Annotated in this window: 108 protein-coding genes and 5 pseudogenes (1 of these 113 running past the window's edge); 69 read left to right on the top strand and 44 right to left on the bottom strand. The window is 71.0% G+C overall.

The window, feature by feature from the left end; translation table 11 throughout:
• The 9 genes in view from ICW72_RS09390 to xylA are tightly spaced (at most 11 nt apart) and all read left to right on the top strand, a layout consistent with a single transcriptional unit that may run on beyond the window.
• On the top strand, positions 1-447 hold the 3' portion of the coding sequence (locus ICW72_RS09390; RefSeq protein WP_191085943.1) for an ABC transporter ATP-binding protein. Its footprint begins 258 nt before the window's first position; the window shows 447 of its 705 coding nt (coding positions 259-705); the start codon falls outside the window, past its left edge; the stop codon is at positions 445-447.
• Positions 448-457: 10 nt separating this feature from the next.
• On the top strand, positions 458-1,657 hold the full coding sequence (locus ICW72_RS09385) for a Tm-1-like ATP-binding domain-containing protein (protein ID WP_191085942.1): 1,200 nt from the start codon (positions 458-460) through the stop codon (positions 1,655-1,657).
• Entirely contained in the window at positions 1,657-2,487 is an 831-nt protein-coding gene (locus ICW72_RS09380; protein ID WP_191085941.1) for a phosphoenolpyruvate hydrolase family protein, read from the top strand. The genes ICW72_RS09385 and ICW72_RS09380 overlap by 1 nt, the downstream gene beginning before the upstream one ends.
• A gap of 11 nt (positions 2,488-2,498) precedes the next feature.
• Positions 2,499-3,413 carry an SRPBCC family protein gene (locus tag ICW72_RS09375; RefSeq protein WP_191085940.1) on the top strand — a complete coding sequence of 305 codons (915 nt, stop codon included), beginning with the start codon at positions 2,499-2,501 and terminating at the stop codon, positions 3,411-3,413.
• Position 3,414: 1 nt separating this feature from the next.
• Complete coding sequence (locus tag ICW72_RS09370; protein WP_191085939.1) at positions 3,415-4,389, top strand: quinone oxidoreductase family protein; 975 nt, start codon at positions 3,415-3,417, stop codon at positions 4,387-4,389.
• Complete coding sequence (locus ICW72_RS09365) at positions 4,386-5,450, top strand: sugar phosphate isomerase/epimerase family protein (RefSeq protein ID WP_456300186.1); 1,065 nt, start codon at positions 4,386-4,388, stop codon at positions 5,448-5,450. The genes ICW72_RS09370 and ICW72_RS09365 overlap by 4 nt, the downstream gene beginning before the upstream one ends.
• Positions 5,447-6,583, top strand: a complete 1,137-nt coding sequence (locus tag ICW72_RS09360; protein WP_332308994.1) for a Gfo/Idh/MocA family oxidoreductase — start codon at positions 5,447-5,449, stop codon at positions 6,581-6,583. The genes ICW72_RS09365 and ICW72_RS09360 overlap by 4 nt, the downstream gene beginning before the upstream one ends.
• Positions 6,580-8,004 carry a xylulokinase gene (xylB, locus tag ICW72_RS09355; RefSeq protein ID WP_191085938.1) on the top strand — a complete coding sequence of 475 codons (1,425 nt, stop codon included), beginning with the start codon at positions 6,580-6,582 and terminating at the stop codon, positions 8,002-8,004. The genes ICW72_RS09360 and xylB overlap by 4 nt, the downstream gene beginning before the upstream one ends.
• Complete coding sequence (xylA, locus tag ICW72_RS09350) at positions 8,001-9,287, top strand: xylose isomerase (RefSeq protein ID WP_191085937.1); 1,287 nt, start codon at positions 8,001-8,003, stop codon at positions 9,285-9,287. Before xylB ends, xylA begins: the two co-directional genes overlap by 4 nt.
• A gap of 151 nt (positions 9,288-9,438) precedes the next feature.
• Here xylA and ICW72_RS09345 read toward each other — a convergent pair whose 3' ends face one another.
• The 4 genes from ICW72_RS09345 to ICW72_RS09330 form a co-directional block, all read right to left on the bottom strand.
• Complete coding sequence (locus ICW72_RS09345; RefSeq protein ID WP_191085936.1) at positions 9,439-9,936, bottom strand: hypothetical protein; 498 nt, start codon at positions 9,934-9,936, stop codon at positions 9,439-9,441.
• Positions 9,937-10,590, bottom strand: coding sequence for a BLUF domain-containing protein (locus tag ICW72_RS09340; RefSeq protein ID WP_191085935.1), 654 nt, complete (start codon positions 10,588-10,590; stop codon positions 9,937-9,939).
• Positions 10,591-10,793: 203 nt separating this feature from the next.
• Entirely contained in the window at positions 10,794-13,130 is a 2,337-nt protein-coding gene (locus ICW72_RS09335) for a YbcC family protein (RefSeq protein WP_191085934.1), read from the bottom strand.
• Positions 13,131-13,141: 11 nt separating this feature from the next.
• Positions 13,142-14,680 (bottom strand): proton-conducting transporter transmembrane domain-containing protein, encoded by a 1,539-nt coding sequence (locus tag ICW72_RS09330; protein ID WP_191085933.1) that lies wholly within the window; start codon positions 14,678-14,680, stop codon positions 13,142-13,144.
• A gap of 76 nt (positions 14,681-14,756) precedes the next feature.
• Here ICW72_RS09330 and ICW72_RS09325 point away from each other — a divergent pair, with 76 nt between their 5' ends.
• Complete coding sequence (locus ICW72_RS09325) at positions 14,757-15,617, top strand: LysR family transcriptional regulator (RefSeq protein ID WP_191085932.1); 861 nt, start codon at positions 14,757-14,759, stop codon at positions 15,615-15,617.
• 67 nt (positions 15,618-15,684) lie between these two features.
• Entirely contained in the window at positions 15,685-16,377 is a 693-nt protein-coding gene (locus ICW72_RS09320; RefSeq protein ID WP_191085931.1) for a cyclase family protein, read from the top strand.
• Here the strand turns inward: ICW72_RS09320 and ICW72_RS09315 are convergent.
• Together ICW72_RS09315 and ICW72_RS09310 are read right to left on the bottom strand one after the other, a co-directional pair.
• Complete coding sequence (locus tag ICW72_RS09315) at positions 16,374-17,381, bottom strand: alpha/beta fold hydrolase (protein ID WP_191085930.1); 1,008 nt, start codon at positions 17,379-17,381, stop codon at positions 16,374-16,376. The genes ICW72_RS09320 and ICW72_RS09315 overlap by 4 nt on opposite strands.
• Positions 17,378-18,286 carry a fatty acid desaturase gene (locus ICW72_RS09310; protein ID WP_191085929.1) on the bottom strand — a complete coding sequence of 303 codons (909 nt, stop codon included), beginning with the start codon at positions 18,284-18,286 and terminating at the stop codon, positions 17,378-17,380. The genes ICW72_RS09315 and ICW72_RS09310 overlap by 4 nt, the downstream gene beginning before the upstream one ends.
• Before the next feature lie 142 nt (positions 18,287-18,428).
• On the opposite strand from ICW72_RS09310, the gene panB reads away from it, so the two are divergent.
• The gene (gene panB / locus ICW72_RS09305; RefSeq protein ID WP_191085928.1) at positions 18,429-19,238 is read left to right on the top strand and encodes a 3-methyl-2-oxobutanoate hydroxymethyltransferase; all 810 of its coding nucleotides are present in this window, start codon (positions 18,429-18,431) and stop codon (positions 19,236-19,238) included.
• Positions 19,239-19,246: 8 nt separating this feature from the next.
• Here the strand turns inward: panB and ICW72_RS09300 are convergent, their stop codons facing one another.
• On the bottom strand, positions 19,247-19,603 hold the full coding sequence (locus tag ICW72_RS09300) for a hypothetical protein (RefSeq protein WP_191085927.1): 357 nt from the start codon (positions 19,601-19,603) through the stop codon (positions 19,247-19,249).
• Positions 19,585-20,265 carry a hypothetical protein gene (locus ICW72_RS09295; RefSeq protein WP_191085926.1) on the bottom strand — a complete coding sequence of 227 codons (681 nt, stop codon included), beginning with the start codon at positions 20,263-20,265 and terminating at the stop codon, positions 19,585-19,587. The genes ICW72_RS09300 and ICW72_RS09295 overlap by 19 nt, the downstream gene beginning before the upstream one ends.
• Before the next feature lie 161 nt (positions 20,266-20,426).
• On the opposite strand from ICW72_RS09295, the gene rpmE reads away from it, so the two are divergent.
• Together rpmE and ICW72_RS09285 are read left to right on the top strand one after the other, a co-directional pair.
• Positions 20,427-20,657, top strand: a complete 231-nt coding sequence (rpmE, locus tag ICW72_RS09290) for a 50S ribosomal protein L31 (RefSeq protein ID WP_191085925.1) — start codon at positions 20,427-20,429, stop codon at positions 20,655-20,657.
• 163 nt (positions 20,658-20,820) lie between these two features.
• Positions 20,821-21,282, top strand: coding sequence for an Hsp20 family protein (locus ICW72_RS09285; protein WP_191085924.1), 462 nt, complete (start codon positions 20,821-20,823; stop codon positions 21,280-21,282).
• Between the two features lie 41 nt (positions 21,283-21,323).
• Here the strand turns inward: ICW72_RS09285 and ICW72_RS09280 are convergent, their stop codons facing one another.
• The gene (locus ICW72_RS09280) at positions 21,324-21,515 is read right to left on the bottom strand and encodes a DUF1192 domain-containing protein (RefSeq protein ID WP_191085923.1); all 192 of its coding nucleotides are present in this window, start codon (positions 21,513-21,515) and stop codon (positions 21,324-21,326) included.
• Positions 21,516-21,683: 168 nt separating this feature from the next.
• On the opposite strand from ICW72_RS09280, the gene ICW72_RS09275 reads away from it, so the two are divergent.
• Entirely contained in the window at positions 21,684-22,262 is a 579-nt protein-coding gene (locus ICW72_RS09275) for a DUF1013 domain-containing protein (RefSeq protein WP_184386169.1), read from the top strand.
• Positions 22,263-22,274: 12 nt separating this feature from the next.
• Here the strand turns inward: ICW72_RS09275 and ICW72_RS09270 are convergent, their stop codons facing one another.
• On the bottom strand, positions 22,275-22,445 hold the full coding sequence (locus ICW72_RS09270) for a YdcH family protein (RefSeq protein WP_184386168.1): 171 nt from the start codon (positions 22,443-22,445) through the stop codon (positions 22,275-22,277).
• A gap of 216 nt (positions 22,446-22,661) precedes the next feature.
• Here ICW72_RS09270 and ICW72_RS09265 point away from each other — a divergent pair, with 216 nt between their 5' ends.
• From ICW72_RS09265 to ICW72_RS09250, 5 genes and pseudogenes are all read left to right on the top strand, one after another.
• Positions 22,662-22,862 carry a YdcH family protein gene (locus ICW72_RS09265; RefSeq protein ID WP_184386167.1) on the top strand — a complete coding sequence of 67 codons (201 nt, stop codon included), beginning with the start codon at positions 22,662-22,664 and terminating at the stop codon, positions 22,860-22,862.
• 32 nt (positions 22,863-22,894) lie between these two features.
• The gene (gene purE / locus ICW72_RS09260; RefSeq protein ID WP_191086202.1) at positions 22,895-23,350 is read left to right on the top strand and encodes a 5-(carboxyamino)imidazole ribonucleotide mutase; all 456 of its coding nucleotides are present in this window, start codon (positions 22,895-22,897) and stop codon (positions 23,348-23,350) included.
• Positions 23,238-24,148, top strand: a pseudogene (locus ICW72_RS21215) (5-(carboxyamino)imidazole ribonucleotide synthase); the annotation flags it as partial. The gene purE and the pseudogene ICW72_RS21215, both read left to right, overlap by 113 nt.
• 33 nt (positions 24,149-24,181) lie before the next feature.
• Positions 24,182-24,463 (top strand): hypothetical protein, encoded by a 282-nt coding sequence (locus tag ICW72_RS21210; protein WP_456300189.1) that lies wholly within the window; start codon positions 24,182-24,184, stop codon positions 24,461-24,463.
• A gap of 191 nt (positions 24,464-24,654) precedes the next feature.
• Complete coding sequence (locus ICW72_RS09250) at positions 24,655-25,746, top strand: OmpA family protein (protein ID WP_191085922.1); 1,092 nt, start codon at positions 24,655-24,657, stop codon at positions 25,744-25,746.
• A 155-nt stretch (positions 25,747-25,901) separates the two neighbouring features.
• Here ICW72_RS09250 and ICW72_RS09245 read toward each other — a convergent pair whose 3' ends face one another.
• The 3 genes from ICW72_RS09245 to def form a co-directional block, all read right to left on the bottom strand.
• Positions 25,902-26,396: a hypothetical protein gene (locus ICW72_RS09245; protein ID WP_191085921.1), complete on the bottom strand. Its 495-nt coding sequence runs from the start codon at positions 26,394-26,396 to the stop codon at positions 25,902-25,904.
• A 109-nt stretch (positions 26,397-26,505) separates the two neighbouring features.
• Positions 26,506-27,069 carry a COQ9 family protein gene (locus ICW72_RS09240; protein WP_191085920.1) on the bottom strand — a complete coding sequence of 188 codons (564 nt, stop codon included), beginning with the start codon at positions 27,067-27,069 and terminating at the stop codon, positions 26,506-26,508.
• On the bottom strand, positions 27,066-27,578 hold the full coding sequence (gene def / locus ICW72_RS09235; RefSeq protein WP_191085919.1) for a peptide deformylase: 513 nt from the start codon (positions 27,576-27,578) through the stop codon (positions 27,066-27,068). Before def ends, ICW72_RS09240 begins: the two co-directional genes overlap by 4 nt.
• A gap of 149 nt (positions 27,579-27,727) precedes the next feature.
• Here def and rpsU point away from each other — a divergent pair, with 149 nt between their 5' ends.
• A complete protein-coding gene (gene rpsU, locus ICW72_RS09230; RefSeq protein ID WP_019459559.1) occupies positions 27,728-27,931 on the top strand; it encodes a 30S ribosomal protein S21 in 204 nt (67 codons plus the stop codon).
• 291 nt (positions 27,932-28,222) lie between these two features.
• Here the strand turns inward: rpsU and ICW72_RS09225 are convergent, their stop codons facing one another.
• The 5 genes and pseudogenes from ICW72_RS09225 to ICW72_RS09205 all read right to left on the bottom strand — a co-directional run bounded on the left by ICW72_RS09225 (position 28,223) and on the right by ICW72_RS09205 (position 33,269).
• Entirely contained in the window at positions 28,223-29,623 is a 1,401-nt protein-coding gene (locus ICW72_RS09225; RefSeq protein ID WP_191085918.1) for an NAD(P)(+) transhydrogenase (Re/Si-specific) subunit beta, read from the bottom strand.
• Positions 29,624-29,630: 7 nt separating this feature from the next.
• The gene (locus tag ICW72_RS09220; RefSeq protein WP_184386160.1) at positions 29,631-30,029 is read right to left on the bottom strand and encodes an NAD(P) transhydrogenase subunit alpha; all 399 of its coding nucleotides are present in this window, start codon (positions 30,027-30,029) and stop codon (positions 29,631-29,633) included.
• Positions 30,030-30,040: 11 nt separating this feature from the next.
• Positions 30,041-31,161: pseudogene (locus ICW72_RS09215) on the bottom strand (NAD(P) transhydrogenase subunit alpha).
• Positions 31,162-31,245: 84 nt separating this feature from the next.
• Positions 31,246-32,241 carry a dipeptidase gene (locus ICW72_RS09210; protein WP_191085917.1) on the bottom strand — a complete coding sequence of 332 codons (996 nt, stop codon included), beginning with the start codon at positions 32,239-32,241 and terminating at the stop codon, positions 31,246-31,248.
• Positions 32,238-33,269, bottom strand: coding sequence for a histone deacetylase family protein (locus ICW72_RS09205; RefSeq protein WP_191085916.1), 1,032 nt, complete (start codon positions 33,267-33,269; stop codon positions 32,238-32,240). The genes ICW72_RS09210 and ICW72_RS09205 overlap by 4 nt, the downstream gene beginning before the upstream one ends.
• A gap of 62 nt (positions 33,270-33,331) precedes the next feature.
• On the opposite strand from ICW72_RS09205, the gene ICW72_RS09200 reads away from it, so the two are divergent.
• The 3 genes from ICW72_RS09200 (at position 33,332) to ICW72_RS09190 (ending at position 37,408) form a co-directional block, all read left to right on the top strand.
• Positions 33,332-34,621 (top strand): ArgE/DapE family deacylase, encoded by a 1,290-nt coding sequence (locus tag ICW72_RS09200; RefSeq protein ID WP_191085915.1) that lies wholly within the window; start codon positions 33,332-33,334, stop codon positions 34,619-34,621.
• Positions 34,622-34,685: 64 nt separating this feature from the next.
• The gene (locus ICW72_RS09195; protein ID WP_191085914.1) at positions 34,686-35,918 is read left to right on the top strand and encodes a Zn-dependent hydrolase; all 1,233 of its coding nucleotides are present in this window, start codon (positions 34,686-34,688) and stop codon (positions 35,916-35,918) included.
• Positions 35,915-37,408: a M81 family metallopeptidase gene (locus ICW72_RS09190; protein WP_191085913.1), complete on the top strand. Its 1,494-nt coding sequence runs from the start codon at positions 35,915-35,917 to the stop codon at positions 37,406-37,408. Before ICW72_RS09195 ends, ICW72_RS09190 begins: the two co-directional genes overlap by 4 nt.
• On the opposite strand, the gene ICW72_RS09185 is transcribed toward ICW72_RS09190, so the two are convergent.
• From ICW72_RS09185 to ICW72_RS21030, 3 genes are all read right to left on the bottom strand, one after another.
• Positions 37,405-37,704, bottom strand: a complete 300-nt coding sequence (locus tag ICW72_RS09185) for a hypothetical protein (RefSeq protein WP_191085912.1) — start codon at positions 37,702-37,704, stop codon at positions 37,405-37,407. The two genes, ICW72_RS09190 and ICW72_RS09185, sit on opposite strands and share 4 nt — an antisense overlap.
• Positions 37,705-37,807: 103 nt before the next feature.
• On the bottom strand, positions 37,808-38,149 hold the full coding sequence (locus tag ICW72_RS09180; RefSeq protein WP_191085911.1) for a DUF3429 domain-containing protein: 342 nt from the start codon (positions 38,147-38,149) through the stop codon (positions 37,808-37,810).
• Positions 38,122-38,247 carry a hypothetical protein gene (locus tag ICW72_RS21030; protein ID WP_269749846.1) on the bottom strand — a complete coding sequence of 42 codons (126 nt, stop codon included), beginning with the start codon at positions 38,245-38,247 and terminating at the stop codon, positions 38,122-38,124. The genes ICW72_RS09180 and ICW72_RS21030 overlap by 28 nt, the downstream gene beginning before the upstream one ends.
• A gap of 77 nt (positions 38,248-38,324) precedes the next feature.
• Between ICW72_RS21030 and ICW72_RS09175 the strand changes: the two genes are divergently transcribed.
• The gene (locus ICW72_RS09175) at positions 38,325-39,722 is read left to right on the top strand and encodes a hemolysin family protein (protein ID WP_191085910.1); all 1,398 of its coding nucleotides are present in this window, start codon (positions 38,325-38,327) and stop codon (positions 39,720-39,722) included.
• Here the strand turns inward: ICW72_RS09175 and gpt are convergent.
• Both gpt and ICW72_RS09165 read right to left on the bottom strand, forming a co-directional pair.
• On the bottom strand, positions 39,685-40,164 hold the full coding sequence (gene gpt, locus ICW72_RS09170; RefSeq protein WP_191085909.1) for a xanthine phosphoribosyltransferase: 480 nt from the start codon (positions 40,162-40,164) through the stop codon (positions 39,685-39,687). The two genes, ICW72_RS09175 and gpt, sit on opposite strands and share 38 nt — an antisense overlap.
• Before the next feature lies 1 nt (position 40,165).
• Positions 40,166-40,507 (bottom strand): tRNA-binding protein, encoded by a 342-nt coding sequence (locus ICW72_RS09165; RefSeq protein ID WP_191085908.1) that lies wholly within the window; start codon positions 40,505-40,507, stop codon positions 40,166-40,168.
• A 124-nt stretch (positions 40,508-40,631) separates the two neighbouring features.
• On the opposite strand from ICW72_RS09165, the gene ICW72_RS09160 reads away from it, so the two are divergent.
• Together ICW72_RS09160 and ICW72_RS09155 are read left to right on the top strand one after the other, a co-directional pair.
• On the top strand, positions 40,632-42,233 hold the full coding sequence (locus tag ICW72_RS09160; protein ID WP_191085907.1) for a gamma-glutamyltransferase family protein: 1,602 nt from the start codon (positions 40,632-40,634) through the stop codon (positions 42,231-42,233).
• A gap of 13 nt (positions 42,234-42,246) precedes the next feature.
• Complete coding sequence (locus ICW72_RS09155) at positions 42,247-43,743, top strand: amidase (protein ID WP_191085906.1); 1,497 nt, start codon at positions 42,247-42,249, stop codon at positions 43,741-43,743.
• Positions 43,744-43,749: 6 nt separating this feature from the next.
• Here the strand turns inward: ICW72_RS09155 and ICW72_RS09150 are convergent, their stop codons facing one another.
• Together ICW72_RS09150 and ICW72_RS09145 are read right to left on the bottom strand one after the other, a co-directional pair.
• The gene (locus ICW72_RS09150; protein WP_191085905.1) at positions 43,750-44,022 is read right to left on the bottom strand and encodes a hypothetical protein; all 273 of its coding nucleotides are present in this window, start codon (positions 44,020-44,022) and stop codon (positions 43,750-43,752) included.
• A 156-nt stretch (positions 44,023-44,178) separates the two neighbouring features.
• Positions 44,179-44,415, bottom strand: a complete 237-nt coding sequence (locus tag ICW72_RS09145; protein WP_456300185.1) for an Lrp/AsnC ligand binding domain-containing protein — start codon at positions 44,413-44,415, stop codon at positions 44,179-44,181.
• Between the two features lie 213 nt (positions 44,416-44,628).
• Between ICW72_RS09145 and ICW72_RS09140 the strand changes: the two genes are divergently transcribed.
• The 3 genes from ICW72_RS09140 to ICW72_RS09130 are packed head-to-tail and all read left to right on the top strand — an operon-like array spanning position 44,629 to position 50,655.
• On the top strand, positions 44,629-45,747 hold the full coding sequence (locus ICW72_RS09140) for an efflux RND transporter periplasmic adaptor subunit (RefSeq protein ID WP_191085904.1): 1,119 nt from the start codon (positions 44,629-44,631) through the stop codon (positions 45,745-45,747).
• Between the two features lie 25 nt (positions 45,748-45,772).
• Positions 45,773-48,931, top strand: a complete 3,159-nt coding sequence (locus ICW72_RS09135; protein ID WP_191085903.1) for an efflux RND transporter permease subunit — start codon at positions 45,773-45,775, stop codon at positions 48,929-48,931.
• Positions 48,932-48,987: 56 nt separating this feature from the next.
• Positions 48,988-50,655, top strand: coding sequence for a thiamine pyrophosphate-dependent enzyme (locus ICW72_RS09130; RefSeq protein ID WP_191085902.1), 1,668 nt, complete (start codon positions 48,988-48,990; stop codon positions 50,653-50,655).
• A gap of 34 nt (positions 50,656-50,689) precedes the next feature.
• Here the strand turns inward: ICW72_RS09130 and ICW72_RS09125 are convergent, their stop codons facing one another.
• Positions 50,690-51,397: a pirin family protein gene (locus tag ICW72_RS09125; RefSeq protein WP_191085901.1), complete on the bottom strand. Its 708-nt coding sequence runs from the start codon at positions 51,395-51,397 to the stop codon at positions 50,690-50,692.
• A 114-nt stretch (positions 51,398-51,511) separates the two neighbouring features.
• On the bottom strand, positions 51,512-52,720 hold the full coding sequence (locus ICW72_RS09120) for an ABC transporter substrate-binding protein (RefSeq protein ID WP_191085900.1): 1,209 nt from the start codon (positions 52,718-52,720) through the stop codon (positions 51,512-51,514).
• 131 nt (positions 52,721-52,851) lie between these two features.
• Here ICW72_RS09120 and ICW72_RS09115 point away from each other — a divergent pair, with 131 nt between their 5' ends.
• The 7 genes from ICW72_RS09115 (at position 52,852) to ICW72_RS09085 (ending at position 58,996) form a co-directional block, all read left to right on the top strand.
• Positions 52,852-53,865, top strand: coding sequence for an NAD(P)H-quinone oxidoreductase (locus tag ICW72_RS09115; protein WP_223880936.1), 1,014 nt, complete (start codon positions 52,852-52,854; stop codon positions 53,863-53,865).
• A 3-nt stretch (positions 53,866-53,868) separates the two neighbouring features.
• On the top strand, positions 53,869-54,732 hold the full coding sequence (locus ICW72_RS09110; RefSeq protein ID WP_191085899.1) for a DMT family transporter: 864 nt from the start codon (positions 53,869-53,871) through the stop codon (positions 54,730-54,732).
• 1 nt (position 54,733) lies between these two features.
• Positions 54,734-55,498, top strand: a complete 765-nt coding sequence (locus ICW72_RS09105; RefSeq protein ID WP_191085898.1) for an alpha/beta fold hydrolase — start codon at positions 54,734-54,736, stop codon at positions 55,496-55,498.
• Positions 55,495-55,890 carry an MAPEG family protein gene (locus ICW72_RS09100; protein WP_191085897.1) on the top strand — a complete coding sequence of 132 codons (396 nt, stop codon included), beginning with the start codon at positions 55,495-55,497 and terminating at the stop codon, positions 55,888-55,890. The genes ICW72_RS09105 and ICW72_RS09100 overlap by 4 nt, the downstream gene beginning before the upstream one ends.
• A 177-nt stretch (positions 55,891-56,067) precedes the next feature.
• Positions 56,068-56,502, top strand: coding sequence for a DUF4399 domain-containing protein (locus tag ICW72_RS09095; protein ID WP_191085896.1), 435 nt, complete (start codon positions 56,068-56,070; stop codon positions 56,500-56,502).
• A gap of 69 nt (positions 56,503-56,571) precedes the next feature.
• On the top strand, positions 56,572-57,687 hold the full coding sequence (gene aroC, locus ICW72_RS09090) for a chorismate synthase (RefSeq protein WP_191085895.1): 1,116 nt from the start codon (positions 56,572-56,574) through the stop codon (positions 57,685-57,687).
• 88 nt (positions 57,688-57,775) lie between these two features.
• Positions 57,776-58,996, top strand: coding sequence for a hypothetical protein (locus tag ICW72_RS09085; RefSeq protein ID WP_191085894.1), 1,221 nt, complete (start codon positions 57,776-57,778; stop codon positions 58,994-58,996).
• On the opposite strand, the gene ICW72_RS09080 is transcribed toward ICW72_RS09085, so the two are convergent.
• A complete protein-coding gene (locus ICW72_RS09080; protein ID WP_191085893.1) occupies positions 58,993-59,685 on the bottom strand; it encodes a cytochrome b/b6 domain-containing protein in 693 nt (230 codons plus the stop codon). The two genes, ICW72_RS09085 and ICW72_RS09080, sit on opposite strands and share 4 nt — an antisense overlap.
• Positions 59,686-59,775: 90 nt before the next feature.
• Between ICW72_RS09080 and ICW72_RS09075 the strand changes: the two genes are divergently transcribed.
• Positions 59,776-60,540: a hypothetical protein gene (locus ICW72_RS09075; RefSeq protein ID WP_191085892.1), complete on the top strand. Its 765-nt coding sequence runs from the start codon at positions 59,776-59,778 to the stop codon at positions 60,538-60,540.
• Between the two features lie 10 nt (positions 60,541-60,550).
• Here the strand turns inward: ICW72_RS09075 and ICW72_RS09070 are convergent, their stop codons facing one another.
• Positions 60,551-60,943 carry a hypothetical protein gene (locus tag ICW72_RS09070; protein WP_191085891.1) on the bottom strand — a complete coding sequence of 131 codons (393 nt, stop codon included), beginning with the start codon at positions 60,941-60,943 and terminating at the stop codon, positions 60,551-60,553.
• Positions 60,944-60,989: 46 nt separating this feature from the next.
• On the opposite strand from ICW72_RS09070, the gene ICW72_RS09065 reads away from it, so the two are divergent.
• The 3 genes and pseudogenes from ICW72_RS09065 to ICW72_RS09055 all read left to right on the top strand — a co-directional run bounded on the left by ICW72_RS09065 (position 60,990) and on the right by ICW72_RS09055 (position 62,906).
• Positions 60,990-61,664, top strand: a complete 675-nt coding sequence (locus ICW72_RS09065) for a phosphatidylserine decarboxylase (RefSeq protein ID WP_191085890.1) — start codon at positions 60,990-60,992, stop codon at positions 61,662-61,664.
• Positions 61,664-62,517, top strand: a pseudogene (locus ICW72_RS09060) (CDP-alcohol phosphatidyltransferase family protein). The gene ICW72_RS09065 and the pseudogene ICW72_RS09060 overlap by 1 nt, the downstream one beginning before the upstream one ends.
• Positions 62,514-62,906, top strand: coding sequence for a protein-tyrosine phosphatase family protein (locus ICW72_RS09055; protein WP_191085889.1), 393 nt, complete (start codon positions 62,514-62,516; stop codon positions 62,904-62,906). Before ICW72_RS09060 ends, ICW72_RS09055 begins: the two are co-directional and overlap by 4 nt.
• A gap of 4 nt (positions 62,907-62,910) precedes the next feature.
• Here the strand turns inward: ICW72_RS09055 and fabI are convergent, their stop codons facing one another.
• Positions 62,911-63,750, bottom strand: coding sequence for an enoyl-ACP reductase FabI (gene fabI, locus ICW72_RS09050; protein WP_191085888.1), 840 nt, complete (start codon positions 63,748-63,750; stop codon positions 62,911-62,913).
• Between the two features lie 106 nt (positions 63,751-63,856).
• On the opposite strand from fabI, the gene pdxH reads away from it, so the two are divergent.
• The 9 genes from pdxH (at position 63,857) to ICW72_RS09005 (ending at position 77,886) form a co-directional block, all read left to right on the top strand.
• Entirely contained in the window at positions 63,857-64,432 is a 576-nt protein-coding gene (pdxH, locus tag ICW72_RS09045) for a pyridoxamine 5'-phosphate oxidase (RefSeq protein ID WP_191085887.1), read from the top strand.
• Positions 64,432-65,883, top strand: a complete 1,452-nt coding sequence (locus ICW72_RS09040) for a bifunctional aminoglycoside phosphotransferase/ATP-binding protein (RefSeq protein WP_191085886.1) — start codon at positions 64,432-64,434, stop codon at positions 65,881-65,883. The genes pdxH and ICW72_RS09040 overlap by 1 nt, the downstream gene beginning before the upstream one ends.
• Positions 65,884-65,919: 36 nt before the next feature.
• Positions 65,920-66,798, top strand: a complete 879-nt coding sequence (locus ICW72_RS09035; protein WP_191085885.1) for a universal stress protein — start codon at positions 65,920-65,922, stop codon at positions 66,796-66,798.
• A 511-nt stretch (positions 66,799-67,309) separates the two neighbouring features.
• Positions 67,310-69,907, top strand: a complete 2,598-nt coding sequence (locus tag ICW72_RS09030) for a glycosyltransferase (RefSeq protein WP_191085884.1) — start codon at positions 67,310-67,312, stop codon at positions 69,905-69,907.
• Positions 69,897-71,303, top strand: coding sequence for an ABC transporter ATP-binding protein (locus tag ICW72_RS09025; protein WP_191085883.1), 1,407 nt, complete (start codon positions 69,897-69,899; stop codon positions 71,301-71,303). Before ICW72_RS09030 ends, ICW72_RS09025 begins: the two co-directional genes overlap by 11 nt.
• Positions 71,300-74,065, top strand: coding sequence for a class I SAM-dependent methyltransferase (locus ICW72_RS09020; protein ID WP_191085882.1), 2,766 nt, complete (start codon positions 71,300-71,302; stop codon positions 74,063-74,065). Before ICW72_RS09025 ends, ICW72_RS09020 begins: the two co-directional genes overlap by 4 nt.
• A gap of 2 nt (positions 74,066-74,067) precedes the next feature.
• Positions 74,068-75,000 (top strand): glycosyltransferase family protein, encoded by a 933-nt coding sequence (locus ICW72_RS09015; RefSeq protein ID WP_191085881.1) that lies wholly within the window; start codon positions 74,068-74,070, stop codon positions 74,998-75,000.
• 119 nt (positions 75,001-75,119) lie between these two features.
• A complete protein-coding gene (locus ICW72_RS09010) occupies positions 75,120-76,202 on the top strand; it encodes a methyltransferase domain-containing protein (protein ID WP_223880935.1) in 1,083 nt (360 codons plus the stop codon).
• A 157-nt stretch (positions 76,203-76,359) separates the two neighbouring features.
• The gene (locus tag ICW72_RS09005; protein WP_191085880.1) at positions 76,360-77,886 is read left to right on the top strand and encodes a cadherin repeat domain-containing protein; all 1,527 of its coding nucleotides are present in this window, start codon (positions 76,360-76,362) and stop codon (positions 77,884-77,886) included.
• A gap of 12 nt (positions 77,887-77,898) precedes the next feature.
• Here the strand turns inward: ICW72_RS09005 and ICW72_RS09000 are convergent, their stop codons facing one another.
• Genes ICW72_RS09000 through ICW72_RS08990 form a run of 3 tightly spaced genes read right to left on the bottom strand, consistent with a single transcriptional unit; the run spans position 77,899 to position 81,392 of the window.
• Positions 77,899-78,921, bottom strand: a complete 1,023-nt coding sequence (locus ICW72_RS09000; protein ID WP_191085879.1) for a rhamnan synthesis F family protein — start codon at positions 78,919-78,921, stop codon at positions 77,899-77,901.
• Positions 78,918-80,723, bottom strand: a complete 1,806-nt coding sequence (locus ICW72_RS08995; protein ID WP_191085878.1) for an ABC-F family ATP-binding cassette domain-containing protein — start codon at positions 80,721-80,723, stop codon at positions 78,918-78,920. Before ICW72_RS08995 ends, ICW72_RS09000 begins: the two co-directional genes overlap by 4 nt.
• 51 nt (positions 80,724-80,774) lie before the next feature.
• On the bottom strand, positions 80,775-81,392 hold the full coding sequence (locus tag ICW72_RS08990) for a class I SAM-dependent methyltransferase (protein WP_191085877.1): 618 nt from the start codon (positions 81,390-81,392) through the stop codon (positions 80,775-80,777).
• Between the two features lie 90 nt (positions 81,393-81,482).
• Between ICW72_RS08990 and ICW72_RS08985 the strand changes: the two genes are divergently transcribed.
• Genes ICW72_RS08985 through modC form a run of 4 tightly spaced genes read left to right on the top strand, consistent with a single transcriptional unit; the run spans position 81,483 to position 84,791 of the window.
• Positions 81,483-82,220 (top strand): SDR family NAD(P)-dependent oxidoreductase, encoded by a 738-nt coding sequence (locus ICW72_RS08985; protein WP_191085876.1) that lies wholly within the window; start codon positions 81,483-81,485, stop codon positions 82,218-82,220.
• 17 nt (positions 82,221-82,237) lie between these two features.
• Positions 82,238-83,011, top strand: coding sequence for a molybdate ABC transporter substrate-binding protein (gene modA / locus ICW72_RS08980; protein ID WP_191085875.1), 774 nt, complete (start codon positions 82,238-82,240; stop codon positions 83,009-83,011).
• Positions 83,008-83,709, top strand: coding sequence for a molybdate ABC transporter permease subunit (modB, locus tag ICW72_RS08975; protein ID WP_456300184.1), 702 nt, complete (start codon positions 83,008-83,010; stop codon positions 83,707-83,709). Before modA ends, modB begins: the two co-directional genes overlap by 4 nt.
• Entirely contained in the window at positions 83,709-84,791 is a 1,083-nt protein-coding gene (gene modC / locus ICW72_RS08970) for a molybdenum ABC transporter ATP-binding protein (protein ID WP_191085874.1), read from the top strand. The genes modB and modC overlap by 1 nt, the downstream gene beginning before the upstream one ends.
• A gap of 21 nt (positions 84,792-84,812) precedes the next feature.
• Here the strand turns inward: modC and ICW72_RS08965 are convergent, their stop codons facing one another.
• Genes ICW72_RS08965 through ICW72_RS08950 form a run of 4 tightly spaced genes read right to left on the bottom strand, consistent with a single transcriptional unit; the run spans position 84,813 to position 87,402 of the window.
• Positions 84,813-85,244, bottom strand: a complete 432-nt coding sequence (locus tag ICW72_RS08965; RefSeq protein WP_191085873.1) for a GNAT family N-acetyltransferase — start codon at positions 85,242-85,244, stop codon at positions 84,813-84,815.
• Positions 85,241-85,855: a tRNA (adenosine(37)-N6)-threonylcarbamoyltransferase complex dimerization subunit type 1 TsaB gene (tsaB, locus tag ICW72_RS08960; protein WP_191085872.1), complete on the bottom strand. Its 615-nt coding sequence runs from the start codon at positions 85,853-85,855 to the stop codon at positions 85,241-85,243. The genes ICW72_RS08965 and tsaB overlap by 4 nt, the downstream gene beginning before the upstream one ends.
• Before the next feature lie 58 nt (positions 85,856-85,913).
• Positions 85,914-86,744, bottom strand: coding sequence for a cell division protein FtsX (locus ICW72_RS08955; RefSeq protein WP_223880934.1), 831 nt, complete (start codon positions 86,742-86,744; stop codon positions 85,914-85,916).
• Positions 86,737-87,402 carry a cell division ATP-binding protein FtsE gene (locus ICW72_RS08950; protein WP_191085871.1) on the bottom strand — a complete coding sequence of 222 codons (666 nt, stop codon included), beginning with the start codon at positions 87,400-87,402 and terminating at the stop codon, positions 86,737-86,739. Before ICW72_RS08950 ends, ICW72_RS08955 begins: the two co-directional genes overlap by 8 nt.
• Positions 87,403-87,496: 94 nt before the next feature.
• Here ICW72_RS08950 and ICW72_RS08945 point away from each other — a divergent pair, with 94 nt between their 5' ends.
• Positions 87,497-88,042 (top strand): zinc-ribbon domain-containing protein, encoded by a 546-nt coding sequence (locus ICW72_RS08945; protein ID WP_191085870.1) that lies wholly within the window; start codon positions 87,497-87,499, stop codon positions 88,040-88,042.
• A gap of 147 nt (positions 88,043-88,189) precedes the next feature.
• On the opposite strand, the gene ICW72_RS08940 is transcribed toward ICW72_RS08945, so the two are convergent.
• A complete protein-coding gene (locus tag ICW72_RS08940; protein WP_191085869.1) occupies positions 88,190-88,597 on the bottom strand; it encodes a DoxX family protein in 408 nt (135 codons plus the stop codon).
• Between the two features lie 127 nt (positions 88,598-88,724).
• Between ICW72_RS08940 and ICW72_RS08935 the strand changes: the two genes are divergently transcribed.
• On the top strand, positions 88,725-89,633 hold the full coding sequence (locus tag ICW72_RS08935; protein WP_191085868.1) for a LysR family transcriptional regulator: 909 nt from the start codon (positions 88,725-88,727) through the stop codon (positions 89,631-89,633).
• 54 nt (positions 89,634-89,687) lie between these two features.
• Here the strand turns inward: ICW72_RS08935 and ICW72_RS08930 are convergent, their stop codons facing one another.
• The gene (locus ICW72_RS08930; protein WP_191085867.1) at positions 89,688-90,374 is read right to left on the bottom strand and encodes a DUF2272 domain-containing protein; all 687 of its coding nucleotides are present in this window, start codon (positions 90,372-90,374) and stop codon (positions 89,688-89,690) included.
• Positions 90,375-90,495: 121 nt separating this feature from the next.
• Complete coding sequence (locus ICW72_RS08925) at positions 90,496-90,978, bottom strand: DUF2244 domain-containing protein (RefSeq protein ID WP_191085866.1); 483 nt, start codon at positions 90,976-90,978, stop codon at positions 90,496-90,498.
• A gap of 100 nt (positions 90,979-91,078) precedes the next feature.
• Between ICW72_RS08925 and nth the strand changes: the two genes are divergently transcribed.
• Complete coding sequence (nth, locus tag ICW72_RS08920; RefSeq protein ID WP_191085865.1) at positions 91,079-91,726, top strand: endonuclease III; 648 nt, start codon at positions 91,079-91,081, stop codon at positions 91,724-91,726.
• A gap of 14 nt (positions 91,727-91,740) precedes the next feature.
• Here the strand turns inward: nth and ICW72_RS08915 are convergent, their stop codons facing one another.
• Both ICW72_RS08915 and ICW72_RS20645 read right to left on the bottom strand, forming a co-directional pair.
• Positions 91,741-93,030 (bottom strand): DNA polymerase IV, encoded by a 1,290-nt coding sequence (locus tag ICW72_RS08915; RefSeq protein WP_223880933.1) that lies wholly within the window; start codon positions 93,028-93,030, stop codon positions 91,741-91,743.
• Positions 93,021-93,895: pseudogene (locus tag ICW72_RS20645) on the bottom strand (ROK family protein). Before ICW72_RS20645 ends, ICW72_RS08915 begins: the two are co-directional and overlap by 10 nt.
• Positions 93,896-93,956: 61 nt before the next feature.
• Here ICW72_RS20645 and ICW72_RS08910 point away from each other — a divergent pair.
• The 7 genes and pseudogenes from ICW72_RS08910 to ICW72_RS08880 all read left to right on the top strand — a co-directional run bounded on the left by ICW72_RS08910 (position 93,957) and on the right by ICW72_RS08880 (position 99,476).
• Positions 93,957-94,199, top strand: a complete 243-nt coding sequence (locus ICW72_RS08910) for a sulfurtransferase TusA family protein (RefSeq protein ID WP_184386484.1) — start codon at positions 93,957-93,959, stop codon at positions 94,197-94,199.
• Positions 94,196-95,124, top strand: a pseudogene (locus tag ICW72_RS08905) (histone deacetylase family protein). The gene ICW72_RS08910 and the pseudogene ICW72_RS08905 overlap by 4 nt, the downstream one beginning before the upstream one ends.
• Positions 95,125-95,208: 84 nt before the next feature.
• On the top strand, positions 95,209-95,472 hold the full coding sequence (locus ICW72_RS08900) for an exodeoxyribonuclease VII small subunit (protein ID WP_191086197.1): 264 nt from the start codon (positions 95,209-95,211) through the stop codon (positions 95,470-95,472).
• Between the two features lie 14 nt (positions 95,473-95,486).
• Positions 95,487-96,407, top strand: a complete 921-nt coding sequence (locus tag ICW72_RS08895; protein WP_223880931.1) for a polyprenyl synthetase family protein — start codon at positions 95,487-95,489, stop codon at positions 96,405-96,407.
• Positions 96,407-98,332, top strand: a complete 1,926-nt coding sequence (dxs, locus tag ICW72_RS08890; protein ID WP_191085863.1) for a 1-deoxy-D-xylulose-5-phosphate synthase — start codon at positions 96,407-96,409, stop codon at positions 98,330-98,332. The genes ICW72_RS08895 and dxs overlap by 1 nt, the downstream gene beginning before the upstream one ends.
• Before the next feature lie 4 nt (positions 98,333-98,336).
• Positions 98,337-99,074, top strand: coding sequence for a TlyA family RNA methyltransferase (locus tag ICW72_RS08885; protein ID WP_191085862.1), 738 nt, complete (start codon positions 98,337-98,339; stop codon positions 99,072-99,074).
• Between the two features lie 54 nt (positions 99,075-99,128).
• Positions 99,129-99,476 (top strand): FKBP-type peptidyl-prolyl cis-trans isomerase, encoded by a 348-nt coding sequence (locus tag ICW72_RS08880; protein ID WP_191085861.1) that lies wholly within the window; start codon positions 99,129-99,131, stop codon positions 99,474-99,476.
• Here ICW72_RS08880 and uvrB read toward each other — a convergent pair.
• Positions 99,473-101,692, bottom strand: a complete 2,220-nt coding sequence (gene uvrB, locus ICW72_RS08875; protein WP_408639225.1) for an excinuclease ABC subunit UvrB — start codon at positions 101,690-101,692, stop codon at positions 99,473-99,475. The genes ICW72_RS08880 and uvrB overlap by 4 nt on opposite strands.
• Before the next feature lie 146 nt (positions 101,693-101,838).
• Between uvrB and ICW72_RS08870 the strand changes: the two genes are divergently transcribed.
• From ICW72_RS08870 to ICW72_RS08860, 3 genes are read left to right on the top strand one after another with little or no spacing between them, the layout of a single operon-like run.
• Positions 101,839-103,359 carry a glucan biosynthesis protein gene (locus ICW72_RS08870; protein WP_191085859.1) on the top strand — a complete coding sequence of 507 codons (1,521 nt, stop codon included), beginning with the start codon at positions 101,839-101,841 and terminating at the stop codon, positions 103,357-103,359.
• Positions 103,347-105,200 carry a glucans biosynthesis glucosyltransferase MdoH gene (gene mdoH / locus ICW72_RS08865; RefSeq protein WP_191085858.1) on the top strand — a complete coding sequence of 618 codons (1,854 nt, stop codon included), beginning with the start codon at positions 103,347-103,349 and terminating at the stop codon, positions 105,198-105,200. The genes ICW72_RS08870 and mdoH overlap by 13 nt, the downstream gene beginning before the upstream one ends.
• A 31-nt stretch (positions 105,201-105,231) precedes the next feature.
• Positions 105,232-105,669 carry a PRC-barrel domain-containing protein gene (locus ICW72_RS08860; RefSeq protein WP_191085857.1) on the top strand — a complete coding sequence of 146 codons (438 nt, stop codon included), beginning with the start codon at positions 105,232-105,234 and terminating at the stop codon, positions 105,667-105,669.
• Positions 105,670-105,718: 49 nt separating this feature from the next.
• On the opposite strand, the gene ICW72_RS08855 is transcribed toward ICW72_RS08860, so the two are convergent.
• A complete protein-coding gene (locus ICW72_RS08855) occupies positions 105,719-106,243 on the bottom strand; it encodes a helix-turn-helix domain-containing protein (protein ID WP_191085856.1) in 525 nt (174 codons plus the stop codon).
• Between the two features lie 749 nt (positions 106,244-106,992).
• Between ICW72_RS08855 and wecB the strand changes: the two genes are divergently transcribed.
• Positions 106,993-108,174 (top strand): non-hydrolyzing UDP-N-acetylglucosamine 2-epimerase, encoded by a 1,182-nt coding sequence (gene wecB, locus ICW72_RS08850; protein ID WP_332308990.1) that lies wholly within the window; start codon positions 106,993-106,995, stop codon positions 108,172-108,174.
• On the top strand, positions 108,171-109,412 hold the full coding sequence (wecC, locus tag ICW72_RS08845) for a UDP-N-acetyl-D-mannosamine dehydrogenase (RefSeq protein ID WP_191085854.1): 1,242 nt from the start codon (positions 108,171-108,173) through the stop codon (positions 109,410-109,412). Before wecB ends, wecC begins: the two co-directional genes overlap by 4 nt.
• The last annotated feature ends 8 nt before the right edge of the window (positions 109,413-109,420 follow it).

The following is a 109,420-nucleotide window of genomic DNA, read 5'->3' as shown; positions in this document are numbered from 1 at the left end:
TTTCCCTCGCTTTCGGTGCATGAGCATCTGAAGCTGGTGGCCCAGCGCGGTGGCCGCTGGACCATCCCGCGCGTCTACGAGACTTTCCCGCGCCTGGCGGAGCGCCGCAACAATGGCGGCACCGAGCTTTCGGGCGGCGAGCAGCAGATGCTCGCCATCTCGCGCGCGCTGCTGATGAACCCCAAGGTCATCGTGATGGACGAGCCGAGCGAAGGCCTGGCCCCCGTCATCGTGGACCACCTGATCGGCGTGCTGCGCGACCTGCCGAAGGACGGCATGCGCCTCTTGCTGGTCGAACAGAATCTGCGCGTCGCGACCGAGGTCGCGGCGCATGTGGCCATCATGGTCACGGGGCGCATCGCCGCCACCATGCCGGCGCGCGCCCTGGCCGAGGACACCGAGACGCAGCGCCGCTACCTCGGCGTCGCGGTGGGCGGGCATCATTGAGGGGGATGGAATGACGGCGAAGGTCTACGTCATCGGCACGATGGACACGAAGGGCGAGGAGCTGCGCTTCGCGGCCGATTGCCTCAGGCGCGCGGGTGCGGTGCCGGTCCTGGTGGATGTCGGCACGCGCGGTGCGGGGCAGGGCGCCGATGTGACCGCGGCCGAGATCGCGGCGCACCACCCGGACGGCGCCGGCGCGGTGCTGGGCCGCGACGACCGTGGCGCCGCCGTGGGCGCCATGGCGGAGGCGCTGACGCGCTGGCTCTCGGCGCGCGACGACATCGGCGCGGTGCTGGGCATGGGCGGGTCGGGGAACACCGCCCTCGTCACCCAGGCCATGCGCGCCCTGCCCATCGGCACGCCCAAGCTGATGGTGAGCACGGTGGCCTCGGGCAATGTGGCGCCCTATGTGGGGCCGTCGGACCTCGCCATGATGTATTCGGTGGTGGATGTGGCGGGGATCAACGCCATTTCGCGCCGCGTCATCGCCAATGCGGCGCATGCGGCGGCGGGGATGGCGCTGAACGCGCCGCCGGCCGCCGATGCCGCCGAGAAGCCCGGGCTTGGGCTTTCCATGTTCGGCGTCACCACCGCCTGCGTGACCATGCTGCGCGAGGCGCTGGAAGCCACCCATGAATGCTACGTCTTCCACGCCACCGGCGCGGGCGGGCAAAGCATGGAGAAGCTGGCGGATTCCGGCCTGGTCGCCGCCCTGCTCGACATCACGACGACCGAGGTGCCGGACTTCCTGGTGGGCGGCGTGTTCCCCTGCACGGAGGACAGGCTGGGTGCGGTCATCCGCACGCGCCTCCCCTATGTCGGCAGCGTGGGCGCGGTGGACATGGTGAATTTCGGCGCGAAGGAGACGGTGCCCGCGCGCTTCCAGTCCCGCAACCTCTACGTCCACAACCCGCAGGTGACGCTGATGCGCACCACGCCGGAGGAGAACCGCGCCATCGCGGAGTTCCTCCTGGCGCGGCTGAACCGCATGGAGGGCCCCGTGCGCTTCCTGCTGCCGCTGGGCGGGGTTTCGGCCATTGATGTGCCGGGCATGCCCTTCCACGACCCGGCGGCCGATGCCGCGCTGTTCGACACCATCCGTGCGGGCTTCGTGCCCGCCCCCAACCGGCGCCTCATCGAGGTGCCGGCCGCCATCAATGACCGTGCCTTCGCCGACGCCGCGCTGGCCGTCTTCCGGGAGATCGCCTGATGAAACGCCTCACGCGCGGTGAGTTGCTGCGCAAGTTCCACGACATGGTGGCGCGGCGCGAGCCCATCATCGGCGGCGGCGCCGGCACCGGGCTTTCCGCCAAGTGCGAGGAGGCGGGCGGGATAGACCTTATCGTCATCTACAATTCCGGGCGCTACCGCATGGCGGGGCGCGGTTCGCTGGCCGGGCTGCTCGCCTATGGCAATGCCAATGAGATCGTGAAGGAAATGGCGCGCGAGGTGCTGCCGGTGGTGAAGCACACGCCCGTCATCGCGGGCGTGAACGGCACGGACCCCTTCGCGCTGATGGACCACCTGCTGGACGAGCTGAAGGCGCTGGGCTTCGCCGGCATCCAGAACTTCCCGACGGTGGGGCTCATTGACGGCGTGTTCCGCGCCAACCTCGAAGAGACCGGCATGGGCTTCGGGCATGAGATCGACATGATCCGCATGGCCAACGCCAAGGACATGCTGACCACGCCCTATGTCTTCAACGCCGACGAAGCGGCGGAGATGGCGCGCGCCGGCGCCGACATCCTGGTGCCGCATCTTGGCCTCACCACCGGCGGGGCCATCGGCGCGCAGACGGCACTGAAGCTGGAGGACTGCCCGGCGCTGATCGCCGAATGGGCCGAGGCGGCGCGGCGCGTGCGGCCGGACATCATCGTGCTCTGCCATGGCGGGCCCATCTCCTCGCCCGAGGACGCCGCCTGGGTGCTGCGGAACACGCCGGGCATCAACGGCTTCTACGGCGCCTCCTCCATGGAGCGCCTGCCGACCGAGACCGCGCTGACGGCGCAGACCCGCGCCTTCAAGCAGATCAGCTTCTGAGGGGAACACGCATGGCCCGCGCCTACGCCTCCACCATCCTCGACGCGAACATCGCCACCGTCTGGTCCGTGATCCGCGACTTCAACGGCCTGCCCACCTGGCACCCCGCCATCGCGCGGTCGGAGATCGAGGACGGGCTCGATTCCGACGTGGTCGGCTGCATCCGCCGCTTCTTCCTGCAGGACGGGACGATGGTGCGTGAGCGGCTGCTGCATCTCTGCGACCGCACCACCAGCTTCTCCTACAATTTCGAGACGCCGGCCTTCCCCGTGACGAACTACCGCGCCCGCGTGCGGCTGCTGCCGGTGACGGACACGAACCGCACCTTCGCCGAATGGGAAGCGACCTTCGACGAGGCGCCGGAGGATGCGGGGAAGTATGTGGACATCGTCTCCAACGGCGTCTTCAAGGGCGGGTGGGACGCGCTGAAGCAGGCCCTTGCGGGCCGCGCGCCGGTGGAGGCGCCGCTCTGGGCCGGCTTCCCGCCCAACAAGGTCTGGTGCAGCACCGTCATTCCCGCGCCGGCCGGCGCCATCTGGGGCATCATCCGCGACTTCGCCTCCATGGGCGAATGGCACCCCGACATCACGAAGATGCACATGCTGGGCGGGGTGCGGCCCGACAAGGTGTCCGGCACGCGCGACTTCATGTTCGGCCCCGGCCATCTGAACGAGGTGCTGCTGCACCTGGACGATGAGGAGATGAGCTACTCCTACTACATCACGAAATCCGAGCTTCCCTGGGTGCGCTATGTCAGCGGCCCCCGCCTGTGGCGCGTGACGGACACGGACCATTGCTTCGCCACCTGGTGGGGCGACTGGGCGGCCAGCCCGCAGGACGACCTCTCGCTGATCCCGAACACCGAGCGGGACGTCTACCTGAAGGCCTATGCGACGGTGGCCGCCCGCCTGGCCGGAGGGCGCTGAGATGCCGCAGGCCATCCTGATCGAGACGACCGGCGGCCCCGAGGTGCTGCGCCCCGCCGAGCATGACCCCGGCGCGCCCGGCGAGGGCCAGGTGCGGCTGCGCCAGACCGCGATCGGCGTGAACTACATCGACATCTATCACCGCACCGGGCTGTACCCGCTGCCCGGCCTGCCCGCGATCATCGGCATGGAGGGCGCGGGGGTGGTGGAGGCGGTGGGTGCCGGCGTGGACGGGCTGCGGCCCGGCGACCGCGTCGCCTATGCCTGCCCGCCCACCGGCGCCTATGCCGAGGCGCGGCTCGCTCCGGCCGCGCAGATGGTGAAGCTGCCGGACGCGATCGGTGACGACATCGCGGCCTCCATCATGCTGAAGGGCATGACGGCGCAATACCTCCTGCACGAGACGGCGCCGGTGCGCGCGGGCGACCATGTGCTGGTGCACGCGGCGGCCGGCGGCGTCGGGCTGCTGCTGTGCCAATGGGCGCGGCATCTGGGCTGCACCGTCATCGGCACCGTCTCCACCGAGGAGAAGGCGGCGCTGGCGCTGGCGAATGGCTGCGACCACCCCATCATCACCCGCGGCGGAGGCTTCGCCGCCAGGGTGAAGGAGATCACGGGCGGCGCGGGCTGCCGCGTCATCTATGACGGCATCGGCCGCGACAGCTTCGCGGATTCGATGGAGAGCCTGGCGCTGTGCGGCCGCCTCGTCTCCTTCGGGCAGAGCAGCGGGCCGATCGAGCCCATCGCGCCCTCGCTGCTCTCGGCGAAATCGGCGACCCTCTCGCGCCCCGTGCTGTTCCATTACACGGCGAAGCGGCCCGATCTGCTGCGCATGGCGGGCGCGCTGTTCGACGTCGTGGCCTCGGGGGCCGTGAAGGTGGCGCCACCGGCGCGCTACGCGCTGGCCGATGCCGCGAAGGCGCATTCCGATCTCGAAGGGAGGCGGACCACGGGTTCGCTGGTGCTGGTGCCATGACCATGAAGACCATCAAGGGCCCTGCCATCTTCCTCGCGCAATTCGCGGGGGATGAGGCGCCATTCAACACGCTGGAGGGCATCGCCGCCTGGGCGGCCTCGCTCGGCTTCAAGGGGGTGCAGATCCCCTCCTGGGATGCGCGGCTGTTTGACCTCGCGAAGGCCGCCGAGAGCCGTGCCTATTGCGAGGACGTGCAGGCCACGCTGGCGAAGCACGGGCTGGCGCTGACGGAACTGTCCACGCATCTGCAAGGGCAGCTCGTGGCCGTGCATCCGGCCTATGACGCCGCCTTCGACGGCTTCGCCGCACCCGAGGTGCGCGGCAACCCGGCGGCGCGGCAGGAATGGGCGATGGGGCAGATGCGCCTCGCGGCGCGCGCCTCGCGCAACCTGGGCCTCAACGCGCACGCCACCTTCTCGGGTGCGCTGGCCTGGCCCTTCGTCTATCCCTGGCCGCAGCGCCCGGCGGGGCTGGTGGAGACGGCCTTCGGGGAGCTCGCGCGGCGCTGGCGCCCGCTGCTCGATGCCTTCGACGAGGCGGGCGTGGATGTCTGCTACGAAATCCATCCCGGCGAGGATCTGCACGATGGCGCGAGCTTCGAGATGTTCCTCGACGCGGTCGGCAACCACCCCCGCGCGAACATCCTCTACGACCCCAGCCATTTCGTGCTGCAGGCGCTGGACCATGTGGCCTTCCTCGACATCTACCGCGAGCGTATCCGCATGTTCCACGTGAAGGATGCCGAGTTCCGCCCGACCGGCCGCGTCGGCGTCTATGGCGGCTTCCAGCCCTGGGTGGACCGCGCGGGCCGCTTCCGCTCGCTGGGCGATGGCCAGGTGGATTTCAAGGCGGTGTTCTCGAAGCTCGCCGCCTTCGGCTTCGAGGGCTGGGCGGTGCTGGAATGGGAATGCTGCCTGAAGCACCCCGAGGATGGTGCGCGCGAGGGGGCGCGCTTCATCGCGGACCACATCATCCGCGTCACGGAGAAGGCCTTCGACGACTTCGCCTCCTCCGGCGCGGATGAGGCGGCGAACCGCCGCATGCTGGGCCTCGCGCCGTGACCCGGCGCCTCAGACTCGCCATGGTGGGGGGTGGGCGCGGGGCCTTCATCGGTGGCGTGCACCGCATGGCCGCGCGGCTGGATGGCTGCTTCGATCTGGTGGCGGGGGCGCTGGCCTCCGACCCGCAGCGCGCCATGGACAGCGCGGCAGATCTCGGCATCCGCGGCTATCCGGATTTCGCGGCGATGCTGGCGGGCGAGCGCGGGCGGGAGGATGGCGCGGAGGTGGTCGCCATCGTCACGCCCAACCACATGCACCACGCCCCCGCGAAGGCCGCGCTGGAAGCGGGCTTCGACGTGATCTGCGACAAGCCCCTCGCGCTGACGGTGGAGCAGGGCGAGGATCTGGTCGCGACCGTGGCGCGCAGCGGGCGCATCTTCGTCCTCACCCACAACTACAGTGGCCACCCGATGGTCCGGCAGGCGCAGGCGATGGTGCGCGCGGGCGAGCTCGGCGCCATCCGCGTCGTGCAGGTGGAATACCCGCAGGACTGGCTCTCCACCCGGCTGGAGGAGACGGGGCAGAAGCAATCCGAATGGCGCACCGACCCGGCGCGGGCGGGGCTGGGTGGTTCGCTGGGCGATCTCGGCACCCATGCACATCATCTCGCGGAGTTCGTCACGGGCCTCCAGGTCGAGAGCGTGCTGGCCGATGTGCAGAGCTTCGTGGAAGGCCGCCGCGTGGACGACAACGCCCATCTGCTGCTGCGCTTCGCGGGCGGGGCGCGCGGGATGCTGTGGTCCTCGCAGGTCGCGCCGGGCAATGAGAACGCGCTGCGCCTGCGCATCTATGGCGAGAGGGGCGGGCTGGCCTGGAGCCAGGAACACCCGAACCAGCTGCTCCACACCCCGCTGGGCGAGGCGCCGCGCGTGCTGGCCCGCGCGGTCGGCGCGTTGCACCCCGCCGCGGCCCACGCCACGCGCATTCCGGCCGGACATCCGGAGGGGTATCTGGAGGCCTTCGCGCAGATCTACCGTGACGCGGCCGAGCAGATCACGGCGCGCCGCGAGGGCCGCGCGCCCGACCCGCTCAGCACCGCCACCCCCAATGTCGAGGACGGGCTGCGCGGCATGCGCTTCGTGGCCGCCGCCATCGCCTCGGCGCGGGCCGGCGGCGCCTGGACGGTGGTGTGACCTTCCTCGGCGTGGATCTCGGCACCTCCGCCGTGAAGGCGGTGCTGCTGGATGAGGGCGGGCAGGTGCTGGCCCAGGCGTCCGCGCCGCTGACGGTGCAGCGCCCGCATCCACGATGGTCCGAGCAGACGCCGGAGGATTGGTGGCGCGCCGCCACCCAGGCGGTTCGGGCGCTGCCCGAGGCGCTGCGCGCGCGCGTCGCCGCGGTGGGGCTGTCCGGGCAGATGCATGGGGCGGTGGTGCTGGACGAGGCGGACCGTGTGCTGCGCCCGGCCATCCTGTGGAATGACGGGCGCGCGGCCGGCGAATGCGCGGCGCTGGACGCGGCCGCGCGGCGCATCGCGGGCAACCGCGCCATGCCGGGCTTCACCGCGCCCAAGCTCGCCTGGCTGCGCGCGCGGGAGCCCGACATCTTCGCCGCCACGCGCCGCGTGCTGCTGCCCAAGGATTGGCTGCGCCTGCGCCTGACGGGCGAGGCGGTGTCCGAGATGTCGGACGCGGCGGGCACCCTTTGGCTCGACGTCGCGCGGCGCGACTGGTCGGAGGAGATGCTGGCGCTGACCGGCCTCACCCGCGCCCACATGCCGCGCCTGGTGGAGGGCAGCGCCGTCTCGGGCCGGGTGGTCAACACCGAATGGGGCATCCCGGCCGGCGTGCCGGTGGCGGGCGGGGCGGGGGACAATGCGGCGGGCGCGGTGGGGCTGGGCTGCGTGGCACCTGGCCAAGCCTTCGTCTCGCTGGGCACCTCCGGCGTGGTCTTCGTGGCCGATGCGGCGCCGCGCCCGGACCCGGCGCGCACCGTGCACAGCTTCTGCCACGCCCTGCCCGGGCTGTGGCACCGGATGGCCGTCATCCTCTCGGCGGGGGGCGCGCTGGCCTGGGCGGCCACGGTGCTGGGCGCGGACGAAGCCACATTGGCGCGCGAGGCGGAAGCCGCCGAACCCGGCCGCGTGCTGTTCCTGCCCTACCTCGCCGGCGAACGAACGCCGCATGACGATGCCGCCGCCTGCGGCCTCTGGTTCGGGCTGGAGGCCGGCACCACGCGCGGCCAGATGGCGCGCGCCGTAATGCAGGGCGTGGCCTTCGCCCTGGCCGATGGCCTGGCCGCGCTGGAGGCGGAGGGCGGGCCCATCCCGCGCCTCTCGCTCATCGGCGGTGGTGCGCGCTCGGGGCTCTGGGCGCGGCTGCTGGCCTCGGCGCTGGACCGGCCGTTGACGCTGGTGGCCGATGCCGGGGTGGGGCCGGCGCTGGGTGCGGCGCGGCTCGCCGCGCTGGCCACCGGCGCCGACGCGGTCGCCACCTGCACCCCGCCGGACGCCCTCGGCGAGGCGCTGCCCGAACCGGCGCTGGCCGAGGCGCGCGCGCATTGGTCGCAGCTCTACCCCCTCCTGAAGCCCCTGATGCGGGAGACCGCCCGATGAGCCACATCTTCGAATCCCTCCCGCCCGTGCCCTTCCTGGGCCCCGACAGCCGGGAGGAGCTGGGCTATCGCCATTGGCGCCCGGAGGCACCCGTGCTGGGCCGCAGCATGGCCGAATGGCTGCGACCTTCCGTGGCCTATTGGCATTCCTTCGTGGCCTCGGGCGCCGACCCCTTCGGCGCGGGCACGCTGCCCCGCCCCTGGGAAGGCCTGCCCGACGCCATGGAAGGCGCGCGCCAGAAGGCCGAGGCCGGCTTCGCCTTCATGGAGCGCCTGGGCCTGCCCTTCTTCTGCTTCCACGACCGCGACGTGGCGCCGGAGGGGGCGAATCTCCGCGAGGGCGCGCGCAACCTCGATGCCATGGCGGATGTGCTGGCCGGGCACATGCAGCGCACGGGCATCAAGCTGCTCTGGGGCACGGCGAACCTGTTTTCCCACCCGCGCTACATGGCGGGGGCGGCCACCAACCCGGACCCCGAGGTCTTCGCCTGCGCCTGCGTGCAGGTGCGCCACGCCATGGAGGTGACGCAACGCCTGGGCGGCGAGAACTACGTGCTGTGGGGCGGGCGCGAGGGGTATGACACGCTGCTCAACACCGATCTGGCGCGGGAGGATGAACAGCTCGGCCGCTTCCTGAAGCTGGTGGTGGAGCACAAGCACAAGATCGGCTTCAAGGGCACGCTGTTGATCGAGCCCAAGCCCCACGAACCCACCAAGCACCAATACGACCGCGACGTGGCGACGGTGTATGGCTTCCTCCTGCGGCACGGGCTGCTGGGCGAGGTGAAGCTCAACATCGAGGCGAACCACGCCACCCTCGCCGGCCATTCCTTCGAGCATGAGGTGGGCATGGCCGCCGCGCTGGGTGTGCTGGGCTCCGTGGACATCAACCGCGGCGACCCGCAGAATGGCTGGGACACGGACCAGTTCCCGACCAATACGCAGGAGCTTGTGCCGGTGATGCTGGAAATCCTGCGCGCGGGCGGCCTGGGCAGCGGCGGGTTCAATTTCGACGCCAAGCTGCGCCGGCAATCCATCGCGCCCGAGGATCTGCTGCACGCCCATGTGGGCGGCATGGAGGCCTGCGCCGCCGCGCTGCTCTGGGCCGCGCGCATCATCGAGGATGGACGGCTGGAAGCCGCGCGGCGCGAACGCTATGCGGGCGCGCCCTGGCCCGGCAGCCTGGCCGAGATCGCGGATCGCGCGCTGGCCGAAGGGCTGGAGCCCCGGCCGCGCTCGGGCGGGCAGGAGCGGCTGGAAAACCTGGTGGCCCGGCTGGGCTAGAGCGGGATGCGTTGAGGTGGAATCACCGAGAACGCTGAATCCCGTTCTCAACAAAGGTGAGAGCAGGCTGCGTGAACGCGGCATGCTCTGGCGGCGGCATTGCGGAGCGGCTGATTCACGCCTTTGGCGATTCACCAAAGGCGATCAGACGCTACCCGGCAGCAAGCCGCCACAGCGCCGTGTCCGTCCCCTCGCAGCCACCCGCCACCGTATCGGCGCCGACGAGGCCCGCGAGCCAGGGCTGCCCCGCGAAAAGCCGCCCCGACAGCCGAATCCGAAGCGCGCGGTTGCAGGAGGCGGCGCGGAAACCGGCGAGGCGGCGGCGCAGCGCCTCCACCTCGTCCAGCCGATGGAAGGCGGGGCTGAGCGAAAGCTCCAGCACGTCATGCGGCGCGCCGGCCAGCCGGGCGCAGAGCGCGGCGTCGGAGGCGAAGATGTCGAACTCATGCGGCCAGCCGGAGAGCCACAGCCATTCGGTGGACAGCACGGCGCCCAGCGCATGCACCTCCCCCGGCAGGGGCGCCACCAGCACATGGGGCGCATCGGCGCGCAGCCGCGGCACGCGCTCACCCTGGCCGAGTTGGCGCACCCATGTCTGCATCCGGCTGAGCAGCATGGTGACCTCGGCCTCCGACATGGCATCGCGCATCTACAAATCGCCCAGGCGGCGCGCCGCGGGTTCGATGAGGGTGACGAAGTGCCGGCGCGCATCCTTGCCGCGCATGGCGGGCGCGATGCAGTCCAGGGCCGTCCCGGTTTCGGCCAGCGCCGTCAGCAGCGTGTCCAGCACGGCGCGCTCGGCCGGCGGCGCGGTGCCGCGCCGGCCCTCGCCGACCTGTCGGGTGGCGCCGAGGCTGCCCAGCAGGTCGGGCTCCTGGCCCGAATCGGTCCAGAGCCCGGCCACCAGCCGGCCCGGCAGGTGCAGCGCGGGGCAGTCGGCGTGCGGGGTGCCCTCGGCGGCCAGGCGCATGTCCCAGCCGGCGAAGCGGCGCGCGGCGACCGGCGCATTGGCCAGGATCTCGACCCGGTCATGGCGCGGGTCCACCGAAATGGCGTTCATCACCGTGCCGAGGCTGGCGGCGGGGCCTTCCAGCCATTGCAGGTAGTGGGTGCCATCCGCCACCAGGAGGCCCGTCACCCCCGCGGCCTGGTTGCGGCGGCGGGCCAGGCGCAGCATCTCCGCGAGCGGCCGGCCCATCAGCGGGAGCGCGGCGCGGCTGCGATAGACGAGGCGGGCGAGGGGCACCTCGCGCGGGCGAAGAGGCCGGGAAGGCGGCGATGCGAGACCCTGTTCCGCGATCATGCGCGCCTCCTCCGGTTAGGCTGGCGGAATAGCTGGCCTGCCGATCGCCGGAGGGAGCCATCGGGCCGAAACCCCGCCGGATCACCGCGTCATGCGGCGCCTGGCGTCTCGCTCCCCCTGGCAAGCTCAAGGTCGCTGAGCGGCACCCCTGGTGTCAACGCGAACCGCAGCATCATCCGCGTGAGGAACGAAACGGCGCCGGATCAGCTCCAGCTTCCATCGGCGCCGAAGCGCCAGGCGCGGCCCGCCTCGTCCAGGGCGAGGAGGTGCAGCCAGCCATTCGTGAACAGCGCGCGCACGCCCGGGTGGCGGTGCAGGATGGCGCTGATCTCCTCGCGCGGGGCGGCGATGCAGACAGTCAGGCGCAGCGGTTCATGCGCCAGCGATTCGCCGTCATGCACCGATTGCCAGGGCAGGCCCACGCGCAGGGTGCCGCCATTGCCCTCGACCACACCCACGCCGCCGGTGACGTTGTGCAGCAGCTTGTTGCCGCCGCCGAAGGCCTCGGGTGCGACGACCGAACCGTGGTATTGCAGGCTGATCCAGCTCGCGACCACGACGGGCGCGGTGAGGATGAGTTCCAGCACGCCGAAGCCCGCATCCCGCCGCCAGTCATAGTCGTGCAGGAAGACGCGGCCGCCGAGGTCGCGGCCGGCCGTCAGCGCGCGCGGGGCGGCGATGAAGGCCTGGCAGCCGGCCAGCCCCCATTCGGGGCGCGTCTCGGCCCAGTCGGTGGCGCGCGCCGGGATGGCCTCGCCGCCCCCCGCGCGCGGCAGGCGCAGGGCGCGTTCGGCGCGCGCCAGGGCTCCGGCGCGGGCGAGCCAGGATTGCGCCTGCGCCAGCGCGGGGTGCGGCGGATGGTCGTCGGTGAAGAGCGTCACGCGGTCACCCGTGGTGTCGTGCAACCCGGCGAGAAACAGTGTGTCCGCCGGCACCGCGATGCCGCGCGCGGCGAGGCCCGTGCGCACCGCCTTGTCGTTCAGCAGCAGGGCCAGCAGCCGCGCGCTGACATCGCCGCGATGCCCGCCACAGGCGCCGCAATGCAGCGCGCTGGCATGCGGGTTGTTCGTCACCTCCGCGCCATGGCCCAGCAGCAGCACCAGCGGCGCGAAGCCTTCCGTCATGGACATGGCGCGCAGCACCGCCTCGGCCGTGGCGATGCGCGCCTCGGGCGTCAGGGATTCGGGCAGGCGGGGCGGGGGTTCGGCCTTGGCGGTGCGCTTCAGGCCCAGCGCATCGCGCAGCAGCCCGCCCGCGTGCAGCAGCCCCGCCGCTTCCACGAAGGCGAAGGAGGAGACGGCCGCCTGGCTGAACCGCCCCCAGGCGCGCTTGGCCCGCGCGCCAATGCGCGCCGGCACCTCGCCTTCCACCGCCGTGCAGCTGCGCAGGCTGGGGCGCAGCAGCACCGGCAGGCGGTTCTCCACCACGTCCGAGGCGAAGGCGCGGTGCGCCACGGGCAGGCCGAAGAAGCCCGCGAAGCCCTGGGTGCGGATGCCGGGGTCGAGGGATTCCAGCGCGCGCCGCATCACCTCCGAGCGCACGTCAATGCAGAAGGCGGCTTGCAGCACGGGGCGCGTCTCGGCCGGCGCGGCGTGGGGCCCCGCCAGCTTCGCGGCCAGGGCGCGCTGCCCGGCGCGGTCGGCGGCGTCCTGGAGGATGGCGTCCAGCGCCTCCTCCGGGCCGGCGGCGACGGGGGCGGCGTGGGCGTCCAGCACCTCGGCCCAGCGCGGGGCCAGGGCCTCGGCGTGGGCGGTGAACAGCGCCTCCTCCCAGACCAACCGGGCGGCGAGCAGTTCCGCGAGGGTGGGGTCGGTGCGGCCTTCCAGCTCCGCCTCGAAACCGCGCTGCCGGGCGAGCTGTGCCCAGCCGCCCAGCGTCATCAGCAGCCGGTGCAGCAGGGTTTCGCGCGCGGCCGCGGGCACGCCCAGGGCGGCCAGGGCGCGCCCGGTGGCGGCGCCGGCGCCGGCGGGCGTGGCGGCGACATGGGCGCAGAAGCCGGGCAGGCCCAGGATCTCGGGCGTCAGGTCGCGCAGGGCCGTGGCCCGCCAGGAGGCGTAGAGCGCGCCCCGGTGCTGCACGGGCCACAGCGCCTGGCCGGCGTCGAACCAGCTGGCGGCGAAACCGCCCAGCCGGTCGGCGATGATGCCGGGCCAGTCGGTGCCGGTGATCTCCGCCACCAGCTCCGCGACCGTGGGCAGGGCGCGCGGGGCGGGGCGCGGGCGGGCGAGGGCGGCGTGCAGGGCCTCCAGGCTCTCGGGCCGGTGGGCGGGGGGCGCCGCCTCCAGCGCGGCGGCGAGGTCGGCCTCGGTGATGGCGCCGGAGGCGATGCGCGCGGCGAACCATTCGCGCGGCATGGTGGTGGCGATGCCGCCCACCCGGGCGAGGCGCGCGGCGGCGGTGGCGAAATCCTCGCCCGATTGGCCGAGGAAGGGGTTCACCGCCACGGTGGCCGCCAACGGCCAGGCGGGCGGGATGGCGGCCAGCGCCCGGTCGAGGGCGGCGTCATGGCCTTGCGCGGCGTCGTGCAGGTCGAAGGGCATGGGGGCGTTCCTCAGGCGGGGTTCCGCCGCGACCAGCCGCGCAGCAGCCGGTCGGTCAGCGCGTTGATGTAGAGGCCGTTGGCCAGGTGCACCCGCAGCCCGGCGGCGGCGGGGTGCTGCGCCCAAAGCGGGAAGGTGGCCTGGGCGAAGGCGGTGAGGCCGAAGCCCAGCACCGAGAGCGCCATCAGCACCCATTCCAGCGCGCCGGGCGGCGGGGGCGCGGGCAGCAGGCCCGTGGTGGCGGCCTCGGCCAGGCGTTGCAGGGTGAAGTAGCCGATGGCCGCGGCGGCGGCGGCGATGGAGGTGCGCAGCGTCAGCGGCACGGGGGCCGCGTCGGCGAAGCCCTGCGCCAGCAGGTAGGCCACGCCCAGCACCAGGATGGCCCCCAGCGCGATGGCCTGGGGCGACTTCTCCGCGAAGCCGAAGCCCGCGCCGATCAGCACATAGAGGGCGAGTGCGGCGAGGAAGGCCCGCCCCACCGCCCGCAGGCTGGGCACGGCCACGGGGCCGGGGCGGCGGATGGCGGCCACCTTCTCGACCGCCATGCCCGCGCCCAGGAAGGCATGCGCCTTGTAGAGCGAGTGCGCCACGATGTGCAGCAGCGCCAGCGGGAACAGGGCCAACCCGCATTGCAGCAGCATGAAGCCCATCTGCGCGATGGTGGACCAGGCGAGCGCCGTCTTCACCGCGGGCTGGGTCAGCATGACCAGCCCCGCGAAGACCGCCGTGAAGCCGCCCAGCAAGGCCAGCGCCGCCAGCACGCCGGGGGCGGCCAGCATGACGTCGGCGAAGCGGATCAGCAGGAAGCCGCCCGCGTTGACCAGGCCCGCATGGAGCAGGGCGGAGACGGGGGTGGGCGTCTCCATCACCTCGGTCAGCCAGCCATGGGCGGGGAATTGCGCGCATTGCAGCAGGGCGGCCAGCGCCAGCAAAGCGGCGGCGGCGGTGGTGAGGCCCGGCGCCTCGCCCGCCCGCGCGGCGGCGTTGATGGCGCCGATGTCGAGCGTGCCATGGCCGAGCGCCAGCAGCAGGGCGGCGCCGACCAGCGCGGCCTCGCCGAGCCGGGCGAAGGGGGCGCGCTTGCGGGCGGCGCGCTGGGCGCCGGGGCGTTCATGGTAGAACAGCAGCAGGCGGCCGAGGCCATGGCTCGCCCCCAGCCAGGCCAGCACCAGCACCGGCAAATTGCCCGCCTGCACCAGCAGCAGGGCGGCGGCCAGCGTGGCGCACATCCAGCCGGTGAACTCGCCCTGGCGGGTTTCGCCATCGAGGTAGGTGGCCGAGAAGCGCAGCACGACCCAGCCCAGGAAGCCCACCAGCAGCAGCATGGTGGCGGAGACAGCGTCCAACCTTGCCAGTGCCAACGGCGCCGCTCCGGGCCCCTGGGCCAGCAGCAAAGCGAGGCTGGCCGCCGCCACGCCCAGCGCCACGAGGCTGGCCAGGTGGGCGGTGCGCAGGGTCTCGGCCGGGCGCAGGCCAGGTCCACGGAAGGCCAGGAAGGCGGCGGCGAGCAGCGCCAGGGGCGCGAGGAGCGGAAGGAGATGGCTTGGCATGGGTCGCCGCGTAGCAACCGCAAAGATTTTAGAAAATGACATTGTTTCGACCAAAACGTTCGTTCAGAACGAATGAATGGCCGAGCTGAACTACCACCACCTCCGCTACTTCCGCGCCGTGGCGCGCGAGGGGCACCTGACCCGCGCCGCCGCCGCGCTGAACCTGGCACCCTCCGCACTGTCCGCGCAGATCCGCGCGCTGGAGGACAGGCTGGGGCAGGCCCTGTTCGAGCGCAGCGGCCGCCGGCTGGTGCTGACCGAGGCTGGGCGCATCGCCCTGGCCCATGCGGAGGTGATCTTCGCCGCCGGCGAGGAAATGCTCGCCACGCTGCGCCAGTCCGGGCAGAGCCCGCGCCTGCTGCGCGTGGGCGCGCTGGCCACGCTGTCGCGGAACTTCCAGCTGGCCTTCCTGCGGCCCGTGCTGGGGCGGGCGGGGGTGGAGGTGGTGCTGCGCTCGGGCGGCATGGCGGAATTGCTGCGGGACCTCACGGCGCTCGACCTCGACGTGGTGCTGACCAGCGAGCCGCCTTCCGGCCCCTATGTGGCGCACCGCCTGGCGGAGGAACCCGTCAGCCTGGTGGGCCGCCCCGCGCTGTTTGCCGGGCGGGTGGGGCTGGCGGCGCGGCTGGCCGGCGCGCCGCTGATCCTGCCCGCGCCCGAGAGCGGGCTGCGCGCGGGCTTCGAGGCGCTGCGCGAAAGGCTGGGCGTGACGCCGCAGATCGCGGCCGAGGTGGATGACATGGCCATGATGCGGCTGCTCGCGCGCGAGGGCGTGGGGCTCGCCGTGCTGCCGCCCATCGTGGTGCGTGACGAACTCGCCTCGGGCGAGCTGGAGGAAGGCGAGCGCCTGCCCGGCCTGGTGCAGCCCTTCCATGCGGTGACGCTGCCGCGCCGCTTTCCCAACCCGCTGCTGCGCGAGGTGCTGCGGGCGGGCTAGGCGCCCGTGTTGCGCGGCACCGGATGCGGGGCCAGCATCGGCGCCTATTCACTCCGGAGCCCGCGCGATGAAACTGATCGACCTCAGCCGCACCATCACCCACAAGATGCAGCGCCTGGTGAACCACCCGACGATCGAGGTCTATCCCTTCAGCACCCATGACGAGAAGCGCGTGGTGGACGGGTATGAATTCTCCTCGGCCACCATGGTGCTGCATATGGGCGACCATGGCGGGACGCATGTGGACGCGCCGGTGCATTTCGACGCGCGGCCGGGGGCGAAGACGATTGACGAGATGCCGCTGGAGACCTTCTTCACCGAAGCGGTGTGCCTCGACCTGACGCATGTGCCCGACCGGACGGACATCACCATCGCGCACCTCGAAGCCGCGGAGCGCGCGGCGGGCGTGGAGATCCGCAAGGGCGACACGGTGCTGCTCTACACCGGCTTCTACGCGCGCGCGGCGGGCACCGAGGGCTACATCACCGACTTCCCCGGACTGACGAAGGAAAGCGCCACCTGGCTGGGGGAAAAGGGCATCACCGCCTTCACGGTGGAGAGCGTCAGCCCCGGCCGGCCGGGGCGCAACAATTTCGAGGTCCATCATGTCTGCCGCGACATGGGCTTCACGCATTACGAGGGCGTGGTGAACCTCGACAAGGTGGTGGGCAAGGGGCGGTTCCGCTTCATCGCCCTGCCGCTGAAGATCGCGGGCGGCACCGGCAGCCCGGTGCGCGCCTGCGCCATTCTCGAGGGTTAGCTTCTTTCCAACCAATCCCGCACCTGCGCGCGGATAAAGGCGGTGTCCTCCGGAATGGGCTGGGGGTTGCCGGCGCGGTGGCCCCAGATGCTGGGAATGGGCCGCAGTTCGGCGTGGCGCAGATGGGGCAGTTCGGCCTCGTTGTCGGCCACGCGGAAATAGAGGTCCGTCGCACCCGGCATGAGCAGCACGCGCGCCTGGATGGCGCGCAGCGCGGCCGGCAGGTCGCCGCCATCGGCGATGTCGCCGGCCTCCCAGGTGCGGAGATGCGCCAGCAGGTCGGCGGCGGGGCGGCGGCTGAAGCGCTCCACCCAGTCGCGGCGGAGGAAGGTTTCCAGATCCGGCGCGCCCAGCGCGGTCAGGTGCAGGTTCGCGCGGTAAAAATCCTGGCTGAGCGCCCAGCTCGCATAGATGCGGCCGAAGGCGTTCATGGCGCGCGCGGGATGGGACGAGAAGCGGCCATCGCCCAGGTATTCGGGTGCCGCCTCCAGCACCGCGATCAGGCTTTGCAGGAAGATGCGGTTGTGGACGGAAGTCCGCGCGGAGCCGCAATTCACGATGATGCGCGACACCGCCTCCGGATAGGCCGCGGCCCAGTGATAGGCCTGCTGCGCGCCCATGGACCAGCCATAGACGGCGTGCAGATGCGTGACGCCGAAGACCTCCTCCATCAGCCGCTTCTGCGCGGCCACATTGTCCCAGGAGGTGACAAGCTCCGGCCAATCCGCGCTGTTGCTGGGCGAGGTGGACAGCCCGTTGCCGAACATGTTCGGGATCACGATGAACCAGCGCGTCGGGTCCAGCACGCCCTCCGGCCCGATCAGCCATTCCAGGTCCGGGTGCTGCGCGGAATAGGAGGTGGGGTAGAGCACCACATTGTCCCGCGCGGGCGAGAGCGTGCCATGGCTGCGCCAGACCAGCTTCGCATCCCGCAGCACGCCGCCGCGATGGAGGGGGAAATCACCCAGGTGGAATTCGCCCTGGGCGGTGGGCCAGTCGGTCATGCGTGGGTTCCGTCGCGGAGCTTGCGGATGTGGTCGCGGTGCCAGGCGGCATAGCCCTGGTCCACATGGGCCAGGCGGTCCTTCAGCACGTGATGCGCCTCGGCCAGCCGGTGGAAGGGGATGAAGGGGTAGAGGTGGTGCTCGGCGTGGTAGGGCATGTTCCACATCAGCAGCCGCACCACGGGGTTGGTCAACATGGTGCGGGTGTTGGTCAGGCCGTTCGAATCCTCCGAGCAGCCCGTGTGCTCGGTCAGCAGATAGAGGCGCAGCACGACCTGCCCCAGGATCTGCGGGCCGATCCAGAACCAGAACAGCGCGGCCCAGCCGAACACCAGCCCCGCCATCAATGCCAGCGCCACCGTCAGCGCCGAGGAGGCGCGCACCGAGGCGATGACGCGCGGCGCCGTCGCTTCATGCAGGAAGGGATAGGCGCGCATGTCGCCGCGCCAGGCTGCCAGCCAGACCTCGAACTGCGCGCGCCAATAGGCGAGGCCCAGCATCCGCGTCACGTACTCTCCGAAGCTGGCGGGCGGGGGCAGCATGAGTTCCGGATCATGCTCCGCGTCCTGGGTGTGCTTGTGATGGGCCAGGTGGAATTGCTGATAGTAGTGCCAGTTCCGCAAAGCCGGCAGCCCGCTGATCCAGCCCACCACCGCATTGGCGCGGCGGGACTTGAAGGCCGTGTAGTGCGAGGTTTCGTGGAAGGGCGCGAAGAGTGCCGCCTGGATGATGCCCGCCAGCAGCATGGCCGGTACCACCAGCACCCCCGGAGAGACCGCGATCAAGGCAGCGCTGCCCAGGATCAAGGCAAGGTGCACCACGGCCCGCGCCGCCCCGCGTGCATCGGAGCGTGTGGCCAGGTGCATCATGTCGCGAGGGCGGGGCGCGTCGAGCGTGGTGCTCATGGGGCAAGCCTTTCAATGCGGGGGGTGCCATGCAAGCGGCGCGCCGCGCCACACCGGGTGTTGGCTCCCATGCGCCGGGGGTGATGTCTCGCTTGGCTCAGGCCCCCTACAAGGAAGCGGCAACGCCAAAGGGAGGAACACAATGAAGCGCATCACCACGCCACAAATCCGCGCGCGCAAGGGGGGCGAGCCCCTGGTCTGCCTCACCGCCTATACGGCGCAGACGGCGAAGCTGCTCGACCCGCATGTGGACCTGCTGCTGGTGGGGGATTCGCTGGGCATGGTCGTTTATGGCTTCGACAGCACCCTGCCCGTGACGCTGGAGATGATGATCGCCCATGGCGCCGCCGTGGTGCGTGGCGCGCGGCGGGCCTGCGTCGTGGTGGACATGCCCTTCGGCACCTACCAGGAAAGCCCCGAACAGGCCTTCCGCAACGCCGCGCGCATCCTGGCCGAAACGGGCGCCGATGCGGTGAAGCTGGAAGGCGGGGAGGAGATGGCGGCCACGGTGCGCTTCCTCACCACGCGCGGCGTGCCGGTCTGCGGCCATGTCGGCCTCATGCCCCAGGCGGTGAACACCGCGGGCGGCTTCAAGGCCACCGGCCGTTCGGAGGAGGAGGCCGCCGGCGTGGCGCGCGACGCCGCGGCCATCGCGGAGGCCGGCGCCTTCGCCGTGGTGCTGGAAGGCACGGTGGAGCCGGTGGCGGCTGCCATCACCGCTTCGCTGCCCGTGCCCACCATCGGCATCGGCGCCTCCGCCGCCTGCGACGGGCAGATCCTGGTGACGGATGACGTGCTGGGCCTGTTCCGCGACTTCACGCCGCGCTTCGTGAAACGCTATGCGGAGCTGTCCACCCAGGTGACGGCGGCGGCGGAGGCCTATGCCCAGGATGTGCGCGCGCGCCGCTTTCCGGGGCCGGAGCATTGCTTCCCGCCGCCGAAGAAGGGGTAGCCTGGGCGTCAGGCGGGCGGGCCGCCCAGCGCGGCCAGCTCCTTCTCCAGGGCCGCGATCTCGGCGCGCAGTTCGTTCAGGTAGTTGTCGCGCTGCGCGATCTCGGCCTCGGTCTTGAGCTTCCAGCCATAGGCGGTGGTGATGTCCTGGCGCTTCTTCCGGATCAATTCGCGCAGGTCCAGGCGCCGTTGCAGGTGCTCGGGCGGCTCGGCCGCGACAGGGGGCGCGGCGAGGGGCGGCAGGGCGGGCGGGGCCACGGGCGGTGGCGCGGGCGGCGGGTCGGTGGCCCAGAGCGCGCCTCCCGCGGCCGTCGCCTCGAAGAGGGTGATGAGGGAGGACCAGCGCATCATCCGGCTGGGCGGCACGGGGCGCGGGGGCCGCTGGCCTGGCCGCCGCGCAGGGTCCAGCCGGGCTGGCCGGCGCGGCGCTCCTCGGCCGCGCGGGCGAAGCGGATGGCGATGCGGGGGCCGTAGGTGGCGCGCAGCCAGGCCTCGACATCCCGCAGGCCGTGGTTGGGGGGCAGGGTGCGGCGATGGGCCCGCCAGCCGCGCATCACCTCGCGCGCGTCGAGCAGGGTTTCCAGCGCCTCATAGGCGCGGTCGCTGAAGGGCTCGGCCAGCCAGAGCCCGGCCCAGCGCAGCGCGTAGCGCAGGCGGAACAGGGCCTCGGCCAGCAGGGCGGGCAGCCCGCCCCAGCGCCACAAGGCCCAGCCGAGCCCGGCGGCCAGGGCAAGCGCGCCTTCCAGCGCCTCCATGGTCTCGAAACCCAGCCCCGCCGCGCCATAGAGGGTGGCCATGGCGGCCACGGCATCGAGCAGCAGCAGCACAAGGGCGCGCAGCTTGCCCCGCGCGCTGACCCGCGCGCGGCGGCGCGGCCGGCCGGGCGGGGGGGTGGGGGTGCCGAGCAGGGCCTTGGACTGCGCCAGCAACGCCGCGATGTCGTCGCGGCTTTCGGCGAGGCCGCTGCGCTCCAGCGCCGCCACCAGCCGTTCCAGCTCATCCCTGTTCGCCACGGCGCCAGCCGGCATGGCCACCTCCTGCCCCGGCAGCTATGCCCTGGCAGGGGTGAGGCTTTGGTTAAGGCTGCCACGCGCATGCCGTGACTTGCATGCGGCGGGGGGATGTCCTATGGCCCCCCATCCACGGCCGGGCCGCCATCGCGGCCTGCCGCATTCCCGAGAGCCGCGCCATGAAGTCCGACACCCATCCCGCCTATCATGAGCTGAACGTCATCATGACCGACGGCACGACCTTCACGACCCGGACCTGCGCGGGCAAGCCGGGCGACACGCTGCGCCTCGACATCGACCCCAAGAGCCACCCGGCCTGGACCGGCGTGCAGCGCATCATGGACACCGGCGGCCAGGTGGCGAAGTTCAACAAGAAGTTCGCCGGCATCGGCATGGGCAAGAAGAAGTAAGACCCGCCGCGCGCCCCCCCTTGAAACGGGGAGCACGGAAAAATACCTCCTGCGTTGCCGGGGTGCCTGATGGGCCCCGGCGTGGACCGGAAGCGGCGCCGCCCTGGTGGGGCGCCACGGATGGCCGCCAAACACGGACCTTGCTTTCGCAGGAGGTTCAGCGATGAACGCTGTTGATTTTTCCCCCCTTCTCCGCACCGCGATCGGCTTCGACCGCTTCGCCCGCATGCTGGACGGCGCGCGCCTCCAGCCCGAGGCCCAGGCCTACCCGCCCTACAACATCGAGATGACCGGCGATGACAGCTATGTGCTGACCATGGCCGTGGCCGGCTTCGGCCCCGAGGACATCGAGGTGGTGCTGCGCGAGGACACGCTGCACATCAGCGGCAAGGCGGCCGAGCAGCCGGGTGAGCGCCGCTACATCCATCGCGGCATCGCCGGCCGCGCCTTCGAGCGCCGCTTCGTCCTGGCCGACCACCTCGTGGTCCAGGGCGCGCGGCTGGAGAACGGCCTGCTGCATGTGGCGCTGAAGCGCGAGGTGCCGGAGGCGCTGAAGCCCCGCCGCATCGCCATCGAGGCGGCGGCCCCGGCGGCGCGGCCGGTGCTGGAACAGCAGGCCGCCTGAGGCCTGAGGTGACCGGGCCGGGGGGCGACCCCCGGCCTTTTTCATGTCCCGCGTCGAAAGAAGGCCTCCGCCGCCTGCCGCTGGGAGGCGCGGGCCGCGATGGCCTGTTCGGCGCGCGTGATCTCGGCCTGCAACTGCGTGATGTAGTGGCGCAGATCCGCTTCCGACCATTCGGCCAGCGCCGCCGGGACGAAGTGTTTTTGTGGTTTCGAGGGCGCATCTTCATCGAGCATGGCGACGGGCTTTCGTTTCAGGGCTTGGCCCCATGCGGGCCTGCCACTATAGGGCTTCTCACAGTCGGCCGCGTGCCCCCCCGTGTGCTTGCTTCGGGTGCGTGCCCCGCGGCGCGCGCAGCAATTCTGATGGTGTCCTTTTCCGGGCGCCGACCTGACGGATGACCCATGGCCCAACCCCTCATGCCCAAGGCCACCGCCGTGTGGCTGATCGAGAAGACCTCCCTCTCCTTCGAGCAGATCGCGGATTTCGTGCAGATGCACCCGCTGGAGGTGCAGGCCATCGCGGATGGCGAGGTGGCGCAGGGCATCATCGGCTATGACCCCGTGGCGAATGGGCAGGTCTCCCGCGAGGATATCGCGCGCTGCGAGGCCGATACCTCCGCGCGGCTTTCCTTGGCGCCGAACGCCGTGCCGCAGTCGAAGGCGCGGGGCAAGGGCGGGCGCTATACCCCGGTGGCCAAGCGCAATGATCGCCCGGACGGCATCGCCTGGCTGCTGCGGAACCATCCGGAGTTGTCCATCGCGCAGGTGGCCAAGCTGCTGGGCACCACCAAGGAAACCATCGAGAAGGTGCGGGACAAGACGCACTGGAACAGCCCGAACATCAAGGCACGCGACCCCGTGATCCTGGGGCTGTGCACGCAGAGCGCGCTGAACGTGGCGGTGACGGCCGCGCAGGAGCGGCTGAAGGCCGAAGGCAAGGCGGTCCCCGCGCCGCTGCCGGTGGCCAGCGACGCGGAGTAGAGCCCAGCGCCGCTAGTTCATGCGGCGCAGACGCTCCATTTCTTCCTTGAGTTGCAGCTTTTCCCGCTTCAGACGGGCCAGTGCCCCGTCATCCGGGCGCGGGCGGGCACCTTCCTGCGCGATACGTTGCTCAAGGTTGGCGTGACGGGTCTCCAGGGCATTCAGCCTCGGGGCATGGATCATCGCGTATCCTCTTCCATCCGTGGGCTCCTTCCCGGGGCGCCGCCGGCGGGGCCGGAGGCGGGAAATGCCGCATGGCGGAACCGTCCATGCGGCCCGGGTGCAGGCCAGTGCTGCTGTTGCACCGCCGCCCTGGCATGCTATCCCGAAGCCTGCCCACGGCGCGATGTTTTTTGCGTTAACGGGCCCGGTTGAAACCAGGGGTGGCCTCAGGACGTGATGCTCGAAGACCGCGAAGCCCTGCTGCGCCGCCTGCATGAACTCCGCAGCGAACACCGGGACCTGGACACGGTGATCGCACGGCTGGATGGCAGCATCGGCGACCAGCTCCAGCTCGTGCGCCTCAAGAAGCGCAAGCTGAAGCTGAAGGACGAAATCGCCTGGCTGGAGAGCCAATTGGTGCCGGATATCATCGCGTGACCAACGACATCGCGCCCCTGGTGGGCGTCATCATGGGCAGCCGCTCCGACTGGGAGACGATGCGCCACGCCGCCGAGACGCTCACCGCGCTCGGCGTGCCGCACGAGACGCGGGTGGTCTCGGCCCACCGCACGCCCGAGCGCCTGTTCGACTATGCGCGCGGCGCGGCGGGGCGGGGGCTCAAGGTCATCATCGCGGGCGCGGGCGGGGCGGCGCATCTGCCCGGCATGGCGGCCAGCATGACGGCGCTGCCTGTGCTGGGCGTGCCGGTGGAATCCCATGCGCTGAAGGGCATGGATTCGCTGCTCTCCATCGTGCAGATGCCGGGTGGCATTCCGGTGGGAACGCTGGCCATCGGCCGGGCGGGTGCCATCAATGCGGGGCTGCTGGCGGCGTCCATCCTGGCGCTGTCCGATCCGGCGCTGGCGGCGCGGCTTTCCGCCTGGCGCGCGGCCCAGACCGAGGGCGTGCCGCATGACCCGGCCTGAACCGCTCCCGCCGGGCTCGACCATCGGCATATTGGGCGGCGGGCAGTTGGGGCGGATGAGCGCCATGGCCGCGGCGCGCCTGGGCTACCGCGCCCATGTCTATGCGCCGGATTCCGATTCGCCCGGCATGCAGGTGGCCGCCGCCCGCACGGTGGCTCCTTATGAAGATGTGGCGGCGCTGCACCGCTTCGCCGCCGAGGTGGATGTCGTCACCTTCGAATTCGAGAACGTGCCCGCTGCGACTTTGGCCGCGCTGGAGGGCAGGGTGCCCTGCCGCCCCGGCCTGGGCGTGCTGGCCATCGGCCAGGACCGGGTGCGGGAGAAGCGCTTCCTGACCGAGGCCGGCGTGCCCGTCGCCCCCTGGGCCGAGGTGGGCAGCGAGGCCGAGCTGCACGCAGCCGTGGCGCGCATCGGCCTGCCCGCCGTGCTCAAGACCACGCGCATGGGCTATGACGGGCGCGGCCAGGCGGTGCTCCGCACGCCGGAGGACATCGCCCCCGCCTATGCGCGGCTGGAGCCCAAGCCGCTGATCCTGGAGGCCTTCGTGCCCTTCGCGGGCGAGGTCTCGGCCATCGCGGCGCGGGGGCGGATGGGTCGGTCGTGGTCTATGACGCGGTGGAGAACCATCACCGCCACCACATCCTGGACCTGTCCTTCGCCCCCGCGCGGGTGACGGACGCCACGGCGGCGGCGGCGCGGGAGAATGTGCGCCGCGTGTCCGAGTCGCTGGACCTCGTGGGAATCGTGGCGCTGGAGATGTTCCTGCTGGCCGATGGAACCCTGCTGGGGAATGAAATCGCGCCGCGACCGCACAATTCCGGCCATTGGACGATGGATGCCTGCCTGTGCGGGCAGTTCGAGCAGCATGTTCGCGCGGTGGTTGGGCTGCCCCTGGGCCCTGCAACCCGGCACGCCGATTCGGTGATGCGGAACCTGGTCGGCCCCGAGGGGCTGGCCGCCTGGCCGGAGATGGTCGCCGCACCGCAGGTGGTGGCCCATTGGTACGGCAAGGAGGAGGCGCGGGCGGGACGTAAGCTCGGCCACGCCAACCTGTTGCTTCCGTTGGGGAAAATATCTTCCTTCGAAAAGAGCTGGCGGCCGGGTGGCTGGTAGATGAACCACCTGTTGCCTGGGCGCCATGATGACTGTGGTGTTTCTGCCACATGTGCGCGAAATGCCCGACAGGGTGCTACAACTAACCGATGCCCGGTGTTATTGTCATACTACGCAGCGGGATGGTGGTGCTCGTCATGGGTCTCTCACGCCGCGACCGGATAACAAGCGTGTTTCAAGGAGAAGCAAAGATGAGCTTCAAGAAGGCCCTTCTCGCGGCGACCGTGCTGTCGCTGCCCGTGGCCGCCGCCCAGGCCCAGACCATGCCGGTCACCGGCCTCTATGTGGGTGCCGGCGTTGGCGCGAACTTCCTCGAGGGTCGTTCCTCGGCGGTGGCGCCCGGCGTCCGCGTGTCCAACTCGGACAACATCGGCGTGGTCGCGGTCGGCAGCGTCGGCTGGGGCTTCGGCAACGGCATCCGTGCCGAGATCGAGGGCAGCTTCCGCTGGAACGAGCCGCACCGCTACGCGATCAACGCGGTGCGCGCCGGCAGCGTGTCGGGCAACCGCTACCAGTATGGCGTGATGGGCAATGCCTTCTACGACATCCCGCTGGGCATGGACTTCGGTGGCTTCAACATCACCCCGTATGTGGGTGTTGGTGCCGGTTACCAGTGGACCGACAACAGCAGCATCCGCGCCAACTTCCCCGGCGGCTCGCTGCGTTCGAACGACCGTGACGGCCGCTTCGCCTACCAGGCGATCGTGGGTGCCGCTGTCGGCCTCGACGCCCTGCTGCCCGGCCTGGCGCTGACCACCGAATACCGCTTCATGGGCACGCTGGCGCCGTCGCTGACCTACGCCACCGTGAACAACGCGGGCGTGACGACGAGCCGCAGCACCTTCCGCTCCGAGAACTACAACCACTCGGTGCTCGTTGGTCTGCGCTACGCCTTCAACACGCCGGCGCCCGCGCCGGTCGTGGCTCCGGCGCCCGCCCCGGCCCCGGCCCCGGCCCGCACCTTCCTGGTGTTCTTCGACTGGGATCGTGCCGACCTGACCGACCGCGCCCGCCAGATCATCGCGGAGGCCGCCACCAACGCCCGCACCGTGTCCTCGACCCGCATCGAGGTCTCGGGCCACGCGGACCGCACCGGTGCCGCCGCCTACAACCAGCGTCTGTCGGTGCGTCGCGCCGAGGCGGTGGCCGCCGAGCTGGTGCGCCGTGGCATCAACCGGAACGAGATCACGATCCAGGGCTTCGGCTTCGATCGTCCGCTTGTCCCGACCGCCCAGGGCGTGCGCGAGCCGCAGAACCGCCGCGTGGAAATCGTCCTGCGCTAATCGCAGGGAATTCCAAGGCTGGACTTGGGAAGGGGCGCCGAAAGGCGCCCCTTTTCGTTTGCAGGCCGCCCTTGCCGCAGGCGCACAAAAAAAGGCGGCCCGTGAGGACCGCCTTCATGTCGTGGGGCGAAATGCCCCTCAGGAACAAGCCCTGCTCAGCGCGTCGCGCTGGCCCGCTGCTGCCGCGCCGGCGGCACAGGGCAGTTGTCGGTGGTGATGGGCTGCGGAATGCTGGCCCGCTGCGTGATGGCCGCGAGGTCCGCGAGCGAGGAGGCCCCCATCGCCTGCTGGAACAGCGGCAGCTGGTTCTGGCAGAAATGCGAGCCCTGGGTGATGCCGACCTGCATCTGGTTGTTGGCCAGGTTCGTGATGTACTGGTCCATCTCGCGCTGCGCCTGACGGCCCGAGGCGCGCTGGTAGTAGCCCGTGACCCCGCGATGCGCCTCGCCCAGCTGGCTGCGGAAGCGCGTCACGAAGGCGTTGTAGCTGTCGTGCTGCTGGCAGGACAGCGCCACGACCATCAGCTGGCTTTGCAGCGCGCGGATGTCGAAGGCGGTCCTTTCCGCCGGCCGAAGGCAGGTTGCGAGTGCCAGGCTCGGCACCGCCATGGCGGCCGCGATGCCGCCCAACAGCATGAATTTGCGCGCCATGGCGCTATCCCCCGAAAGAAAGATCCCCTGCCTTGAAGCCGCCCTTTGGGCACGCGACTCGGCATCCCGCTGAAGCTTTACAGGGAACTCATCCCCGCGCGAAGCCTCTTCATGCATGTTGTTGTTTTGCCTTGGGTTTGGGTAGCTCCGAAAGGCGCCGATCAAGGAATTCAAGCACTTCTTCCAGCTCCGGCGCCTGGGGACGCAGCCAATAGGCCAGGGTGGCGGCGTAAATCGCGGCGACGGTGGCGCGGCGCGTGTACCAGGAGAAGTCGGCCGAGCTGTCGCCGGCCGCATACCAGATGGAAGACGCCGTGTTGGCCGTGCAGCGCAGCGCCACGGGGAGGTTCCAGGGCAGGGCCAGCAGGGCGGTGGCGGCGCGCAGCGCCTCGCGGTCCGGCTCGGCCGCGCGCAGGCGCAGCTCGATGACGCGGCGGATGCGCTGGGGGGTGCGGAGCGCGGTCATGTCCTCGGCGGCGGCCTCCTCCTCCATGCGGCGGTCGGCCAGCGCGCACCAGGCCTCCACCGCGCCCGCCACGCCGCGGGGGAAGGCATTGTCGAGCATCTCGGCGGGCTCGCCCTGGTCCTCCAGGGCGCGGCGCAGCGTCTCGCGCGTCCAGCCGATGTGGTTGGCCTGGGCGATGGCGGCGAGGATCAGGGCCTCGTCGGTCATGGCGCATCTCCGCGCGCGGCTTCGGCCGCGCGGGCGAGTTCCTCGGTGAAGCCGAGCATCGAAAGGTCCTCCATGCGCATCAGGTAGAAGATGCCGTTCAGATGGTCATTCTCATGCTGAAGAACACGGGCGGCGAAGCCCTCCGCCTCGCCCGTGACGTGATTTCCTTCGGCATCCTGCCCGGACCAGCCGATACGGGAGAAGCGCGGCACCTGGCCGCGCAGGCCGGGGATGGAGAGGCAGCCCTCCCAGCCCAGCTCCATGGCGTCGTCCAGCGGTGTCAGCTCGGGGTTGAAGAGCACGTTCAGCGCAGGCCCGTCGCGCCAGAGGAAGAGGCGCAGCGGCACATGCACCTGCGGTGCCGCCAGGCCCACGCCGCCGGCATCGGCCAGCGTCTCGGCCATGTCGCGCACCAGGCGGCGCATCTCGGGGGCGGTGGGGTCGGGCACCGGCTCGGCCTCGCCCAGCAGCACCGGGTGGCCCATGCGGGCGATCTTGAGAATGGCCATGCGAACCTCCGTCGGCACCGTTTGGCCACAGGAAAGGGGTTTGCGCGAGGGGGGTGCTTGTGTTATCTGCTTCGCACGGCACGGGGCGTTCTTGCCCGCGGGCCTTTTCCACGTTGATCGGCCAGAGCGCCAACAGGAGATTCGCCCGCGTGCAAGTCGTCGTCCGGGACAACAATGTTGATCAAGCGCTCAAGGCGCTCAAGAAGAAGCTGCAGCGCGAGGGTGTGTTCCGCGAGATGAAGCTTCGCCGCCACTACGAAAAGCCGAGCGAGCGTCGCGCCCGTGAGGCCGCCGAAGCCGTTCGCCGCGCCCGCAAGGTGGAGCGCAAGCGGCTGGAGCGCGAGGGCTTCTAAAGCTCCCCTTTCTGCCTGATATCGCACGCGGACAGGGCGCCACCTTCGGGTGGGCGCCCTTTTTGCGTTAGGCCGGAAATGGAAAGGGGCGCCCCCAGAGAGGAGCGCCCCCAAGACGTTCAGAGCTGGCTATGAAGGATCCGGCCGCACAGCGGCCGGCGCCGCCCAACTGACCGTACCGGCCGCGCTCCAGCGGCGCGGCGAAAGCCAAGGCGGCGGAGCCGCCGCGTCACGCCGGAGGCGTGCCTTCGGCACGACGCGTCTGAGGGCACAAAAAAGCTTTGCAGCGCCTCAGCGCTGCAAAGCCTGCACGATCTCCTGCGTCACCTTCTTCGCGTCGCCGAACAGCATCATGGTGTTCGGGCGGAAGAACAGCTCGTTCTCCACACCGGCATAGCCGCTGGCCATGCCGCGCTTCACGAAGAACACCGTCTTGGCGCGCTCCACATCCAGGATGGGCATGCCGTAGATGGCGCTGGACTTGTCGGTCTTGGCGGCCGGGTTGGTCACGTCATTGGCCCCGATGACATAGGCCACGTCGGCCTCGGCGAATTCGGGGTTGATCTCCTCCAGCTCATGCACCTCGTCATAGGGCACGTTCGCCTCGGCCAGCAGCACGTTCATGTGGCCGGGCATGCGGCCGGCGACCGGGTGGATGGCGTAGGAGACCTCCACGCCCTCCTTCTTCAGCAGGTCCGCCATTTCGCGCACCACCTGCTGGGCCTGGGCCACCGCCATGCCATAGCCGGGCACCACGATGATCTTGCCGGCATTCTTCATGATGAAGGCCGCGTCCTCGGGGCTGCCGGCCTTCACGGGCGCACGGTCTGCGCTACCGCCGGCCGCCGCCGCGCCGCTCTCGCTGCCGAAGCCGCCCAGCAGCACGTTGATGATGGAGCGGTTCATCCCCTTGCACATGATGTAGGAGAGGATGGCGCCCGAGGCGCCCACCAGCGCGCCGGTCACGATCAGCAGCAGGTTGCCGATGGTGAAGCCGATGCCCGCCGCCGCCCAGCCGGAGTAGCTGTTCAGCATGGACACCACGACGGGCATATCGGCGCCGCCAATGGGGATGATGAGCAGGAAGCCCAGGCCGAAGGCCAGGATCGCGATCATCCAGAACAGGGTGGGCGAGCCGGTGGCGACGAAGAGGATCACCAGCAGCAGCAGCAGGATGCCCAGCCCCGCGTTCAGCTTGTGCTGGTTCGCGAAGAGGATGGGCGCGCCCGACATGCGGCCATCCAGCTTGAGAAAGGCGATGACCGAGCCCGAGAAGGTGATGGCGCCGATGGCCAGGCCCAGCGACATCTCCAGCAGGGACGCGCCCTTGATGTCGCCCGGCACGCCGATGCCGAAGCTCTGCGGCGAGTAGAGGGCCGCCGCCGCCACGAAGACGGCCGCCATGCCCACCAGCGAGTGGAAGGCGGCCACCAGCTGCGGCAGCGAGGTCATCTGGATGCGGCTCGCGATGATCGTGCCGATCGAGCCGCCGATGGCGATGCCCGCGATGATCAGGACGAAGCCGCCGAAATCCATGCCGGAGTTCAGGATGGTCGCCAGGATGGCGATGCCCATCCCGATCATGCCGTACTGGTTGCCCTGGCGTGAGGTCTCGGGGTGGGACAGCCCGCGCAGTGCCAGGATGAACAGGACCGAGGCGGCGAGGTAGGCGAGGGTGGCGATGGTGGCCATGGCTGCCTCAGCCCTTCTTCTTCTGGAACATGGAGAGCATGCGGCGCGTCACCAGGAAGCCGCCGAAGATGTTCACCGAAGCGAGGGTGACGGCCAGCACGCCGAAGAGGCGGGCCGCGTCGCTCTCGGCCGCCGCGGCGGCGAGGATGCCGCCCACCACGATCACGGAGGAGATGGCGTTGGTGACGCCCATCAGCGGGGAGTGCAGCGCGGGCGTCACCGACCACACCACGTAATATCCAACGAAGCAGGCCATCAGGAAGATGGTCAGCATCAGCAGGAAGGGTTCCACCACCTGGGCCACGGGGGCCGTGGCCTCGGCGGCGCGGCGGGCGAAGTCCGCCAGCTCGGCGGCGCGGGCCGAAAGCTCGGCGGCGCGGTTGGCCAGTTCCGTCTGGGTGCTCATGGGGGTCTCCGTCAGGACGCGGGGGCGAACATCTTGTGGACCACGGCGCCGCCGCGCGTCAGCGTGACACCCTGGACGATGTCGTCCTCGGGCGGCAGCTTGGGCGCCTTCGCGTCCTTGTCCCAGAAGGTGGTCAGGAAGGTGAGCAGGTTGCGCGCGTAGAGGGCGCTGGCGGCGGCGGGGATGCGGCCGGGCCAATTGGTGAAGCCCAGGATCTTCACGCCATTGTCCGTCAGGTAGGACTGGCCGGGCTTGGTCAGCGCGCAATTGCCGCCGGCATCGGCCGCGATGTCCACGATGACGCTGCCGGGCTTCATGGAGGCGACCATCGCTTCGGTGACGAGGGTCGGCGCCTTCCGGCCCTGCACCAGGGCCGTGCAGACCACCACATCCTGCTTGGCGATATGGGTAGCCACCACCTCGGCCTGCTTGGCGTAGAATTCGGCGGAAAGCTGCTTGGCGTAGCCGCCGGCGGTCTGGGCCGCGCGGCTTTCCTCATCCTCATAGCCCACGAAGCTGGCGCCGAGGGACTTGATCTCCTCCTTGGCGGCGGGGCGGACATCGGTGGCCGAGACGCGGCCGCCGAGACGTCGGGCGGTCGCGATGGCCTGTAGCCCCGCCACCCCGCGCCCATCACGAAGACGTTGGCGGCGGGCACCGTGCCGGCCGCCGTCATCAGCATGGGGAAGCCGCGGTCGAAGGCGCCCGCACCCTCGATCACGGCGCGGTAGCCCGCCAAATTCGCCTGGGAGGAGAGCACGTCCATGCTCTGCGCGCGGGTGATGCGCGGCAGGAGTTCCATGGCGCAGGCATCCACGCCCGCCGCCGCGAAGCCTTGGGCGGCGGCGGCATCGGCCTGGAGCGTGCCCAGCAGCAGCGCGCCCTGGGGCAGGGTGGCCTCGGGGGCGCGGACAGCGAAGACGATGGCGGCACCGGCCAGCGCCGTGGCGGCATCGGGGGCCATGGTGGCGCCGGCCGCGGCATATTCCGCGTCCGGCAGGCCGGAGGCCAGGCCCGCGCCCTGCTGCACCGTGACATCGAGACCGAGGGCGATGAGTTTCTTCACCGTCTCGGGCGTCGCCGCCACTCGGCTTTCGCCGGGTTTCGTCTCCTTCAGGACCGCAAGGCGCATCAGGCCATATCCCCCGTTGAATGGTCGGCTATTTGTCCGGACGCTGCATATGCACGCTGCGGCCCCCGGCGCAAGACGTTGCGCTCATGTCACGTGGCGAAGAACCTGGCGCCAGACCCGCAGGAAATTGCCCGACCAGAGCAGCCCGATCTCGCGCGGGCCATAGCCGCGCCGGGCCAGTTCGGCGGTGATGGCGGCACTTTCCCCCGCATGCATCCAGCCCTGCACACCGCCGCCCCCGTCGAAATCGGAGGAGATGCCGACATGGTCGAGGCCGATGCGCCGCACCGCATGTTCCACATGGTCCACCAGGTCCGCCACGGTGGCCTGGGCGGCGCCGTTGGGGGGCGCGGGTCTCAGGAAGGAGGCCACGGCCGTGATCTGCGCCACGCCCCCGCAGGCGCGGATGGCGTCCAGCTGCTCGTCATCCAGGTTGCGGGGGTGGGCGTTCAGGGCCGCGCAGGCGGTGTGGGTGACGGCGACGGGCACGCGGGAGATCTCGCAAGCCTGCATCATGCCGGCCTTCGACACGTGCGAGCAGTCCAGCATCAGCCCGACGCGGTTCATCTCCGCGATGGCGGCGCGGCCGAGTGCGGTCAGCCCGCCATGCTCCTCCTCCGCATCGCCCAGATTCTTGCGGGGGCGGGCGCTGTCGGAGAGCGCGTTGTGCCCGTCATGGGTCAGCGTCAGGTAGATGGCGCCCAGGCGCCGCCACAGCGCGATGCGGCCCAGGTCATGCCCCATGGCGTAGCCGTTCTCGACGGCCGAGAGCACGGCGGGCACGCCAGCGGCGAAGGCCGCCTCCACCTCGTCCGGGGTGGCGCAGAAGCGGGCCGTGGTGCCGTCCGCGCGGTCGCGGATGTGGCGCAGCATGGCCTCGGCGCGGGCGGCGGCGGCCGCGTGGCCCACATGGTCGCGGGGGCCCTGGGCGACATAGGCGATGAAGACAGCGGCGGACATGCCGCCCTCGCGCATCTTGGGCAGGTCCACGCAGCGGTCGGTGTGGGTGAGCCAGTCCGGCGGCTCGGGCCAGCGGATGTCAATGTGCGTGTCGAGGATCAGCGGGTTGTTCGTGTTCATCGGCCGAAGCCTGACAGGAAACGGGCCAGCAGGTCACCCAGGATGTCGCAATTGTAGCCGCCCTCCTGGCAGATGGCGGTGGGCAGGTTGAGCGCGCCGATGGCCTGGCCCGCGCGGGCGAAGCCGTCGGCCGTGACCTTCAGCGCGGCCAGTGGCTCATGCTCGCTGGCGTCGAAGCCCAGCGCCACCACCAGCGCGTCCGGCGCGAAGCCCCGGATGGTGGCCAGGCCCTGTTCCAGCGCGGCCAGCCACCCTTCGTCGCCGGTGCCGAAGGGCTGGGGCAGGTTGAGGTTGAAGCCCGCCCCCGCGCCGCCGCCCGTCTCGCCCGCGAAGCCCACATACCAGGGGTAGTAGCGGGAGGGGTCGGCGTGGAGGGAGATGGTCAGCACGTCCGGCCGCTCCCAGAAGATGCCCTGGGTGCCGTTGCCATGGTGGCTGTCAATGTCGAGCACGGCCACGCGCGCCGCACCGGCATCGCGCAGCCGCTGCGCGGCCAGGGCCGAGTTGTTGATGTAGCAATGCCCGCCCGCCCGCGCGGCATAGGCGTGGTGGCCGGGCGGGCGGCAGAGGGCATAGGCGTCGCCCCCCGCCGCCGCCGCATCGGCCGCGGCCAGGGCGCAGGCGGCGGCCCCGCGCGACGCATCCCAGGTGCCCGGGCCGATGGGGCAGGCCGTGTCGGCGGTGAAGACGCCGGTGCGGGCGGTGATGTGGGTGGGCGAAAGCTGCGCCTGTTCCAGCATCTCGGGCGTGGGGTGGATGTTGGCCACCACCTCGGGCCCGGCCTCGGGCAGGGCGGCCCATTCGGCGGCGGCGGATTCCAGGAAGTCCAGATAGGGCTGGCTGTGCAGCCGGGCGAGTTCGGCCATGCCGGCGGGCGCCACCGCCTGCGGTTCCAGGCCCAGGCGGGACAGCCCTTCGCGGAGGGAGGCCGCGCGGGCCGGGATTTCGAAATTCGGGCGCAACGCCCCGCGCATGAGGAAGAAGCGGGGGTGGTGGGCGGCCTCGCCCGGATCGTGAAAGGCTTTCATGGGGGCACGGTAACACCGGCCGGCCCCTCGACAACACGGCGGGGCGCTGGTGTGCTGGGCCGATGCCCTCTCTCGATCCCGGCGCCCGGCGCGCCATCCTCGACGCCTGCGATTCCCTGCGTGACGAAAGCCTGGACTGGCTGTTTCGCCTGGTGCGCTGCCCCTCCACCCTCGGCAATGAGGCGGGGGCGCTGAACGAGATGGAGCGGCTGTACCGCCATCTCGGCCTCGACCCCTTCCGCATTCCGACGGACCCGGAGGCGATGGCCGGCCATCCGGGACTCTCACCACCGCTGATCCCCTATACGGGCCGCGACAACGTGGCGGCCATCCACCGCCCGCGCGCCGCTTCCGGCCGGTCGCTGCTGCTGCAAGGCCATGTGGACGTGGTGCCCGAGGGGGCGGCGGATATGTGGGAGACGCCGCCCTATGCGCTGGCCATCCGCAACGGCCGCGTCTATGGCCGGGGCGCGGGCGACATGAAGGCGGGCATCGTCAGCTATGCCATGGCCTTCGCCGCGATGCGCCGCGCCGGGCTGCAGCCGGCCGCCGAGGTGCAGATGGCCGCCGTGATCGAGGAGGAATGCACCGGCAATGGTGCGCTCGCCGCCATGCTGGCCCTGCCCAAGCCCGACGCCGTGATCATCCCCGAACCCGGGCCGGGGGTGGATGCGCTCTACACCGCCGAGGTGGGCGTGGTCTGGGCCTGGGTCACGGTCAGCGGCCGCCCGGCCCATGTGCGCGACATGCAGGCGGGGGTGAACGCCATCGAGGCCGCGCAGATCATCGCCGCCGCCTTCAAGGACTATGAATCCGAGCGCAACCGCGCCGAGCACATCGCCCCCGAATTCCATGGGGTGAACCACCCGGTGAATGTGAACCTCGGTACCATCGAGGGCGGGGAGTGGAACAGCAGCGTGGCTACGCGCTGCCGCATCGGTCTGCGGGTCGGCGTCATGCTGGGCTACACGGCGGCCGAGACCAAGCGCGACATCGAGCGCCTGGTGGCCCAGGCCAGCCAGCATGAGCGCCTGCGCGGCGCCCAGGTGAAGCTGGAATTCAAGGGCTTCATGGCGGACCCCTGCGCCTTTCCGAAGGACAGCGCGATCAGCGCCCTGGCCCGCCGCGCCCATGCCGAGGCGACCGGCGGCACCCTGCGCGACTACCCGGCCACGGGGCTCACCGACGGGCGTCACTACGTGCTGTACCAGGGCACGCCCTGCGCCGTGTTCGGGCCGGACGCGCAGGACATCCATGGCATTGACGAGAATGTGGGCGTGGAAAGCGTGCACGGCATCACGCGCAGCATCGCGCTGGCCATGGCCGAGTGGTGCGGGGTGGAAACATGCTGATGCCGCTGATTCACGCCTCCGGGCTTCGCTGCGCTGCGCCCTGCGGCGATCGGAGGCGGGCCTGATGCGAAACATCCCCCTCTCCGGCGCCCGCCTCTGGGCGGATCTGCACGAGGTGGCGCAAATCGGCGGCACCCCGCGCGGCGGCTGCAACCGCCAGTCCCTGACGGACCTCGACGGCGAGGCCCGCGCCTGGCTGGCGGAACGCGCGACCGCGCTGGGCTGCACCCTCCACCTCGACCCCTTCGGCAACATGGCGCTGCTGCGGCCGGGGCGTGACCCGTCGCGCAAGCCGGTGGGCTTCGGCAGCCATCTCGACACCCAGCCCACGGGCGGGAAGTTTGACGGGGTGCTGGGCGTGCTGGCCGGCCTCGAGGTGCTGCGCGCCCTGCACGAGGCCGGTGCCGAGACCGAGGCGCCGCTGATGCTGGTGAACTTCACCAATGAGGAGGGCGCCCGCTTCTCGCCCCCCATGATGGGCAGCGGCGCGGCCATGGGTATCTTCCCGCCCGAGCAGGTGCTGGAGACGACCGACGCCTCCGGCGTGAGCTTCGGCGCGGAACTTTCCCGCATCGGCTGGCGCGGCGAGGACACGCTGCCCGAGATGGCCGCCTTCCTGGAACTGCACATCGAGCAGGGCCCGGTGCTGGAGCGCGAGGGCAAGTCCGTCGGCATCGTGACCCATGCGCTGGCCCAGCGCTGGTATGATGTGGTGGTGGAGGGCGCCGAGGCACATGGCGGCAGCGCCATGACCGGGCGGCGCGATGCGCTGGTGGCGGCCAGTCACCTGGTCGCGGCGGTGGAGGAGATCGCCCTTGCCGCCCGCGCCCCCGATGGCGAACTCGGCCGCGGCACGGTGGGGCGGATCATGGTGCATCCCGACAGCCGCAACGTCGCCCCCGGCCGGGTCTGGTTCAGCGTGGACACCCGCCATGGCGACCCCGCGCAGCTCGACGCCATGGGCGAGGCGCTGCGCGCGCGGGCCGCGGCGATCGCGGCGGCGCGGGACGTGACCATCACGGTGACCGATTTCTGGCATTCGCCGCCCATCCGCTTCGACGCGGCGCTGCTCGGGCATTTGCGCGCCTCGGTCGCGCGGCGCGGCCTGGCGGCCAAGGAGATGCCGACCGGCATCGGCCATGATGCCGTCTATGTCGCGCGCCGCGTGCCCACCGCCATGATCTTCGTGCCCTGCCATGGCGGCCTCTCCCACAACGAGGCCGAGAGCATCACCCCCGAATGGGCCGAGGCGGGGCTGCTGGTGCTGGCCGATGCCATCCTGGAGGCGGCGCAATGAGAATCGCCATCGGCGGCTTCCTGCACGAAAGCCATTCCTTCGCCCCGCGCGCCACGGGTTGGGAGGATTTCCTGAAGCCCGGCGGCCTGCCGCCTTTGCTGCACCGCGACGAACTGGTGGAAGGGCTGCGCCCCACCTCCGCCTGCGCCGCCGGCGCCATCGCGGCCTGTGATGCGGCCGGCGCCACCATCGCGCCGCTGGCCTGGGCCTTCGCCAACCCCGCCGGCCCGGTAACGCGCGCGGCCTTCGAGCGGCTGTCGGCGCTGATCCTGGCGGCACTCTCCGACGCGCTGGACGAGGCGCCCTTGGACGGCGTCTTCCTCGACCTGCACGGCGCCATGGTCAGCGACGACTTCCCCGATGCCGAGGGCGAATTGCTGCGCCGCGCCCGCGCCGTGGTGGGGCCGGACATCCCCATCGCCGCGACGCTCGACCCGCACGCCAACATGACGCGGCTCATGGCCGAATGCGCCGATGTGTTGGTGCCTTACCGCACCTATCCGCATGTGGACATGCGCGCCGTAGGCCGCCGCGCGACCGACTTGCTGCTGGCGCGCATCCGCCGCGGCGCGCCCTGGGCGCTGGCTTTCCGGGAGCTGGATTTCCTCATCCCCATCACCAGCCAATGCACCATGGTCGAGCCCATGTCGGGTGTCATGGAGGCGCGTGCGCGGCTGGAAGCCGGCGTCGTCGAACTCGGCTACTGTTTCGGCTTTCCCTATGCGGATTTCCCCGGCTGCGGCCAGGCCATCGCCTGCTGGGCCGAGACGCAGGATGCCGCCGAGAAAGCCGCCGATGCCCTGGCGCGGGAGATCACGTCGCGCGAGGCCGCCTTCACCGGCGGCGTGATGGAGGCCGACGCCGCCGTGGCCGAGGCGCTGCGCCTCTCGGACGGGGCGGGCAAGCCCGTCATCATCGCCGACACCCAGGACAATCCGGGCGGCGGCGGGCATGGCGACACCACCGGGCTGCTGGCGGAGCTGCTGCGCCAGGGGGCACCCGCCGCGCTGGCCCCCATGAACGACGCGGAAGCCGCCGCCGCCTGCCACGCGGCAGGGGAGGGGGCGACGGTGACGCTGGACCTCGGCGGCAAGAGCGATGGCGTGCCCCTGCGCGTGACGGGGGTCGTGGAAAAGCTGTCGGACGGCCGCTTCACCCTGGAAGGGCCCATGGGGCAGGGGAACCCGGCCAATCTTGGGCTGACGGCGCTGCTGCGGGTGGGGAAGGTGCGGGTGGTGATCGTCTCGCGCAAGATGCAGGCGCATGACCAGGCGGTGTTCCGCCACCTGGGCGTGGAGCCGGCGGCGGAACGGATCGTGGCCGTGAAGTCCTCGGTGCATTTCCGGGCGCATTTCCAGCCCATCGCCGCGGCGGTGCTGGTGGCGGCGGCACCTGGCCCGGTGGTGGCGGACCCTGCCACGCTGCCCTTCACGGCGCTGCGCCCGGGGCTGCGCCTCCGGCCCGGGGACAATCGGCGCTTCGGGGGTTAGGGCGCGAGGTTCCGCATCCAGGCCGCGGCGTTTTCTTCCAGCTTGCGGGCCTCCTCCTGCACGGCCAGCGCGTCGCCATGGGTGGCGGTGAGCTGGCAGGCGTATTTGCGCAGGCTGTTCTCCAGCCCCGCGACAGCACCGCCCAACTCGCCCAGGTTGGACTGGAACGCCGCCACGGCGGCGCGCTGCTCCTCCAACGCGGCGTCCAGCGCGGCGAGGGCATGGCGGAGCCGGTCCTCGGGCGTGGGTTCGGCGGGGGCGCGCTGCGGGAAGAGCAGGATTTCGGCGCTGGGCATGGGGGCTCCGTCGGCAATCTCTGGAGAAATTGCTATCCCATCACGAATTTTAAGACAACATAAATATCTTGAGATTTGATTAACAAAATCGAGACGTCTTTGCTCACACCAGGAAGGGCAGCAGCAGGCAGGCCGCCGCCCCCAGCGACAGCACCCAGCGCAGCCGCATGTAGAAGCCCGGCACCAGACGGCGCGAGGCCGCCCATTGCTCCACCCCGGCGGTGGCCAGGATGCCCGCGGCCAGCAGCAGCAGCGACGGCGCCTCGAACAGCATCATCGCCGCCCAGCCGATCAATGAGGGCACCACCCCCAGCACCAGCCGTGCCGGCGTGGCCCAGGCCTCCTGCACCGGCGGCCTGAGCGCCAGCCCCCAATGCACGGCGCCCAGGAAGGACAGGATGACGGCGCCATAGGCGATCAGCGCCCCGCGCGCGAAGCCCCCCAATGGTCAGGGGCCAGCAGCACGGCCAGCGCGGCGGCGGCGAAGGGCAGCAGGCCCGAGAGGCCCAGGGTCCAGGTCAAGCGTTGATGCGCGGCGTTCATGCGCCGCACATCAGCCGCAAGAGGTGCCGCGGTGCAAGACCTGTGCGCCCAGCGCCGCGCCGCGCTATAGCCCCGCCATGGGCATGTTTCTCGAAATCGGCTTCATCGTCCTGCTGACGCTGGTCAATGGCGTCTTCGCGATGAGCGAGCTGGCCGTCGTCTCCTCCCGGAGGGGGCGGCTGCAGGCGATGGAGCGTGCCGGCACGCCCGGCGCGGCCGCCGCCCTGGCCCTGCATGAGAATCCGGGCCGTTTCCTGCCCACGGTGCAGGTGGGCATCACGCTGGTGGGGATCCTGGCCGGCGTCTTCGGCGGCGCGGCGCTGGCCCGCCCGCTGGGCGAAGCGCTGGAGGAACTGCCCTTCGTCTTCGGCTATGGCCAGGCGCTGGCCTTCGGCATCGTGGTGCTGGCCATCACCTATGCCAACCTGATCCTGGGCGAGCTGGTGCCCAAGCAGCTGGCCCTGCGCAACCCGGAGCGCGTGGCCTCGGCGCTGGCCCCGGCGCTGACCGGGCTGGCGCGGGTGACGGGGCCGTTCATCTCGCTGCTCTCCAGCTCCTCCGCCGTCATCCTGCGGCTGTTCGGTGCCCATAAGCCGACCGAACAGGGCGTGACCGAGGAGGAGGTGAAGGCCGTGGTGGCCGAGGGCGTGCAGGCCGGCGCGCTCGACCCCAATGAACGCCAGATGATCGAGCGCGTGCTGCGCCTGGCCGACCGGCCCGTGCGCGCGCTGATGACGCCGCGCAACGAGGTCGCCTGGATTGACCGCAACGCCGCCCCCGAGGCGGTGGCCGAGGCGCTGCGGGCCGACAACGTCACGCGCTTCGTCGTGGCCGACCGCCGCGTGGACAACGTGGTCGGCGTGGTGGCCGTGAAGGATCTGCTGGACCAGGTGCTGGCGGGCGGCGCCGTCTCCATCCCGGAGGCACTGCGCCAGCCCACCGTGCTGCCCGACAACCTCTCCGCGCTCGATGCGCTGGAACGGCTGCGGGCGGACCCCTTGGGCATGGCGCTGGTGCTGGACGAATATGGCAGCTTCGAGGGAGTGGTGACGGCCTCCGACCTGCTGGAGGCCATCGTGGGCGAACTCGGCCCCGCGCCCGACGCGGCCGCCGGCTCCGTGGCGCGCTTCGACGGCTCCATCCTGCTGGATGGGATGATGGCGCTGGACGAGCTGCGCGGGCGGCTCAAGGATTTCGAGCCCCCGCCCCAATCGGGCCACTACCACACGGTGGCCGGGCTGATGATGGCGCTGCTGCAGCGCATCCCGCGCGAGGCGGACCGCATCGCCTACAGCGGCTGGCGCTTCGAGGTGGTGGACATGGATGGGCGCCGCGTGGACAAGGTGCTGGCGCTGAAGGAGGGCGCGACGGGCGCGCCGCTGGTGGCCCCGCCCATCGCCGTGCTGCCGCTGGAGGGCAGCCCCGCCGAGCGGCCCTCTACTTCGCGGCCCCAGCCTTCGCGATCGGTGGAATGAACTGGGCCTCCGTGTCCCAGGGGAACAGGATCCAGGTGTCCTGGCTGACCTCGGTCACGAAGCTGTCCACCAGGGGCTTGCCGGCGGGCTTGGCGTAGATGGTGGCGAAATGCGCGCCGGGCAGCATGGCGCGCACCAGCTTGGCCGTGGTGCCGGTGTCCACCAGATCATCCACCAGCAGCCAGCCCGTGCCGTCGCCGGCGGCGGCGGGCGCCTTGGCCACGCGCGGGTCGCCGCGCTTCTCCTCGTCATAGGTGATGACGCTGACCGTCTCGATGATGCGGCATTCGAGTTCGCGCGCGATGATGGCCGCCGGGATCAGCCCGCCGCGGGTGATGGCCACCACGCCGGTCCAGGGGCCGCGTTCCATGAGCCGCCACGCCAGGGCCTTGGCGTCGCGGTGCAGCTGGTCCCAGCCGACGGTGAAATAACGTGGCGCCACCTCAGTGCATCCTTCCGCCAATGGGCACGGGGAAATCCGGGCGCAGCAGAACCACCGCGCCATTCTCGTCGGGCACGCCCAGCACCAGCACCTCGCTCAGGAAGGGGCCGATCTGCCGGGGCAGGAAGTTCACCACCGCCAGCACCTGCCGGCCGATCAGCCGGTCGGGGGAGTAGTGGGTGGTGATCTGCGCGGAGGATTTCCGCACGCCGATCCCCTCGCCGAAATCCACCCAGAGCTTGATGGCGGGCTTGCGCGCCTCCGGGAAGGGCTGCGCGTCCAGGATGGTGCCCACCCGGATGTCCACCTTCAGGAAGTCGTCGAAGCCGATCGGATCACTCATTCCCGCGCGCTAGCCGATTTCCGCGCGGCAGGCGAGGGGTGTTCCCCAAGGGGGCGCAGGTTTGCGGCGTAACGACCCCTGGTCCAGAATGGACGCGACACACCAACCGCCGAGGAAACCCCTGATGCGCGACTTCCACCTGCCCGGCCGCAGCCCGGTGATTGCTGGCCGGGGCATGGCCGCCACCTCCATGCCGGCCGCCTCGCTCGCCGCCATCGAGGTGCTGAAGGCGGGTGGCAATGCGCTGGACGCCGCCATCGCCGCCGTCGCCCTGCTGGGCGTGATCGAGCCGCAGAGTACCGGCATCGGCGGCGACAATTTCTGTCTGTATGCGCCCGCCGGTGGCGACCATGTGATCGCCATGAACGGCTCGGGCCGGGCGTCCGCGGGCTCAACGCCCGAGGCGCTGCGCGCCAAGGGGCTGACCGCCATGGTCAACACCTCGGTGCATTCCGTCACCATCCCGGGCGCGGTCTCCGCCTGGCAGGCGCTGAACGCGGCCTATGGGCGCAAGGAGCTGGGCTACCTGCTGCAACCCGCCATCCGCGCGGCCGAGGAAGGCTTCCACGTCCATGCCCGCGTGGCGCATGACTGGGAGGAGGCGAAGGGCAAGCTCGCGGGGCATGAGGCCTCCGCGCGGCACTACCTGCCCGGCGGCAAGGCGCCCGTCATGGGCCAGAAGATGCAGTTCCCGGCCCTGGCCGCCACGCTGCGCGCCATCGCCAAGGGCGGCGCCCGCGCCTTCTACGAGGGTGAGATCGCGGCCGACATGGTGGCCACCCTGCGCGCCCTGGGCGGCACCCAGACCGAGCAGGATTTCGCCGATGCCCTGCTGGCGGCGGAGTTCGTCACGCCCATCAAGCGGTCCTGGAACGGGCTCGACATCCATCAATGCCCGCCCAATGGCACCGGCATCATCACGCTGATGATCCTGGGCATGCTGGAGAACATGAAGAAGGCCGAGGGCGGGCCGCTGGGGCTGACGCGCCTGCACCGCCACATCGAGGCCGCGCGCCTGGCCTATCGCGACCGCGACGCCTTCGTGGCCGACCCGGCCCAGGTGGAGGTGCCGGTGGAGCATCTGCTCTCCGACGAATATCTGCACGGGCTGGCGCGCGGCATCCAGGACGGCCGGGCCATGGCGGAGATGCCGCCGGCCGGAACGCTGTTCCCGGTGCATGCGGACACCGTCTATCTCTGCGTGGTGGATGAGGAGGGCAACGCCTGCTCCTTCATCAATTCGCTGTTCGAGAGCTTCGGCTCCGGCATCATGGCGGAGAAGTCGGGCGTCATGCTGCACAATCGCGGCTTCGGCTTCCGCCTGCAGGACGGCCACCCCAACTGCATCGCGCCGGGCAAGCGGCCCATGCACACCATCATTCCCGGCATGGCGACCCAGAATGGCCGCGCGGTGATGCCCTTCGGCGTCATGGGCGGGCATTTCCAGCCGATGGGCCAGAGCCTGCTGCTGTCCAACATCTTCGAATGGGGGCTGGACCCGCAGGAGGCGATTGACCTCGCCCGCCTCTTCCCGCGCGAGGGCGCGATCCAGGTGGAGCGCGGCATCCCGGCCGATGTGGTGGCGGGGCTGGACGCGATGGGCCATCGCTGCGTGGCCTGGGACAAGCCGCATGGCGGCGGCCAGGCCATCCTGATGGACCATGCGCGCGGCTGCCTGATCGGCGGCAGCGATCCGCGCAAGGATGGCTGCGTGATCGGCTATTGAGGAAGTCCCGGACATGACCGAACCCTGCGAACTGCCCGCCACCACCGCCCGGCGCATGATCGGGCGCAAGAAGCTCTCGCCGGTGGAGCTGCTGGACAGCTGCCTCAAGCGCATCGAGGCGGTGAACCCGGCCGTGAACGCCATGACGGCCATGGATGTGGAGGCCGCCCGCACCCAGGCCCGCGCCGCCGAGGACGCCGTGATGAAGGGCGAGCGGCTGGGCGTGCTGCACGGGTTGCCGCTCGGCATCAAGGATCTGGAGGAGACGAAGGGGCTGCGCACCACCTGGGGCAGCCTGCTCTTCAAGGACCACATCCCCACGCGCGACGAGGGCATGGTGCGCCACCTGCGCGAGGCGGGCGGCATCGTGCTGGGCAAGACCAATGTGCCGGAGTTCGGCCTGGGGGCGAACAGCCGCAACGCCGTCTATGGCGCGACGGGCAATGCCTTCGACCCCACGCACAATGCCGCCGGGTCCTCGGGCGGTTCGGCCGTGGCCCTCGCTTGCGACATGGTGCCGCTGGCCTCGGGCTCCGACACGGGCGGGTCGCTGCGCAACCCGGCCGCCTTCAACGGGATCGTGGGCTACCGCCCCTCGCCGGGCCTGGTGCCCAATGAGCGGCGGGGGCATGGCTGGAACCCGCTCTCCGTGCTGGGCCCGATGGCGCGGGACGTGCCGGATCTCTGCCTGATGCTCTCGGCCATGGCGGGCGATGATGCGGGCGACCCGCTGGCCTACACGCTGCACGCGCGCACGGTCCGGGGCGAGCCCGCGCTGTTCCACCCGGCGCGCGAGATTGACCTCTCTACCCTGCGCGTGGCCGCGACCGAAGACTTCAACCTGGCACTGGTGGAAGGCGTGGTGCGCCGCAAGTTCCGGCGCATCGTGGAGGGCTGCGGTTCGCTCTTCGCGCGGATCGAGACGGCCACGCCCGACGTGACCGGCGGCGATGAGGCCTTCGAGGTGCTGCGGGCCTCGGGCGCCTTGGCCTCGCACCTGGACCGCGTGCGGAAGCATGCCGACAAGTGCGGCCCCAACATGATCGCGAATGTGGAGGAGGGGCTGCGCTACTCCCTGGAGGACCAGGCCCGCGCCGCGAGCCGCCAGACCGTGATCTACCGGAACTTCCAGAGCTTCTTCGAGAAGCACGACGTGCTGATCACGCCCGCCATCACCATCAGCCCCCGTCCCTGGCGGGAGCTGTTCCCGAGCGAGATCGACGGGCAGAAGACCCGCACCTACTTCCACTGGCTGGCGCTGGCCTATTACGTGACGCTGACAGGCCACCCGGCCATCAGCCTGCCCGTGGGGCTGGACGAGAAGGGGTTCCCCTTCGGCCTGCAGATCGTGGGCCCGCGGGGCGGCGATGCCTTCGTGCTGGGCGTCGCGGCCGCGCTGGAGGCGGCGCTGGCCGGCGATGCGGAGTTCGGTCGCCCGAAGCCCGACATCGCCAAACTGCGCGCGGCACCGCCCATCAGCGGGATGGAGGGCTTCCTCGGCTTCGGCTGAGGCGGCCTACCAGCGGTAATACCGCGGCGGCGGGCGGTGGTAATAGCCCCGCGGCGGGCCGTAATAGCCGCGATAGACCGGCCGCGCCGGGGCGTAATAGCGCGGCGGCGGCGCGTAGTAGCGCGGCTGGCTGGCGGCGCCGACCGCGAGGCCGGCCGCCGCGCCCACCCCCGCGCCCACCAGCGCGGTGGCGGCGGGGTCCGGACGCCCATAGGCATCGGTGCAGGCCGCGACGCCGAGCAGCCCCGTGAGGCTCAAGGCGGTGATGAGCTTTCGCATCGAAGGCACTCCTCTCTCCCAGGCATCAAGGCAGGCGGGCGCGGCCGCTTGAAGGTGGCAATGTGGCGCCGCCGTGCCAAAGGTGGCGCGGGGTGGGCAGCACCTCCGCGCCATGATGGGTCAGAAACGCGGCAACTTGCCCAAGGGTTGATGCCGTTACCCTTTGCCGGACGAGAAGGCGTTGAAGGTCTGGAGCGTGTAGGTGTCCTTCACGCCCGCCACGCTCTGCACCCGCTCCACCACGAAGAGGCCGATATCCTGCTCCGGCTCCAGGTAGAACTTCCCCAGCAGGTCATACTGGCCGGAAATGGAATGCATCTCGGACAATTCGGCGATGCTGTCGGCCATTTCCCGCGCCACGCGGTAGGCTTGGCCCATCTCACACTTGATCATGACAAAGATTGCCCGCACGACCATGCTCCCCATGTAGGTGGTGCGGGATATGCCGCGTGCCGGGGCGCCCGTCCACGAGGGATGCATCCGCGCGGGGCAATCGGGGCCGATCGCGCCTCAATCCCCGGTAACGAAACGTAACCACCGCCAAGGATCGCCCTTGCCGAGCTTAGGCTGGCGGTCCATTCATGAGCGGTTAGACACTGAGGCTCCATGCGCGCCTGGCTGCAACTCGGCATCGTCGCCGTCCTCGGCGGCGCCGGCTATCTCTGGCACACCCAGGCGGATGCCTGGGGCGTTCCCGCGCCGCTCTCACTCCTGGGCCTGGAACGCCCCACGGTGCAGGAGGCTGCGCGCGGCGCTCCGGCTGGCGGGCAGGTCGCGGTCGTGGCGGCCCCCGTCCGGCAGGCGGCTGTGGTGGAGCGGATGGAAAGCGTGGGCACCGTCCGCGCGCGCGAGGCCGTGACCATCACCACCAAGGTGGCCGGCATGGTCACCGCCATCCGCTTCGAGGAAGGTGCCCATGTCCGCGCCGGCGAGGTGCTGATGGAGCTGGACAGCGAGGCCCTCTATGCCGAGCTGTACCAGGCCCGCGCCAGCCTCGACAACGCGCAGAGCCAGCTGGCCCGCGCCCGCGCCCTGCCGGCCGGGCAGGCCGTGGCCCGCGCCCGGGTGGATGAGCTGGAGACCCTCTCCCGCGCCGCCGATGGCCGGCTGCGCCAGATCCAGGCCCGCATTGACGAACTGCGCCTGACCGCCCCCTTCGACGGCCGCGTGGGCCTGCGGCAGGTGAGCGTGGGCGCGCTGATCCAGCCCGGCACCGCCGTCACCAGCCTGGACGACATCAGCCGCGTGCGCGTGGAATTCTCCATCCCCGAGGTGCATGTGGCGCGCGTCCGCCCCGGCAGCCTGGTCAGCGCCCGCAGCGCCGCCCATGGCAGCCGCGTCTTCGAGGGGCGGGTGACGGTGATGGACACGCGCATAGACACCGCCACCCGGACCATGCGCGTGATCTCCGAATTCGACAATTCGGACGAGGCGCTGCGGCCCGGCCTGTTCCTCAACGTCCAGCTCACGCTGGAAACCCGCCCCACCGCCCTGCTGGTGCCGGAGGAGGCGCTGGATTCACTGGGCGAGCGCAGCTTCGTCTACGCCATCCGCGACGGGCGCGCGCGCCGCGTGGAGGTGCAGCTCGGCCTGCGAATGGCGGGCGAGGTGGAAATCCGCCAGGGGGTGCGCCCGGATGACCAGGTGGTGGTGCGCGGCCTGCAGCGCCTGCGCCCCGATGTGCCCGTGCGCGTCACCGAGACCATGACCCGCCCCACGAGCTGACCTCCCTTCAGGCAAGGCCCGCGCCATGATCCTCTCCGACATCTCGATCAAGCGGCCGGTCTTCGCGACGGTCGTGAGCCTGATGCTGGTGGTGCTGGGCCTCGCCTCGCTCACCCGGCTGCCGGTGCGCGAATTGCCGCGCATTGACCCGCCCATCATCCAGGTCATCACCACCTACACCGGCGCCTCGGCCGGGGTGGTGGACACGCAGATCACGGAGCTGGTCGAGGGCGCGGTGGCGGGCATCGAGGGCATCCGCACCATCACCTCCTTCTCGCGCGATGAGCGCAGCGTCGTCACCATCGAGTTCAACCTGAACCGCAATGTGGACAGCGCGGCGAACGACGTGCGCGACCGCGTGGCCCGCGCCGCCGCCCGCCTGCCCACCCAGGCCCAGGTGCCCATCGTGCAGAAGCAGGATGGCGATGCGCGGCCCATCATGTGGGTGGCGCTTTCCTCCGAACGCATGTCGGGCATGGAGCTGACCAATGTGGCGCGGCAGCGCTTCGTGGACCGGCTGGCCATCGTGGACGGGGTGGCGCAGGTCCTGATCGCGGGCGAGCGGCGCTTCTCCATGCGGATCTGGCTGGACCGCCAGGCGCTCGCCGCGCGCGGGCTGACGGTGCAGGACATCGAGGACGCCATCCGCCGCGAGAATGTCGAACTGCCGGGTGGGCGCCTCGAATCCACCCAGCGCGAGCTGACCGTCCGCACCGACACGCGCATGAACACGCCCGAGCAGTTCCGCGCCCTGGTGGTGGCGCGGGTGGCGGGCGGCGCGCAGGTGCTGCTGGGCGATGTGGCGCGGGTGGAGGTGGCGCCCGAGGAATCGCGCGGTGGCTACCGGCTGAACGGGCGTGATGCCATCGGCCTCGGCATCCTGCGGCAGAGCACGGCCAACACCCTCTCGGTCGCGGATGGCATCCGGGCGGAGGTGGAGCGCATCCGCCCCAACCTGCCCGAGGGGATCAACGTCGAATACGGCTATGACGAGAGCCGCTTCATCGCGCAGTCCATCTATGAGGTGCAGCACGCGCTGATGATCGCGCTGGCCCTGGTGGTCGGCGTCATCTTCTTCTTCCTGCGCAGCTTCCGCGCCACCCTGATCCCGGCCATCGCCATCCCGGTCTCCATCATCGCCTCCTTCACGGCGGTGGCGGCCATGGGCTTCTCGGTGAACATCCTGACGCTGCTGGGGCTGGTGCTGGCCATCGGCCTGGTGGTGGATGACGCGATCGTGGTGCTGGAGAACATCCATCGCCGCATCGAGGAGGGGGAGGAGCCGCTGCTGGCCGCCCTTCGCGGCTCGCGCGAGATCGCCTTCGCCATCATCGCCACCACCCTGGTTCTGATCGCGGTCTTCGTGCCGCTCTCCTTCATGTCGGGCAATGTGGGGCGGCTGTTCACGGAATTCGGCCTGGCGCTGGCGGCCTCCGTCGTGTTCTCGGGGCTGGTGGCGCTGACGCTGACGCCCATGATGTGCAGCAAGCTTCTGAAGCCGCACGGGTCCAGCGGGCTGTTCATTCGCATGACGGAGCCGCTCTTCCTCGGCATGAACAATGGCTTCCGCGTGCTGCTGCGGGGCGCGCTGAACATGCCCATCGTGGTCATGGCGGTGGCGGCGGGGCTGTCGGCACTGGCGGTGCTGCTGTTCCAGGCGCTGCCCAAGGAATTCACGCCCACCGAGGATCGTGGCGTCATCATCGTGCCGCTGACCGGCCCCGAGGGCGCGACGGGCAACTACATGCTGGAACACCTGCGCCATGCCGAGCGGCTAGGCGCGCGCTATGTCGCCTCGGGCGAGGCGGCCTCGGTCTTCTCCACCCTGGGCGGCTTCCAGCCGCCGCCGCAGGGCAATGTCGCCAACATGTTCATCCGCCTGGCCCCCTGGGATGAGCGGACGCGCAATTCCCAGACCATCGCGCGCGAACTCTTCCCGCAGATCGCCGCCATGCCGGGCGTGCGCGGCTTCACCCTCACGCCGCCCTCGCTCGGCCAGTCGGGCTTCCAGCCGCCGGTGCAGTTCGTCATCGGCGGCCCGGACTATGAGACGCTGATCCAGTGGCGCGACACCTTCCTGGCCCGCGCCCGGCAGAATGAGCGGCTGCTGAACCTCGACAGCAATTTCCGCGAGACCAAGCCGGAGCTGCGCGTGGACATTGATCGCCGCCGCGCGGCCGACCTCGGCGTCTCCATCCAGGCGGTGGGGCGCACCATCGAGACCATGCTCGGCTCGCGCGAGGTCAGCACCTATATCGAGGGCGGGCAGGAATATAAGGTCCTGCTCCAGGCGACCGAGGGCGACCGTTCCACGCCCTATGATCTGCAGAACATCTTCATCCGCTCCGCCGGCGGGCTTATCCCGCTGTCCAATGTGGTGACGCTGAGCGAACGCGCGCGGCCGCAGGCGCTCTCCCGCGCCGACCGGGTGCGGGCCATCACCATCACCGCCTCGCTCGCGCCGGGCTACACGCTGGGCGAGGCGCTCGACTTCATGGACCGCACGGCGCGCGAGGTGCTGCCCTCCGAGGTGCGGATTTCCTATCGCGGCCAGTCGCTGGAATTCCGCGACAGCACGGGCGCGCTCTACGTCACCTTCCTGATGGCGCTGCTGGTGGTCTACCTGGTGCTGGCGGCGCAGTTCGAGAGCTTCATCCACCCGCTCATCATCCTGCTCTCCACGCCGCTGGCCATGACGGGGGGGCTGCTCGCGCTGCACTTCACGGGGCAGACGCTGAACATCTTCAGCCAGATCGGGATGATCCTGCTGATCGGGCTGATGGCGAAGAACGGCATCCTGGTGGTGGAATTCGCGAACCAGCTGCGCGACCGGGGGCTGTCCATCTTCGACGCGGCGCTGGAAGCGAGCGTGGTGCGGCTGCGGCCCATCCTGATGACCTCCATCGCCACCGTCTTCGGCGCGGTGCCGCTGGCCATGGCGACGGGGGCGGGCGCGGAGAGCCGCATGGCGCTGGGCGTCGTCATCGTGGGTGGCGTCACCTTCTCCACGATCGTGACGCTCTTCGCGGTGCCGGCGCTCTACGTGATGCTGGCGCGCTTTACCAAGCCGCTCGGCCATATCGAGCGCGCGCTGTCGGACCTGGAGCGCCGCACGCCCGTGGCGGGCGACGAGGCGGCGAAATATGCGAAGAAGCCGGGCGCTTCACCGGCGCCCGCGGAGTGACGCGCCCGCCATGCTGATCTAGTTTCCCGCCACCAGACGCACGGGAGACTGAGAACATGGCGGGAATGCAGGAACGCAGCGGCGGGCAATTGCTGGCCGATGCCTTGGTGGCGCAGGGGGCGACCCATGTCTTCGCCGTGCCGGGCGAAAGCTACCTGGACCTGCTGGACGGGCTCTACGCCCAGCGCAACCGCGTGGAACTCATCACCTGCCGCTTCGAGGCCGGCGCCGTCCATATGGCCGAGGCCCATGGCAAGCTGACGGGCAAGCCAGGTGTGGCCATCGTCACCCGCGGCCCCGGCGCCTGCCACGCCGCCATCGGCGTGCATGTGGCCATGCAGGACAGCACGCCGCTGGTGCTGCTGGTGGGGCAGATTCCCGTCGAGGAAACCGACCGCGAGACCTTCCAGGAGGTGGACTACCGACGGATGTTCCAGCCGCTGGCCAAGTGGGTCACGCAGATTGATGACGCGCGGCGCATCCCCGAGATCATGGCCCATGCCTTCGACATGGCGGTGAGCGGGCGCCCCGGCCCCGTGGTGGTGGCCATCAGCGAGGAGATGCAGAAGCACATGGTGGCGGTGCCGGACCTCGGCCCGCAGCGCGTGCTGCCCGCCCACCCGGCGCCCGCCGCCATCCCCGAGATGATGGCCATGCTGGAGAAGGCCGAGCGCCCGCTGGTCATCATGGGCGGCAGCCGCTGGACGCCGGAGGGCCGCGCCGCCATCCGCGCCTTCGCCGAGGCCAATGACCTGCCCGTCGCCGTCGCCTTCCGCCGCCAGGGCCTGTTCGACGGCACCAGCCCGCATTTCGCGGGTGACCTGGGTGTGGGCGCGGATGCGGGCCTGGTGGCCGCCGCGAAGAAGGCGGACCTGATCCTCGCCATCGGCACCCGCATCGGTGAGCCGGTCAGCCAGGGCTACACGCTGCTGGACATGGCCGGCGCCACGCCCATCGTGCATGTGCATCCGGACCAGGGCGAGATCGGGCGCGTCTATCGCGTGGCACTCGGCGTCACCTCGGATGTGAACGCCTTCGCACTGGGCCTGAAGGGCCAGAAGGTGGCCAAGCCGCGCTGGGCCGCCTGGCGCCAGGAGGTGCGCGCGGCGCGCGAGGCGCAGGCCGTGGCGCAGGACTATGAGGGCCCGCTGAACCTGGCCGTGGCCTTGCAGGCGCTGGAGAAGGCGCTGCCGGCCGATACCGTCTTCACCACCGATGCCGGCAACTTCGCCACCTGGCCCACGCGCTTCATGCATGTGAAGGAAGGCCAGGATTTCCTCGGGCCCACGAATGGCGCCATGGGCTATGGCGTGCCGGCGGCCATCGGCGCGGCCATCGTGGAGCGCGGCCGCCAGGTGGTCTGCTTCGTGGGCGATGGCGGCTTCATGATGACGGGGCAGGAAATCGCCACCGCCTTCCACCATGGGGTCGCGCCCATCATCCTGGTCTTCAACAACCGGATGTACGGCACCATCCGCATGTACCAGGAGCGCGTGTATCCGGAGCGCGTCTCGGGCACGGAACTCACCAACCCGGATTTCGCCCGCTTCATCGAGGCCTTCGGCGGCCATGGCGAGGTGGTGGAGCGCACCGAGGAGCTGGTGCCGGCCTATGAACGCGCGGTGGCGAGCGGCAAGCCCGCCATCATCGAAATCCGCACCAATCCGGAGCAGGTGACGAATCGCGCCACCATCACGGAGCTGCGGGCGCAGGCGAAGAAGTAAACCGGGACTGGGGGGCGCAAGCCCCCCAACCCATTCACGCGGCGACTTCGACCATGACGAGTTCCGCCTCGTCATCCGCCACCACCACGATCTCCCGCTCCTCCGCCACCGCGGCGGCGTCGCGCTCGTTGATCGGGTGGCCGTTCACCGTCGCACTGCCCTTGGCCGAGACCAGGTAGGCCGCGCGGCCCGGCGCCAGGCTGTGGCGCAACTCCTGCCCCTTGGAGAGCGTGGCCGCCATCACGGCGGCGTTGGCGTTGATGGGAAGCGCGCCCGCCTCGGCATCGCCGGGGCGGCCGCCGGCCAGCACCTCGAAGCGCGCCTCGCGGCCGGCTTTCGGGAAGGCCTTGGCGCCCCAGTTGGGCTTGGCGCCCTGCACATCCGGCATGATCCAGATCTGGAAGATCTTCGTCGTGCTCGGCTCCAGGTTGTACTCGCTGTGCACCACGCCGGTGCCGGCGGACATGATCTGCACGTCGCCCGCCTCGGTGCGGCCCTCATTGCCCATGTTGTCGCGGTGGGTGATGGCCCCCTCGCGCACATAGGTGATGATTTCCATGTCGCGGTGCGGGTGCGGGTCGAAGCCCGTGCCGGCGGCGATCTCGTCGTCATTCCACACGCGCAGCTTGCCCCAGCCCATGCGCGCCGGGTCGCGGTAATGGCCGAAGGAGAAGTGGTGACGCGCCTTCAGCCAGCCGAAATCGGCGCCGCCGAGGGATTTGAAGGGTCGGATGTCAATCATGGTCGTGGCTCCCTGGAGCCATCGGGGCTCCGTTGCCGCAACAGTTAGGGGGCCGGGCGGCCCATCGCCATGCCGTGCCCGCCATCACCCCCATTCACGGGGCTGATGACGGTGTCAGACCGGCACCGCCGCCGCGGCCATGGCGGGAAAGACCGCGACGGGCCGGCCCGCCTGCCATTGCAGCAACACCGGCCTGGCGCGGCTGTTCTGCCCGCGTTCGTCCAGCCGCCAGCCCCAGCCATTGGCCAGCGCGCCCTCGGGCAGGTCGAGGGCGCCCAGCGCGGCACGATCCGGCCCTTGGGCCAGCACGGTGCGGGCGCCCGAGAAGGCCGCGAAGGACAGGCCCGAGCGCGGCGGGCTGCCCCAGCGCCGCTGATAGGCCTGGGCGAAGGCGGCGGCCCCCTGGGCCCAGCCTGGCGCGCTCTCGATGGGCGGCATGTCCAATGCGTAGACGCCCTCCAGCGCGGGTTCGACCGCGCGGGCCAGGTCGAGCAGCCCCCAGGCCGGGCCGGCGCCCATCACCACGCGCGGCCGCCAGCCGGCCTCGGCCAGGGCGCGCAGCATGGCCGCCGCATCGCCTTCCGAGGCGGCATGGATCAGCACATTGACCGAGGCGGCGCGCAGCCGCTGCACCAGCGCGGCCCATTCGCCGGTGCGGGGGGCATGGGAGACGCGCTCCGCGATCAGCAGCCCGGCCTCGCGCAGGGCGGTCTCCAGCGCGGTGCCCAGCGCCTCCGGGCTGGGGCTCGTCTCGTGCAGGATGCCCACGCGCAGCGCCTCCACGGGCAGGCTGAGGGGCCCGGGCAGGCCATGGATCAGCGCCTCGGCCGCCATGCGCCCATAGGCGGAGGCGGCCGGCGCGGCACGGACGAAGCGCCGCCCGCCCCCCGCCGCCAGGGTGTCGGCGGGGGCGGCGAGTTCCACGAAGGGCGTGTCCAGCGCCTCGGCGGCCTGCAGGGCGGCAAGGCCCAGGGTGGCCGCCACGCTGCCGAACAGGACCGTGGCGCGCTCGCGCTGGATCAGCCGGCGGGACTCGGCCATGGCGGAGGCGGGGTCATTGGCCTCGGCGCGCAGCAGGCGCACCTGGCGTGCGCCGTCGGTCGCGTTGTGCGCCTCGATGGCCAGTTCGAGGCCCCGGCAGGCCTCGTCACCCAGCAGGGCGGCATGGCCGGAGGTGGGAAAGACGGCGCCCACGCGCCATTCCGCGGCGCTCGGCGCGCCCGCATTCTGGGCAGCGCCGTTCGGGGCGGCCCCGGTCTGGGCGCGCAGGGGCAGGGGTGCGGACAGCAAGGCCAGTCCGGCGAGGGCGAGGCGGCGGCGCATCGGGGGCGGAGTGTCCTCCGACGCGCCCTGGGACGCAATCATGCGTTGGGTGAAGTTTGCACGGAGGGGGCGCGCTTGACGTGCCTCTGGTCGCCGGGGAGGGTGCGCCTCCCAGCCACGGAGGCCAGCCCATGCCCGAGACCATGACCTACATCGCCCACGGCGCCGGCGGCGGGCCCGAGGTGATGGCGCCCGCGACCGGCCCGCTGCCCGTGCCCGCGGCCGATGAGGTGCTCATCCGCGTCATGGCGACGGGCGTGAACCGGCCGGATGTGGCGCAGCGCGCCGGCAGCTACCCGCCGCCCCCCGGCGCCTCGCCCATCCTGGGCCTGGAATGCGCGGGCGAGGTGGTGGCCTGCGGCCCCGATGTGCGCGGCTTCAAGGTGGGTGACCGCGTCTGCGCGCTGACCAATGGCGGCGCCTACGCGCAATATTGCACAGCGCCCGAGGCCCAGACCCTGCCCTGGCCCAAGGGCTATGACGTGATCCGCGCGGCCGCCCTGCCGGAGACCTATTTCACCGTCTGGGCGAACCTCTTCGGCACAAGCCATGCCAGCGCGGGGCGGCTCGCGCCCGGCGAGACGGTGCTGGTGCATGGCGGCAGCTCGGGCATCGGCGTGACCGCCATCCAGCTCGCCAAGGCCTTCGGCGCCACCGTCATCACGACCGTGGGCAGCGCCGAGAAGGCCAAGGCGGTGCTGGGCTTTGGCGCGGACCATGCCATCAACTACCGCGAGCAGGATTTCGTGGACGAGGTGAAGCGGATCACCGGCGGGAAGCTGCTGGACGTGGTGCTGTGCATGGTGGGCGCGCCCTATTTCGGGAAGAATTTGCGCTGCCTGCGGATGGATGGGCGCCTGGTGCTGATCGCCTTCCTCGGCGGCGAGACGGCCGAGCCCACGGATCTGCGCCCCATCATGATGCGCCGCCTGACCGTGACGGGCAGCACCATGCGCCCGCGCACCACCGCCCAGAAGGGCGAGATCGCGGCGGCCCTGCGCGAGAAGGTCTGGCCGATGCTGGAGCGGGGAAGCTGCGCCCCGCACATCCATGCGACCTTCCCCCTCGCCCAGGCCGCCGAGGCGCACCGGCTGATGGAAAGCAGCGCGCATATCGGCAAGATCATGCTGCATGTCGCCGACTGAGACTTGACCCAGGCCCGCGCCTTCCAGCTTCTGCTGGTGGCGGTGGTGCTGTTCGGCGGCGTCTGGCCCATCACCAAGCACGCCCTGTCGGACAGCACGCCGCTGTGGTTCGGCTTCTGGCGCGCCGCGCTGGCGGCCGTGACGACGGCGGCCGTGATGGCGGCGCTCGGCCGGCTGCGGCTGCCGGCGCGGCGCGACTGGCCGGCGGTGCTGGCGCTGGGCAGCCTGCAGATCGGCGCCTTTTTCGCCTTCACCCATGTGGCGGTGGGGATGATCCCGTCCGGGCGCACGGCCATCCTCTCCAATGTGACGATCTTCTGGCTGGTGCCGCTCTCGGTCTGGCTGCTGGGCGAGCGGGTTTCGCCCATGCGCTGGGTCGCGGCCGGCGTCGGGCTGCTGGGCGTGGCGGTGATGATGGGTCCCTGGGCGCTCGATTGGAGCGCGCCCGGGGTGCTGGCGGGGCATGTGTGGCTGCTCTGCGCCTCGCTGGCCTGGAGCGTCACCATCATCATCCTGCGCCGGCGCCCGCCCTCGGTGCCGTTGATCGAGCTGCTGCCCATCGCCTTCCTGATCGGCGCCGCCATTGTCAGCGCGGTGGCCTGGGTGCTGGAGCCGCGGGGCGGGGTGGGGGCGTCCTCCTGGTGGGTGGTGTTCCTCATCGGCGCGGTGGCGGCGCCCATCGGCACCTGGGCGGTGTCGGAGAGCACGCGGCATTTGAACGCGGTGGTGTCCTCGCTGGGGCTGCTGCTGGCGCCGGTGGTGGGCGTGGCGCTCGCCACCATCTGGCTGCATGAGCCGCTGGGCTGGGATCTGCTGCTGGGCGGCGCGCTGGTGGTGGTGAGCGTGATATTGGCCACACGGAGGTAGCATGATCCTGAACACGGTCGAGATGGGCGATGGCCCGCCTTTGGTCCTGCTGCACGGGCTGTTCGGCGCCGCGCGCAACTGGGGCGCCCTCCAGAAGCGCCTGGCCACGCGCCACCGCGTCCTGGCCATGGATTTGCGCAACCATGGCGACAGCCCGCGCGCCGAGGGCATGTCCCATACCGCCACCGCCCGCGACCTGGCGGAGACGCTGCGCCACCGCGGCATTCCGCGCGCGGCGGTGCTGGGGCATTCGCTGGGCGGCAAGGTCGCGATGGCGCTGGCGCTGGGCCATGGCGAGATGGTCTCGCGCCTGGTGGTGGCGGACATCGCCCCCGTCCGCTACCCGCCCGCCCTGCGCGGCTATGTCGCCGCCATGCGGGCCCTGCCGCTGACCGAGGGGCTGACCCGGCGCGAGGCCGATGCCGCGCTGGAAGCCGCCGTGCCCGAGGCCGGCATCCGCGCCTTCCTGGTGCAGTCCTTGGATTTCGCGCAGGACCCGCCGCGCTGGAAGCTGGGCCTGCCCGAAATCCACGCCGCCATGCCCGAGATCGAGGATTTTTCCGCCACCGGCCGCTACGAAGGCCCCACGCTGGTCATCGCGGGCGGGCGCAGCGACTACATCCGGGCCGAGCACCATGCGGGCTTCCGGGCCCTGTTCCCGGCCGCGCGCTTCGCCACCATCGAGGGCGCGGGGCATTGGGTGCATGCCGAGAAGCCCAATGACTTCCTGGCCCTGGTCGAACCCTTCCTGGGAGAGCGCGGATGAACACCCTGCCCATCACCGCCCTCTACGCCGGGCTGCTGGCCTTCGTGCTGCTGTGGCTGTCCATCGCGGTGATCGGCCATCGGCGGCGGGCCAAGGTCTCGCTCGGCACGGGTGAGGACAAGGCGCTGCTCCAGGCCACGCGCGCCCATGCCAATTTCTGCGAATACACGCCCTTCTGCCTCATCCTGCTGGCGCTGCTGGAACTGGGCGGCACGGCGGCCTGGATGCTGCACGCGCTGGGGTTGCTGTTGCTGGTCGGCCGCATCGCCCATGGCATCGGGCTGATGCACCAGCCCGGCAGCTTCCGGCTACGGCAGGTGGGGATGCTGGCCACCTTCACGGTGCTGATCGCGGGTGGCGCCCTGCTGGTGGTGCGGGGCCTGCTGGGATGAAGGCGGCGCTGCGGCGGCTGCGCGCGGCCGATGCCGAGGCGTTCCGCGCGCTTCGCCTCGATCATGGCGAGGTGCTGATGCATCTCGTCCTGGCTTGAGCTTGGCCCTTCCGCCCGGCACCGCGCGCCCCATTTGAAACCTGCGGGTGCATCAGATGCCCGCGGGAGGATGTTCCAGATGCGCATTCCCGTCCCCGCCCTGGCGCTGGCGGCCGCCCTCGTCTTCGCCACGCCCGCCCTGGCCCAGCTGGAGCGAACGCCCGCGCCCGCCGGCGCCGCCGTCTATTTCATCGAGCCCGCCGCGGGCGCCACGCTCTCCAACCCCGTCACCCTCCGCTTCGGCCTGCGCGGCATGGGCGTGGCGCCGGCGGGGGTCGAGCACGGCAACACCGGCCACCACCATTTGCTGATCAACGTGGACCCGGCCACCCTCGACATGGGCGCCGGCATCCCGGCCGATGACCAGCACCGCCATTTCGGCGGCGGCCAGACCGAGGTGACGCTGGTGCTGCCGCCCGGCGAGCACCGGCTGCAATTGCTGCTGGGCGACCACAACCACATCCCGCACAACCCGCCGGTGATGTCGGAGGTGATCACGGTGCGGGTGCGGTAGCCTTCCCGCACGCCATGCGGGGCGGCGCGGCTTGGTGCCGCCGCCGCTTCGGGCTACCTCCGGTGCACCATGAGCCACAACAGCTTCGGACATCTCTTCCGCGTCACCACCTGGGGCGAGAGCCACGGCCCCGCCATTGGCGGCGTGGTGGATGGCTGCCCGCCGGGCATTCCCCTCGACGAGGCCTGGATCCAACCCTTCCTCGACAAGCGCCGACCCGGCTCCGGCAAGTTCGTGACCCAGCGGCAGGAGCCGGACCAGGTCCGCATCCTGTCCGGCGTGTTCGAGGGGCGCACCACCGGCACCCCCATCGCGCTGATGATCGAGAACCAGGACCAGCGCAGCAAGGATTACGGCGAGATCGCGGAGAGCTTCCGCCCTGGCCATGCCGACATCGCCTATGAATGGAAATACGGCATCCGCGACTATCGCGGCGGCGGCCGGGCCTCGGCGCGTGAGACGGCGATGCGCGTGGCCGCCGGCGCCATCGCCCGCCGCGTGCTGGGCGAGGGCGTCGTGATCCGGGGCGCCATGGTGCAGATGGGCCGCGACCGCGTGGACCCCGCCGCCTGGGACTGGGCCGAGACGCAGAACAACGAATTCTGGTGCCCCGACCCCGCCGCCGCCGCGCGCTGGGCGGAGCAGTTGTCTGAGATCCGCAAGGCCGGCAGTTCGGTGGGTGCGGTCATCGAGATCCAGGCGGACGGCGTGCCCCCCGGCCTGGGGGCGCCCATCTATGGCAAGCTGGATGCGGACCTCGCCGCGGGCCTCATGTCCATCAACGCGGTGAAGGGGGTCGAGATCGGCGAGGGCTTCGCCGCCGCCGCCCTGACCGGCGAGGAAAACGCCGACGAGATGCGGATGCGCCAGGACGGCCAGGTGGAATTCCTGGCCAACCACGCGGGCGGCATCCTGGGCGGCATTTCCACCGGACAGACCATCGTGGCGCGCTTCGCGGTGAAGCCCACCAGCTCCATCCTGACCTTGCGCCAGGCGGTGACGCGGGCGGGCGAAAACACGGAGTTGCGGACCAAGGGCCGCCATGACCCCTGCGTGGGCATCCGCGCCGTGCCCGTGGGCGAGGCGATGGTGGCGTGCATTCTTGTGGATCACCTGCTGCGCCATCGGGCACAATGCCCCGACGCGGTCCAGGCCCCCATCCTGCCCGTGCGGAAACCGACTTGAGTGGTCGGAAATTCGGGCGTAGTAACTTACCAAAGTGGTCAGGCGGGCGGCGGAGATCATTCCGCCGCGATAGCGAAATGAGAGCAAGATGCCCTTTGGCGACCCCGAGGTGGAAGCACCTTCCGCCGCATCCCCGCTGAGCGCCTTCCTTGCCCTGGCCGGGGCGGAGAAATGGCGCTCCCGCGTGCGGGATATCGGGGTCCGGGCGCGGCCTGGTTCGCTTTCCGGCCGGGCGGCGCAGCAACGCCATGCCCTTGAACTCATCCTGGCCCGGCTGAACAACCCCGCCGTGCTGGCCCGCGCCGGGCGGCATGAGCGGCGCGTGCTGGCCTTCGTGCGCGAGGCGACCGAACTCGCCGCCGTGCTGGAGCCCGGGCCGCGCGCCCGCCTGCAACAGCTCATCGGCATGGGGCTGGAAGGGGAGGGCAATCTGATCCCCCTGTTCCATCTGCTCCGCACCGCCGCTTTGCTGCGCCTGCGCGGCTTCGAGGTGCGGCATGACGGGCTGCTGCACGGCACCCCCTATGACCTCATGGTCCAGCGCGAGGGCGCGGTGGCCGAGGTGGTGTGCGAGACCGTCTCGGCCGAGGAGGGCCGCCCCCTGCACCGCGGCCACTGGGCCAGCCTGGTGGACCGGGTGAACCCCGAGCTGCAGACCTGGCTGGCCGCCCATCCCGGCCGCTACATCCTGAAGATGACGCTGCCCGAGGATGTGTCGGAGAAGAACCGCATCGGCGAGCTGCACGGCCGCATCTGCGCCATGCTGGCGGCCGAGAAGCGGCAGGATGCCAGCGCGGATGCCGTGCTGAAGCTGGACCCGCTGGTGCTGGCCGGTGCCCAGGCCGCCTCCGACCCCACCCGCGCCCTGCCGGCACGGCTGCGCGAGCTGTTCGGGCTGGAAGCGCATCTGGCCGTCACGGCGGACCCGGCCAGCGGTTCCGTCATGGTGATGGCGGCCCGGGCCGGGCGTGAGAACGACATCGCCACCGCCGCCAAGCGGAGGCTGGCCCAGGCCGCGACGGCGCGCCTCTCCGGCCGGCATCCCGGCCTGCTGGCCCTGTTCCTGGACGACCTCGACGCCGCCGAATGGCGCGGGCTGCGCGACACGCTGGAGCTGGAGGGGGTGGTGCGCCGCTTCCTCACCGAGGCCGAGGCCAAGCCCGTGGTCGCCGTCACCTGCGCCACCCGCCAGGAATTGTTCGGCCTGCCCGATTGCGCCCCGGAGGGCGAACTGCGCTTCCGCAACCCGAGCCACCCCCAGGCGCGCAGCCAGGGGCTCGAGCCGGCCATCAGCTCCGCCGGAGACTAGTAGTCGCCGAAGCTGCGGATGTAGAGCACCACCCCCGCGCAAAGGGCGAACAGCGCCACCCCCAGCGCCACCGGCGCCATGCGCGGCTGCCGCGTGCCGGCCGGCATGGGCTTGGTGCCGATCATCATCGCCCGCACCAGGTCATGCCCCGGGAAGAGCCGGTACCAGGCGATGGCCATGATGTGCAGCAGGATCACGACCAAGATCACGTTGATGATGCGGATGTGCAGCCAGGTCGCCCAATCCTGCGTCTCGGCGCTGACCTGCCGGGCCAGCGGGCCATAGGTGAAGATCTGGTCGTAGACGAAGAGGCCGCTCACCGCCTGGACGAAGAGCAGCGGCACCAGCAGCGCCACCATCCAGGCGCCGGCGGGGTTGTGGGTCAGTTCCCGGTCCGGCCCCGTCTCGCGCCGCAGCTTGCCCAGGTGGCGAAGTGCCGCGGCCGGGGTGCTCAGGAAGCTGCGGAAGCGCGCGGGCTCGGACCCCACCAGCCCCCACAGGATGCGGAAGCTGACCAGCGTCAGCAGCGCATAGCCCGACCACTGGTGCCAATCCATGCGGTGCGCCCGCGCGGTCAGGTAGGAGAAGGGGATGAGGAAGACGATGGACCAGTGCCAGAGCCGGATCCAGCCATCCCAGACCTTCACCTCGGTCTCGGGCGCGGGGGGCCGGGGGTCTGTGTCGTTCATCTTCGGGCCTCGGCCTGGGATCAGAGGGGATGTAGGATGGATCGCGCCGGGGCATAGCCGAGGCAAGCCGGTTTCGGGCAATTTGGCCGCGTGTTCCCCGATTCCCCCCTGATGGACCATCCGGCCGGCGCGCCGCTGCTGGCGCTGTGCACCGCGCTGCTCTGGGCCGTGATGCTGCGGCGGGGGCGCTGGGCGGCGCTGGCCCTGCCGTTGGGCGCGCTTCTGGGCTTCGCCTGGGTGATGGGCGGGTTCAGCGCCTCGCCCCGCCAATTGCCGGAGCGCCTGCCGCTGCTGGCCCTGGGTGCCTTGTTGCTGGCCCTGCCACTGGCGCTGGGCGTGCGCGGCTGGGTCGCGGGCGGGCTGGTGCTGCTGGGGGGCGTGGGGACGGGATGGTGGATGGCCGGCGCGCCGCTGACCGAGGCCGATCTGCGGCGCGTCATCCCCGTGCTGGTGCTGCTGGGCCTGCTGGTGCCGCTGCTGCACCGGGCGGCCATGGGCCCGTGGCGGGCCACGGTGGCAGCGGTGGCGCTGGCGGCGGGGCTCTGGGCGGCGGGCACGCCCGGGCCCTGGCTGCTGCTGGCGCTGGTGCTGCTGGGGGCGGGTCTGCCGCTGTTTTTCCTGGGCCAGCCGCTGCCCGAGGCCGCGCTGCTGCCCTTCGTCATGCTGCTGGCAGCGGTGCTGGCGGGCGGGCTGCTGATGCGCGGCGCCCCGGCCGACTGGATGGCCGCGCTGGCGCCGCTGGCCGCGCTGCTGCTGGGCGCCGCCCCCGCTGGCCGTCGCGGCGCCTGGCTGGCGCCCGTCCTGCTGCTGGCCGCTTCCCTGCCGGGCGTGGCCCTGGCCTGGCTGCTGCGCTGAGCGCGGCGTCTCAGTGCGTTCCGGCGGCCTCCAGCCGGTCCAGATAGGGGTCGAGCGCCATGGCGAAGCGCACGATGGTGCCCACCAGCGCCACGGCGGTGGGCTGGACCGGGGCGTCCAGCTCGAAGGTGAGCTGGTGGTCGGGCGTGAGGCGCAGGCGCCAGCCCTCCGGCAGTTCCGGCGGCAGGGTGGCGGCGGCGGCGAAGGAGCGGCTGCGGGCCTGCCCCTTGTCCACGGTGGAGGGAATGCGGCCGGCGAGGGCGCGCAGCTGAAGCTTCTCATCCCGCCATTCCGCCTCGCAGCGACGGCCGCGCCAGGCGAAGCGCAGCGCGGGGCGAAGCCCTGGCGCGCGCGGGGAGAGCGTACCGTCCTGCCCGACGGCGAAGGGGCCAAGTGTGATCATGCGCCATGCTTGCCCCACGCCGGTTAAGGGAGGATAAACCGCCGCCATGTCCCTCCGAAACAGCCTCTCGCTCGTCCTGGCACCCCCGCATCCGGCGGGGCGCCCCTTCATCTATGGCGGCGCCGCCGTCGCCGTGGTGGGAGGGTTGATCCTCGGTTCCTGGCTGTTCTGGCTGGGCGCGCTCTTCACGGGCTTCTGCCTGTATTTCTTCCGCGACCCCACGCGCGTGCCGCCGCCGCGGCCGGACCTCGTGCTCGCGCCCGCCGATGGCAAGGTGGTGATGGTCAGCCTGGCCGCGCCGCCGCCGGAGCTGGACATGGGCACCACGCCCGTCTGGCGCGTGGCCACCTTCCTGTCGGTGATGGATGTGCATGTGAACCGCAGCCCCGTGGCCGGGCGCGTCGCGCGCATCGCCTACCGGCACGGCGCCTTCGTGGATGCCAGCCTGGACAAGGCCAGCGAGAACAATGAGCGCAACGCGCTGCGCATAGACCTGCCCGATGGCCGCATGGTGGGCTGCGTGCAGATCGCGGGGCTGGTGGCGCGGCGCATCGTCTGCACGGCGCGCGAGGGTGACATCATCGCGGCCGGTGAGCGCTTCGGCATCATCCGCTTCGGCAGCCGCACCGATGTCTACCTGCCCGAGGGCGTTCTGCCGACCGTGCTGGTGGGCCAGACCATGATCGGCGGCGAGACCATCCTCGCCGACCTGCGCGCTTGATCCGCGAGGGGCTGCGCGGCCGGTTGCGGGGCCTGGCCCCCCGCCAGCGCCCGCGCTTCAGCGGGCCGTCCTTCAACCGGCTGATCCCGAACCTGCTGACCATGATGGGCCTCTGCGCGGGGCTGGTCGCCATCCGTTTCGCGCTGGAGGGCCGCTTCGGCCATGCGGCCGCCTTCATCGTGGTCGCCGCCGTCATTGACGGGCTGGACGGGCGCATCGCGCGGCTGCTCAAGGGCACCTCGCGCTTCGGCGCCGAGTTCGACAGCCTGAGCGACTTCCTCTGCTTCGGCGTGGCGCCGGCGCTGGTGCTCTATCTCTGGACCATGCAGAGCGTGGGGCCCTGGGGCTTCATTCCCTGCGTGCTGTTTGCCGTGTGCAGCGCGCTGCGCCTGGCGCGCTTCAACGCGGCCTCGATCGCGGAGCCGGGCGTGGTGGAGGTGCCCAAGCCGGCCTACGCCTACAACTTCTTCACGGGCGTGCCCGCGCCGGCGGGGGCGGGGCTGGTGCTGTTCCCGCTCTTCGCCTGGCTGGCCTTCGCCGAATGGGGCTGGCCGATGACGGCGACGGCCATTCGCCACCCGATGGTGGCGGCCGTCATGCTGTTTGTGGTGGGGGGCTGATGGTCAGCACGCTGCCATCCTGGTCCTTCAAGAACTTCAAGATTCCCGCGCGGCTCGTGCTGCCTTTGTTCCTCGGCGTGGGCGCCTATGTGGCCTTCCTGGTGACCGACCCCTGGGCCGCGCTGGCGCTGGGCGGGCTGATCTATGCGGGCATGCTGTACTTCTCCGCACGTTCCTACCGCCGGCTGCGGCGGGAGGCGGAGCAGATGCGGGGTGAGGTGCCATCGGCATGAAGCTGCTGGGTGTCCGGCTCGCGGCCGGGCCCTTCACGGCCCTGCCGGAGGGCGCCTTCGGCCTCTGCCTCGACCCGCATGCCCCCAACCGCGATGCGGCGGCCCTGACGCTGGACATCGTGGATTTCGGCCTGCCCGACCCGGCGGCGCTGCGCGCCACGCTGGACGCGCTGAAGGCCGCGATGGCGGCGGAGCCGGACCGGCTGTTCTATGTGGGCTGCAAGGCCGGGCTGGGGCGCACGGGCACGGTGCTGGCCTGTCTCGCCGCCGAATGCGGGGTGGAGGGTGACCCCGTGGAATGGGTGCGCGCGCGGCACGACCCGCGTGCGGTGGAAACTCCCGCGCAGGAGGAATTCGCCCGGGGCTGGGCGGCCCGCCCCGAAGCCTGAGGCCTCAGCTGTTGATGATGCTGAGGTCCGGCGCGTCCGGGTGCTTCATGCCCACGATGTGATAGCCGCAATCCACATGGTGCACCTCGCCGGTGACGCCGGTGGAGAGGGGGCTCAGCAGATAGAGGCCGGCACCGCCCACCTCGTCCAGGCCCACATTGCGCTGCATGGGCGCGTTGTACTGGTTCCACTTCATGATGTAGCGAAAATCGCCGATGCCCGAGGCGGCCAGCGTCTTGATCGGGCCCGCGCTGATGGCGTTCACCCGGATGCCGTCGGCGCCGAGGTCGGCCGCCATGTAGCGCACGCTGGCCTCCAGCGCGGCCTTGGCGACACCCATCACATTGTAGTGCGGCACCCACTTCTCGGCGCCGAGATAGGACAGCGTCAGCAGCGAGCCGCCCTGGCTCATCAGCGCCGCCGCCCGCCGCCCGGTGGCCGCGAAGGAATAGCAGGAGATGTCGAGCGCCTGCAGGAAGGCCTCGCGCGGGGTGTCGAGGAAACGGCCGCGCAGATACTGCTTGTCCGCGAAGCCCACCGCATGGACGAAGAAGTCGAGCTTGCCCCAGCGCTTCTCGATCTCGCCGAAGGCGGCGTCGATCTGCGCGTCGTCGCCCGCATCGCAGGGCAGGACGATGTCGCTTCCCACACTGGCCGCCAGCGGGCGCACGCGCCTTTCCAGCGCGTCGCCCATATAGGTGAAGGCAAGCTCGGCACCCTGCGCCGCCACGGCGCGGGCGATGGCCCAGGCGATGGAACGGTCATTGGCCACGCCCATGATGAGGCCGCGCTTGCCCTGCATCAGCGTTCCGGTCGGCAGGGGGGCGTTGGCGTCTTCCGTCATGGTCGTCCGGTCAGGAGGTTGCGGGGCGTGGGGGGTGGTGGCACATGCCCTTTGACCGGGCAAGGCCCCCCCGGACCCCACCCCGGGCCAGGACAGGCGAGCAGGCATGACCGACCCCTATGCGCTTTTCGCGGAATGGCTTGCGGAGGCGACCAAGACCGAGCCCAATGACCCGAATGCCATGTGCCTCGCCACCGCAACCCCTGATGGCAGGCCCTCGGCGCGGATGGTGCTGCTGAAGGGGCAGGATGCGCGGGGCTTCGTGTTCTACACCAACCTCGAATCCCGCAAGGGCGGCGAGCTGGCGGCCAACCCCCATGCCGCGCTGTGCTTCCACTGGAAGACCCTTCAGCGCAGCGTGCGCGTGGAGGGCAGCGTGGAGCCCGTGACCGATGCCGAGGCCGATGCCTACTACGCCTCCCGTCACCGGTCCTCGCGCATCGGGGCCTGGGCGTCGCGCCAGTCGCGGCCGCTGGAGGGGCGCTGGGCGCTGGAGAAGGCCGTCGCCGAATACACGCTGAAATTCGGCCTGGGCGAGATCCCACGCCCCGCCTTCTGGTCCGGCTTCCGCATCCTGCCCGCGCGCATCGAGTTCTGGCGCGACATGCCCTTCCGCCTGCACGAGCGCCGCGTCTTCCTGGCCGAGGGCGGGGCCTGGCGGGAAGAGGCCCTCTACCCCTGATGACCGCCCCCGCCGCGCAACGGGAGGTGGCGGAATTCCTGGCCGGGATCACCGGGCAGGGGGTGGTGGAGACGCATATCTCCCTCGTCTTCCTGGGCGAGGGGGAGGTGTTGAAGCTGAAGAAGGCCTTGGACCTCGGCTTTCTCGATTTCACCGCGCTGGAGACCCGCGCGCGGCTCATCGCCCATGAACAGGCATTGAACGCGCCCAATGCGCCGGGCCTCTATCTCGGCGCCGTGCCGGTGACGCGGGGCGCGGGCGGGCTGGCGCTGGGCGGCGAGGGCGAGGTGCTGGATTGGGTGCTGCGGATGCGCCGCCTGCCGGCGGAGGCCTTCCTCGACGCCCATGGCGCGCTGGACGGGGCGCTGCTCGACCGGATGGCCGATGCGGTGGTGGACCTCCATGCCCGCGCCCCGCGCCGCGCGGGCGATGGTGCCATGGACGCCACCCTGGCCGGCAACCGCGCGGCCGGGCTGGCGGCCGGGCTGCCGGAGGCGGAGGTCCTGGCCTGGCACGCGGCGGCGCTGGCGGCGCATGAGGCGCTGCGCCCCTGGCTGGCCGAGCGCGCTGCCGCGGGCTTCCTGCGCCGCTGCCATGGCGACCTGCACCTCGGGAATTTCTGCCTGCTGGACGGCGCGCCGCATGCCTTCGACGCGCTGGAATTCGACGAGGCGCTGGCCACCATAGATGTGGGCTACGACCTGGCCTTCCTGCTGATGGACCTGGACCAGCGCCAGGGCAGGGCGGCGGCGAACCGGGTGCTGAACCGCGCTCTCGGCCGCACCGGTGATGTGGCCATGCTGCGCGGGATGCCGCTGTGGCTTTCGCTACGTGCCTTCATCCGCGCCCATGTGGCGGGCAAGCGCGGGCAGGACGGGGTGCCGCTGCTGCGCGCCGCACTGGCCTATCTGTCGGCGCGGCCGGCCCCGCGCCTGGTGGCGGTGGGCGGCTTGCAGGGCACGGGGAAATCCTGGCTGGCGCGGCGTATCGCCCCCGCGCTGGGGGCCGCCCCTGGCGCGGTGGTGCTGCGCAGCGACGAGACGCGCAAGCGCCTGGCCGGCGTGGCGCCCGAAACCCGCCTGCCCGAGAGTGCCTATACCCCCGAAGCCAACGCCGACGTCTTCGCCGAACTCCAGGCCAGGGCGCGCGAGGCGCTGGCCGCCGGCCACAGCGTCATTCTCGACGCCATGTTCCAGCGCCAGGCCGAGCGCGAGGCCGTGGCGGCGCTCCACCCCGACTTCACCGGGCTGTGGCTGACGGCGCCGATGGAGGTGCTCCGCGCCCGGGTGGCGGGGCGGCGGGACGATGCCTCGGACGCCACCCCCGCCATCCTGGAGGCCGCCGCGGCGCGTGACCCCGGGCCGCTCGACTGGCACATCCTCGACGCGACCCATGACGCGGCACCCGAAGCGATGAAGGCGCTGGACTTGCCACCCCCGCCCTCGCCATAACCGTTTCAACTCACAAGAGGTTGGGGGACTGACACCATGGCTTATCGTCGCCTGCTGCTGCCGCTGACCGGCACCGCCGCCGGGGAAGCCGCCTTGGCCACCGCGTTGATGGTGGCCCGAATCTGGAACGCCCACGTCCACTGCCTGCATGTGCGGGTGGATGCGCGCGACGTCGCCCCCCTGGCGGGCGAAGGCCTGTCGGGCGCCATGATCGAGGAGATGATGGCCGCGACCGAGCGCGAGAGCGGTGACCGCGCCTCGCGCGTGCGGGCGCTGTTCGAGCGCTTCGCCGCCGGCTCGGGCGATGTCGCCATCGCCAATTCGGCCGAAACGGCGCTGAAGTCGGGCGGGCCCACGCTCTCCTTCGAATCCATCGCGGGGCGCGAGGAGGATGTGGTGGCGCAGCAATCGCGCCTCTACGACATGGCCGTCGTGCCCCACCCCGAGGCGGGCGAGGATGTCAGCAGCAGCGACGCGCTGCACGCGGTGCTGTTCGACAGCGGCCGGCCGGTGCTGATCGCGCCCCGCGTGGCGCCGGCCAGCATCGGCACCCGGGTCTGCTGCGCCTGGAACGGCACGGGCGAGAGCGCGGCCGCCATCGCCGCGGCCCTGCCCTGGCTGCACCGCGCCGAGGCCCGGCGCATCCTCTACGCGGATGAATACCAGCGCCGCGGCCCGCCGGTGGAGGGCATCCTGGCCTATCTGCACTGGCACGAGATCACGGCCGAGGCGCAACAGTTCAAGCCGCTCACCAAGGATGTGGGGGCGGGGCTGCTGGGCGCGGCGCGGGATTTCAACGCGGACCTGCTCTGCATGGGCGCCTACAGCCATTCCCGCCTGCGCCAGCTCATCCTGGGCGGGGTGACGCGGCATGTGCTGGAAAACGCGGAAATTCCCGTGCTGATGTGCCGTTGAGGCGGTTTCTGCAACAATCTGGCCGCATCGCCGGCAAAAAGTTAAATATTTGATGAAGCCTCACCCGGTCTCGACCGGGTGAAGGTCCTTGGCACGGGCACGTATTGTCTCGCGCGGTCGGCTGCTCTATCGGATGCATGGATTGACGACATGCGCGGAGCAATATTCGACATTCGCAAGGATGAATCCTCCAGCATCGCCTCGGCGCATGCCCCCCGCCCCGGGCCAAGATCCGTGGCGGAGGGCGTGCGGATGAGGAAGGGCATCACCTTGCCGGAAATCGCCGGCGACATGCTTTCGGGTGCAACCCTGGCCACGCTGCGGCCTTACTGATGCCGAACTGCGGCGGCATGGCGATCCAGTCAAACCCGTCACCGAGCTGTCAGCGAGACCCGAAGACCCTGGCTTCCCTACATGACATCGAAGTGGAATCGCCACCCGGGGCGTCGCCGCATGGCGGTGCGCGCGGCATGGCATGGGGTTTCGTGCCGGCTTGCCTGAAGGGAAGCCCATGAGGTTCGCGCCGCCGATGGGGCTGCACCTGCGCCAGGTGGCGCGGCTGGGCCGTGAATGGCTGCGCGCCCGCCCGCGGGTGCGGGCCATGGTGCGGGGCGTCCCGGGCCTGATTCCGCTCCTGGCCCTCGTGCTGTCGCAGCGCGGGCTGCGGTCGGAAGCCTCCTACACGCGCTGGGCGCGCCGCGTGGACCGGCTGGAGCCGGCGGCGCGCGACGCCATGGCGCGTGAGCTGGCCCTGATCCCGCAAAGACCCCGGATCGCGGTCGTGATGCCGGCCTATGAGACGCCGCCCGAGCTGCTGCGCGCGGCCATCGTCTCGGTCCAGCGCCAGGTCTGGCCGGATTGGGAATTGTGCATCGCCGATGATGCCTCGCCCTCCGACCAGCTGCGCGCGGTGGTGGCGGAATTCGCCGCCGACCCGCGCATCCGCTTCGTCCGGCGGGAACGCAACGGGCATATCTCCGCCGCGACGAACACCGCGCTCGACCTCGTGACGGCCGAATGGGTCGCGCTGATGGACCATGACGACCTGCTGGCCGAGCACGCCCTCTACCGCGTCGGCATGCACATCCTGGCCCATCCGGAGGCGGAGGTCGTCTTCACGGACGAGGACAAGGTGGACCATCGCGGCCGCCGGTCGGGCGTCTATCACAAGCCGGGCTTCGACCCGGACCTGCTGATGGGGCAGAACCTGGTCAGCCATCTGGGGGTCTATCGCCGCTCGCTGATCGAGGCGGCGGGGCGGCTGCGGGAGGGCTTCGAGGGCAGTCAGGACCATGACCTGATCCTGCGCGTGTCGCGCCTGGCCCGGCCCGGGGGCATCCATCACATCGCCGCTGTCCTCTATCACTGGCGCCAGGCCGCGAGCGGCAACCGCAGCTTCTCCGAGGCGGCGCTGGAGCGCTGCCTGGTCGCGGCCCGCCGCGCCCTGGCCGAGCATGTCGCGGCCCAGGGGGTATCGGGCGCCGAGATCCTGCCCGCGCCGGGCCTCGAACTCATGCATCGCGTCCGCTACCCGCTGCCGGAGCCCATGCCCCCCGTCACGCTGCTGCTGGAGCCGGGCGCCGATCCCGGCACGCTGCCCGCATGGCCGGGGCTGTCGGTGCTGCCCGTCGCCCAGGGGCGCGGGGCGGAAGCCGCGGCGGCGTCAGGCGATGTCCTGGTGTTCCTCGGCGCGGATTGCCGTCCGGACGGGGAGGAGTGGCTGCGCGAACTGGTCACCCAGGCGCTGCGCGAGGAGGTCGGCCTCGCGGGCGGGCCGGTCTTCGACCAGGACGGCGATGTCATGGAGGCGGGCTGGGTCATGGGCGGCCCCCACCTCGCGCAGCCGGCCTATCATGCCCTGCAGGCGCATGAATCCGGCCATGGCGGAGCCCTTCGCCTGGTGCGTCGCGTCTCGGCCGTGGGGGTGGGGGCTTCGCGCTGCGGCGCGCGGCGCTGGCGGCGGCGGGCGGATTTGACGACAGCCTGCCCGACCCCTGGCAGCTTCTCGACCTCTGCGCGCGGCTGCGCGGGGCGGGGCTGGCCGTGCTGTGCTGCCCGCAGGCGGCGGTCCGCCGGGCGGGCCAGGCGCGACGCGCGGCCGTGGCGCCGCCGCCGGCGCTGGCCGCTTTGCTCCGGGCGCGCCATGGTGCCTTCATCACGGAGGAGGCGTATTTCTCGCCCCTGCTCGACCCGGCCACCGGCCTGCCCCGGCTGGCCGCCGAAGGGGCCCTTGCCGATCCGGGGGGGACGGGACCCTCCGCGCGCAAATTCATGCTATCTCGCCGCGATCATGATCCTGACCGCCAATTCCCTCCCGGGGCTGCTCCGCCTCCTGATCGCGCAGCGCGCCCTATGCTGGCGCCTGGTCCTGCGCGAGCTGGCGCAGCGCTTCCGGGGCAGCATGCTGGGACTCGTCTGGGCGGTGCTGACGCCGCTGCTGACGGCCGCCGTGTTCACCCTCGTCTTCACCGGCATCTTTCCCACCCGCTGGGGTACGGGCGGCAGCAGCCCCTTCGACTTCGCGCTGCTGCTGCTGGTGGGCCTGTCCATCTACACGCTGTTCTCGGAGGCGGTGGGCCGCGCGCCCCGGTTGATCATCGACAACGCCAACTACGTGACACGGGTGGTCTTCCCGCTGGAAATCCTGCCGCCCGTCATCATCCTGTCGGGGCTGGTGAACCTGCTGATCACGGTCGTGCTGGTGGTCGCGGGGCACTACCTCGCGCATGGCGTGGTGCATCCCACCGCGCTGCTGCTGCCCGTCGTGCTGCTGCCCTTCCTGATCTTCCTGATGGCGGCCGTGATCTTCGTGGCGACCATCGGCGTCTTCGTGCGCGACGTGGCGCTGATCATCGCGCCCATCCTGACCTTCATGCTGTTCCTCTCGCCCATCTTCTTCCCTGTGGAGGCGGTGCCGGAAAGCTGGCGCATCGTGGTGCGCCTCAATCCGCTCACGCCCATCATCACGGAGGCGCGCGCGGTCCTGATCTTCGGGGCATGGCCCAATTTCGTGGCGCTGGCGGTCTATTTCCTCTGCGCGCTGGGGGCGCTGGCCCTGGCCCATTGGGTCTTCCGTCGCCTGCGGGGAGGTTTCGCCGATGTCCTCTGAGCTTGACGCCACCACGGAGCTGGCCATCGAGGTCCGGCAGCTGTCGAAATGCTACAAGCTCTACGCGGAGCCGCGCGACCGGCTGCGCCAGGCCATCCAGCCACGCCTCGCGCGCGCGCTGCGCCGCTTCGGCCTCGCGCTGGAGGAGCGGCGGTATTTCGCCGAGCATTGGGCGCTGAACGACGTCTCCTTCGAGGTGCGCCGCGGCGAGACGGTGGGCATCCTGGGCCGCAACGGCGCGGGCAAGTCCACCCTGCTGCAGATGATCTGCGGCACGCTGACACCCACCACGGGCGACGTGCGGGTGAAGGGCCGGGTGGCGGCGCTGCTGGAACTCGGCTCCGGCTTCAACCCCGAATTCACGGGGCGCGAGAACATCCTGCTGAACGCATCCGTGCTGGGCCTCTCGCGCGAAGAGACGCTGGCGCGGATGGACGACATCCTGGCCTTCGCCGACATCGGCGACTTCATAGACCATCCGGTGAAGACCTATTCCTCCGGCATGGCCATGCGTGTCGCCTTCTCCGTCATCGCGCATGTGGATGCCGATGTGCTGGTGGTGGATGAGGCGCTGGCGGTCGGCGATGCGTATTTCCAGCAGAAATGCCTGCGCTGGCTGCGTCAGTTCCAGCAGCGCGGCACGATTCTGTTCTGCGGCCATGACCTGGGTGCCGTGACCAATCTCTGCCAGCGGGCGATCTGGATCGACAAGGGGCGGCTGCGCATGGCGGGCGCGGCGCGTGACGTGGCCGAGGCCTATGCGAGCTTCGCCCACACCCAGGGCCAGGGCCTGTCCGACGAGACCGTGACCGTCAGCCCCGCGCTGCGCGAGCAGCACGCGCTCGCACCCATCCCCGACATGCCGCTGGAGTCCGTGGCGGGCGAGGAGGGCATCATCCCCTCGCCCCATGCGGGGCTGCGCCTCGATGGCAACGCCTTCGGCGCGGGGCAGGCGCGCATCACCGGCATCGAACTGCGCGATGCGGAAGGGCGCCCCACAGGCATGGTCCAGGGCGGCCAGGTGGTCACCCTCGTGACCCGCGCCCGGACGGACGTGGCGTTGACCGACGTCATCATGGGCTTCCAGCTCAAGGACAGGCTGGGGCAGGTGGTGTTCGTCCATAACAACATCCGCGACCGCATCCGCGAGGAGGCGCAGGCACCGGCCGGCGCCGTCATCGAGGCGCGGTTCACCTTCCGGATGCCCCTGCTCTCTCCCGGCGACTACGGCTTCGGCGCCGCCGTCGCCAGTGGCACGCAGACATTGCATGTCATGCAGCATTTCCTGCACGAGGCCCTGGTGGTCCATGTGGACACGCCCGGGCATCTGGGCGGGCTGCTGGGCGTGCCGATGGCACCGACCAGGCTCACCATCCGCACGGAGGCTGCGGCATGACCCGCTTCTGTTTCATCGTGAACAGCATGGACGACCGGCGCTTCGACTGGTTCATGCAGGGGCATCGCGCGGCCTTCGGCGCCGATGCCCCGCCCGTGGTGCGCGTGCCCGATGCGAAATCCATGTGCGAGGGCCACAACCGCGGCGCGGCCATGGCGCCCGCCTGCGACTGGTTCGTCTTCTGCCATGACGACATCCGCATCCTCTCGCCGGAGCCGCTGGCCCTGCTGCGGGATGCGGCGGCGCGGGTGGACATGTTCGGCGCGGCGGGAACGCGGCGCATGGTGTCCGGCAACTGGTATGATGCGGGGCGTCCGCACACGCTGGGCCAGGTGGTCGCGCGCGCGCCCGGCGAGCCCGGGCGCCATGAACTGCAGATCTTCGGCGCGGCGAGCGGTGGCCTGCAGGAGGGCGCGGTGGCGCTCGATGGCATCTTCATCGCCTGCCGGCGCGACCTGTTCGACAAGCTGGGCGGCTTCGATGCCGAGACCTATCGCGGCTTCGTGGGCTACGACATGGACTTCTCCTATCGCGCCGCCCGGGCGGGCGCGCGGGTGGCGGTCCATGAAGGCCTTGTCCTGCTGCATGATTCCACGGTGGCGGACTTCCCCGAGGCGAAGGTGGCGGCCTGGGAGGCCGCGCAGCGCAGCTTCCTCGCCGCCTTCGGCCCGCTGGACACCAGCGGGGCCGGTGAGCGCGGCCACCGCACCCTGCCCCTGGCCGCGCCCACCGACGCGTTGCGCCATCTGAACCTGCCGACCGCCGGAGGAGGGAGCGCCACGCCCGCCCCCGCAACCCGCCGCGGCCGCACCCACGGAGACTTCGACATGCGCCTTGCCTGCTTCACCATGTTCCGCAACGAGGCGGCCATCATGGGGCCTTTCCTGGACCAGTTGGGCACCTTCTTCGACCATGTCGTGCTGCTGAACCATGGCTCGACCGATGGCGGGCCTGACCTGGTGACCGCGCGGGGCGATGCTCGGTTCGAGCTGCTTCAGCTCCAGGCGTCGGGCTACCCGCAGGCGGAGCTGGCGACGGGCTTCGCGCGCCGCATCTTCGAGACGGTGCAGCCGGATTTCCTGTTCTTCCTCGACTGCGACGAATTCCTGCCCTTCGCCGACCGCGCGGCGCTGGAGGCCTTCCTGGCCCCCTACAAGGACCGCGACGGGCTGAGCCTGCGCTGGCACCACATCTGCCCCGAGAACCTGGACGGCGGGAACATCTTCGCCCGTCCCTTCCTGCGGGCCGAGACGCCGTCCGAATACACCAAGGTGGTGCTGGGCAAGGCGCTCGCGGGGCGGGAGGGCTGGACGGTCAGCCAGGGCTACCACGCGGTGCTGTCGCAACCCGGCGTCACGCTGGACATCGCCCCCGTGACGGAGCCGGCCCTGTTCCACATTCCGGTGCAGAGCCGCGCGCAATTCCGCTTCAAGGTGGCCGCCGGCGCGCGCCGCATCCGGCATGACGACACGCTGCTGCAGGACGGGCAGGGCGCGCATTGGGTGGCGCTGGACCGCGAGGCCGCGCGCGGTGAGCTGGATGCCGAGACGATGCGCGGCATCGCGCTGGCCTATCCGGCACGGCCGTCGCAGCCGCCCGCCGCGCGGCCGCTCGACTTCGCCTTCCCCTATGTGCGCGCGCCCTATGCCGAGACGGCGGCCACCACCGCGGGGCAGCTCGACGGGCTGCTGCTGCAGATCGATTCGCGATCCTCTCCGGCGGAAGCGCGCAGCTTCTCCGTTCTGGGGCAGGATGGCAGCGTCCTGCTGTCCAGCCACGCCGGCAGCGCCGTGACGGAGCCCAAGGAGGAGTCGCGGGAGGTCGCCCTGGCCACGGCGATGCCCGCCTCGCTCTTCGCGGGCACGCTGGCGGAGGAATACGAGGCGCTGGTGGCGCCGCTGTTCAACCTGCCCACCAAGATGCCGCTCACGGCCTGGTCGGGGCATATCCCCTTCCTGTTCGCGCTGTTCCGTGCCTTGCGTCCACGCACCTATGTGGACCTCGGCGTGCATTACGGCGCGAGCCTGATCGCGGCGGCGACGGCGTCGCGCACCTATGGCACCGACACCCATTGCGTGGGCGTGGACACCTGGGAGGGTGACGAGCACGCCGGGAAATACGCCGGCGACCGCATCTACGAGGAGCTGGACCACTACACCCGCGGCGTGTTCGGCAACGTCACACTGATGCGCAGCTATTTCATCGAGGCGCGCAAGGCCTTCCGCCCCGGCTCGATCGACATCCTGCATGTGGACGGGCTGCACACCTACGAAGCGGTGAAGGAGGATTTCTCCACCTGGTTCCACCTGATGGCGCCCAGCAGCGTGGTGATGTTCCACGACATCGCGGTGCACCGCGACGGCTTCGGCGTGCACCGGCTGTGGGACGAGCTGAAGCAGCACTTCCCCTCGATGGAGTTCCACCACTCGCACGGCCTCGGCGTGCTGTTCCTGGGCCCGGAGGATGAGCGCTTCGCGCCCTTCCTGCGCCTGATCAAGGATGCCCGGGCCATGCGCGGCTACCAGGCCCTGGTCGAGGATATCGGCGGCATCATCGAGGAGCGCATGGCGGGCTTCGCGCCGCCACAGGCGCCGGTGCAGGCCGGGCAGGTGACACTCCCGCCGCCCGGCACCCCCGGCGAGGTCGCGGCGCTGCATGCCGCCGTGGCGCAGCAGAAGGCCATGCTGGATGCGATGGCGAACTCCACCTCCTGGCGGGTGACGGCGCCGCTGCGCTACCTGCGGACAAGGCTGGGCCGCTGACCATGCGGATCGCCGTCGTCGGTGCGCGCACCTGGTTCGCCAACCACTATCCGGAAGGTTGGGGGCACGACCCCGATGTGCTCTGCCTCGACGTCTTCGAGGGCGACTATTCCTGGCTGATGGTGCTGCGGAACTGGCGCCCGGACGTCACGCTGTTCTACCGGCCGGAACTCTACCCCGCGCGCTACCTGGAGCGGATTCCAGGCCTGCGGATCGCCTTCCTGACCGAGCCCCTGCCCGCCATGCAGGATGGCCAGATGCAGATGACGGCCGAGAGCGCGCTGCGCCTCAAGGTCTATGAGGGCATGGCGTGGCACGCCTATCACCGCTGCATCTACTACGATGCCGGCCGGGCCGAGACGGTGCGCCACCTGGGCTGGCCCATCACGGACTACCACCCGCTGCCGCTCGACACCGCGCATTTCCATCCGGGGGAGCCCGGGGCGGAGCGCCCGGTGGATGTGTGCTTCGTGGGCAAGGCCACGCCGCACCGCATCGAGGTGCTGGATTTCCTCCGCAGCGCCTCCCTGCGCTTCCTCTGGGTGGCGCATGGCGTGTCGGGATCGCATCTCGCCACGCTGTTCCGGCGCAGCCGCATCGTGCTGAACGTGCACGCCGATGGCGTGGCCGCGCAGGAGCCGCGCCTCTACCTGGCCGCCGCCTGCGGCTGCCGCGTGGTGACGGAGCCGCTCTCCACCGCCGCCATGGGCTTCCATGGGCGCATCTCCCAGGTCGCGGCACCGTGGAACGAGGCCATGATGCGGTCGGAACTGCGTGAGGCCATCCACGCGCCCTGGACCTGGCAGGATGAGCAGGACCGCGTGGCCATGGGCGTGCGGCGGTTGCTTGCCGGGCAGACCGGGCTTCCCCTCGGCTCGTGGCCGGACCAGCCCCTCCAGGAGGATGGCCAGGCCGTGGCGCGTCTTCTGGCCTGATGGCCACGCCCGCAGCCTCATCCCTGGTTCGGGACGGCTGCCTTCGATGCTATGCTGCATTGGTCGGTCTGGGGCGGATCGCGTTCCGCCCGGCCGGAATCGGAAAGATACAATAGCCCATGCACGATACCGCCATGGCCGCCGGTGCCGCCTTCTTCGAGGCCTATTGCACGGGCGCGGGCCTGCGCATCCTCGATGTCGGCTCGATGAACGTGAATGGCAGCCTGCGAGGCCTTGCCCCCGAGGGCGCGGATTATGTGGGCCTCGACATCGAGCCCGGGCCCGGGGTGGATGTGGTGCTGGAGGGCACGACCTATCCTTTCGAGGCCGACAGCTTCGATGCCTGCGTGAGCGTGTCATGCCTGGAGCACGACGCGGCCTTCTGGGACACCTTCCTGGAAATGGCGCGGGTCGTCCGGCCGGGCGGCTTCCTCTTCCTCGACGTGCCTTCCAACGGGCCCTATCACGCCTATCCGCATGACAATTGGCGCTTCTATCCCGATGCCGCGCTGGCCCTCGCGCGCTGGGCGGCGCGTGCGGGCCAGCCCATGCACCTGATCGAGAGCGGGACCCTGCGCCGGCGACAGGACGTGTGGAACGACCTGGTCATGGTGTTCCAGAAATCACCGGAGCCCGTGCCCCCCGCGCGTTTCCTGCTCGACGCCTTCCCCGACGCCACCAATGCGCGCCGCCTGGGCCAGGAAGGCCTGATCAATCCCGTGGCCGAGACCGAGGACATCGCTCTCCTCGTCGCTGAAGGCCAGCGCGCGGCGCGGCTGGAGGAATCGCTGCGCGCGGCGCATGCCAGCCTGACCGGCGCGGAGGCGGCCCGCGAGGAGATCAAGGCGCGTCATGCCGAGGAAAGCGAGCGCGCCGCGCGGTTGGAGGCGTCACTGCGCGAGGCCCAGGCCGCGCTGACCGGCGTGGAGGAAGCCGGCTCGGGGATGAAGGCCCTGCATGCCCAGGAGCGACAGCGCATGGCCCAGGAACTGGAGGCGGTCACGGCACGGCTGGCCGCGGCGGAGGCCGAAACCGGCGCTCTCGCGCAACAGGTCGCGCGCATGGCGGAGCTGGAGGCGGAGAATGCCCTCGCCCGGGCACGCCTCGCCCATATGGAGCAATCGCGGAGCTGGCGCCTCACGGAGCCGCTTCGTCGCCTGAGCGGCTGGCTCTCACCCTCCGCGGGGCGCGCGCGCGAGTAGGGTGCCGGGCCTGTCGGACGGACCCAACAAGGAGATGTTAACCAGACGAACCGCATAGCCACGGCGCTGATCAACAGGGGATCCGCGCATGCGACTTTTGGCGACGGCAGGAAGCCCGCCCGGTTCAATCGTGGAAAACGCCGCGCCTTGGGAATGGATGGGCGTCCTGCAACTGCTCTCCGACCCCGGCCAGGTGCGCTTCGTGGAGGTGGGTGGTTTCGGCGGAAACTTCTTCCACGCCAACCTCAACCCCGTCACGGGCCTCATCTTCATCACACCGATGGCGCGCCTGGACTATGAATGGTTCACCAGGGCGGGCCAGACGCCGGTCGTGGACTTCCACCTGGACTTCTTCATGTCCGACGGCACGAAGGCACGAAGTGCCGCCACCTTCACGGTCAACGTCCTCGACATCGACGACACGCCGCCCCAGGCGTTGAGATTCTCCTCCGGTGGCAGCGTCCGTGCCGATGTGAAGGGCGCCACCATCGGCCGGCTGCAGGTCGATGACCCGGACACCCCCGCCGGCGGCCACAGTTTCCACCTCAGCGAGGAATATTCCTGGCAGTTCATGATCGTGGGCAATGAGTTGCGGCTCAGGCCCGGGGTCCAGCTCGACCTGACCGACGGCCCCCATTTTCCGATCTTCCTGAACGTGTCCGACGGGAGGCAATCCGCGGGCTTCAGGCTCGATATCGCGGTGCTGCCCAATCCCGGCGCCAGCACGACGCCCATTGACGTCATGGCCCCCGGCGAAGTCCGCAAGGGTTTCTACCACACCTCGGTGGACCATGTGGGCACCTACGCCGCGCCATGGAGCATCGCCTCCGTCTCGCGCGCGGCGGATCTGATGCGGGTGGACACCGTCAACGGCGATACGGTCTGGTTCAAGGCGACGAAGTACATCGACTTCACCTCGGGCTTCGTGGATTTCACGGAAACCGGCGTCGCCGCACGGCTCTGGCTCGCCTTCCAGACGGTGTTCGACCGCGGCCCCAGCCTGTGGGAGATGCGCTACTTCCATGACCGGGTCTCCGCCTGGGGCGCCACCGAGCGGAACGTGCTGGACTGGGCGCTGAACTACAGCCCGAAATCCTCCCTCTTCGCCTCCATGACCAACCGCCAATTCGTGGAGCACATCTACGCCAACGCCGTGGACTATGCCGTCTCCAGCAGCACCATAACCTGGCATGCCGGGAGGCTCGATTCGGGGGCCACCAACCGCATCGACTTCGTCGGCACCATCATGAACTGGCGTTCCGCCTTCAGCGACTTCAAGGGGGCCGCCTACCAGGGCTTCTACGTGCCACGCGCGAACATGGAGGAAATCACGGGGCTGATCAGCACGGCCGCAGGCTGGGCGCCCAACCCGCATGTCTGGCATTGGTGGTCCGCCTGGCGGGCGGGCACGTTCGATCTCTTCGGCCTGTCCTGGCAGATCGCGCAGCACCCCGATTTCGCGGCGCGCTGGGGCCATATGGGCAACCAGGAATTTGCCCAGCAATTCTACCAGCAGATCACCGGCCGTCCGCTGGGCGAGCAGGAATTGAAGACCATCACCTGGTGGCTCGACAGCGGCACGGGCAAGCGGCACGAATTCATGGCCCATGCGGCCCTGCAGATGACCGAGAACTCCTTCTTCCGCACCCTGCCGCAAGGCGCCATGTTCGACGTGGTGTGGTGAGGGCGCGGGCCCTCAGCCAAGCGCCGCCAGATGGTCCTCGATCATCGGCAGGGTATCGGGCGGCACCAGCGCGCGCCAATCCTCCACGCCCGGCAACCCACCGGGATTGCGCCGCACCAGCTCGGTCTTGAGGTAGGGAAAGCCCATCCGCTCCACCAGCACGCGCCAGAGGTGGTGGGTGGGGTTGAGCGGGAAGCGCGCCAGCGCCGCGGGGTCGGCGAAGCGCGGCCCGAGGCCTTCGCGCGTGACGGGGTCCATGGCGGCCAGGGCGCGCGCATAGCCGAACAGGGCCGCGCAGCGCAGCCCCTCGGCACGGGCGCGGGCGGTGAGGCCCAGTTCGCCCTCGCGCACCACCCGCCATTTGCTGCGCCGGTCCCGGTATTCGGCCAGGTGTCGCGCCATCACCTCCACGGCCCGCCCGCCGCGCGCCAGCAGCGCGTAGGATTGCAGATGCGAGCCGCCGCCCAGGCTTTCCGTCATGCCGAACAGCCCCTCGCCCCCGGCCCGCCAAGCGGCGACCAGCGGCGCCAGGGGGCGGATGGGCCCCAGCACGCTGTCATTGGCGAGCAGCAACTCATCGGGCGTGCCGAAATGCGTCAGCGCCCGCGCCGCGGCATCGCGCCAGGCGCCGAAATCCCGCCCGACATTCTCCCGCGCCAGGCGCAGCACCGTGGATTCGCCTGCGCGGTCCCAATCGGCCTCGGGCATGCGGGCGTTGGTGACGAAGACCATGTCGAAGCCCAGCGCCCGCCAGCCCTCCACCTGGCGCAGCACCATCTCGGACACCCGCCCGTCCGGCGACCAGTGCAGATAGAGGCCGAGCGAACCCCCGCGCGGTGCCGCGCGACCCGGCGCCTCGCGCGTGATGCCGCCGCGCAGCGGGCGCAGTGCGTCGAGCAGGCCGGTCGTCGCCAGCTCCCACCCCACCTCGGCCACGCGGCCCAGGAAGCGGGAGGGCGCGCGGGTGGCGAGGCCGTGCAGCAGCCGCGTGGTCCCCGCGCCCTGGGTCGCAAGGTCGGTGAGGAGGGGCGTCACCCCTCCAGCTCCTCCCGCAGCATCTCGAGGCGCAGCCATTCCTCCTCGGCCGCCGCCAGCGCGGCCTCGCGCTCGGCGAGTGCCGCGGTGCGGGCGGCGAAGCCCTTGGGGTCGCGGCTGTAGAGGTCGGGGTCGGCCAGCCAGTTGCGCAGCACCGTGATCTCGGCGCCGAGCTTCCCCATGGTGGCGGGCAGGGTGTTGAGCGCGTGCTGCTCCTTGAAGGAGAGCTTTTTCGCGGGCGCCGATGCGGCGGGCTTCGGCGCGGCGGGCGCGGCGCGGGGGGCGCGCGTCACCTCCCGCGCCGCCACGCCCGCGCCGCGCTGGGCCAGCATGTCCGTGTAGCCGCCGGCATATTCCTGCCAGCGCCCCTCGCCCTCGCTCATGATGACGCTGGTGCAGACGCGGTCCAGGAAGTCGCGGTCATGGCTCACCACCAGGACCGTGCCGCCATAATCGCCCAGCATTTCCTCCAGCAGGTCCAGCGTCTCCAGGTCCAGATCGTTGGTGGGCTCGTCCAGCACCAGCAGGTTGGAGGGGGCGGCCAGCGCGCGGGCCAGCAGCAGCCGCCCCCGTTCGCCGCCCGAGAGCTTGCCCACGGGGGTCCGCGCCTGCTGCGGCACGAAGAGGAAATCCTGCATGTAGCCCACCACATGCCGTGGCTGCCCGCCCACCCAGACCTGGTCGCCACGGCCTTCGGTCAGCGTGTCGGCCAGGGTGGCGTCGGGGTCGAGGGCGGCGCGCATCTGGTCGAGGCTCGCCATCGCGATGTTCGCGCCGAGCTTCACCTGGCCGCTGTCGGGGTTGAGCTTGCCCGTCAGCATGTTCAGCAGCGTGGTCTTGCCCGCGCCATTGGGGCCGACCACGCCCACCCGGTCGCCCTTCAGGATGCGGGTGGAGAAGTTCCGCACGACCACGCGCTCGCCCCAGGCTTTCGTCACGTCTTCCGCCGCCATCACCAGCGCGCCGGAGGGCGCGGCCTCGGCGGCCTCCATCCGCACCTGGCCCACGGGCTTCACGCGGGTGCGCCTGGCCTCGCGCAGCGCGGCCAGTTCCGCCACGCGGCGGACATTGCGCTTGCGGCGTGCCGTCACGCCATAGCGCATCCAGTGCTCCTCGCGCGCGATCTGGCGGCCGAGCTTGTGGGCGTCGCGCTCCTCCTGCTCCAGCGTCTCGGCGCGCCAGGCCTCGAACTCCCCGAAGCCACGGTCGAGGCGGCGGGTGATGCCGCGGTCCAGCCACAGCGTCGCGCGCGAGAGCCGCGTGAGGAAGCGCCGGTCATGGCTGATCAGCACCAGGGCGCCGCGCAGGGAGGCGATCTCCTCCTCCAGCCATTCGATGGCGGGCAGGTCGAGATGGTTGGTGGGCTCGTCCAGCAGCAGGATGTCGGGTTCGGGGGCGAGCGCACGGGCCAGGGCGGCGCGCCGCGCCTCGCCGCCCGAAAGCCGCGTGGGGTCCTCGGCGCCCGTCAGCCCCAGGCGCTCCAGCAAGGCGCGGGCGCGATAGGGGTCATCGGCCGGGCCCAGGCCCGACAGCGCGTAGTCCAGCACCGTGGCATGGCCCGAGAGGTCCGGCTCCTGCGGCAGATAGCGCAGCGTGGTGCCGGGCTGGAGGAAGCGTGTGCCGGCCTCCGGCTCCAGTTCGCCCGCCGCGATGCGCAGCAGGGTGGATTTGCCGCTGCCATTGCGCCCCACCAAGGCGAGCCGCTCACCGGGCGAGACCACCAGCGCGGCCCCCTGCAGCAAGGGCGTGTTGCCGAGCGTGAAACGCACGGCGTCGAGTGTCAGGAGTGGTGGGGCGGCCATCCAGGTTGCGTGCGTCGGGCGCGGCCGCCCGTCAAGGCAGGCCCCCCGGGCTTACCGCCGCGCGGCCAGGATGAAGTAGGGCGGCTGGGGCGGCGGCAGGGGGAAGGGGCGCCGGGGCCGCAGATCCTCGCGCGACGTGACGGAGGTGAAGCCCAGCTCCCGCAGCAGCGCCTCGGTCTCGCCCTTCGTGTGGAAATGGAAGCGGGTGGGCGTGCGCAGGCTCTTGACCAGGGCATAGACCGTCTTGGCCGCGATCTCGACACGGCCCACCACCCCCTCGGGGTCGGGCTCGGCGATCAGCAGCGTCCCCGTGCCGCGCAGGCGGTCGCGCAGGCCCGCCAGCAGCTTCCGCAGCTCGGCGGGCGGGAGATACATCATCACGCCGAACAGCATGATGAGGTCAAACCCCGGATCATTGCCTGGCAGGTCCTCGGCATAGGGCAGGTCGGCGCCCACGCCGGGTTCGGGGTTGGCGATGACGAGCTGCGTCTGGGCCGGCAGGCTGGCCTGCGCGGCGAAGCCCGCCCGTGTTCCCCCCACGTCCAGGATGCGCCGGGGCCGGGCCGGCGCGGGCTCCACATAGTCGCGCAGGATGCGGGCCACGCTCGCGGCGCTGGCCGAGGGCGAGGCCATGTTGAAGACGCTGCTGCCGCCGAAACCCATGCCCATGGCGTTCCCCCGCTGCTCTCCCGGGGCGGGGCGCTTGACGGCCGCCTCGCCGGGCCGGAGCGTGCGGCCTGTACCGGCAGGGAGGCAAGGATGTTCGATTTCAGCGGCAAGCGCGTGGTGGTGTGCGGCGGTTCCAAGGGCATCGGGCGCAGCGTGGCGCTGGGCTTCGCCCGGGCCGGCGCGGCGGTGTCCATCTGCGCGCGCGGCGCCGAGGCCCTGGCGGCGACCAAGGCCGAGCTGGGCGCCAAGGGCCATGCGGCCAGCTGCGACCTGGGCGACGCGGGTCAGATCGCCGCCTATATCGCGGAGGCCGAGCGCGCCCTGGGCGGCATTGACGTGCTGGTGAACAACGCCTCGGGCTTCGGCATGGCCGACACCGAGGAAGGTTGGGCCGCCAGCCTGAACGTGGACGTGCTGGCGACCACGCGCGCCAGCCGCGCGGCCATCCCGGCGCTGAAGGCGTCGCGCGGCTGCATCGTGAACCTCTCCTCCATCTCGGGCTATGGGCCTTCGCCGCGGGGTCCGGCCTATGCCGCCGTGAAGGCGCTGCTGATCAACTACACCCAGAGCCAGGCCGCCGTGCTGGCGCCCGATGGCGTGCGGGTGAACGGCGTGGCCCCCGGCTCCATCGAATTCCCGGGCGGCATGTGGGAGCAGCGCAAGACGACGCAGCCCGAGCTCTACAACCGCATCCTCGCCTCCATCCCCTTCGGGCGGCTGGGCCATGCGGAGGAGGTGGCGGATGTGGTGCTGTTCCTCGCCTCGCCGGCCGCGCGCTGGGTCACGGGCCACACCATCGTGGTGGATGGCGGGCAGATGCTCAGCTGAGGTAAGAGGCCAGGCCCATGGGCCAAGGACGCATCCTCCGCCGCGCGGCCTTCGCCCTGCCGCTGCTGGGTCTGCCGGCGCGGGCGCAGTCTCCCGTCACCGTCTTCGCGGCCGCGAGCCTCGCGGATGCGCTGCGCCTGCTGGGCGCGGAATGGGCCGCCCGCGGCCATCCCGCGCCGCGCGTCTCGCTGGCCGCGTCCTCCACCCTGGCGCGGCAGATCGAGCAGGGGGCGGGGGCGGACCTGTTTCTCTCGGCCGATGAGGCCTGGATGGACCATCTGCAGCAACGCAACCTGATCCTGGCCGAGACGCGGCGGAGCCCCATCGGCAATGCGCTCGCCCTTGTTACTCCAGTGGACCAGGCGCGGCAGGTGGCGCTGGCGCGCGGAACCGATCTTCTGGCCCTGCTCGGGCCGCGCGGGCGGCTCGCGGTGGGCGACCCGGCGCATGTGCCCGCCGGGCGCTATGCCCGGGCGGCGCTGGAATGGATGGGGCAATGGGCGGCGCTGGCCCCCCGGCTGGCCCGCGCCGAGAATGTCCGCGCCGCCCTGTTGCTGGTGGAGCGCGGCGAGGCGCCCTTCGGCATCGTCTATGCCACCGATGCCGCGGCCAGCGCGCGCGTGGCCGTGGCGGGCCTGTTCCCGCCGGGCAGCCACCCGCCCGTGACCTACCCCTTCGCCCTGACGCGCCGCGCCGCGGGCAACGCCACCGCCCGCGCCTTCCTCGACTTCCTGGCCGGGGCGGACGCCGCGCCCATCTGGCGGCGCCTGGGCTTCAGCCTGACCGAATGATGGAGGGCTGGCTCTCGGCCGAGGAGGCGCAGGCCGTCTGGCTCAGCCTCAGCGTCGCCACGCGCTCGGTGCTGGTGTCGCTGGCGCCGGCGGTGCTGGTGGCCTGGCTGCTGGTGCGGGGCCGCTTTCCGGGCCGCTTCCTGCTGGACGCGCTGGTCCACCTGCCGCTGGTGGTGCCGCCCGTGGTGGTGGGCTGGGCGCTGCTGATGCTGTTCGGCGTGCGCGGGCCCCTGGGGGCGCCGCTGGAGCATTGGTTCGGCATTCGCCTGGTCTTCACCTCGGACGCCGTGGTGCTGGCCACCGCCGTGATGGGCTTCCCCCTCATCGTCCGCGCGGTGCGGCTGGGGCTGGAGAATGTGGATGAGGGGCTGGAGGCCGCCGCCCGCACGCTGGGCGCAGGGCGCTGGGATGTGTTCTTCACCATCACCCTGCCGCTGATGCTGCCCGGCATCCTGGCCGGGGCGGTGGTGGCCTTCGCGGCGGGGCTGGGGGAGTTCGGCGCCGTCATCACCTTCGCCTCCAACGTGCCGGGCGAGACGCAGACCCTTCCGCTCGCCATCTACACCGCCACGCAGACGCCGGGCGGGGAGGCCACGGCGGCGCGGCTGGCCGGCATCTCCTTCGCCCTGGCCCTGGCCGGGCTGCTGCTGGCCGAACTCATCGCGCGGCGGATGCACCGCTGGCTGGGGCGCGGCTGATGCTGGAAGTGCAACTCCGCCACCGCTTCCCCGGCTTCGCGCTGGAGGCCGCCTTCACCGCGGGGCCCGGCGTGACGGCGCTGTTCGGCCCCTCGGGCTGCGGGAAGAGCACCATCCTCGCCGCCATCGCCGGCCTGTTCCGGCCGGAGGAAGGCCGGGTGGTTCTGCAGGGCGAGGCGCTGCTGGACACCGCCACCCGCCGCTTCCTGCCGCCCGAGCGGCGGCGCTGCGCCGTGGTCTTCCAAGAGGGGCGGCTGTTTCCCCACCTCTCGGTGGAGGGCAACCTGCGCTACGGGATGCGCCGCGCGCCGGCCGGGGCGGAGGGGCCTGGTTTCGCGGAGGTGGTGGCGCTGCTCGGCCTGCACGCGCTGCTGGGCCGGAGGCCGCGCGCCCTCTCGGGCGGGGAGAAGCAGCGCGTGGCGCTGGGCCGCGCCCTGCTCTCCCGCCCCCGGCTGCTGCTGATGGACGAACCCCTGGCCGCGCTGGACGCGCCACGCCGCGCCGAAATCCTGCCTTTCCTCGCGCGGCTGCGGGACATGGAAGGCCCGCCCATCCTCTACGTCACCCATGCGCTGGAGGAGGTGGATGCCCTGGCCGATGGGCTGGTGCTGCTGGAGGCGGGCCGGGTGCTCGCCCAGGGCAGCCCGGACGAACTCTCCCTCCGGCCCGATCTGCCGCTGGCGGCCCGGCGCGATGCCGGCGCGGTGCTGACCTGCACCGTGGCCGCGCATGACCCGTCGCGGGGGCTGACGCGCCTGGCTTTCCCCGGCGGCACGCTGGAGGTGCCGCTGCGGCGCGAGGCGCCGGGGGCGCGGCTGCGCATCCGCCTGCGCGCGCGCGACATCGCGGTGGCGCGGGCGCGGCCGGAGGGGCTGTCCATCCACAACATCCTGCCCTGCCGCCTCACGGCCATCACCCCCGCCGCGCAGCATCCGGATGAGGTGCTGCTGCGGCTGCGGGTGGGGGAGGCGGTGCTGCTCTCGCGCGTGCTGCGCGACGCGGTGGCGCGTCTGGAACTCAGCGAGGGGGATGAGGTCTTCGCCCTGCTCAAGGCGGTGGCGTTGGACCATGCGCCTGGGTGAAGGGGCGGCGGAAGGCGTGAATCACGCGCCTAAATCAACCCGCAGCAGCAGCGCGTGCCGCCCCGCGCCGTAATAGTCCCGCCGGGTGGCGGCGCGGGTGAAGCCGCAGGCGGCGTAGAGCGCCAGCGCCGCGGCGTTTTCCTCCGCCACCTCCAGCAGCAGGGCGGTGGCCCCCTGGGCGGCCAGCAGCATCATGCCCGTCTCCAGCAGGGCGCGGCCGAGGCCGGCGCGGCGGGCCTCGGGGCGCACGGCGAAGGTCAGCACCTCGCCCTCATCGGCGGCGCGGCGCAGCAGGATCATGCCATCCCCGCCCGCCACCAGCGCCAGCGCGCCGGGCATGCCGAGCAGGGTGGCCATGGTCTTCGCGTCCCAGGCCTCATGCGCCGGGAAGGCGCTGGCGTGGATGGCGGCCAGCAGCGCGGCATCCTCCGGCGCGGCCGTGCGCAGGGTCATGTGGTCGCGGCCGGGTCCACATAGAGGGGCAGGGCGGCGCGGGGTGGGATTTCGCCGCGCAGGCGGCGCAGGGCCACGGCGGCCAGCGGCAGCGCCTCGACCTGGCGCGCGGCGCCCAGCGCCACCGGGGCGCCGCGCGCCCGCAGCCGGGCGGCGGCGCGGGGCGCGCCATCGCCCACCAGCCAGGTCAGGGTGGATGGAGGGGGCAGGGCGGTTTCCGCCAGCGAAAGGGGCGGGCCTTCGGCGACGGGGCCAGGGCCGAAGCGTTCGAGGAAGAGCCCGCCGCGCCGGTTCTCGGTGCAGGCCCAGACGGGGTGCGGGGATGTGCCGGCCAGTGCCTCGCCGGTCGAGACGCCGACCAGCGGCACGCCCCGCGCCGCCGCCAGCCCCTCGGCCAGGGCGATGGCGGTGCGCAGCCCGGTGAAGCTGCCCGGCCCGATGCCGACGGCGATGGCGTCAAAGCCCTCGCCCATCAGCGCCTCCACCAGCGGCGGCAGGGCGGCGGCCTGGCCATGCGGCCCGGGGGCCTCATGCGCCGCGAGGCAGTGGCCATCCTCCACCAGGGCCGCGAGGCAGCGGGACAGGGCGGCGTCGAGGACCAGCAGGCGCATCCCACCCGCTTCGCACCGGAAGGCCGCTACGGCAAGCGGCGCAGCCAGGCCCCCACCGTCAGCCGCGCCGTGATCCAGCCGATGGTCCCCGCCACCAGCGGCAGGGAAAGCAGCCCCCACCAGGGCAGATCGGCCAGCGCCGCCGGCCGCGCCATGGCGACGGGAATGGCGGCATCGGCCAGCAGCCAGAGCGCGGGCAGGGCGATGGCCAGCCCCCCAGCGCCCCCAGCGTGCACAGCCAACCCAGCCGCCGGGCGAATCGGCCCGCGATGTCGGAATCGCGCGCGCCCAGCTCGTGCAGGATCGTGATGGTCTGGCTGCGCGCCGAGATGCCCGCGCGCGTCGCCACGGCCACCAGCGCGGTGGCCACCAGCACGATGATGGCAAGGATCACCCAGGCGAGCCCCCGCACCCCATTGGCCACGCGCAGCGCCTGGGTCACGGCCTCGCCGCGTTCCTCGACCAGGGCGCCGGGGATGTCGGCGGCGGCGGCGCGGATGGCGGTTTCGGCGGAGGGGTCGGAGATTCGCATCTCCACCATGGCGGGCAGGGGCAGGCCGGGCACCTCGCCCAGCCAGGGGCGGAGGAATTCGCGCAGCCTTGCATCCGGCACGGGGGTGGCCGAGGCCACGCCGGGCAGGGCGGAGAGCCTGTCCAGCGCGGGGCCGAGGCCCTCCGGCGGCAATTGCACCAGGATCTGCCCCGCCGCCGCCTGTTCCCACCGCGCGGCGAGGCTCCCCGCCCCCTGCGCGCCGGTCAGGGCCATGGCGGCCAGCAGGGCCATGGCGGCGACGAGGGCGGGCAGCAGCCAGCCGGCCAGCGCCCGGCGGAGCCCCAGCGGGTCGCGGCCGCGCAGGCGGCGCATGCGGAAGGCGTTGCGGTCAGCCATGGGAGAGCAGCCGCCCAGCCTCGAGTCGCAGCGCCGGCGCCGGGTATTCCTCGGGCAGGGCCTCGCTGTGGGTGGCAACGACCACGGTGGTGCCCAGCCTGTGCATCTCGCGCAGCAGGGCGATGACGCGGCGCGCCTGGGCGCCGTCCAGGTTGCCCGTGGGTTCGTCCGCCACCAGCAGGGCGGGGCGGGCGACCACCGCGCGGGCCAAAGCGAGGCGCTGCTGCTCGCCGCCTGAGAGCGAGGCGGGGGCGGCATCCGCGCGCTCCAGCAGGCCCACCCAGCGCAGCATCTCGTTCACGTCGGCGCGCAGGCGCTGCTCGGTCAGGCCCTGGATGCGGAGCGGCAGGGCCACGTTCTCATAGGCATTGAGGTGCGGCAGCAGGCGGTAATCCTGGAACACCACGCCGATTCGCCGGCGCAGCCCCGGCAGGGCGCCGCGCCGCATGCGCGCCACGTCCTGGCCCAGCACCTCCATCCGCCCGGCCGTGGGCCGGACGGCCAGGTGCATCAGCCCCAGCACGCTGGACTTGCCCGCCCCCGAGGGGCCCAGCAGCCAGGTGAAGCTGCCCGTCTCCAGCAGGAAATCGAGCCCGCTGAGCGCCCATTGGCCGCGCCCTTCCGGATAGCGCAGGCCGATATTGGTGAACCGGACCATGGGTCCATCCCCCTTCGAATCTGCCCCGGCCCCTGGTTTCGCACAGCGGGAGGTTGCGGACCACGGGCTTCCGTTGGCACATGCGGATCCAGAGATGGACATCGCCTGCCCGAACTGCGCGACGGCCTACCGCGTGCCAGATGCCCTGGTGCTGACGCGCAAGCCTGTGCGCTGCGCGGCCTGCGGCACGCGCTGGGTGCCGGAATTGCCGGAGGAGGTCTCGCTGGCTCCGCCCGCGGCCGATGACGCACCTCCGGCGATGGAGCCCTCCGCCCCGGAAGCGGACGCCAAGGAACCGCCCCCCGCCGCGCCGCTTCCCCGCAGCATCGGCGCGCCGCCGGAGCCGGAGCCCGAGTCGGCGCCTGTCACCGCGCCCATGAGCATCGGTCCCGACCCCGCCGAGATGCTGAACGAGGACGGCACCCTCACGCCCCGCCCTGCCGCGCCGCCGCCCCTGGCCACGCCGCGCTGGATGCCGGGCGCCCCGCGCCGGGTCCGGGGCGGGGCGCTGCTGCCGCTGGCCTGGGCCGGCAGCCTGCTGGCCCTGGTGGTGATCCTGATGCTGCTGTTCCTCTACAGCGATGCCATCGCCACCGCCTGGCCGCCCTTCGGCTGGGTGGCCAGGCTGTTCGGCGGCTAGAACGCGATCCGCGGAGGCGAATCGCCGGAGCGGTGAATCGCGTTCTCAGCGGATAGAACGCGGTCCGCGGAGGCGGAATCGCTGGAGCGGTGAATCGCGTTCTCCGCAGCTAGAACGCGGTCCGCGGAGGCGGAATTGCCGGAGCGGTCAGGCCGCCGCCGGCCGCGCCAGCGCATGGGCGCCGGCCCCCAGCCCCGCCTGCACCAGCAGGGTCACCGCCAGGAAGGCCGGGAATTCCCAGCCGCCGCCCGGGGCGCTGAACAGCCAGCCATTGCCGAGATGCACCAGGGTCGCGCCCAGCATCACCGGCACCAGGGCCAGCGAGGCGACGCGCACCCAGAGGCCCAGGATCAGCGCCAGGCCCGCCAGCGTCTCCGCGATGGCGACCACGGCGCCCAGCGCGGGCGGATAGCCCAGCGAGCCGAAGAACCCCATCGTCCCCGCCAGCCCGAACACGCCGAACTTCAGCCAGGCGCCATGCGCCAGCAGCAGGATTCCGAGGGAGAGGCGCAGCAGCAGCGCCGCGTAGGGGGTGGTCTGGTGGGGGGTGGGCATGTGGGTCGTCCTTATGTGGGAAGGCGGCCGCGCCGCCCTTGGCCACCATCTGCGCCCGGACGAGCCCCCGCTTCCAATCCCGATGCGACAGGACCATCATCCATGTCGTGAATGATGGGTCTGCCCCGTGACCGACCTCTCCCAGCTCGACCTCAACCTGTTGCGCGTCTTCGACGCCGTGGCGCGCGAGAAGCATGTGACGCGCGCGGCGCAGCGGCTGAACCTCTCCCAGCCGGCCGTCTCCAACGCGCTGGCGCGGCTGCGGGCGGCGCTGGGGGATGAACTGTTCCTCCGCCGGCCGGGCGGCGTGGAGCCCACGGCGTTGGCCCTGGCGCTGGCCGCGCCTGTGGCCGAGGCGCTGGACCGGCTGGCCGAGGTGCTCTCCGCCCAGACCCCCTTCGACCCCGCCACGGCGCGGCGCATCTTTCCCGTGGCCCTGTCCGAATATGCCGAGGCGGTGCTGGCGCCCCCCGTGCTGGCCCGCATGGCGCGCGAGGCGCCGGGCTGCCTGCTCGCCATCCGCCACGCCGATCGCACCAATGCCGAGGCGCTGCTGGAACAGGGCGACGCCGTGCTGGCCATCGCGGTGCTGCCGGAGCCCTCGGCGCTCTACACACGTCTGCGGATGCTGCCCGAGGCCTTCCTGACCCTGATGCGCCCCGACCACCCGCTCGCGGTGGGGGATTTGACGATGGAACGCTTCCTCTCGGTGCCGCATCTGCTGCATTCCGCCAATGGCTCGCGCGATGGGGCGCTGGACGTGGTGCTGGGTGGGCAGGGGCTGTCGCGGCGGCTGGGGGGTGTGATCGCGCATCTCTCGGCGGTGCCGGAGGTGCTGAAGCGGACGGACATGATCATCACCGTCTCGGCCCGGCTGGCCGAGAGCCTGGCCGCCCCGCATGGGCTGGTGGTGCGGGAGCCGCCGGTGGCGGTGCGGCACACGCGGCTTTCCCTGGTGTTCCACCGGCGCTTCGAGGCGGACCCCGGTCATGCTTGGCTGCGCCGGCTGTTGCTGGCGGAGGCCAGAGAGGCCTGAGCATTGCCCCACGAAGTCGTTGCGCGACTTCGCGAGGGCCCCGGGGCGCCCCCCTCAGCTGATCGGCACGGCGCCCCAGGGCGGCAGTCGGCCCAAGCGGTTTTCCATGATGACCAGGAAGCGCCGCGGCGTGGGCAGCAGCCGTCCGGCCGCATCGGCGGGGGCGCGGTGCAGCGTCACCATGTCGTTCACATTGCCGCCCAGCATTTCCACCACGCCCGGCCCGGTGGCCACCACCAGGTCACAATGCATGGGGCGGAACTGGCCGCGTTCGGAAGCACGGTCGGTCCAGCGGGTGAGCGGGCGGCGGGAGCGGTCGAAACAGGCCAGGTCCCCGGGCTCCGGGGCATAGGCGGCGGGGTCGCGCGGCAGGAAGGGGGCCGTGCGCGGATGGGTGGCGGCCAGCAGGTCCAGATGGTCCAGGTAGCGCGCATGGGCGGCGTCGGGCGCGAATTCCACATGGTCCACGCCCGCGGCCCCCATCAGCCAGGAGATGAAGGCGGCGGACCAGAAGGGCTCGGCCCAGAGGGGCGTCGCTTCGCCGCCCAGGGCGCGGGCGTAGAGGGCGCGGTTGCGCGGGATGGCGGCCTCGGTCTGCGGCACGGCGCGCCAATAGGCCAGCACGCGGGGGAAGTTGCTGGGGTCTGCCTCCGGGCGGGCGGCCGCGGAGGGCGTGCAGGGGGCGAGCGCCGGGCCGGGCAGGCCCGAGGTGGTGCAGCCCCAATCCTGCCATTCGGCCATGGCGAGGCGTTGCAGCCTTTCCCGCGCGCTGGGCGGATAGGGCAGGGGGCCGGCGGCGGGGGCGCGGGCGGCGTGGCGCAGGCGGCCGCCAGCAGCACCAGGGCCAGGGCGAAGAGGCGCCTCATGCGCGCAGCTGCGGGTTGTCGAAGCGGGGTTCGCGATAGGTGCGCAGGGCGGATTCGAGTTGCTGGGCCAAGTCTTCGCGTTCCTCCGGGGCCAGATAGCGGCCGATTTCGATGCTGGTCTCGCGGTGACCCAGCAGCAGGCGCGAGCCCTCCCAGCGCAGCTTGGCCCAGAAGGGGTCGAAGCGGGCCTCCTCGACCCGCCGCCCCTCACGCCGGCGCACGATGATGCTGCCGGCCTGCAGGGTGACCAGCTCCGCGCTGTGGGTGGCGTGGCGGCGGTAGAGGGCGAGCATGGCCACGACCAGCACCGCCTCGGCCCCCGCGAAGAACAGCACCGGCCAGGCACCCATCAGGGTGAAGAGCAGCCCCGTGAAGGCGAAGCCCCCGCAGAGAATGCCGGCCACGATGCGGAAGCCCCGCGCGCTCAGGCTGTTGAGCGGCGTCGAACGGGCCTCGAATAGGGGATGGGCCTTGACCATGCCTGAATGAGATAGAATGACCTGCGACGTGAAAACCCCCTCCATTCGCCCCCTTGCCCCTTTGCATGGCACCGCCCGCGCCCCGCGCCGCGCGCGGCTGATGTCGCGGGCCCAGGCCGTGGCCTTCCTGGAGGCCCTCGCCCAGGAGAACCCCGCGCCCGAGACGGAGTTGCACTACACCGACCCCTTCACCCTGCTGGTGGCGGTGGTGCTCTCGGCCCAGACCACGGACGCGATGGTGAACAAGGTGACGCCCGCGCTCTTCGCCGCCGCCCCCACGCCCGCCGCCATGGCCGCGCTGGGGGCGGAGGGGATCGGGCAGCACATCCGCCGCATCGGGCTGTGGCAGGGCAAGGCGCGCAATGTGGCCGCGCTCGCGCAGATGCTGGTGGAGCGCCATGGCGGCGAGGTGCCTGCCGACCGGGTGGCGCTGGAGGCCCTGCCCGGCGTGGGCCGCAAGACCGCCAACGTGGTGCTCAATGTCATCTTCGGCCAGGCGACCATGGCGGTGGACACGCATATCTTCCGCCTGGGCAACCGCACCGGCCTGGCACCCGGCAAGACGGTGCGGGAGGTGGAGGACGCGCTGGTGAAGCGCTGCCCGCCCCATCTGCTGCGCGACGCCCATCACTGGCTGATCCTGCACGGGCGCTACATCTGCAAGGCGCGGGCGCCCGAATGCTGGCGCTGCAAGGCGGCGGCGCATTGCAACTATCGCGACAAGGTGCTGGTGGCGCCGGGCGGCTGATTCGGCGCTTTGGCTCAGGCGCCGTCCCCGCGCCGCGGCTTCGCCCCCAGGCCCCGCCCCGGGCTGACGGCGGCCTCGCCAAAGCGGGCGCGCAGCGCCTCCACCGCCTGCCATTTCGCGGCGCGACGCGGCGCCTCGGGGTCGGCCAAATCGCCGCGGTCGGCGCCGGCGCCGTCCACCAGCGGCGCGGCGCCCAGGCCCAGCAGGCGGAAGGGCGTGCCGTCCACCTCGCGCGCCAGCAGGGGGCGGGCGGCGGCGAAGAGGGTCTCCGGCAGGCGGGTGGGGGCGGGCAGGCGGGCCTGGCGGCTGCGCGTCTCGAAGCGCGCGGTCTTGAGCTTGAGCGCCACCCCGCCTGCCGCGAAGCCCTTGGCCGAAAGGCGCTTTCCCAGCTTCTCCGCGATACGCCACAGCACCGATTCAAGTTCGGGCAGGGTGGCGATGTCCGTGTCGAAGGTGGTCTCGGCGCTGATGCTCTTGGTCTCGCGTACGGGGTTCACCGGGCGGTTGTCCTCGCCGCGGGCGCGGGCGGCGAGGGAGGGCCCCTCCTCGCCCAGCCGTGCCAGGGCCGCGCGGGGGTCGAGGGCCGCCAGTTGGCCAAGGCGGGTGATGCCCGCCGCCTCCAGCCGCCGCGCCGCCGCGGGCCCGATGCCGGGCAGCAGGCCCACGCGCTGGGGCGCGAGCCAGCCGGCGGCCTCGGAGGCGCCGATGACGGCGAAGCCGCGCGGCTTGTCACGCTCCGCCGCCAGCTTGGCCATCAGCCGGTTGTGGGCGAGGCCGATGGAGATGGTGACGCCCACCTCGCGCTCCACGGCCTTTGCGAAGCGGGCCAGGACCACGGCGGGGGGCGCGTTGTGCAGGGCCTCGGTGCCCGCCAGGTCCAGCACCGCCTCATCAATGGAGAGCGGCTGCACGAGGGGAGAGAGCGCCTCCATCAGGGCACGGATCTGCGCGGCGGCGGCGGAATATTTGGTGAAGTCGGGCTTGAGGACCACCGCATCGGGGCAGGCGGCCAACGCCTTGAACATGGGCATGGCGCTGCGGACGCCATGGGTGCGGGCGACATAGCAGGCGGTGGAGACCACGCCGCGCTTGCCGCCGCCCACGATGACCGGCTTGGACGCCAGCTCCGGCCGGTCGCGCTTCTCCACGCTGGCGAAGAAGGCGTCGCAATCCACATGGGCGATGGTGAGGGTGAAGAGTTCCGCGTGGCGCATCAGGCGGCGGCCGCCGCAATGGGCGCAGGCGGTTCCCTCGCCGGGGGCGGTGGAGAAGCAGTCCCGGCAGAGGGATGGGACTACGGCCACAGCCGCGCCGCGCCGAACACGCCCGAGCTGTCGCCATGGGCGGCCCGCACGATCCGTGTGCGGACCACGTCCGAGAAGACATGGCGCGGCAACAGCCGGGGCAGGTCCGTGTAGAGGTGGTCCATGTTGGACAGGCCGCCGCCCAGCACGATCACCTCCGGGTCCAGCAAATTCACCACATGCGCCAGCGCCCGCGCCAGGCGGTCCGCGTGGCGGGCCAGGGCATTCTTTGCCGCGGCATCGGTGCGGGCGGGCAGGCTGGAGGCGTCGCGGGCGCCCGGCCCATCGGCATCGGCCGCCAGGGCGGGGCCGCAGAGGAAGGTCTCGATGCAGCCGCGCTGGCCACACCAGCAGCGTGGGCCGGGGAATTCGGCCTGGGTCATCCAGGGCAGGGGGTTGTGGCCCCATTCGCCGGCGATGCGGTTCAGGCCCTCCAGCAGCCGGCCCTGGACCACCAGGCCCGCGCCGACGCCGGTGCCGAGGATGACGGCGAAGACGCTGGCGGCCCCATCCGCCGCGCCATCGGCGGCTTCGGAGAGGGCCAGGCAATTGGCATCATTGGAAATCCGCACCTCGCGGCCGAGTGCGGCGGCCAGGTCCACATCCAGGCGCCCGCCATTCAGCCAGGTGGAATTGGCGCCCCGCACCAGCCCCGTTTCCGGCGAAAGGCTGCCCGGAATGCCCACGCCCACGGTGCCGCGCGCGCCGAGTTCCGCCTCCACCCCCTCCACCACTGCCCGGATGGCGGCGATGACGCCGGGGTAGCTGGGGGTGTGGCCACCCGCCGGCGCAGCCTTGCATGGCCGGCGGCGTCCAGCGCCACCACCTCGATCTTGCTGCCGCCGAGATCCACGCCAATTCGCATGGGGTGAAGCTGTGCCGCGCGCCCCTTGCGGGCAAGCCCCGCGCAATGGTGGAGTGCATGAATGGGAGAGACAACGACCATCCTCGACACGCGCGGCATGACCTGCCCCATTCCCGTGCTGCGGACGAACAAGGCCCTGCGCGGCATGGCCCCCGGCGCCACATTGACCGTGCTGGCCACCGACCCCGCGGCGCTGAAGGACTTCCCGGCCTATGCGGAGGAGACGGGCCACACCCTGCTCTCGGCCGAGACGGGTGCCGATGGGGTGCACCGCTTCGTCCTGCGCCGGAAGGCCACGCCATGAGCGTGCTGCTGCTGACCCACCGCGACGGGCTGCTGCACGAGATGGGCGAGGGCCACCCCGAATGCCCCGACCGGCTGCGCGCCGTGCTCCAGGCGCTGGAGGCCGAGGAGTTCGCCGGCCTCATCCGCGACGAGCCGGACGAGGCCACCTATGAACAGCTCGAACGCGTCCACCCGCCCGATTATGTCGCGGCCATATTGGGCGTGCGCCCCGCGCCCGGCGAATATGTGGCGCTGGATGCCGACACGGTGATGTGCGCGGGCAGCGCACGGGCCGCGCTGCTGGCGGCCGGCGCCGCGGTGCGGGCGGTGGACGAGGTGCTGGGCGGCCATGTGCAGCGCGCCTTCTGCGCCACCCGCCCGCCCGGCCACCATGCCGAAAGGCGGAAACCCATGGGGTTCTGCCTCTTCGCCAATGCGGTCATCGCCGCCCGCCACGCCCAGGCGGCGCATGGGCTGAGCCGGGTGGCCATCTGCGATTTCGACGTGCACCACGGCAATGGCAGCCAGGATTGCGTCTGGGAGGATCCGAGCATCCTCTTCGCCTCCTCGCACCAGATGCCGCTCTACCCCGGCACCGGGGCGGCGGAGGAGCGGGGGCGGGCAACATCTTCAACGCGCCCCTGCCGCCGGGCGCCGATGGCGCGGCCTTTCGCGCGGCCTGGTCGGAGCATCTGCTGCCGGCCATCGAGGCCTTCCGGCCGGAATTGCTGGTGATCTCGGCCGGGTTCGACGCCCATGCGCGCGACCCGCTGGCCCAGCTGCGCGTGACCGAGGCGGATTTCGCCTGGCTCACGGCCGAGTTCTGCGCCCTGGCCGGGCGGCATTGCGGCGGGCGCATCGTCAGCCTTTTGGAAGGCGGCTATGACCTGCCGGCGCTGGCGGTCTCGGCCGCCGCCCATGTGCGGGGATTGTTGCGGGACTGATGTCAAAACGATGAAGGCTTTGGGTTCGCGTCAGGCGGCATTATAGTGCAATAGGGTTGGGAGAAGGTCATGTCGGTCGAGCGGATGGTAGGCGAGCGTGCTGTGGGTGCCGGTGAGGCACGGGAACGGGACATCGCCTCCCTCTCCTTCGAGGAAGCCCTGACCGAGCTGGAAACCATCGTGAAGTCGCTGGAGGGCGGCCGGGCCACCCTGGCCCAGGCCATCGCGGAATATGAACGCGGCACGGCGTTGCGCCGGCATTGCGAACAGAAGCTCTCCGAGGCCGAGGCCAAGGTGCAGGCGGTGGTCGAGGGCAAGGCCGGGCTCGTCCTGCGGAATGTGGAATAGGAATTCGGGTTCGCATGAACATGGTCCCGGCGGGTGCATCCGCCCTTGATCTGCCCGCCGCCATGGCGGCGGCGGCCGCCGAGATCGACGCGGCGCTCGATGAGGTTCTTCCCCGGGTGGAGGGTGACGAGGCGCGGCTCTTCGACGCCATGCGCTATTCCACCATCGGCGGCGGCAAGCGGCTGCGCGGCTTCCTGGTGCTGGAGGGCGCCAAGCAGTTCAACGTGGCCCGCAGCGCGGCGCTGCGCGTGGCCTGCGCCATCGAGATGGTGCACGCCTACAGCCTGATCCATGACGACCTGCCGGCCATGGACGATGACGATTTACGCCGCGGCAAGCCCACCAACCACAAGGCCTTCGACGAGGCCACCGCCATCCTGGCCGGCGATGCGCTGCAAAGCCACGCCTTCACCGTGCTGGCCGCCGAAGCGACCCACCCCGACCCCGCCGTGCGCATCGAGCTGGTGCGGATGCTGGCGCACGCCGCCGGCCCGCGCGGCATGGTGGGCGGGCAGATGCTGGACATCATGGCCGAGCAGTCGGGCGGCGCGCTGGACGAAAGCGCCATCGGCCGGCTGCAGCTGCTCAAGACCGGCAAGCTGATCGAGTTCTCGGCCGAGGCGGGTGCGGTGCTGGGCAAGGCCGCCCCCTCGCAGCGCCAGGCGCTGGCCGCCTATGGGCGGGAGCTGGGCGCGGCCTTCCAGATCGCCGACGATTTGCTGGACGCCACCGGCACCGCCGAGGAGGTGGGCAAGGCCACCGCCAAGGATGCCGGGGCGGGCAAGGCCACGCTGGTGGGCCTGCTCGGCCTCGAAAGGGCCCGGTTGCAGGCCGAACGACTGGTCGCGCAGGCGCGCGACCACCTGGATGGATTTTCCGAGCGGGCGGACATGCTGCGCGCGCTCGCTGATTTCGTGATCGCGCGGAGGAATTGATGCAAGACCGTCCTGCCACCCCGCTGCTGGACCGGGTCCGCGTCCCTTCCGACATGCGGAATTTCTCCAGCGAGCAATTGCGCCAGCTGGCCGACGAGTTGCGTGCCGAGACCATCAGCACCGTCTCCGTCACCGGCGGGCATCTCGGCTCCTCGCTGGGCGTCGTCGAACTGACGGTCGCCATCCATGCGGTGTTCGACACGCCGCATGACCGGCTGATCTGGGATGTCGGCCACCAGTGCTATCCGCACAAGATTTTGACGGGGCGGCGGGACCGCATCCGCACGCTGCGCCAGGGCGGGGGCCTGTCGGGCTTCACCAAGCGCAGCGAAAGCGAATACGACCCCTTCGGCGCGGCGCATTCCTCGACGTCCATTTCCGCGGGCCTCGGCATGGCGATCGCGAGCGCGTTGCAGGAGAAGCCGCGTAACGTCATCGCCGTCATCGGCGATGGATCCATGTCGGCCGGCATGGCCTATGAGGCGATGAACAATGCGGGGGCCGAGAAGGCCAACCTCATCGTCATCCTGAACGACAACGACATGTCCATCGCGCCGCCCGTGGGCGCGATGAGCGCCTATCTGAGCCGTACCATCTCCTCCCGCCCCTTCCTCTCGGTGCGGGACTTCGTGGCCAAGATGGCGAAGAACTTCCCGGGCCCGATCGAGCGCGTGGCCAAGCGCGCCGACGAATATGCCCGCGGCCTGCTGACCGGCGGCACGCTCTTCGAAGAGATGGGCTTCTACTATGTCGGCCCCGTGGACGGCCACAACATGGACCACCTGCTGCCCGTGCTGCGCAACCTGCGCGACACCGGGCACAAGGGCCCCTTCCTGGTCCATGCCGTCACGCAGAAGGGCAAGGGCTACGCGCCCGCCGAGACCAGCGGCGACAAGTATCATGGCGTGCAGAAATTCGACGTCATCACCGGCGAGCAGCAGAAGGCCCCGCCCGGCCCGCCCGTCTACCAGAAGGTGTTTGCCCAGGCGCTGATCGCCGAGGCCGAGGCGGATGAGCGCATCGTGGCCGTCAACGCCGCCATGCCCTCGGGCACCAGCCTCGACATGTTCGCCAAGCGCTTCCCGGAGCGCTGCTTCGACGTGGGCATCGCCGAGCAGCACGCCGTCACCTTCGCCGCCGGCATGGCGACCGAGGGGCTGAAGCCCTTCTGCGCCATCTATTCCACGTTCCTGCAGCGCGGCTACGACCAGGTGGTCCACGACGTGGCGCTGCAGAACCTGCCCGTGCGCTTCGCCATGGACCGCGCGGGCCTGGTGGGCGCCGATGGCGCGACCCATGCGGGCAGCTTCGACATCGCCTATCTCGGCTGCCTGCCCGGCTTCACGCTGATGGCGGCGAGCTGCGAGGTCGAACTCGCCCACATGATCGCGACCATGGCGCAGATTGATGATGGCCCCTCCGGCGTGCGCTATCCGCGCGGCGAGGGCTTCGCGCTGGAGCCGTTGCCCGCGCGCGGCACGCCGCTGCCCATCGGCAAGGGGCGGGTGGTGCGCGAGGGCAGCAAGATCGCCCTCCTCTCCTATGGCGCGCGGTTGCAGGAATGCCTGAAGGCGGCGGATGAGCTGGCCACCTATGGCCTGTCCTGCACGGTGGCCGATGCGCGCTTCGCCAAGCCGCTCGACACCGCGCTGGTGGAGCAGCTGGCCAAGCACCATGAGGTGCTGATCACCATCGAGGAAGGCAGCCTGAACGGCTTCGGCGGCCTGGTCATGCACCATTTGGCGCTGAAGGGGCTGCTGGACCATGGCCTCAAGTTCCGGCCGATGACGCTGCCGGACATCTGGATCGACCATGACAGCCCGAAGAAGCAATACGACCTGGCCGGGCTGAACGCGCCGCATATCGTGGCGATGGCGCTGAGCGCCCTGGGCAAGGAGGCGCTGGCCGTTCCCGCCAGCGCCTGAGAACTTGGCGAAGCAACGCGCCGATGTGGCGCTGGTGGAGCGCGGCCTCGCGGAAAGCCGCACCCGCGCCCAGGCGCTGATCATGGCGGGCCTCGTCTATTCGGGCGAGGCGCGCATCAACAAGCCTGGCGAGACCATCGCCGAGGGCCGCCCGCTGGAGCTGCGCGGGCAGGATCACCCCTGGGTCTCGCGCGGGGGTGTGAAGCTGGCGCACGGAATCGTGCATTTCGGCTTTGATGCCGCGGGGCGGGTGGCGCTGGATGTGGGCGCCTCCACCGGCGGCTTCACCGATGTGCTGCTGCACCATGGCGCGGCGCGGGTCTATGCGGTGGATGTGGGCCACGGCCAGCTCGCCTGGAAGCTGCGCAACGACCCGCGCGTGGTGGTGAAGGAGCGTGTGAACGCCCGCCACCTGACCGCCGAGGACATCCCCGAACACATCACCGCCCTGGTCTGCGATGCCAGCTTCATCGGCCTGCGCGTGGTGCTGCCGGCGGCCATGGCCCTCTGCGCGCCCGGCGCCTGGGCGGTGGCGCTGATCAAGCCGCAATTCGAGGTGGGGCCGGCCATCGCCAAGGGCGGCGTGGTGCGCGACGCGGCGGTGCATGAGGCCGTCTGCGCCGAGATCGCCGCCTGGTGGGCCACCCAGCCGGGCTGGGTGGTGCGGGGCGTGGAGCCCTCGCCGCTGCTGGGGCCGGAGGGCAACCGCGAATTCCTGATCGGGGCGGAGCGGGTGGGCTGACCAAGCCGCCCCTACCCGCTATGCCGGTGCGACATTTTCCTGAAAGGCTGCGACATGACGCTCAAGATGGATGATCTGGTGAAGGGCGAGGGCGCCATGGCGCTCGCCGGCAAGGAGGTCTCGGTCCACTACACGGGCTGGCTGTTCGACGCCTCGGCCGAGGACAACAAGGGTGCGAAGTTCGACAGCAGCTTCAACCGCGGCGTGCCCTTCAGCTTCACCCTCGGCGAAGGCCGCGTCATCGCGGGCTGGGACCGTGGCGTGGCCGGCATGCGCGTGGGGGGCCAGCGCCGCCTGACCATTCCGCCCGAGATGGGCTATGGCGCGCGCGGCGCCGGCGGCGTGATCCCGCCCAACGCCACGCTGGTCTTCGACGTGGAACTGCTGGAAGTCTCGGGCTAAGGCCCTTTCCGGCCGCGCTTGCCCTTCTTGGGGTCATAGCCGCCCCCGCCGGGCCCCATGGGCTTGGGCTTCCAATCCTTCTTGGGGGTGGCCTCGCGCAAGGACCGCCCGGCCTCGTTGGGGGCCAGGGCGGGCAGGCCGAGATCGAGGGCCTCCAGCCGCTTGATCTCGTCGCGCAGCCGCGCCGCCGTCTCGAATTCGAGGTCGGCGGCGGCGGCGCGCATGCGGCGTTCCAGCTCCGCGATGCTGGCGCGGAGGTCCTTGCCCACGAAGTCGGCGCTGGTGTCGCCCTCCACCGCCTCGACGGTGACGTAGTCGCCCTGGCTGATGTCCTTGAGCACATCGCTGATGCCGCGCCGGATGGTGGTGGGCGTGATGCCGTGCTCGGTGTTCCAGGCGATCTGCTTGGCGCGGCGGCGCTCGGTCTCCTCCAGGGCGCGCTTCATGCTGTCGGTCATGCGGTCGGCGTAGAGGACGACGCGGCCCTCGGCGTTGCGCGCCGCGCGGCCGATGGTCTGGATCAAGCTGGTGGTGCTGCGGAGGAAGCCTTCCTTGTCCGCATCCAGGATGGCCACCAGCGCGCATTCGGGAATGTCGAGGCCCTCGCGCAGCAGGTTGATGCCGATGAGCACGTCGAAGACGCCGCGGCGCAGGTCGCGGATGATCTCGATGCGCTCCAGCGTGTCCACGTCGCTGTGCAGGTAGCGCACGCGCACACCCATTTCCGTCAGGTATTCGGTCAGCTGCTCGGCCATGCGCTTGGTCAGCACGGTCACCAGCACGCGGCCGCCCTGGCTGGCCACCAGGCGCACCTCGGCCAGCAGGTCATCCACCTGGCCTTCCACCGGGCGGATTTCGCAGACGGGGTCCACGAGGCCCGTGGGGCGGATCACCTGCTCGGCGAAGACGCCGCCGGTGCGTTCCATCTCCCAAGGGCTGGGCGTGGCGCTGACGAAGAGGGTCTGGGGGCGGAAGCTGTCCCACTCCTCGAACTTGAGGGGGCGGTTGTCGGTGCAGGAGGGCAGGCGGAAGCCGAAATCACTCAGGATGATCTTGCGCGCATAGTCGCCCCGATACATCCCGCCGATCTGCGGGACCGTGACATGGCTCTCGTCCACGATCAGCAGCGCGCCCTCGGGCAGGTATTCGAACAGGGTGGGCGGCGGCTCGCCCGGGTTCCGGCCGGACAGGTAGCGGCTGTAGTTCTCGATCCCTTTGCAGGAGCCCGTGGTCTCCATCATCTCGATGTCGAAGGTGGTGCGCTGGTCGAGGCGCTGGGCCTCCAGCAGCTTGCCCTCCGCCTCCAGTTCCGCCAGCCGCTCCTTCAGCTCCACCTTGATGCGCTGGATGGCCTGGGTCAGCGTGGGGCGCGGCGTGACGTAGTGGCTGTTCGCGTAGATGGAGAGCTTCTCGAACTCGCCGGTGATCTCGCCCGTCAGCGGGTCGAATTCGCGCAACCCGTCAATCTCGTCGCCGAAGAGGGAGATGCGCCAGGCGCGGTCTTCCAGGTGGGCGGGCCAGACGTCCAGGTTCTCGCCGCGCACGCGGAAGGTGCCGCGCTGGAAGGCGGCGTCATTGCGGCGGTATTGCTGCTCGACCAGGCCCTTCACCAGCGCGTCGCGGCCGATGGTGCCGCCCTGCTCCAGCTTCACCACCATGTTCGAATAGGTCTCGACCGAGCCGATGCCGTAGATGCAGGACACGGAGGCCACGATCACCACATCCCGCCGCTCCAGCAGCGCCTGGGTGGCGGAATGGCGCATCCGGTCAATCTGCTCGTTGATCTGGCTGTCTTTTTCGATATAGGTGTCGGTGCGCGGAACATAGGCTTCCGGCTGGTAGTAGTCGTAGTAGGAGACGAAGTATTCCACCGCGTTGTCGGGGAAGAAGGACTTCATCTCTCCATAGAGTTGCGCCGCCAGCGTCTTGTTGGGCGCCAGGATCAGGGTGGGGCGCTGCACCGCCTCGATCACCTTCGCCATGGTGAAGGTCTTGCCCGAGCCGGTGACGCCCAGCAGCACCTGGTCTCGCTCGCCCTCCATCACGCCGCGCGTCAGTTCCGCGATGGCGGTGGGCTGGTCGCCGGCCGGCTCCAGGGTGCGCTTCGTGCCATCCGCCTGCTCCACCTCGAAGACGCAGCGCAGAGGCTTCCCCCCTTCCGGCATGGGCTGACGGATGGGTTGAAAGAGCACGGGAGCGACGTGGTTCATGGACATGGATATGGGGCGCGCCCGCGAAAGGGCCAAGTCATGTCGCAGTGCAACCTCTGGGAGGGAAGGGGCGTTCAGGGCGTGCCGGTGGCTGAGCTTGAGCTGACCACCGGCGCCCAAGGAACCTCGCCATGCCCCGTCCCGCCTGAGCCATGCAACGTCGCACGCTTCTCCTGGGCGCCGGCCCGCTGGTCGTCACGCCCTTCGCCGCGAGCCCCGTGGCGCAGACCGCGCCGCCCCCCGCCGTCACCGCCCCCTTCACCGCCGACAAGGTGACGGAGCTGGCGCGCGACCTTTCCACCCGCGCCCCCCGCCCGCGCCAGGCCGACCTGCCGCGTCGCTTCGCCGATCTCGACTATGACGGCTATCGGCGTGTCCATTTCGACGCCGAGCAGGCGATGTGGCGGGCCGATGGCCTGTCCTTCCAGCTGCAGCCCCACCATCGCGGCTTCCTGTTCCGCGAGAAGGTGATGCTGCATGAGGTGGTGGGGGAGGAAATCCGCCCCATCCCCTACCAGGCGTCGCAATTCCGCTTCGAGGGTGTCGAGGCCCCCGCCGAGAATGAGGATCTCGGCTTCGCGGGCTTCCGCCTGCTGGCGCGCCTCAACCGTCCCGACCATTTCGACGAGGTCTGCGTCTTCCTGGGCGCCAGCTATTTCCGCGCGGTGGGGCGCGGGCAGGATTACGGGATTTCCGCGCGCGGGCTCGCCATCGGCACCGCGTCGGCCGCCGGCGAGGAATTCCCCGCCTTCACCGAGTTCTGGATCGAGCGCCCGGTGCCGCATGCCAGCTCCATCCGCGTGCACGCGCTGCTGGAGAGCGACAACGTCACCGGCGCCTATGTCTTCGACATCATGCCCGGCGACACCACGCTGATGCAGGTGCGCGCCACCCTGTTCCCCCGCCGCGACCTGCCGCGCGTGGGCATCGCGCCGGGCACCAGCATGTTCTTCTTCGGCCCGCACGCGCCGGGCGGCGGGATGGATTTCCGGCCCGCCGTGCATGACAGCGACGGGCTGATGATGCGCAGCAGCCATGGCGAGCAGATCTGGCGGCCGCTCACCAACCCCGGCACCTTGCAGGCCAGCGGCTTCCGCGACGAGAACCCGCGCGGCTTCGGCCTGATCCAGCGCCGCCGCGGCTTCGCCGACTACCAGGACCTGGAGGCGCGCTATCACACGCGGCCCGACCTCTGGGTGGAGCCCTTGGGCCAATGGGGCCCGGGCGAGGTGCATCTCGTGGAAATCCCGACGCGCTCGGAAATCCATGACAACATCTATGGCGCCTGGGCGCCGCAGGCCGGGCTGGTCGCGGGCCGGGCCGCGGAATTCCACTACCGCCTGCATTGGCGCGGCCGCTCGGAAGACGGGGCGGTGCTGCGCTTCGCCTCCACCCGCATGGCGGATGCCGGAAATGGCGCGCGCCGCTTCGTGCTGGACACCACGCCGCTTGCCCCGCTCGGCGCCAGCGCCGATGCGCCGCCCGAGGTGATGGTGGACAGCAGCCCCGGTCGCGTGCGCGACATCGTGCTGCAACCCAACCCCGAGACGCGCGGCTGGCGCCTGGCTTTCGTCATGGAACCTGGCCGTGCCTCGCTGGTGGAGCTGCGCGTGCGGCTCATGCGGGGCGAGACGGCGCTCTCCGAGACCTGGCTCTACCGGTGGACGGCCTGATCCCCCGCGCGGAGGCGCTGCCGCCGGAAGCGCCTCTCGCCATGCCGGTGCACCCGCTGGCCCACCGGCCGGAGGCGCCGCCAGCGCCCCATGACCAGAGAATGGGCGATATCCGAATCGGCCTGCGTCGCGCGCTCGTTTTCGGCAGCACGATCATCCTCACCGTCTTCGCCATCCACGAGATGTGGGAGGTGCTGGACGATGCGCGCTGGACCTCGCTCGGCGCCATCATGACGGCGCTGTTCGGGATGCTGTTCTTCTGGATCGCGCTGTCCTTCACCAGCGCGCTGGCGGGCTTCCTGGTCATGCTGCACCGGCCCCGGGCGGAGCGCCCCGAGGCCCCGCCGCGGGGTCGCACCGCGCTGCTCATGCCCATCTACAATGAGCCTGTGCCGCGGATGGAGGTGGCGCTGACCGCGCTGCGCGCCTCGCTCGACCAGGCCAGGGTGGCGCACCTCTTCGACATCTTCATCCTGAGCGACACGCGCGACCCCGAGGCGCGCGCGGCGGAATGGGGCGCGGCGCGGCGCCTGCGCGAATTGCCGGGCGCCGCGGTCTATTTCCGCTGCCGCGAGGAGAACACCCACCGCAAGGCCGGCAACATCGCCGAATGGGTGCGGCGCTTCGGCGATGCCTATGGCCAGTTTCTCATCCTCGACGCCGACAGCCTGATGGAGGCGGAGACGCTCGTCGCCATGGCCGCGCGCATGGAGGCCGAGCCCCGCATGGGCCTGCTCCAGACCCTTCCCATGCTGCATGGGGGGCGGACGCTGTTCGCTCGCCTCCAGCAATTCGCGGGGCATGTCTATGGGCCGACGCTGGCGCATGGTCTTGCCTGGTGGACGGGGGCGGAGGGCAATTACTGGGGCCACAACGCCATGATCCGCACCCGCGCCTTCGCGGAGGCGGCAGGGTTGCCCGAGCTGCCCGGCCGCAAGCCCTTCGGCGGGCAGATCATGAGCCATGACTTCGTGGAGGCCGCGCTGCTGCGCCGCGCCGGCTGGCAGGTGGTCTTCGACCCCGCCCTGGGCGGCAGCTGGGAGGAGGGGCCGCCCACCTTGCCCGATTTGTGCGTGCGTGACCGGCGCTGGTGCCAGGGCAATCTCCAGCACGCGGCCGTGATCGGCGCGCCGGGGCTGCACCCGGTCAGCCGGCTGCACATGGCGCAGGGCATCTTCGCCTATGTGAGCGCGCCGCTTTGGCTCGCCTTCCTGCTGATCGCGCTGATGGTGGGCGTGCAGGCACGCTTCGTGCGGCCGGAATACTTCCCCGCCACCCCGGTGCTCTTCCCGCAATGGCCGGTGATCGACGCCGAACGGGCGCTGGCCGTCTTCGCCGGCACCATGGCGCTGCTGCTGGCGCCAAAGGTCATGGGGGCGGTGGCCTTCGCGCTCTCGCCCGAGGGGCCGCGGCGCATCGGCGGGCAGTTGCGCCTGCTGGGGGGGCTGGTCTTCGAGATCATTCTCTCGGCGCTGCTCTCGCCCATCACCATGGTCACGCAGATCCGCCAGCTCTGGGCCATCCTGCGCGGGCGGGACAGCGGGTGGGAGTCGCAGCGGCGCGACGCCGGCGCCTGGGCGTGGCGTGAGGGCTTTCGCTTCTCGCGCGGGCATGTGGTGCTGGGGCTGATCCTCTTCGCCATCGCCTACGCCATGGAGCCGATGGTGGCGGCCTGGATGTCGCCCGTGCTGGCCGGGTTGCTGTTGGCGCCGGCGCTGGTGGGATGGACCTCTGGCGAGGCCGGACGGGCAGCCCGGGCTTTGCTGGAGACGCCGCCGGAGGCCCGGCCGACCCCCGTCCTGCGGCTCGCGGAGGCAACCCGTTTGGCCTCAGGGCGTTGATCCGACAGTGAGACATAACGGAGAAAACGCCATGAGTGACAATCCTCGCAGCACGACACCCGGCGCCGCCTATGGCGACGTGGCACGTGACGAGACCCATACCCTGATCTCCTCCTACAAGATCGAGGGGACGAGCGTTTACGATCCCAACCGCCAGCACCTCGGCTCGATCCACAGCGTGATGATCGGCAAGGAAGACGGCAAGGTCGCCTATGCGGTCCTGACCTTTGGTGGCTTCCTGGGCCTCGGGTCGCGCTACTACCCGATCCCCTGGTCGGAACTGACCTATGTGCCCGGGCAGGATGGGTATGTGACCTCGTTGACCGAGGCGCAGCTGACCGGCGCGCCGAGCTACGACTCCTATGACGAGGCGGGCTGGGGCGACACCGGCTGGCGTGGGGCGGTGGACCGCCACTATGTCTCGCCTGGCACCGCGACGCGGACGCTGGGTGGCAGCGGCCGGATCTGATTCGGAACGGGGCCAGGGGATTTCGATTCCCTGGCCCTTTTCTTGACCTTCAGCCGCCGTTGCCGCCGCCGGTCGGGTTGGTCGAGGCCATCATGCGGGCCACGGCCAGGATGGCATTGCGGTTCTTCGGATCGCCGATGGCGCTGAAGAGCTGGATCAGTTCCAGCAGGTCTTCTCCGGTGGAGGCTTCGGCGGAAATGACCGGGACAGGTTCCGGCGCGGCCGACTCCAGCAGCACATCCGGCCGAACGCCCAGGGCCTCGGCAATGGCGATCATGCGGCTGGCGGCCACGCGGGTGGCGCCGGTCTCATAGCGGTGCAACTGCGCGCCCGTGACGCCGACGGCGCTGGCCAGTTCCTTCTGGGTCATTCCGCGGGAACGGCGCAGTTCCCGCACCTTGCGTCCCAGCGCCGAGTCGCTGGGCATGGGCGCGCGCACGCGGGCGGGTGCGGATGCGTCCATCTCCTCAACCTCGATGCGGGACGGGTTGTCGCGTGCGGGACCGCCACCAGAGCCGGCCGTCGTCCTTCCGGCCATGGTGGTGCCGGAGGGAAGATTCATGCGCCCGTCCATTTGGATTCCCATAAACATGTTCCCTTCCACGTGCGCAGCGCTTTCAGGGCGATCGCACGGAGTCGCTATAGGGTCTGACAAGGAAGTTCTGGTTGATGTTGAACGCAACAATAAGAAATGCGGTTGCATCATAATTTTCTCGATACGTGACGATATACCACGGGTCACTAACCGCCAACCTTCCGCTTTTTTTGCCGCGAAGAGAGGCCCGATATCTGTTTTTTGAGAACGCCCTTGGAAATTTTACTTCGTGCTGGGCAATTCGGCTGAGCACTTAAAAAGCTGAGCTGTGGCTGGAGTGGCGAGCCACCGCAGATCTGTTGGCTGTGGTTGAACGTCGCGACGATAAGCGAAATGCGTGGTTGGTGGCAATCGGTGCAAATGCGAACTCGACGCAACTCGCCGTGGCTCTGCCGGAGCTGCGCCATCTGGCGGCGATAATCAATTGCGCTATATGCAGCATATTTATCTGTTTCATGCAAATTTTTTCCGCATGGGCATCCCTTGGCGTGTATTTTCCGTCACGCATCCTTCATCGCCAAGGGCATGATCAAGAGGGACGGGTCCCGGTGCGGATTGGCGCCTGCCCGTGGATGCGGTCCCACCCCTCCCGAATTGTGGCCAAGGAAGTGAACAAGCTCCCCGCCTGACGTCCCCGGCAATACACGCCATTCCATGCCGAAATCTCTCTCGCACAGGTCCTTGATCGTGCGGATTTCGATGGAGAATGCTCCCCTACATCCATTACTTTGACAGCAACCTGGAGTCGTTGGGGGTCTCGGCAGGACACGGGAGGGCTGATTCATTTGCGTGTCCTGACCATCTTGGGTACCCGCCCCGACGCGATCAAGCTGGCCCCGGTGGTGCAGACACTGGCCGCGACACCTGGAGTCGCTTCTATTCTGTGCGTCACGGGGCAGCACCGATGGATGCTCGACCAGGTGCTGCAGGTCTTTGGTCTGGTGCCCGACCATGACCTCGACATCATGAAACCCGGCCAGGATCTGACCCACGTCACCACCGCCGTGCTGAACGGGCTTGGCCCGGTGCTGGACCAGGCGCGGCCGGACTGGGTCATCGTGCAGGGCGACACCACCACCGCCCTGGCAGCCGCCCTCGCCGCCTTCTACCGCCATGCGCGCGTGGCGCATGTGGAGGCGGGGCTGCGGACGGGCGATGTCCTGGCACCCTGGCCCGAGGAGATGAACCGCCGCCTCATCGGCCAGATCGCCCAGCTGCATTTCCCGCCCACCGAAGCCGCGGCCGCCCATCTCCGCCGCGAGGGCATCGCGGAGGGGCGCATCCTCGTCACCGGCAACACCGTGGTGGACGCGCTGCACCAGGTCGCCGCGCGACTCGATGCGGACCCGGCGCAGGCGGCCCGCTTCGCGCGGGAATTCGCCTGGCTGGACCCCGCCCGGCGCCTCATCCTCGTCACCGGCCACCGGCGGGAGAGTTTCGATGGCGGCCTCGCCCGCATCTGCCGGGCGCTGGTGACGCTGGCGCGCCGCGGCGATGTGCAGATCGTCTATCCGGTCCATCCGAACCCGAGGGTGCGGGAGGTGGTCCAGTCCATGCTGGCGGAGAGCCCCTCCATCCACCTCATCCCGCCGCAGGATTATGTGCCCTTCGTCCAGCTCATGCGCCGCGCCCATCTGATCGTGACGGATTCGGGCGGCGTGCAGGAGGAGGCGCCGGGGCTGGGCACGCCCGTGCTCGTCACGCGCGAGGCGACCGAGCGGCCGGAGGCCATCGCGGCCGGCACGGCCCTGCTGGTCGGCACCAGCGAGGATGCGCTGGTGGCGGCCGCGACGCGCCTGCTCGACGACCCCGCCGCCCATGCCGCCATGGCCCAGGCCCGCAACCCCTTTGGCGATGGCGCCGCCGCCGGGCGCATCCTCGCCCGGCTGCTGGAGGAAGGCGCCCGATGACCCGCTTCAGCCGCGTCTGCGTCATGGGCATGGGCTATATTGGCCTGCCCACCTCCGCCGTCTTCGCCAACCATGGCCTGGAGGTGCTGGGCGTGGACGTGAAGCCCGCCGCGGTCGAGAGCATCAATCGCGGCCAGGCGCACATCGTGGAGCCGGAGCTGGACGTGCTGCTGCGCCAGGTGGTGCAGGCGGGCCGGCTGCGCGCGGCGCTCACGCCCGAAGCGGCCGATGCCTTCATCCTGGCCGTGCCCACCCCTTTCATGGCGGGCCATGCGCCCGACACCTCGCATATCGAGGCCGCGGCGCGCGCCATCGCGCCCGTGCTGGCGCGGGGCAACCTGGTCATCCTGGAATCCACCTCGCCCATCGGCACCACGGAACAGCTCTCGCGCTGGCTCGCGCAGGCGCGGCCGGACCTCACCTTCCCGCACCAGGCGGGCGAGCTGTCGGACATCCGCATCGCCCATTGCCCGGAGCGCGTGCTGCCCGGCCATATCCTGCGCGAGGTGGTGGAGAATGACCGCATCATCGGCGGCCTCACGCGCAAATGCGCCCAGGCCGCGACGCTGCTCTATCGTGTCTTCGCCAAGGGGCAGATCCACCCGACCAATGCCCGCACGGCCGAGATGGCGAAGCTGGCCGAGAACGCCTTCCGCGACGTGAACATCGCCTTCGCCAACGAACTCAGCATGATCTGCGACAAGCTGCGGATCAATGTGTGGGAGCTGATCCGGCTGGCCAACATGCACCCGCGCGTGGACATCCTGCGCCCCGGCCCTGGCGTGGGCGGGCACTGCATCGCGGTGGACCCGTGGTTCATCGTCGCCGCCGACCCCGAGCGCAGCCCGCTGATCCGCACCGCGCGCGAGGTGAACGAGGCCAAGCCCGGCTTCGTCGTGGAGAAGGTCCGCCGCCATGCGGCTACGCTGAAGCAGCCCGTGATCGCCTGCCTCGGCCTCTCCTACAAGGCCGATGTGGACGATCTGCGGGAAAGCCCGGCCGTCACCATCGTGGAGGAGCTGGCGCGCGGCGGTGTGGGGGAGCTGCTGGTGGTCGAGCCCCATGTGAACGCGCTGCCGGAGAACCTGGCCAGTCTGGGCCTGCAGCTCTGGGATTTCGACCGCGCGACCGAGCGCGCGAACATCCTGCTGCTGCTGGTGGACCATGCCTCCTTCCTGACCGTGGATCACGACGTGGTGAAGGACAAGATCGTGGTGGACACGCGCGGCGCCTGGTGAGGGTGCCG

This window comes from Roseococcus microcysteis (assembly GCF_014764365.1).
GTDB classification, from domain to species: Bacteria; Pseudomonadota; Alphaproteobacteria; order Acetobacterales; family Acetobacteraceae; genus Roseococcus; species Roseococcus microcysteis.
This window is presented reverse-complemented; position numbering and strand designations above follow the sequence as displayed.

Excerpts from the sequence above, each read along its gene's own strand:
- ICW72_RS09380 (WP_191085941.1), top strand. The coding sequence starts at position 1,657 with ATGAAACGCCTCACGCGCGGTGAGTTGCTGCGCAAGTTCCACGACATG.
- ICW72_RS08940 (WP_191085869.1), bottom strand. The coding sequence starts at position 88,597 with ATGCCCACCCCCCACCAGACCACCCCCTACGCGGCGCTGCTGCTGCGC.
- ICW72_RS09160 (WP_191085907.1), top strand. The coding sequence starts at position 40,632 with ATGCGCGACTTCCACCTGCCCGGCCGCAGCCCGGTGATTGCTGGCCGG.
- aroC (WP_191085895.1), top strand. The coding sequence starts at position 56,572 with ATGAGCCACAACAGCTTCGGACATCTCTTCCGCGTCACCACCTGGGGC.
- ICW72_RS09025 (WP_191085883.1), top strand. The coding sequence starts at position 69,897 with ATGTCCTCTGAGCTTGACGCCACCACGGAGCTGGCCATCGAGGTCCGG.
- ICW72_RS09315 (WP_191085930.1), bottom strand. The coding sequence starts at position 17,381 with ATGACCGACTGGCCCACCGCCCAGGGCGAATTCCACCTGGGTGATTTC.
- ICW72_RS08870 (WP_191085859.1), top strand. The coding sequence starts at position 101,839 with ATGCAACGTCGCACGCTTCTCCTGGGCGCCGGCCCGCTGGTCGTCACG.
- ICW72_RS09115 (WP_223880936.1), top strand. The coding sequence starts at position 52,852 with ATGCCCGAGACCATGACCTACATCGCCCACGGCGCCGGCGGCGGGCCC.
- dxs (WP_191085863.1), top strand. The coding sequence starts at position 96,407 with ATGCAAGACCGTCCTGCCACCCCGCTGCTGGACCGGGTCCGCGTCCCT.
- ICW72_RS09285 (WP_191085924.1), top strand. The coding sequence starts at position 20,821 with ATGAACGCTGTTGATTTTTCCCCCCTTCTCCGCACCGCGATCGGCTTC.
- ICW72_RS09080 (WP_191085893.1), bottom strand. The coding sequence starts at position 59,685 with ATGAACGACACAGACCCCCGGCCCCCCGCGCCCGAGACCGAGGTGAAG.
- ICW72_RS09330 (WP_191085933.1), bottom strand. The coding sequence starts at position 14,680 with ATGCCAAGCCATCTCCTTCCGCTCCTCGCGCCCCTGGCGCTGCTCGCC.
- ICW72_RS09265 (WP_184386167.1), top strand. The coding sequence starts at position 22,662 with ATGCTCGAAGACCGCGAAGCCCTGCTGCGCCGCCTGCATGAACTCCGC.
- ICW72_RS09155 (WP_191085906.1), top strand. The coding sequence starts at position 42,247 with ATGACCGAACCCTGCGAACTGCCCGCCACCACCGCCCGGCGCATGATC.
- ICW72_RS09365 (WP_456300186.1), top strand. The coding sequence starts at position 4,386 with ATGACCATGAAGACCATCAAGGGCCCTGCCATCTTCCTCGCGCAATTC.
- ICW72_RS09100 (WP_191085897.1), top strand. The coding sequence starts at position 55,495 with ATGAACACCCTGCCCATCACCGCCCTCTACGCCGGGCTGCTGGCCTTC.
- ICW72_RS09280 (WP_191085923.1), bottom strand. The coding sequence starts at position 21,515 with ATGCTCGATGAAGATGCGCCCTCGAAACCACAAAAACACTTCGTCCCG.
- panB (WP_191085928.1), top strand. The coding sequence starts at position 18,429 with ATGAAGCGCATCACCACGCCACAAATCCGCGCGCGCAAGGGGGGCGAG.
- xylA (WP_191085937.1), top strand. The coding sequence starts at position 8,001 with ATGAGCCACATCTTCGAATCCCTCCCGCCCGTGCCCTTCCTGGGCCCC.
- ICW72_RS09070 (WP_191085891.1), bottom strand. The coding sequence starts at position 60,943 with ATGATCACACTTGGCCCCTTCGCCGTCGGGCAGGACGGTACGCTCTCC.
- ICW72_RS08995 (WP_191085878.1), bottom strand. The coding sequence starts at position 80,723 with ATGGCCGCCCCACCACTCCTGACACTCGACGCCGTGCGTTTCACGCTC.
- modB (WP_456300184.1), top strand. The coding sequence starts at position 83,008 with ATGATGGAGGGCTGGCTCTCGGCCGAGGAGGCGCAGGCCGTCTGGCTC.
- ICW72_RS08950 (WP_191085871.1), bottom strand. The coding sequence starts at position 87,402 with ATGGTCCGGTTCACCAATATCGGCCTGCGCTATCCGGAAGGGCGCGGC.
- ICW72_RS09015 (WP_191085881.1), top strand. The coding sequence starts at position 74,068 with ATGCGGATCGCCGTCGTCGGTGCGCGCACCTGGTTCGCCAACCACTAT.
- ICW72_RS09185 (WP_191085912.1), bottom strand. The coding sequence starts at position 37,704 with ATGCCCAGCGCCGAAATCCTGCTCTTCCCGCAGCGCGCCCCCGCCGAA.
- pdxH (WP_191085887.1), top strand. The coding sequence starts at position 63,857 with ATGACCGACCCCTATGCGCTTTTCGCGGAATGGCTTGCGGAGGCGACC.
- purE (WP_191086202.1), top strand. The coding sequence starts at position 22,895 with ATGGGCAGCCGCTCCGACTGGGAGACGATGCGCCACGCCGCCGAGACG.
- ICW72_RS09335 (WP_191085934.1), bottom strand. The coding sequence starts at position 13,130 with ATGCCCTTCGACCTGCACGACGCCGCGCAAGGCCATGACGCCGCCCTC.
- ICW72_RS09245 (WP_191085921.1), bottom strand. The coding sequence starts at position 26,396 with ATGGCGCGCAAATTCATGCTGTTGGGCGGCATCGCGGCCGCCATGGCG.
- ICW72_RS09055 (WP_191085889.1), top strand. The coding sequence starts at position 62,514 with ATGAAGCTGCTGGGTGTCCGGCTCGCGGCCGGGCCCTTCACGGCCCTG.
- ICW72_RS09035 (WP_191085885.1), top strand. The coding sequence starts at position 65,920 with ATGGCTTATCGTCGCCTGCTGCTGCCGCTGACCGGCACCGCCGCCGGG.
- ICW72_RS09020 (WP_191085882.1), top strand. The coding sequence starts at position 71,300 with ATGACCCGCTTCTGTTTCATCGTGAACAGCATGGACGACCGGCGCTTC.
- ICW72_RS09270 (WP_184386168.1), bottom strand. The coding sequence starts at position 22,445 with ATGATCCATGCCCCGAGGCTGAATGCCCTGGAGACCCGTCACGCCAAC.
- ICW72_RS09105 (WP_191085898.1), top strand. The coding sequence starts at position 54,734 with ATGATCCTGAACACGGTCGAGATGGGCGATGGCCCGCCTTTGGTCCTG.
- ICW72_RS09225 (WP_191085918.1), bottom strand. The coding sequence starts at position 29,623 with ATGGCCACCATCGCCACCCTCGCCTACCTCGCCGCCTCGGTCCTGTTC.
- ICW72_RS08895 (WP_223880931.1), top strand. The coding sequence starts at position 95,487 with ATGAACATGGTCCCGGCGGGTGCATCCGCCCTTGATCTGCCCGCCGCC.
- nth (WP_191085865.1), top strand. The coding sequence starts at position 91,079 with ATGTCGCGGGCCCAGGCCGTGGCCTTCCTGGAGGCCCTCGCCCAGGAG.
- ICW72_RS09295 (WP_191085926.1), bottom strand. The coding sequence starts at position 20,265 with ATGCCGGCTGGCGCCGTGGCGAACAGGGATGAGCTGGAACGGCTGGTG.
- ICW72_RS09275 (WP_184386169.1), top strand. The coding sequence starts at position 21,684 with ATGGCCCAACCCCTCATGCCCAAGGCCACCGCCGTGTGGCTGATCGAG.
- ICW72_RS09165 (WP_191085908.1), bottom strand. The coding sequence starts at position 40,507 with ATGAGTGATCCGATCGGCTTCGACGACTTCCTGAAGGTGGACATCCGG.
- ICW72_RS09065 (WP_191085890.1), top strand. The coding sequence starts at position 60,990 with ATGTCCCTCCGAAACAGCCTCTCGCTCGTCCTGGCACCCCCGCATCCG.
- ICW72_RS09320 (WP_191085931.1), top strand. The coding sequence starts at position 15,685 with ATGAAACTGATCGACCTCAGCCGCACCATCACCCACAAGATGCAGCGC.
- ICW72_RS09175 (WP_191085910.1), top strand. The coding sequence starts at position 38,325 with ATGGGCATGTTTCTCGAAATCGGCTTCATCGTCCTGCTGACGCTGGTC.
- ICW72_RS08925 (WP_191085866.1), bottom strand. The coding sequence starts at position 90,978 with ATGGTCAAGGCCCATCCCCTATTCGAGGCCCGTTCGACGCCGCTCAAC.
- tsaB (WP_191085872.1), bottom strand. The coding sequence starts at position 85,855 with ATGCGCCTGCTGGTCCTCGACGCCGCCCTGTCCCGCTGCCTCGCGGCC.
- ICW72_RS08965 (WP_191085873.1), bottom strand. The coding sequence starts at position 85,244 with ATGACCCTGCGCACGGCCGCGCCGGAGGATGCCGCGCTGCTGGCCGCC.
- ICW72_RS08855 (WP_191085856.1), bottom strand. The coding sequence starts at position 106,243 with ATGGACGGGCGCATGAATCTTCCCTCCGGCACCACCATGGCCGGAAGG.
- ICW72_RS08910 (WP_184386484.1), top strand. The coding sequence starts at position 93,957 with ATGGGAGAGACAACGACCATCCTCGACACGCGCGGCATGACCTGCCCC.
- ICW72_RS21030 (WP_269749846.1), bottom strand. The coding sequence starts at position 38,247 with ATGAACGCCGCGCATCAACGCTTGACCTGGACCCTGGGCCTCTCGGGC.
- modA (WP_191085875.1), top strand. The coding sequence starts at position 82,238 with ATGGGCCAAGGACGCATCCTCCGCCGCGCGGCCTTCGCCCTGCCGCTG.
- ICW72_RS09195 (WP_191085914.1), top strand. The coding sequence starts at position 34,686 with ATGCGAAACATCCCCCTCTCCGGCGCCCGCCTCTGGGCGGATCTGCAC.
- ICW72_RS08985 (WP_191085876.1), top strand. The coding sequence starts at position 81,483 with ATGTTCGATTTCAGCGGCAAGCGCGTGGTGGTGTGCGGCGGTTCCAAG.
- ICW72_RS09220 (WP_184386160.1), bottom strand. The coding sequence starts at position 30,029 with ATGAGCACCCAGACGGAACTGGCCAACCGCGCCGCCGAGCTTTCGGCC.
- ICW72_RS09085 (WP_191085894.1), top strand. The coding sequence starts at position 57,776 with ATGCCCTTTGGCGACCCCGAGGTGGAAGCACCTTCCGCCGCATCCCCG.
- ICW72_RS08930 (WP_191085867.1), bottom strand. The coding sequence starts at position 90,374 with ATGGCCGAATGGCAGGATTGGGGCTGCACCACCTCGGGCCTGCCCGGC.
- ICW72_RS09190 (WP_191085913.1), top strand. The coding sequence starts at position 35,915 with ATGAGAATCGCCATCGGCGGCTTCCTGCACGAAAGCCATTCCTTCGCC.
- ICW72_RS09135 (WP_191085903.1), top strand. The coding sequence starts at position 45,773 with ATGATCCTCTCCGACATCTCGATCAAGCGGCCGGTCTTCGCGACGGTC.
- ICW72_RS09325 (WP_191085932.1), top strand. The coding sequence starts at position 14,757 with ATGGCCGAGCTGAACTACCACCACCTCCGCTACTTCCGCGCCGTGGCG.
- ICW72_RS09030 (WP_191085884.1), top strand. The coding sequence starts at position 67,310 with ATGAGGTTCGCGCCGCCGATGGGGCTGCACCTGCGCCAGGTGGCGCGG.
- ICW72_RS21210 (WP_456300189.1), top strand. The coding sequence starts at position 24,182 with ATGGATGCCTGCCTGTGCGGGCAGTTCGAGCAGCATGTTCGCGCGGTG.
- ICW72_RS09150 (WP_191085905.1), bottom strand. The coding sequence starts at position 44,022 with ATGCGAAAGCTCATCACCGCCTTGAGCCTCACGGGGCTGCTCGGCGTC.
- ICW72_RS09120 (WP_191085900.1), bottom strand. The coding sequence starts at position 52,720 with ATGCGCCGCCGCCTCGCCCTCGCCGGACTGGCCTTGCTGTCCGCACCC.
- ICW72_RS09040 (WP_191085886.1), top strand. The coding sequence starts at position 64,432 with ATGACCGCCCCCGCCGCGCAACGGGAGGTGGCGGAATTCCTGGCCGGG.
- ICW72_RS08955 (WP_223880934.1), bottom strand. The coding sequence starts at position 86,744 with ATGGCTGACCGCAACGCCTTCCGCATGCGCCGCCTGCGCGGCCGCGAC.
- fabI (WP_191085888.1), bottom strand. The coding sequence starts at position 63,750 with ATGACGGAAGACGCCAACGCCCCCCTGCCGACCGGAACGCTGATGCAG.
- ICW72_RS09200 (WP_191085915.1), top strand. The coding sequence starts at position 33,332 with ATGCCCTCTCTCGATCCCGGCGCCCGGCGCGCCATCCTCGACGCCTGC.
- ICW72_RS09340 (WP_191085935.1), bottom strand. The coding sequence starts at position 10,590 with ATGATCGCGGAACAGGGTCTCGCATCGCCGCCTTCCCGGCCTCTTCGC.
- modC (WP_191085874.1), top strand. The coding sequence starts at position 83,709 with ATGCTGGAAGTGCAACTCCGCCACCGCTTCCCCGGCTTCGCGCTGGAG.
- ICW72_RS09310 (WP_191085929.1), bottom strand. The coding sequence starts at position 18,286 with ATGAGCACCACGCTCGACGCGCCCCGCCCTCGCGACATGATGCACCTG.
- ICW72_RS09130 (WP_191085902.1), top strand. The coding sequence starts at position 48,988 with ATGGCGGGAATGCAGGAACGCAGCGGCGGGCAATTGCTGGCCGATGCC.
- ICW72_RS09370 (WP_191085939.1), top strand. The coding sequence starts at position 3,415 with ATGCCGCAGGCCATCCTGATCGAGACGACCGGCGGCCCCGAGGTGCTG.
- ICW72_RS09250 (WP_191085922.1), top strand. The coding sequence starts at position 24,655 with ATGAGCTTCAAGAAGGCCCTTCTCGCGGCGACCGTGCTGTCGCTGCCC.
- ICW72_RS08900 (WP_191086197.1), top strand. The coding sequence starts at position 95,209 with ATGGTAGGCGAGCGTGCTGTGGGTGCCGGTGAGGCACGGGAACGGGAC.
- ICW72_RS09375 (WP_191085940.1), top strand. The coding sequence starts at position 2,499 with ATGGCCCGCGCCTACGCCTCCACCATCCTCGACGCGAACATCGCCACC.
- ICW72_RS09010 (WP_223880935.1), top strand. The coding sequence starts at position 75,120 with ATGCACGATACCGCCATGGCCGCCGGTGCCGCCTTCTTCGAGGCCTAT.
- wecC (WP_191085854.1), top strand. The coding sequence starts at position 108,171 with ATGACCCGCTTCAGCCGCGTCTGCGTCATGGGCATGGGCTATATTGGC.
- ICW72_RS08990 (WP_191085877.1), bottom strand. The coding sequence starts at position 81,392 with ATGGGCATGGGTTTCGGCGGCAGCAGCGTCTTCAACATGGCCTCGCCC.
- ICW72_RS08860 (WP_191085857.1), top strand. The coding sequence starts at position 105,232 with ATGAGTGACAATCCTCGCAGCACGACACCCGGCGCCGCCTATGGCGAC.
- ICW72_RS09005 (WP_191085880.1), top strand. The coding sequence starts at position 76,360 with ATGGGCGTCCTGCAACTGCTCTCCGACCCCGGCCAGGTGCGCTTCGTG.
- ICW72_RS08945 (WP_191085870.1), top strand. The coding sequence starts at position 87,497 with ATGGACATCGCCTGCCCGAACTGCGCGACGGCCTACCGCGTGCCAGAT.
- ICW72_RS09240 (WP_191085920.1), bottom strand. The coding sequence starts at position 27,069 with ATGACCGACGAGGCCCTGATCCTCGCCGCCATCGCCCAGGCCAACCAC.
- ICW72_RS09345 (WP_191085936.1), bottom strand. The coding sequence starts at position 9,936 with ATGCGCGATGCCATGTCGGAGGCCGAGGTCACCATGCTGCTCAGCCGG.
- rpmE (WP_191085925.1), top strand. The coding sequence starts at position 20,427 with ATGAAGTCCGACACCCATCCCGCCTATCATGAGCTGAACGTCATCATG.
- uvrB (WP_408639225.1), bottom strand. The coding sequence starts at position 101,692 with ATGTCCATGAACCACGTCGCTCCCGTGCTCTTTCAACCCATCCGTCAG.
- ICW72_RS09210 (WP_191085917.1), bottom strand. The coding sequence starts at position 32,241 with ATGAACACGAACAACCCGCTGATCCTCGACACGCACATTGACATCCGC.
- ICW72_RS09205 (WP_191085916.1), bottom strand. The coding sequence starts at position 33,269 with ATGAAAGCCTTTCACGATCCGGGCGAGGCCGCCCACCACCCCCGCTTC.
- ICW72_RS08880 (WP_191085861.1), top strand. The coding sequence starts at position 99,129 with ATGACGCTCAAGATGGATGATCTGGTGAAGGGCGAGGGCGCCATGGCG.
- ICW72_RS09385 (WP_191085942.1), top strand. The coding sequence starts at position 458 with ATGACGGCGAAGGTCTACGTCATCGGCACGATGGACACGAAGGGCGAG.
- ICW72_RS09095 (WP_191085896.1), top strand. The coding sequence starts at position 56,068 with ATGCGCATTCCCGTCCCCGCCCTGGCGCTGGCGGCCGCCCTCGTCTTC.
- ICW72_RS09125 (WP_191085901.1), bottom strand. The coding sequence starts at position 51,397 with ATGATTGACATCCGACCCTTCAAATCCCTCGGCGGCGCCGATTTCGGC.
- def (WP_191085919.1), bottom strand. The coding sequence starts at position 27,578 with ATGGCCATTCTCAAGATCGCCCGCATGGGCCACCCGGTGCTGCTGGGC.
- ICW72_RS09140 (WP_191085904.1), top strand. The coding sequence starts at position 44,629 with ATGCGCGCCTGGCTGCAACTCGGCATCGTCGCCGTCCTCGGCGGCGCC.
- ICW72_RS09145 (WP_456300185.1), bottom strand. The coding sequence starts at position 44,415 with ATGATCAAGTGTGAGATGGGCCAAGCCTACCGCGTGGCGCGGGAAATG.